Below are 115343 nucleotides of genomic sequence, written 5' to 3'. Positions count from 1 at the left end.
TAACCTTGTCCTCGTTTCATTAGCTCGTGCTGGTACACCTATTGGCATTCTTATCAAACGCTACATACGCTATCAATACAACCTTGATGTACCTCACTATTGTATTTCTATTGTTCGCGGACGCGGTATTGATGAAAATGCACTCCATTATATTTTGGAACATCACCATAAAGAAACAATTCAATTCATTGATGGGTGGACTGGAAAAGGTGCAATAAAAAAAGAATTAGAATATGCAGTACACACATTTAACGAACGAAATAATACACACATTTCTCATTGTATGGCTGTGCTTGCTGATCCCGGTTACTGTACTTCAATTTACGGTACACGTGAAGATTTTCTTATTCCTAGCGCTTGCTTAAATGCAACAGTCTCTGGACTAATTAGTCGCACTGTACTAAATGACACCTATATCGGTCCAAATGATTTTCATGGTGTTAAATATTATAAAGAGCTAGAACAAGAAGACTTATCAAATTTCTTCGTTGATGAGGTAACAGAGTTATTCCCTTCTGTTCATTCTCATATAGATAATCAATTACGTTATATTACTTCAACTTACACTGATCCCTCTTGGCAAGGATTAAAAGATATACAGTCTATCCAAAATCACTTTGAAATTGACGATATTAACTTAATTAAACCAGGAGTCGGTGAAACAACTCGTGTATTACTCCGGAGAATACCGTGGAAAATTTTAATACGTAAGCAAAACAATCCCGATTTAAAGCATATTTTACTTCTCGCTAAAGAAAAGAATGTCCCAATTGAAATCTATGAGAATATGGCTTATTCATGTTGCGGGCTCATTAAGCCTCTTAGGAAGGAAACAATATGATTTTCGCCAGTGATCTTGATCAGACGCTTATTTATTCCCGGAAATCGTTTCGTGCCCCTATAGAAGATGAATCAATTCAACTCATTGAAACTTTAGATGGGAAAGAAATTTCTTTCATATCACATAAAACCATTTCACTACTAAAAAAATTACAACTGCACTCACATTTCATCCCAGTTACAACAAGAACTATTAAGCAGTTTCAGCGTATTGCTTTATTCCAAAACGAAATCATTCCCGAATACGCCATTACAAGTAACGGCGGCAATATCCTTCATAACGGGAAACAAGATGGTACTTGGAACAGGAAAGTAAAAGAAAGACTATCGGTTGAATGTATAGAGAGAAACGACATACTAAAGGAATTTGGACAAATAGCTCATAAGGATTGGGTTATATCGCAAAAAACTGCTGATGATCTATTCCATTATTGCATTATTAAACGGGAGAACATTCCTTATGATGAATTATCATCCTTCACTTCCTGGTTAGACAAACAAGGCTGGAATCATTCACTTCAAGGTAGAAAGCTATACTTTGTACCAAAACCAATTAATAAATGGGACGCCGTGCAATATATAAAAGAAATTTTGCAAATAGATACGATTATTACAGCTGGGGATTCTTTACTTGATTTATGCATGCTTGAAAAGGCGAACCATGCCTTCGCACCACTTCATGGTGAGTTAGGGGCAATGCATGATAACTTACAACCCCATATTTTAAAAACAGACGCAATCGGCATATATGCCGCAGAAGAAATCGTAAATAAATCACTTCAAATTATTCACAGTTCATTACCTACCTCATGATCATCATATGCACAATTGCATACGCACCGCGGTTAAACAGATGGTACAATTTATTTGAATCGCTGTTGCTACACTTCTTGATTAGAGAAAAGGCGTTAAAACGGAAATTAGCGTCTTATCAACCTCAAGCAATTGGCACATTTTGTCATCTTAAAAGACACTCGAACGAGTGTCTTTTTTTCTATATCCAACAAGGACTTACTCATTTCAAAGTATAAATACATAAAATAATGTAAATCATGACACGCATGAATCACTTTCTAAAAGTTATAAAGTAGATTCAAAATAAAAAAGCACTCTTAACTAGAGTGCTTTTTACTTTCAAACAAGGAGGCTACATATATGGATAGTACTCTCGTATTTAACTTTGGCATTGGTATTGTTATCATTTTATTCGTCTTCTTTGTACTTTGTATGAGCGGGGTATAAAAAGGCGATTTTCGAGCGTCTTTTTATACATACATATGTATTACTTGACTTCTATAAAAGTAGTAACCATAATAGTTACAGAAATGCAAATAGCTATTCACATATCCACAAATAGGAGGAAGAAAAATGAAACATGTAATCGTTTATGCACACCCGAATACAGAAAGCTTCAACCATGCGATTTTAGAAACGGTAAAAAGTGAATTAGAAGGAAAAGGTCACGAAGTACGCGTTCGCGATCTATACGAATTAAACTTTAATCCAGTATTAGGCGCTTCCGATTTCATCTCATTTTCTCAAGGAAATACACCAGAAGATATTAAAGAAGAACAAGAACATATCTCTTGGGCTGACAGCATTACATTCATTTATCCAGTGTGGTGGGCGGGACTTCCTGCTATTTTAAAAGGATACGTTGACCGTGTATTTAGCCATGGATTTGCTTATGCTTACGGTGAAAACGGCATTGAAAAGTTATTAAGCGGTAAAAAAGGATTGTTATTATCTACAATGGGCAATACGAAAGAAGCATACACAGCAGGGGGCATGTTTGATGCAATGAAGAAAACAGCGGATGTTGGTATTTTTGAATTTACAGGTATTGAAACAATTGAGCATACATTCTATACAAGTGTCCCTTCTGTGGATGACAGTGTGCGTAAGCAATATCTTGAAGAGGTTAAAGACGTTGTGAATCGTGCATTCTAATAAAATTATATCAGCGATTTTCTAAATATATCAGCGCAACTCAGATTATATCAGCGATTTTCTAAATATATCGGCGCAACTCAGATTATATCGGCGATTTTTCAAATATATCGACTTACCGACAAAAATCGACACTAGTCACAACGAAATAAAAAAGCTGTTCCAAAGTTTGGAACAGCTTTTTTCATTACATCTTCTCAATCCACTCCGTCAAGTTATGCACAACTTGCGTTGGTTGTACTTCGTATTCTGTTAACTTCTCCACAGTTGTGACTCCAGTGTGGACAAGAAGGGTATGCATACCAGCATTTATTCCTGCTAAAATGTCTGTATCGTAGTTATCCCCAACCATTAGTGCTTCATTCTTTTCTATGCCAAGCACTTTCAAAGCTTGTTCCATAATGATTGATTCTGGTTTTCCGATAAAGATTGGATCCACACCTGTTGATACTGCTACAACTGATGTTAATGAACCATTACCTGGTAATAATCCTCGCTCAGTTGGGATGGCAATGTCCCCATTTGTGGAAATAAACGTTGCGCCATTACGCACAGCAAGACACGCTTTTGCTAATTTTTCATATGTGATGTCACGATCTAAACCAACAACAACGAAATCAGGATTTTCATCCACAAGTTCAAATCCTTTTTCCACAAGTGCATCGTGTAAGCCTTCTTCACCAATCATATATACAGTTGCGTCTTGTTTACGTTCATAAATGAAGTTCGCAGTCGCCATACTCGTTGTGAATACTTGCTCTGCTTTCGCTGGAATATCGAAACGAACAAGCTTTTCTGCTACCTGTTCCGGTTTGCGAGTTGAGTTATTCGTAACGAATAAATATGGAATGCCGCGCTCTCCTAATGCTTTTACGAAGTCGCTTGCTTCTTCAATTTGTTCTTCTCCGCGATACATCGTACCGTCTAAGTCAATTAAGTAACCTTTATACATCGATTATGTCTCTCCTTCTATGCTAACGTTCTCACCTTATCATACCACTCTTATATTACCCGCTTTTCCAAAAGAAAAAAACGCTTTACCTTAAAGCGCCCCATAACGTTCATTTTTTCTCTTTTATTTGGTAAGAACAACTACAATCGCCCTCGCACATATTTGCTAGCGTTTTTACATCTGCTCCTGCAAATAAACGCTTATACATTTCTTTTTCATCTTCACACACTTGCGGGAATCTCTCGGCAATTTCCTTTAACGGACAGTTTTGTTTTTCAATTACGAAAGAGTTCTCTCCGTCTCTCTTAATTTGAACCATATAACCATTTTTCTCTTGCATAGCTGCTATCTCTTGCACTTTATATGCTAAATTCTTTTGATTACTCACTCTCTTTTGTAACTGTTCTTCCATTCGCTTCGTTCTCTCTTTTAAAACGTAACGAAGTATTTTTTCATCGCCCATTCGAGCTAAATCTTCTAGCATATCAATCGCAAATTGCTTATACTCTTTCGGGAATGTATCTTCTCCCTTTTCGCTTAATCCATACAAATAAGTTGGTCTTCCGACATGTTGCCTTACCATCTTAGAATAAATGAGTCCGTCTTTCTCAAGATTACTTAAATGTCTTCGAATCGCCATTTCTGTAATCTCTAAAACGTCAGCTAGTTCCGCTACCGTGTGCTCTCCCTTTACTTTCAACAATTGTACAATCTCGTCTTTCGTAGTACGTGCTTCCCCCATACTTCACCCTTCTCCCTTTTCTTTCTCACATACAATATAAGATCCCCAAAAGGCATTCTCTGGGGATCTTATAAGCATAATTATTCTGGTACAAATGCAGATACAGGTCCTAATTCCTTTTCTAAATAACTGCGAATATTTGCTGGGTACTTTTCTACCACTGCAATATGTTTTTGAATCGTCTTATATAATTCATCATGATTCATTTGAATATAATCTTGCGTAAGCATTTTTCGAAGAAGAATAATTTCTTTCATCCCTTGTCCATCTTCCTCACTTATCACTCGCTCGTCCATTAAAATATCAATAATATCTTCATAGCTTCCTGGATCGCGCATAATAAATCCATCAATCATCGCATTTCCTACATCTAATACAGTATCAATAATAAGATGGGCTATGCGCTCTAATGCGTAAAATTCAAACTCGGTTTCATATATCTTTTTCTCTTGAAATGTACTTGTTGCTCGTTCTAAACATACTAGCATTTGTTCTATTTTCTTTCTGTCTACAAAATACATGAATGTCACCTACCTGGAAATTAAAGCATTTACATTTTAATTGTAACGCTTTCTTCTGAAAAAATCGACAATTTTTCGAATTCACCTTTTCACCGTTATTTGTTATAGTTATATTTGTATGATTTTTGAAATTGGAGGAATGGAATCTTGGAACGTGAACTCGCACTAGAAATTGTCCGTGTAACAGAAGCAGCAGCCTTAGCATCCGCACAGTGGATGGGCCGCGGAAAGAAAAATGAAGCAGATGATGCAGCAACTACAGCAATGCGTGATATGTTCGATTCAGTAAACATGGCAGGTACAGTTGTAATTGGTGAAGGAGAACTTGATGAAGCACCGATGTTGTATATTGGTGAAGAACTAGGAACAGGTAACGGTCCAGAAGTAGACATCGCCGTTGATCCATTAGAAGGTACAAACATCGTTGCAAAAGGTCTTGCAAATGCAATGGCAGTTATTGCAATCGCAGACAAAGGGAACCTTCTTCATGCTCCTGATATGTACATGGAAAAAATCGCGGTTGGTCCAAAAGCAGCTGGTAAAATTAGCTTAGATGATCCAATTGAAAAAACAATTGAAATTGTAGCAGAAGCTAACAATAAAAAGATTCGCGATCTAACAGTTATCGTTCAAGAACGTGAACGTCATCAAGATATTATTGACCGTGTTCGTGCAAAAGGTGCACGCGTAAAATTATTTGGTGACGGTGATGTTGGTGCGTCAATCGCAACAGCACTACCTGGAACGGGTATCGACTTATTCGTAGGTATTGGCGGAGCTCCAGAAGGTGTTATTTCTGCAGCAGCATTAAAGTGCCTTGAAGGTGAAATGCAAGCTCGCTTAGTTCCAATGAACGAAGAAGAAGAAGCTCGTTGTCGTGAAATGGGATTAGAAGATCCTCGTCAACTTCTTATGTTAGATGACTTAGTATCTGGGGATGATGCAATCTTCTCAGCAACTGGTGTATCTGCTGGTGAGTTATTAGACGGTGTTAAATTCCTTGGCGGAGACTTAGCTGAAACATACTCTATCGTAATGCGTTACAAAACAAGAACAGTACGATTCATTAAAACACATCACCATTTAGATCATAAACCACACTTAAACTTAGATATTTAATAAAGGAGCCATGTGTATGGAAGAACGTTTCTTTCTGTACGACGATACTGTCGCTACAAAAACTCGTTTCGTTAGCTTTATGGGAGAAAATGAGCGTCACGATTTAGCGCTATTATACTCCGATCGTCATTACGGTAAAACAATTGTCCTTGATATGCAACGCAATAAATTTGCAATCATCGGTGCTGACGATTTAAACGAACCAGGCTACTTAGAGCACGCATTTTCTATGACTGAAGAAATTGCAGAAGAATTACGCTCATTTTTATTTGAACTTATATAATTTATCGTATGCACCAGCTATTTTAGCTGGTGTTTTTTCATTAATAGAGTTTTGAATTTTCAATCTTTTGTGTTATAATGAAGAATAAATCTATTTGGATAGAAAGGACGTTATCTACGTATGCCAACAACTACTTTGTAATGGACCAGCAATTGGATAGCATTACTCTCAAAAAAGCACCGTGCTTTTTCAAGGGAGTAGTCTGCCCATTCCCATTACAAAGGAGCGTATTGCATCTGTAGTATGATGTTTACGGAGGTTCCTCTTTGGGGACCTCCTTTTATTCTTGTCTTTTTCTCATGCCTTCATACTACAAGACATCCAAATAGCTGTATTACGTTCCTTTACCACTACTATAAGAGGTGAAGGAAAATGCAGAAAGTACAACTTTCTTGGAGTTTATATGAAAACGAGCAAAACACAATCGAAAAATATTGTAAAAATTGCAGACGTACTACCCTATTTACCGACACAAATATTCGTAGGCATAACGCCAACGGAAAAAACATATACCGCTTTGCCATTTATAAATGTCCGAAAGACCATACGTGGAATCAAAAACTTCGTATTTATAAAGCATTTACTGATCACGTTGAAACAGTCGATATGACGCAGCAGGATCAGCCAGAAACAACTACTACCATTTCCATTACGCAACATCAAGAAAGCGGCATAACCGAAATCACGATCGTATTAGATATTGTTTTCGGTTCCCACCGCATCGATAAAGCCTTATCCACATATATTTCCGACTGGAGCCGTACACGCATTGTGGATAAAATTAAAAATGGGGATATTCAATTAAACGGACAACAAATGAAGCCAAATACAATACTTTCTGAAGGCGATCATATCTCGATTTGTTTGTAAGTAAAAATATGCAAAAAATCCTCTTACAATTGTAAGAGGATTTTTTTATTTCTTCACTTTTCGTAATACAAAATGTGCGCAACCGAAGTTACAGTACTCGTATAAATACTCCGTTAACGTACTAATTTTCGTATCATATGTCGCACGTTGGTTACTATCATCAAAGAATCCGCGCAATCTAAGTTGCTCATATCCCCAATCCCCAACGATGTAATCATATTTATTTAAAATTTCTGCATAGCGCTCTTTAAATGCTTCTTCACTAAAACCGTCACGAAAGTTTTTAATTACTTCGTACTGAACATTATTAATGCTCACCGTAGCATGAATCTCTTGCTTTTGCTCCATCATTAACTTCCTCTCTAAGCATTCTTCTTTTTATCGTATCACAAAGCATAACAACCAACAATTTCAAATACAAAAAATTGCAAATTAGTACATGCTATGGAGAAGGAGGTGATACATCGTGAAAAAACAAATTTTACTTTCTCTTCTCACTCTTTCCTTATTTGCAGGCTGCCAATCAGCGAACAAAGCTGAAATGGAACGTGAAGAAGGAAGCCGTGTTCTTGTTTCCAATAAAAACGACATGTATCATACGGAAAATACAAATACAAGACTCACAAGAGTCGGTTATTCTTCTAAACAAAAGCATGAAGTATCTAACAAACAAGTAGGGGCCATTAATCGCGAGAAAGTCGCTGAAATGATTACAAGCATGACAGTCAAACTTCCTGACGTTACAAACGCTGCTACACTCGTTACTGATGATGAAGTGTTCGTTGTATATCGTGCAAACACAACGGATCCAAAACTCGTAGCGGATCAAGTATATAGAGCTGCTTTGTCCATCGTCCCTCGCTATTATAAAGCATATGTATCAACAGACCAAAAGTTGATTTCTCAAATTCAAGGGCTTCAATCTGGCGCATTAAATGATACAGAGTATACACAAAGCCTCGATATGTTAAAACGAGAAATGAGTAAAAATCCTCATTTGAACAATACGGGAGATCAGACTTTGAATGATATGATTAAAAAGTAAAACAGGTGGAGAAAATCTCCACCTGTTTTACTTTTTATTTTTTATTACGATCCGCATAAACCTCCATCGCATCACACATAAACTGCGCTAAACCTTCGCCAAACTTATCGATATTTTTCGTAAAGCGCTCATCAGCGACGTACATTTGGCCGAGTCCTTTAAAAGCATCTAATGAATAGTGACTGAAGTTTTGCAAGTAATCGTACCATACTTTAATAGCTGCCTGCGCCTCTTTAGAATCTGGAGCACCGTGTCTAAGCGTTGCTAAATTTCTATAAATAGCATTAAACTCCTCTTGGTTCTCTTTTGACATACCTTTTGCATATTCGTTCGCTTTATCTACAGCTGCGTCTCCCCATTTTTCACGTGCTTCTTCTTCATATGGGTTATGGCTGAAATCGAATCCTTCAAATTTCTCTTTATTCGTCATTTCAATCTCTCCTTTTGTATGCTGAATTGTTTTATCAATCGTCGCAATCACCTTATCTAATCTGGCACGCTTTTCAAGAAGCATCTTCTTATGAAGCTGTAGTGCCTCTTCGCGATCAAATGATGGACTCATGATAATCTCTTTAATTTTCTTCAAAGGGAAGCCAAGCTCTTTAAAAAACAAAATTTGCTGCAATGTCTCTAAATTTTCATTGGAATACAGACGATATCCAGACTCTGTCATCTCGTCTGGGGTTAACAACCCAATTTCATCGTAATGATGCAGTGTGCGCACACTAATTCCAACTAAATCAGCTACTTCTTTTACTCTCATTGTCATTTGTATCTCCCCCTTAGTACATACGATAAAGTATGACGCAACGTTAGAGTCAATAAGTAAATTCATTTTCTTTCTAAAAGTTTCATCTCTCCCCTATTTCATGCATAATAGATATGTACATATATTAGAAAGCGGTGAAAGTATGGTTTCAAATACTGTAATTGCCAGCATCATTTTTCAACTCATTGTCTCGATTCTGGTCCCAATTATCGTACTCGTTTATTTCCGTAAAAAATATAATATGAATTGGAAAGTGGTCGGCGTTGGTGTTCTTATCTTTATCGGATTCACCCAAATTCTTGAAACACCATTCCACCTATTTATGCGCGGTAATCCAACAATCGCTCCATTTTTAGAAAATCCGTTTGTCTTCGCAATTTATGGCGGATTGACTGCTGGTATTTTTGAAGAATTAGGACGCTTCGTTGCCTTCTTCTTCTTACTAAAAAAATATCTAGAATATAAAGATGGCTTCGCTTATGGAATTGGTCACGGCGGAATTGAATCTATTTTAATTGGCGGTTTTTCTGCATTACAAGCATTAATCTTTGCTAATTCTATTAACGATGGTAGCTTCGCTCGACTGATTGAACAAAAACCCGAGCTTAGCATTTTACAGGACATGTTAATTCAGCAACCTGCCTACTTATACTTCCTTGGTAGCTTAGAAAGAATTATGGCACTCGTGCTTCAAATCGCCTTTACAATGCTTGTTTTATACGCAGTCAAACAGAAGAAATATATCTTCCTAGTATATGCTATACTATTCCACGCATTTGTAGACTTTTTCGCGGCACTTTATCAAACAAAAACAATCAATATCTTTGTTGCCGAAGGAATTACCCTTCTCTTCACAATTGGGGCTGTCGTTCTTATTCGCAAGATGAAAGCGAAATTAATGAGTGTGCCAGAGTAAAAAATAACCCACCGATTGGTGGGTTATTTTTTATGGATTGTCGCAATGGTGATAGCTTTTTCCTTCTTGCAGCTCCCTCTTTGTTTCTGCATCTATAACGATGTACTTATGAAACTCTTCTACTTCATTTTGAGAAAAGGAAGCGAAAAAATAAACTTGGCGATCAGGATGAACAAAAAAATCTTGAAGCATCACACTACTCCGACAACCCATGGTTGTTTTTTGTAGGAAAGAAAATTCCTCATCAGCCACTTCTTTAAATAAGATTTTTTTCCGAACACTATATGCTGCATTATTGTATTCTTTATAGATTTTCTTATCTAACTGTTTATAAAAAACATCCTCACTCACAAATGACTTATTTCGATTGCTTGGATAATTTAGTTTTTGATTCGACTCTGCATAAGTTGTGGACAAGTGTATAAAAAAACAAAGACTAAATACAATACATATCATTTTATTCATGATTGCACCTCAAATGTTCATTATCCACATTACTTTTCCACATATTTAAATCAATATGCTGTTTCCAATAAAAAGGAATTATTTCTACATTTGTCGAAGTATATAGCGTCAACTTGAAAGATGGGGATGAATTATGAAGAAAATTATTGTAATACGACATTGTTCAGCAATTGGGCAAAAACGTGATGATGAATTAACGACCGATGGAAAAGACCAAGCAAACACCCTTGCTACATTCCTCTTAGAAAATCATCTACAAATCGATCATATTATTTCAAGCCCATTTGTCCGAGCTATCGATTCCATTCGGCCCTATGCGCTCCAAGCTAACTTATCTATCCAAGAAGATGAACGATTAACTGAACGCATATTGAGCAACATTCCAATGGATGATTGGATGCAAAAACTAGAATCTACTTTTACAAATATAGATATTGCCTTTTCAGGCGGAGAGTCAACAAAACAAGCAACAGACCGGGCCCTATCGCTTATTCAAGACGTTTTACAATTAAACCATACGACAACACTACTTGTTACACATGGCAATTTACTTACGCTCATTTTAAAGCATTTTGATCATACGATTGGCTTTAATGAATGGAGAACTTTAACGAATCCTGATATTTACGAAATTACAATCGACGAACAATGTATCATAAAACGCTTATGGGAAGCATCGTCCAAGTAATATCCCTTTCCAAAACATTCAGTTGACGCCACGAGAAGAGACTGTTCTAACAATAGAAAGGGGTATCATTTCATATGTACGAAGACGTACTTGCTTTACTACATAAAACAAATGTTTCTTATGAAAAATTCGAACACGAACCAGTACTCGATTATGAGACGGATCGGATCGTACGCGAGAGACTTGGCTTACAAGGCACTCCAAGTAAAAGCTTATTTTTAAAATCAAAGTCTGGAGATTATTACGTATTTTTTACGTTAGAGGGCACAAGGCTCAACCGGGGAGAGATGAAAGAACTAACAGGAGAACGCTTATCTCTCTGTTCTCCTGATGAACTGCGAGACAAAACTGGTTGTACGCCGGGATGTGTGGCTCCTTTCGGATATTCACACGATGTAACAATTATTGTGGATAACGCTATTTATACGTACGATAAAATTTTAATTACACCTGGTGTTCCTGAATTTACAATTGAATTATCCACAGAAGAATTAAAAAAGATTTTATTAACATGTCCAAATACCATTTTAGAGTACAAACAAAAAGAGAGCTAATCATTAGCTCTCTTTTTTCATTATTTAGCTTCTGCTGTTTTTTCTTTTGCAGAACGTACTTGCTCGTCCGCATGGTAAGAAGAACGCACAAGTGGGCCAGCTTCACAGTGGCTAAATCCTTTGCTAAGTGCAATTTCTTTAAGCTCTGCAAATTCTGCTGGTGGGTAATATTTAAGAACTGGTAAATGCTTCTTAGATGGTTGTAGGTATTGCCCAAGAGTTAAAATATCCACATTGTTTGCACGTAAGTCATCCATTGCTTCAATTAAATCTTCTCTCGTTTCACCTAAGCCCACCATAATGCTCGATTTAGTTGGAATATCAGGCTGCATTTCTTTCGCTCGACGTAAAAACTCTAATGAACGTTCATATTTTGCTCTAGCGCGAACTCGGTCAGATAATCGACGTACTGTTTCAATGTTATGGTTTAAAATATCTGGTTTTGCATCCATTAACATTTTTAAATTTTCTTCTACTCCACCCATATCAGATGGTAATACTTCGATAGACGTGAATGGGTTTTTACGACGTACTGCGCGTACTGTTTCAGCAAAAACAGCTGCTCCCCCGTCCTTTAAATCATCACGTGCAACCGCTGTTATAACAACGTGCTTTAAGCCCATTTGTACTACTGAATCTGCTACGCGTTCTGGTTCTTGTAAATCAAGCTCAGTTGGTAAGCCTGTTTTAACCGCACAAAAACGACAAGCACGTGTACAAACCGCACCTAAAATCATAAATGTTGCTGTTTTTCTTACAGCCCAGCATTCATGAATATTCGGACATTTTGCCTCTTCACAAACGGTATGAAGATTCTTAGAACGCATCATTTTCTTTAAGCCTGTATAGTTTTCATTCGTGTTTAACTTAATTTTCAACCATTCGGGCTTGCGCTTATATTCTGTTTGTTTTGTCATGGTTATCAACTCCGCACAATATGAAATAGTTTACCGTGTTCGCTTCTTTCAATGTAACATATCTATTCTAACGTATGAAAGCGATTTGCTCAAATGAAGATTCTAAGATTTTTTCCAATCGTTCCCTATAATGAAATACTCCGTATATCCCACACTAAAAAGAGTGATGTTGTGAAAGGAGTCTATTTCATGCTTCGAAAAATTTCTCTTTTGCTTTCTATTTGTTTTCTTCTCCACCAAAACATCGCTTACGGTGAAGATAATCAGCAAAGCATATACGAAAAGCGCATGGCACTATATAAAGAAACCGAGCAGTCTTCAGGCATTCCATGGTATTACTTAGCTGCAATGGATCAATATGAAAGAAATATACGGAGCGTAAGAAAAGATATTCCGAAAAAACCAGATGCCATCATTTCCCTTTATTTCAAACCAGAAATATGGGCTGGGCCTATTAATAGTAACGATACTCTCCCCCATACAATTTCTCTATTTGGCGGAATAGGTTTAGATGGTGACAAAGATGGATTTGCAAATGCAAATAGCGACCGTGATCTTCTGCATACCGCAGCGACTATTTTAAGGAAACAAGGAACGTCAGAAGACCGTATTAAAATTATGCTTTGGGAATATTATAAACGTGCAAAAACAGTTGATTTAATTAGCGAATACGCCCAAATTTATAAACATTATGGACGTATTAATTTAGAAGGAAATGCTTTTCCTCTTCCGATTCGTAGTGACCATAGCTACCGTAGTACTTTCGGCGCTGGAAGAAGTTTTGGGGGCAGAAGGATTCATGAAGGAACCGATATTTTTGCCGGATATGGCGTGCCAGTAAGATCGACTTGCTATGGCATTATTGAAACGAAAGGTTGGAACCGCCTTGGTGGATGGCGCATTGGTATTCGCGACCTTCATAACAATTACCATTATTACGCTCATTTAGGCGGGTTCTCAAAAGAAATACAACTTGGACAAATTGTTGAGCCAGGAAAAGTAATTGGATTTGTTGGTAGCACTGGTTATGGACCTCCTGGTACAGCCGGAAAATTCCCACCCCACTTACATTTTGGCATGTATAAAGACAATGGCTATACAGAATGGGCCTTCGATCCATACATGCATTTAAGCCTTTGGGAACGCAAAGAACGAGCAAATACAAAACGATAACCGTAGCTGCATTGCTACGGTTATTTTTTATCCATTAAAAGCCTGGCTGATCCGGGTTTCACTTTATTTACAACTAACTATCTGTTTTCTTTTTATCAGGTACAGCAACACTTCCGCTTCCATAATACGCAGGCACTTCCCCCTGAACGATACGCGTCGCAATCGGAACATTTTGTTTCACCGTTATCTCTTTCGTATGAAATGGAATAATTACTTGCAATGTTACTTCCATTTCCATAACAATTTGAATCGCTGTAGTATTAATTCCATGTGGCTCAATCTTTTGTTTAATATCTGTATTCACATGCCCAATTGGCGTGAAATGAATCGGAATATCTGGTCCTATATTACCAAGAAGTGCATTATCAGTCACACGTCCAAAAGGAACTGCCATAGTCGCCCCATTTTTTTCAGAAATACCTAGCTCCTTCAACTTCCCTTGTTCTACTTGTTGCAAATATTTTTCTATGTACGTGGTCGTTGACGTTACGATTTCATTTACTTGCTTCGTATTTAAATTAATTGTGGATACTTTTCCGTTTTTATCATTCTGTACTTTCATTAATGAATCTACATCAAATCCTTCATTAATTCGATCCTTTACTGCCTTCGTCATAATTGCCGTCGCCATTTTATGTGTCTCTACTTCTCCATATTTAATTAAGGTCGGCTGAATATTATTATTCACAATCCACAACCCCTGCGTAAGTAATATAATAAAAAGAATAAACGACATAAGCAGTATATACCGAAAGGCAATAGGCCCCCTTCGAAACCGCGAGTTTTTCGAGCGAAATATACTCATAAAAAAACCTCCTTCTTATATCATTTCTATGCAAGAAGGAGGGACGATATATGCTTATCTCATTTTTAATAAAGCTTCTTTTCCAATTGTACCAGCCGTAATGCCTAAAGCTTCGGCTTCAATCGTTACTGATTCTAGCGGCGCTTCAAGAAGTTGTTCAATCGTTCTTACACCAACCGCACGGCCAGCAATAATTCCTCGATCACCTAACTTCTCATTTAAAAGACCTACATCTAATGCACCACACATAATATATCCTTTATCGCTCATTACAGCTAGCAAATTCGTCTTTGGAAGTTTCACGCTAACTGCAATAAACGTATAATTATCAATTATAATTGGCTCCACATTAACCATAGTTCACACTCCTCTCTTTCTTATCTGTATGACAAGAGAAAAATGAGTGTTACAAGTTAACTAGCCTATAGTTTAACGGAAGATTTATAAGTTATTAACATATCTGTTAACACATCTCTAAGTAGTTCTGGCATATAATATTGTTTGTCAGAAAGTGTGGATAGCTCTGGGTATAAGTAGCCAAATGTAAACATATCAATTGTTCCTACTGTATATATACGATCTAATTCCAGCGATTCCCCGTTAATTAATACATCTTCGAGTAAAATTTTATTCCCAGGAATCGTATCTGGAATTACTTCTACACCCGCGTAAATCATTTTCCCCATCACTTTCCCACGAAATCCGAATCCTTTCACCTCAAGATTCTCCATATTCGGCTTACGTGCTTTCAAAATAACTTCTCTTAATATCTTTCCTGGAACTTTCAAAGCACACGGATTAATTGGATGTGGACAAATTCTGTGAATATCTCCGCGCGTTACGACACCCTCTTCTAACCCTTCAAGAAGTACACCAGCATTCACCATGCCAATTTCTGCACCGCACCATGTTTTCAGCGCACTTGCTAACATATGAGAAAACGGCGTCTCATGAAACCAATCAACCTGTAATGACTCTTTTAAATGAACGACAGGCTCTGCCATTATATGCTTACTTTCTTCCTGCAGTATTTCAATTGTGGATAACGGCTCGCTATAAGCACCTAACCGTTCCGTCTTAATCGCTCTACCGTCCTTTTTCAACAGCTTCTTCGTCTCTTTATCCACAGTAAGCTGCACGTGCCCAACGTAACGTCCCCACTTTTCACAGCAACAAAGTAAAGTATTATTCATTAGAACACCACGCTCAAATAAATGATGCGTATGTGCCCCTAAAATAACATCTATATCATAATGCTCTGCCATATACTCATCCATACTTTTTCCAAGGTGAGAAAGGACAACTGTTATATGAGCCTCATCTCTCACTTCTTCTAAAATAGACTCTAAATGGATAAGCGGATCTTCAATATGCCAATCGAGCATTTGATAAAACTCTGGATACGCAACAGTTAACCCGATAAAAGCAATCGTAATCCCATCTGTCGTTGTATGTAATTTATAAGGCTTTGCCCATGATGGACGTACACCTTCTTTTTCAAATAAATTTGCGACAAGTACTTCAAATCCAGCATCATCATAGAGCCGATTTAAATGCTCTTTCGCTAACGTAATGCCTTCATTATTTCCGATCGTTACATAATCATATAACGCCTCATTTAAAAGCTTCGTATTGCCAAGTCCATTTGTCGCTTCCGAAATACTATGAAAACGATCCACATGATCGCCGATATCAATCGTCAAAACAGTCTCTCCCAATTCCTGTCTTCGCTTTTTCTCCCCTAGAACAAACCGAGAAATTTGCGGCCAATTTTCAAAATGACTATGTATATCGTTTGTATGATAAAGGTGGATGATTGTTTCTTTATTTGTATTCAGAGAAAAAACCTCCTCTCAGTTCCTTACTGCCATTTACGCTATGCGCACACAATAATCCTGTAAATACTTTTCGTCTTTTCTTGCTATTTTACATTGTACTCGCATTGTGAGAAAAAGCAAAAGATTGTCCTTTTTATATGAGAAACTTTATTTTTCTAGTTTGTGGATTAGTTGGTAAGGCGGGGAATTATCAGAAAGTTTGTTAAGTGGTTTTACGAGTATTTTGGTGGATTTCCTTGTGGATTCTCCTATGGGTTTGTCAGTATCTTAGCCTTACTTACTTCCATTCGGCCACCTTATGGATGTCATCTAAATATTGAGGGGTATATGCCCCGCTCTGCTATGTCGTAATTTGTTGATAAGTCGATATCCCTTGTCTAATCGTCGATATATTGAAATAATCGCCGATATATTCCCAGTTATGGTCGATATATTTGAAAAATCGCTGATATATTTAGCTGGAAACCTACCTGGGTATCCTCTCGCAAGCCAAGACAAATCCGCAAAACAAAAAGCGCCCTGCACAGCAGGACGCTTTCTTCATACATATATTATCCAGTTCCAGCGGCTAGAATGTTCGGTGGCTTCACTTCTTCCTATGAGGCAAAAAGCGCCTCTACGTCAGAAGCTCCATCCCCCTCACATTCTGAACGAGCCGCTGCCACTTTAAATACTGTCCAGCTTTGCCTCCTAGACCCTCATGTCTAAGAACCTTCCGCACGAGAAGATAAAAAGCAGCTTCTGTGCGAAAGAACCTTAGCCAACGGGTCTGAACAGTCGGCTCCGCATTTCTATTTAACCAATAGAACCTTCCATCTCAAACTTGATTAGGCGGTTCATTTCAACTGCGTATTCCATTGGAAGTTCGCGAGTGAATGGTTCGATGAAGCCCATTACGATCATTTCTGTAGCTTCTTGCTCAGAAATACCGCGGCTCATTAGGTAGAATAATTGTTCTTCTGATACTTTCGATACTTTCGCTTCGTGCTCAAGTGAAACGTAATCGTTTTTGATTTCGTTGTAAGGAATTGTATCAGATGTAGATTGGTTATCCATGATTAACGTGTCACACTCGATGTTAGAGCGAGAGTTTTTCGCTTTTGGTCCGAAGTGTACGATACCACGGTAAGTTACTTTACCACCATGCTTCGCAATCGATTTAGAAACGATTGTTGAAGACGTGTTTGGTGCTAAGTGAATCATTTTCGCACCAGCATCTTGGTGTTGGCCTTTACCAGCAATCGCGATAGATAATGTTAAACCACGAGCGCCTTCGCCTTTTAAGATAACTGCTGGGTATTTCATCGTTAATTTAGATCCGATGTTACCGTCAATCCATTCCATCGTTGCGTTTTCTTCACAAACCGCACGTTTTGTAACTAGGTTGTATACGTTGTTCGCCCAGTTTTGGATTGTTGTATAACGGCAATATGCATCTTTCTTAATGATGATTTCTACTACCGCACTGTGAAGTGAGTTAGTAGTGTAAACAGGTGCTGTACAACCTTCTACGTAGTGTACGTGTGCGCCTTCGTCTACGATGATAAGCGTACGCTCGAATTGCCCCATATTTTCAGAGTTAATACGGAAATACGCTTGAAGTGGTGTATCAACTTTAACACCTTTTGGAACGTAGATGAATGATCCACCAGACCAAACTGCAGAGTTTAATGCAGAGAATTTGTTGTCTGTTGGTGGGATTACTTTTCCGAAATGTTCACGGAAAATATCTTCGTTCTCTTTTAATGCGCTATCTGTATCTTTGAAGACGATTCCTAGAGCTTCTAGGTCTTCTTTCATGTTGTGGTATACAACTTCAGATTCGTACTGTGCAGATACACCAGCTAAATATTTTTGCTCAGCTTCTGGAATACCTAATTTATCAAATGTTGCTTTAATTTCATCAGGTACTTCATCCCAAGACTTCTCAGATTTCTCAGATGGTTTTACGTAGTACGTAATTTCATCGAAATCTAAGTCGTTTAAGTCGCCGCCCCATTGTGGCATTGGCATTTCGTAGAACTTATCCAGTGATTTTAAACGGAAGTCTAACATCCACTGTGGTTCTTCTTTCATACGTGAAATTTCTTCAACGATTTCTTTTGTTAAACCGCGTCCAGCACGGAAAATCGAAACGTCTTTGTCTTTGAAACCATATTTATAATCGCCGATATCTGGCAGTTGCTTCGCCATGTTGGTGTGTCCCTCCTTAGATAACCTCGTTTTTAGGAACCTTTAACATTACTTATCTTCGTTTAAGCCCTTTTCTAACGCTTTCCACGCTAATGTTGCACATTTAATACGTGCAGGGAACTTGCATACGCCTTGTAATGCTTCAATATCTCCTAAATCGATGCTGTCATCGTACTCTTTTCCTAGCATCATGTCAGAGAAAATTTTCGAAAGCTGAAGTGCTTCTTCAATTTTCTTACCTTTTACTGCTTGTGTCATCATTGAAGCTGAAGACATTGAGATTGAACATCCTTCGCCTTCAAACTTCGCCTCTTGCACAATACCTTCTTCTACTTTCATCGTAAGTTGAATACGATCGCCGCAAGTTGGATTGTTCAAGTTAACGGTAACACTATCTTCTAATACGCCATGGTTACGAGGATTTTTATAATGATCCATAATAACTTGACGATATAACGTATCTAAATTATTAAATGACATTTGTGAAATACTCCTTTGTCTTGATTAGCGAGTCAACAAATGTATCAATTTCTTCTTTTGTATTATATAAATAGAAGCTCGCACGTGCTGTTGAAGAAGCTTTTAGCCACTTCATAAGCGGTTGTGCACAGTGATGTCCTGCGCGAACTGCAATGCCTTCTACATCTAATACAGTCGCTACATCGTGAGGATGTACGTCTTCAATATTAAATGTAACAAGACCAGCGCGATGCTTTGGACCATAAATTGTAACGCCATCTACTTCTGATAGTCTTTCTAAAGCGTATTGCGCTAATTCATGCTCATGCTTTTCAATATTATCAAGACCAATTTCTTCTAGGAAATCAATTGCCGCACCAAGTCCGATTGCATTACCGATAATCGGTGTACCTGCTTCAAACTTCCACGGAAGCTCTTTCCAAGTAGATTCTTGTAAATCTACGAAATCAATCATTTCACCACCAAATTCAATTGGCTCCATATTGTTTAGCAATTCTTTTTTACCATATAATACGCCGATACCTGTAGGTCCGCACATCTTATGAGCAGATAGTGCGTAGAAATCACAGTTTAAATCTTGTACATCCACTTTCATATGAGGTGTACTTTGTGCACCGTCAACGACCATAATTGCGCCATTTTCGTGTGCAATTGCTCCGATTTCTTTTACAGGGTTAATCGTTCCAAGTACGTTAGAAACATACATGATAGAAACGATTTTTGTATTCGGTGTAATTGTTTGACGAGCATCTTCTATTGAAATTGTCCCATCTGGTTGAAGCGGAAGATATTTTAAAGTTGCACCAGTTTTCTTCGCAACTTGTTGCCACGGAATGATATTACTATGGTGCTCCATGTAAGAAATAACGATTTCATCGCCCTCTTTTACATTTTCAAGACCATAGCTAGCTGCTACTGTATTTAATGCAGTTGTCGTTCCGCGTGTGAAAATAATCTCTTCCATTGATTTCGCATTGATAAACTTGCGAACTTTCTCACGTGCACCTTCATATGCGTCGGTAGCTTTCGTACCGAGCGTATGAACACCGCGATGCACGTTAGAATTGTATTCTTTATAGTAACGCTCTAACGTTTCAATGACTTGAATTGGTTTTTGAGAAGTTGCTGCACTATCGAAATAAACAAGTTGTTTGCCGTTCACTTTTTGATCAAGAATTGGAAACTGTTTGCGTATTTCATGAATATTCATTAGCGAACTTTCCTTTCAATTACCTCAACAAGCTGTGCTTTTACTCCTTCAATTGGAAGCTCATTAACTACAGGTGCTAAGAATCCATGGATGACTAAACGTTCTGCTTCGCGTTTTGGAATACCACGGCTCATCAAGTAGTATAGTTGGACTGGATCTACGCGACCTACTGAAGCTGCGTGACCTGCCATTACATCATCTTCGTCGATTAAAAGAATTGGGTTTGCATCACCGCGAGCTTTTTCATCTAACATAAGAACGCGAGAAGATTGTTGTGCATTTGATTTAGATGCACCGTGTTCAATCTTACCAATTCCGTTAAAGATAGATGTTGCACTATCTTTTTGTACACCGTGTTTTAAAATCCAACCTTCAGAGTGTTTACCGAAGTGAACAACTTTAGTTGTAAAGTTTTGTGTTTGGTTACCACGGCCAATTGTTACTGTTTTCGTATCAGCATATGAACCGTCGCCCATTAAGTTCGTAACGTTCTCTGAAATTGTGTTTCCGTCATTCATAAGGCCTAGAGCCCAATCAATACGGCCGTCGCGTCCTACTGTGCCGCGGCGGTTAACGTAAGTTGTTACATCTTTTGCTAATAGATCAACCGCACCGAATTTCACTTGTGCGCCTTGTTCCACGATTACTTCTGCTACGATATTTGCAATACCTTTAGCATTTTCATTTGCAACGTAGTTTTCTACATAAGTTGCAGTACTGTTCGCATCAGCTACGAATAATACGTGGTTATATACGTTAGCTTCTTCGCCGTCTACTAAGAATACAGCTTGAAGTGGAGTTTCAAGAACAACGTTTTTCGGAACATATACGAATGCACCGCCGTTGATTAATGCAGCATGAAGTGCAGTTAGACGATGCTCGTCTACCTTCACGCCGTCTTTCATTAAGTACTTTTGTACTAGTTCAGCGTGCTCAGTTGCTGCTGTTACGATGTCTGTAAAAATAACACCTTTTTCTTTTGCTTCGTCTGCTAAAGAAACGAATGCAGTTGTACCAGTACGTTGCACTAATACGCTGTTATTTTCATCGATTAAGTTTTTCACTGCTTCTGGAAGTTCAGTTAAAGAACTTACAGGCTCTTGCTTAGCAGCGTCGCCTTTTCCGATAAAGTCCCATTTGTCAATTTTCGTTTTATCAGGCGTTGGCATTGGAAGTTCAGTTGCTTGTGCAAGAGCTTGTAAGCGGAACTCAGTCAACCAAGCTGCTTCGTTTACTTCGCTTGCGCGTTGACGGATTGTTTCTTGATCGAAAGGTAATGTACCGATTGTCATGTTTATGCTCCTCTCTTACGCTTCTTGCTCTGTTGTTTCGTCTTCAATACCTAATTCTTTTTTAATCCAGTCGTAACCTTCAGCTTCTAGACGTTGTGCAAGCTCAGGGCCACCAGATTTAACGATACGACCGTTCATCATAACGTGAACGAAGTCTGGAGTGATGTAGTTTAATAAACGTTGGTAATGCGTAATCATTAGGCAACCGAACTCTTCGCCGCGCATTTCGTTAATACCTTTAGATACAACTTTTAATGCATCGATATCAAGACCTGAGTCGATTTCATCTAAGATTGCGATTTTTGGCTCAATCATCATTAATTGAAGAATTTCGTTACGTTTTTTCTCTCCACCAGAGAAACCTTCGTTTAAGTAACGTTGTGCCATTTCTGGATCCATTTCTAGGAATTCCATGTTTTTATCTAATGTACGGATAAATTTCATAAGAGAAATTTCATCGCCTTCTTCACGACGTGCGTTAATTGCAGAACGTAAGAAGTCAGCGTTTGTTACTCCGCTAATTTCACTTGGATATTGCATTGCTAGGAATAGACCCGCTTGTGCGCGCTCGTCTACTTCCATTTCTAATACATCTTCACCGTCGATGATGATGCTACCTTCTGTTACTTCATACTTTGGGTGACCCATAATTGCAGAAGATAAAGTTGATTTACCTGTTCCGTTAGGTCCCATAATTGCGTGGATTTCTCCACCTTTTACTTCAAGGTTTACACCCTTTAAAATTTCTTTGCCATCAATTGATACGTGTAAGTCTTTAACCGTTAATGTAGAACCAGCCATCTCAATACCTCCATTAATCCTATATATACATTTTAAAAATTCCTAAAACGTTCATATTCTCATTTTATTCTCATTCTAATTTTATATCAAATAAAATGATATCGCAAACGACGAAAAAAAGTAACCGTTTTTTCACAAATGTATATAAGTATTTCCTTTACATCTTTCTATGATACACCTTTCTTCTTATTTATATAAAGAAAAAAGGACTGGTAATTTCCCAGTCCTTTCCTTATATTTATTCACTTACCGGAAGTACAGCACCTTTATATTCTTTATTAATAAAATCTTGAATTTCTTTTGAATGTAGCACTTCTACTAGCTCTTTAATTTCTTTTTTCTTCTCATCACCTTTACGAACTGCGATGATGTTTGCATACGGAGAGTCTGATCCTTCAATCGCAATTGCATCCTTCGTTGGATTTAATTTTGCATCAATTGCATAGTTCGAATTAATGAATAAAGCATCTCCCTCATTATTTTCATACAACTTCGGGGAAAGTCCAGGTTCAACATCTGTTTTAAATTTTAAGTTTTTCGGATTTTCTACTACATCTTTTACTGTCGCCTTAACAACATCTACACCATCTTTAAGCTTAATCACGCCGCCTTTTTGTAACAATGCTAACATACGGCCTCGCTCCGCTACGTTATTACTCATAATCACTGTCCCGCCATCCGGTAAGTCTTTTAAGCTTTTATATTTCTTAGAATAAATGCCCATAGGCTCTAAATGGATTTTTCCTGCGTTTACAATTTTATATCCCTTTTCTTGAATTTCTTTATCTAAGTAAGGAATGTGCTGGAAGTAGTTCGCATCAATTTCTTTATCCGCTAAAGCCTTATTCGGCAACACATAATCTTGGAATTTTTTAATTTCTAATTTAATACCCTTTTTCTCTAAAATCGGCTGTGCCTTTTCTAAAATAACAGCGTGTGGCACGTTAGAAGCTCCCACAACAAGCTTATTCTCCTCTTTTCCTCCGCAAGCAGCTAATGTAAATACAGACAACGCTGTAACAACTGACAGTAGAACCTTTTTCATATGATTTCCCCTTCTCCCCAATGGTTATGTAGTTATAAAAAGAGCCGGCATACACCAGCCCTTTTCAGCAATTATTCTTTTACAGGAACAACTGCCCCTTTATATTCTTTATTAATAAAGTCTTCAATTTCTTTAGAATGCAATACTTCTACAAGAGCTTTAATCTCTTTCTTATCTTTATCGCCTTTACGAACAGCTACTATGTTTGCGTATGGTGAATCATTTCCTTCAATTGCAATTGCATCTTTTTCCGGATTTAACTTTGCATCAATTGCATAGTTAGAGTTAATTAAAACAGCGTCGCCTTCTTTATTGTTATACACTTGTGGCAATAAACCAGGCTCGATATCCGTTTTGAATTTTAGATTTTTCGGATTATCTGCAATATCTTTTGGAGTTGCTTTAACTGGATCTATTCCGTCTTTAATTTTTAAAATACCTTCTTTTTGTAAAATTGCTAAACCACGTCCATGGTCAGCAACTGAATTACTCATAATAATTGTCGCTCCGTCCGGAAGCTCTTTTAAGCTCTTATACTTTTGAGAGTACACACCAATTGGTTCTAAATGAATTTTTCCTGCTACTTCAAAGTCATATTTTTTATCTTTAATTTCTTTTTCTAAATACGGAATGTGCTGGAAGTAGTTTGCATCTAAATCCTTATCCGCTAACGATTTATTTGGTAATACGTAGTCTTGGAATTTTTTAATTTCTAACTCAATTCCTTTTTTCTCAAGTAACGGTTTTGCCTTTTCTAAAATAACAGCGTGCGGTACGTTAGAAGCACCCACAACAAGTTTCTTTTCATCTTTATCTTTCCCGCCACAAGCAGCTAATCCAAAAATTGAAGTTGAAATAAGTGCCGTAAGTAACAATTTTTTCATTTGAAACATCCTCCCGTTTTTCATTATCGTTTATCTATTCGAGTCGTTAAACTATCACCAATCCACTGAATTAAAAATACAACTAGTAATACACAAATTGTCGCAACGATTGTTACATCGTTATTCCCTCTTTGGAATCCTTCTAAGTAAGCAAGTGTTCCAAGGCCACCAGCACCAACAACTCCTGCCATTGCTGTATAGCCTACTAAAGCAATTGTCGTAACCGTAATACCAGATACTAATGCTGGTAACGATTCTGGAATTAACACTTTCAAAATAATTGTGCTTGTTTTTGCTCCCATTGCTTTTGAAGCTTCAATTACACCTTTATCAATTTCGCGAAGTGCGATTTCAACCATTCTCGCGTAGAATGGTGCTGCTCCAATAATTAAAGCCGGCAAAGCTGCACTTGCTCCAAGAATTGTTCCAAGAAGAATCTTTGTGAATGGGATTAATAAAATAATTAAAATGATGAATGGTATAGAACGGAATATATTTACGAATGCTCCAATCACCGTATTAATTGATTTGTTTTCCCATAAATTATCTTTTGCTGTCATGAAGAGTAACAATCCTAAAATGAGTCCTAAAACAAATGTCGCAAGAGCTGCGATTGCCGTCATATATAACGTTTCACCAGTTGCTTCTAACATTTGATTCCAATCAACATTTGCAAGTAACTTATCCATGTGCAATCACCTCCAGCTCTACTTGATCTTGATGAATTCCTTCTATTGCTTGCTGAATCGCTGTTTCCTCACCATTTAAATGCACAACTAAACTACCGTAAGAACCGTTATTCGTTTGTGCGATATTTCCTTGCAAAATGCTAACTTCTATATCACTGCGTTGCATCAATCGTTGAAGCACTGGTCTTTCTACAGCCTCACCGATAAACTGCAAACGAATTACTTTTCCATCTGGATATTTTTCAATTAAACTTTCAATCGTTTCATTTGTATCTTCAGAATCCGTTAACTGCTGTACAAATCGTTTCGTAATATCTTGCTTCGGATTACGGAATACATCAAGTACTGGACCTGTTTCTACAATCTTTCCTTTCTCCATTACCGCAACACGATTACAAATCTTTCGAATTACGTGCATCTCATGTGTAATGAGTACAATTGTTAAACCAAGGCGCTTATTAATGTCTAATAGTAAATCCAAAATTTGATCTGTCGTTTCCGGATCAAGAGCTGACGTTGCTTCGTCACATAAAAGCACTTGTGGATTGTTAGCTAATGCTCTTGCAATCCCAACGCGTTGCTTTTGTCCCCCACTCAGCTGAGATGGGTACGCGTCTCCTCTTCCTTCTAATCCAACAAGATGAATTAATTCATCAACACGTTTTCTTCTCTTCGTTTTATCAACACCTGCAATTTCAAGTGGAAACTCTATATTTTCACGTACAGTTCGTGACCAAAGTAAGTTGAAGTGCTGAAAAATCATTCCGATTTCTTGCCTTGCCTTACGAAGTTCACTTCCTGTAATTGCTGATATAACACGATTCGCAATTGTAATTTGGCCAGAAGTCGGTTTCTCCAACTGATTGAACAATCTAATTAAAGAACTTTTTCCAGCGCCACTATATCCGATAACACCAAATATTTCACCTTTATCTATTTTTAAATTGGCATTATCTACAGCAGTGACATCACCGCTTTTTGCTTTATATATTTTCTTTACATTCTCTAATAGAATCATGGTGTATCACCCCTTTTTTAAATAAAAAGCGCAAGCGGCTCGTTTAGAACAAGAGGGCGTTTGAATCCCTGACGTAGAGGCGCTTTTTGCCTCATAGGAAGGGATGAAACGACCGACTGTTCTAGCCGCTGGAGCTAGATTTCATAAAGATTTTAGGTCGACTCCGCAATTTTTTATTTTTAATGCGTGTAGTCCACTGTTATCATTACTTTTATTATTTGAATGTCCTCCACATTCAAACAATAAAAAAACCTTTCTGCTTTAGAGAAGCAGAAAGGTTTTTATGCGTATATAACAACATTATCCCTCTCTCTCATCTCTCAAAGCATTTGCTTTGCAGGAATTGGCACCATTTCAACATAAGTTGACGGTTGCCGGGCTTCACAGGGCACAGTCCCTCCACCTCTCTTGATAAGAGAAATCAGATTCAATTTTCGTCTGATTTGAAATTTATGAAATTGTCTATATTTTATGACTTGAATTGTATCAATATACACTCACCATGTCAACAGAAATTTTCGCAAAAAATGAAACTTCAGAATTTTAAGCACCTACTGACATCGGTTTACATATATGAAACATCGATTCCACTAATAACATCGTTCGGTACGTTCCCGAATATTGTACACGTCCATCATTCATTAGCATTTGCAATCGTACATTTCCATTCACCAATTGTTCTATATCCTTTTCATCTAAGCAAATGATTTGTTCCGTTCCTCTTTCCTCATGTACCAACTCTATATAATCTCTTGAAATTTGTAACGAACAACTTTCATCTCCAAAGCGAAAATTAACAGTTTTTTCTTCTTGTCTTAAAAGCGGTTCTAAATGATATTGACCATTAGCGTAATTTACAAATGATTGAAGCAAAGAATATAATCTCACCCTAAATCACATCCTTCATATCACTTTCTATTACATACCATTCCCTCTCACTAAAGAGCAATCCTGTTATTTTCGCTCGACAAATACTGTATCCATCCTGCATCTCGACATATTTCCCAAGAAATATGTCGAGGCGGCAAAATTTTTGCCGCCTACTTTAATTCCGTATATAAATATTCAACCGAATGAAATGCGTATATCTTCTTCATCAGTGTCCCATTTTCAAAAACAAGTAAACAAGGTACACTTTCAATCCCATACTCTTTTGCTAAATGCGGAGCATAATTTAAATCTAACATCCCAATTTTCAAATCTTCAATTGTCATCTCAACCACTGTTAACATCTTTTTTGCTAATTGGCATGTTCCACACATTGGAGTATATACATATAATACTGTTTTTTCTTCGTTCTCTATTAGGGCTGTAGCTTCGGCTCCTGTCCAATCAATCACTTCTATCATTCCTTACCGTAAATATTCTGTATAAACGTCAATGTCGGCTCCCCATAATACATTTGCTAAGTGTGTAGATGGCGCAGTTGCCACTTCTCGGTACGAGCGATCAATATAGATATGCTCGGCTTGCGGGAATTCTTTTCGAAATTGTTTCCTTAACTTTTCTCCAGCATCATCAGCATCCACTAGCACATACACTTCCTTATCAAAAAACTGATCAACGAGCTCATCCATTTTCGACAAACCAATTGTACCATTTGTACAAACAATTTCCACCGGTTCACGAATAATAGATTCAATCTTTCTTCTATCTGATGTACCTTCTACAATAATGACTTTTTCTACATAAATCATATGTCATCACCCGATCACCATATACTATATAACCTTGAACTTAGTATATAGTATATTCGTTATTTTCATGTTGTTTCCTGTTTATTTTTGCAAAAGAAAAGCGGAACCGACTGCTTAGCCCTGTTGGCTAAGGTTCTTTCGCACAGAAGACGCTTTTTGTCTTCTCGTGCGGAAGGTTCTTAGACATGAAGGGCTAGGAGGTGGAGCTGGACAATGAAAAGCACAAGCAGCTCGTTTAGATTGTGAAGACTTATGAAACCTTACCACAAAACAGTTTTTCTCATAATAGCTTATTTATTTACATATAACTTGAATTTCATTATTTCACAAAAAATAAAAAAGGACAGCACAAAGGCTGTCCTTTAGTCGACTATAATTAGTCTTGGTTTGTCATTTCTGCATATTTTTCTGCAGTTAATAACTTCTCAACTTGGCTTGCATCAGAAAGTTCAACTTTAACCATCCATGCACCCTCGTATGGAGATTCGTTAACAAGTTCTGGTTGGTCACTTAATTCTTCGTTTACTGCTACAACTTTACCGCTTACAGGTGCGTATAACTCAGAAACTGTTTTAACAGATTCTACGCTTCCGAATGGCTCGTTAGCTTCGATTGTTGCACCTACTTCAGGAAGTTCAACGAATACGATATCGCCTAGCTCACCTTGTGCAAAGTGAGTGATACCGATAACAACTTCATTACCTTCAGTTTTTACCCATTCGTGTTCTTCAGAGTAACGTAAATTATTTGGAATGCTCATGACTGTACCTCCAGTGAATGTATTAATTATGTAAAAATACCTTATTGGTACTTTTTCCACACACTTTCAAACTGCTCTTCGTTAAAACCAAGTGTTACATTCGTTCCATCTGTTACAATTGGACGTTTAATCAACATGCCATCAGATGCTAAAAGCTCATACATTTCGTCTTCGCTTGCATCTTTCAACTTATCTTTTAGACCAAGTTCACGGTAACGCATTCCACTTGTATTAAAGAATTTTTTTAATGGTAATTCACTTTTTTCATGTAAATTACGTAAATCTTCTTTTGATGGTGGATTTTCAACAATATGAATCATCTCATATGCTACATCGTTTGCCTCAAACCATTTCTTTGCCTTTTGACATGTGCCACACTTTGGATATGAATAAAATGTTACTGTCATAAATTCACCTACTTTTTTACTAACCTTTACCTTTATCATATAGAAAACGTTTTATTATTTCAAACCATTATTCGCTAAACTTTTACTTATTTCGTGATAATTTTTAATAATCCTGCGAATTTTTCTTATTTTTCCGCCATTTGTTAAGAAAAAAATAAATATATAAATTTTTTAGATTCTGCACCAAACATATATCTTAAACAAGCGTTTGATTAATTCTCCATTTTCTTTCTTAACCTTTGAACTACAGGAGTTTCTTTCTACCGAACATACAGCTTAAACAAACGTTTGATTAATTCTCTATTTTTCTTTGTTAACCCTTGAGTTACATCGGTTTCTTCCTACCGAACATACAGCTTAAACAAACGTTTGATTAAAAAAATAAGAAGCCTCTTTTGTAGGCTCCTTCATTATCTATTTAAATAATCTGCAATTGTTTGAAATACGACGATATACATATTATGAATACTTTCTTCTGTATTTCCACCATTCGATAAACCAATTGCCCATTGTTGTCCTTCACCACTTCCGATATTCGCAAACCCTTGCGTATACATAGCATTTACATCTTTTCGGGCACTGTTATACTCTATCCCTTTTGTAATAAAAATCGAATATGATTTATCTTGTAAACCGATAAAAAACACTGGTTTCTTTAGTGATGAAAATACATTTTTATATTGCTCTGTTGAGGCTTCTTGAAAGTGATCTTTCATTATTAGAAAACCATCTACTTCCTTAGATTTCTTTCCCAGTTCCTCTAACTTCATTTCCTCAAACTTTACATTCCTAAACGTATCTTTCGGCTTTTCTCCAACAACTCCAATTACGAGTGCTCTTCCGTTATATTCTAATTTTTCTCCTTCGTTATTCTTTGCACACCCAGCACCTACTAGGCATAACAATATAAAAACTAAAAAATATGATAAACGCTTCATTTAGCACCCTCTCCCTTCTTTTTAGTCAAGTGACAAAAACGTAAGGTTAATTCAAGAAAATGTAAGTAAAATCGATAGCCCAATTCACGTTTCTATATTATAATCAATTGAATTTACTTACATTACTAAACATAGGAGATCAACATGAAGAAATTTAAACTTTCATCTTTTCTTCCGTTAAGTTATATACTTCTACTCGTACTCGTAAGTCCCCTTTACGACGTATTAAATAAATCGACTGTTCACGCAGTAGACGTTACAACTGTAGTAGATGATTGGATTCCATTTGTAAAAGCATTTATTATTCCTTATTTACTTTGGTTTCCATACTTATACGGCGCACTTATTTATTACTGCTTCGCTGACCGAAAGCAATATTATGTCACTTTAAGTAGTGTTATTTTTGGAAAGCTTGCTTGTTTTTCTATTTATTATTTTTGGCAAACAACTGTACCGCGTCCGACTGTCGTTGGAACAGATGTATTTTCTGAACTAGTTCGCTATATTTATAGTATCGACCAGCCAGTAAACTGTTTCCCTAGCATTCACGTTCTTACTACATTTGTAATTATGTTAACTGCCTTTAAGCGTAGAGAACAACATGCTTTTGAATATTACATCCTTACTTTCTTCGGTACACTTATTATTTTATCAACGCTATTTACGAAGCAACATGCCTTTGTAGATGCCGTTTCTGGAATGACACTTGCAAGCATACTTTACTTCGGCGTTCAACTCTTATTGGCCAAAGAACCAATAAGAGTTCCAGTAAAACAAAATCATAGAATGTAACATAACAAAAAAGCAGACTGTGGCTTCTCAGTCTGCTTTTATCTATTATTAAGGAGATTTTCAATTTAAGATTGCGGTACAGTCATATCACCAGAATGAATACGACCTGCTTTTTTAAGAGCAATGTAAAGTATATAAGAAACAGCTACTGGAATGACGATATAAGTAATTACCATCGCCGGGAGAACTTCCCATCCTTGGCTGGAAATTAAATTAATTGGTGCGATAAGAGAACTTAATCCAAGACCTGCAATTTCTTTTCCTGCTTCCAGTTGGAAAATTAATGCGGATACCGGACCGACTATAGCACTGGCGACGACAGTTGGGACGAGAATCATTGGATTTTTAGTGATATTTGGCAACTGTACTTTCGGAGTACAAAGTGCTTGAGCTAATATGCCACCTAAATTGTTTTCTTTTGCTGAGATGACAGAGAATCCGATAAACTGAGCGACGCATCCGGCAAGAGCTGCACCACCTGCAACACCGTCTAAGCTAAGTGCGATCGCTAACGCAGCTGATGAAGCTGGAGAGATAAGTAATAGTCCCCAAACTACTGCAATGACGATAGAAGCGATAAACGGGCTACCAGCTGAGCTATCTTTAATGAACGCTCCAACTGCATTTAAAACAGGAGTAATATTATGAGATAACCAAATACCAACTAAACCAGAACCTAATATGGCCGCAAATGGAACGAGCATCATATCTAAAGCAGTTTTTCCGCTTAAACGTTTACCAATATATACAGCTAAAGTTGCTGTTAATAATGCACCGATTGGCTCACCTGTTTTAATAATTAGACCAGCTTCAGTAATTGAAATGGATCCGGCACCAATCGCTCCGGCTACCATCGCCGAGAAGATTACAAGACCGTTTGCACCGAGCATAAAAGCAATGCCGGCACCAATTGCCGGTGCCATTAGTGATTTTGCAACAACTCCGATTGTAATAAGTAATGGTATATCAACAATTCTTCCTATATTTTCGATCAGTAAACCAATTCCGAGGGATACGAAAATACCTTGTGCGATTCCAGCAGATGCTTTAAATACACGAGACATTATATATTCCTTCATTTGTTTCACCTTCTTCTATAAGTTAGTAACCAATTGTTTTCATATAATCACGTAAAATATCGTTTGATTTTGCGAATCGAGATTCTTCATCCTCTGTTAAATTGAGTTCTACAACTTCTCTTATACCGTCTCTAGTAATAATAGCTGGTACTCCTGTACAAATATCGTATTCACCGTACTCACCATCTAAAATGGCTGATACAGCAATGACACGGTGATCATCGTTAAAGATTGAACTCGCAATATACGCTAGAGAGTTTCCGATTCCGTAATAAGTAGTTCCTTTACGTTTATAAATTTCCCAGCCAGCTTTTGCAGTCTTCTCAACAATTTCATCTAAATCTATTTCTCCAAATCGTTCTTTTTGTTCTTCTAAAATTTGCAGAATTGGCTTTCCACCAACAGTTACATGAGACCAAGCAACCATTTGAGAATCACCATGTTCTCCTAATGAATACCCATGAATACTACGAGGGTCTACATGTAGCATTTCAGATAAAATTGTTCTTAAGCGAGAAGAATCTAGTGATGTACCAGTACCGATTACGCGATTTCTAGGTAATCCAGATAATTTCCACACTTGATATGTAATAATATCAACTGGGTTCGATGCAAGTAAGAAAATACCATCAAATCCACTTTCCATTACGCCACCAACAACACTTTCCATAATCTTCGCACTCGCTCCTAAAGTATCTAAGCGACTTTGCCCTGGTTTTGGTGCTGGCCCTGCTGTAATAATGACAATGTCCATATCTTTGCAGTCTTCATAGCTTCCTGCATATACTTTTGTTCTTGTATTTGTAAAGTTAATGCAATGTGATAAATCCATTGCTTCCCCAACTGCACGTTCATGATCTATATCAATTAATAATAGCTCTTCGCAAATCCCTTGATTTACAATGGAATACGCACAACTTGATCCAACTAATCCAGTACCGATAATTGCAATTTTTCTTGTATGTCTTTTCATAGCAATCTCTCCTAATTGATCATATAATCTATTTCTTTTGTTCTTTACATTCTTAATTATAGAGGTTCCCACGATAGAAACCATGGATACTTTGTGAAATATTGAACAAAGTTTTTGTCCTTTTTGTGAATTGTTATATTCCATTTTCGTCATATTTGTTACAACTGGAAAAATATTTATTATGTATTTATTGACATATACAAAAAGAAAACGAGCGAATAAATTCGCTCGTTTTCTTTTTCCTGTTATTCCGCACTTAATTGACTTTTTAATTGCTGTACAATCATTGGATTAGCAGGTGCTGCCGGTTTGTAATAACTCTTTTGCTTTGCGTACTCATACATATTACGTTGGCGCGCCTCGTCTTGATTACGAATTTGAATTAACGTTTGATGTAACTGTTCATTATCAGACTGAGCAATATAATTTGCATAGCTTGTTAAACTTGCATTTAATCCTGCTAAATAATCATTTACCATATCTTTTTCATTCATCTTTCTCTTCCTCCTATCCTAGGAAAGTCATTAATTGCTGTTTCGTATTTCGTGCATCTTGCGCATCTTTTTGTAGCATTTGTTTCAGTTGTGGATCTGTACACGTCTGTGCATACTGCTCCAACTTGTTAATAATTGTTGCGTGTCCACCAATTAAATGACGTAAGTTTTCTACTTCAAGCTCTGTTAAATTTTGCATGGAATACTCCTACCTTTCTTTATTCGTTCACTGTTAGTATTTAGCTATTTTTTGATTGTATACATGAATTAACTTTTTTACGTGCATACAAAATAAAAGATGAATAGCTAAGCCATTCACCTTTTATACTGGTTATGTATTTATTTTTATAGAGATACAATCATACTTATACTCACAAGTAAGTTCCATACAATGTGTAAAATAATACTAGGTATAATAGATTGCGTCTTTTTGTATAACATTGCAAATACCATTCCCATAATCGTTGCTGTAATTAGAAGCCCCCCATGAAGAAGTCCAAAAATGAAGGAAGAGATAATGATACTAACTAAAAAATTATATTTCTTTTCTAAAAATCGATATAAAATACCTCGAAATAGAATTTCTTCTTTAACCGGCGTAATGATAGCAATACTTAACACATATATAATACTTTGTATGTTATTTTGAAGTCCTAAACCTCCTAATTGTTCCTTTTGTTCTGCTGCACTTTCAAAACTAAACACATGTAACATTAAATATTGTGATACTGCAATGATAATAAAACCAATTAATAGATATAAATATGTCTTCCCATTCTTCAAAACGGATACATCCCAAATGTATTTAATAAAATGAAGAACTGGTTTATAAGCTAATAAAACGATAGCAACAACAATTGCATCGAATAAGAGTAAGTAATATCCTTCTAATTTAGTACTTAATGCTTCTTCTCCATAAATCTCAAAGGCTAAACCAAGAAATAATCCTCCTAGGAGTGAAATCCCTATAATCATTGCTATCATTACAAATAGATTTTTATATGTTATATTCTCGATTTTTCTTTCCACACTATACGCCTCTAACACTGTTTTACCCACAGTATCCCTCCAGTTATTCTCATTTATCTCATTAAAATCCTTTAATTTAAATATAAAGATAATATAACAAATTTTACAAAAAGAATAATATGCAATTTTACATATTATGAAAACTTTATATTTTATAGTTTTAGGAATAGAATTGCTATGCAATGATTATTATATGAAATTTCAAAAAATACTTCCTATCCACTATAACCCTCGCATCATATAAAACTTATTAGTTAAAGGAGCAATGAACATGAAAACACATGACTTCCTTACAGAAATCCAGAAGGGCTCTGAGCCTAGTCCATATCAAGATTCTATTGCTTTTATTTTCGTTTGCCTTTCCGTAGTCATATACACATTTTTCAAACCTGCTAAATAATATCATGTAATGAGAAAAAGCCTACCGCTCTTTTCGAATCATATGCACTAAAAAACCTTAGAATCACTTCTAAGGTTTTTGTTTGCCTCGCTTCTTATTCACGTAACCCTTTAATAAACGTTTCCAACAATACATGTAAACTTATATCTAAATCTAACGGCAAACCAAATCCGCCCTGTTGTTCAATCGAAGCAAATCCATGACAAATACTTCTGAATCCGCGTGTCGCATGAAGTGCATTCTCTCCTTCTAAGCCATACTGTTGTAAAACCTGAAGACAAAGCTTTACAATCCCGTCACCTGCTTTTCTTACTTCTTCATCTCGTAAAAAAGTTGCTTCATATAGTCCAGGATGTTTTCGGACAAATGCTACATACGCTTCTCCTAAAGCATGAATTGCTTCATCCATCCGTTTATCCTCGGCAGCTTCTTCCAGTCTGTTATGCAGCTTTTTAATTCCGTAAATGCCAAGATTTTTCCGTACATCTTGTAACCCTTTTACATGATTATATAGTGAGGGCGAACGTACCCCTAATCTTTGCGCTAATGAAGCTAACGTTACTTCTTGTATTCCATTTGTATCTGCAATTTCTGCAGCTGTTTCTACAATTTTCTGTAATGTAAGTCCGATTCTCGGTGACATAAATTACCCCTCTTTCTTACTTTCTATATTCCGCTTCGCTTCTTTAATAGCAAGCTCTATGAAAGCCACTGGATCGTTTATCATTTTTCCATGTCCTGCCGCAAGCAAGGAAGGCTCATATTCTCTTAACTTCTCTGCACTTTGTAATGATATTTCTTTGCTCCACGTTGCCATCGCCGGAAACGGAAACCAAAATTTCATTTGTCCTGAAACAGCCATACCTCCTCTTGTTTGGAATGCATCTCCGACAATCAGAGCTTTATTTCTTACATCAAGAAACGACATGGAGCCTGGCGTATGTCCCGGTGTCATAATCGCAAGAAGCGATCCAACTCGGTCGCCATCTTCTAATAAAATATCAGGTACCGTTTTTATCTTTTTAGGTACACCGCCTTTTATTGGCGTATTCGGTTCATCCTTTTGTAACGTCGTATCTCCTTCTAACAGCTTTCCGTCCCGCTTAGAAATATAGACTGGAACATGAGGAAGTACTTCTTTTAATGCGTCTAATGCACCGATGTGATCATCATGCGCATGTGTTAATACAATCTTAGTAATTGGTTTTCCTATTTTCTCAGCCGCCTGTAAAATACCTTTTGCGCTATATGGCAAAGCCGCATCAATTAAAGTTAAACCAGCTTCTTCCTCCACAAAGTAACAATTCACAGGAAACACTCTTGGCAAAAATGACAATTGATATACCGTTTTTTCATGTATCATCCTCATAGTCCCATCTCCCTTTTCACAAAAACTAATACCATTAGTTTTATTATACTAATGGTATTAGTTTTATGTCACTAAAAAAGTTTTTTTCAAAAAAAGAACAGTAGCCGTATAAACGACTACTGTTCTTTAAAGATATTAAACTGTGTAACGCTCATCTTCTAAAATTTTCGCAGCGATTTCACGTTTCTTCGGAATTACGTTAAGTGGTGTGTGGCGAGTTAATTTACGTAATGATGATAACATCATGCGCAGCATGTCGCCGTTTTCAACTGCGATAAGTGTTTCTTTCGCATCTGCTTCGATTTCGTTAAATGCTTCTTGGCAGAATACTTCAGTGTATAACACTTTTTGTTTATTCTTTTCAAGACCAGTTGTTTTGATCGCTTTTTCTGTACGAAGAACAGCTGATTCCATTGCGTATAGATTGCTTACGATGTCAGCGATATTCACAAGAATTTCTTGCTCTTTATCTAATGCTTTACCGTATTTTTGAGCAGCTAATCCAGCTACCATTAAGCCGATTTTCTTCGCATTAGTTACTAAATACTTTTGAAGTGCTAATGGCTCATCGCCTACTTCTTCTGGCATCATCATCATTAACTCTTCTTGTAATTTTTGTGCTTTTTGAAGAAGTGGTAATTCACCTTTCATCGCTTTACGTAAGAACGTACCTGGTACGATTAGGCGGTTAATTTCGTTCGTTCCTTCGAAAATACGGTTAATACGAGAATCGCGGTACATTCTTTCAATCTCGTATTCTGCCATAAATCCGTAACCACCGTGAATTTGAACACCTTCATCTACTGTATAGTCTAATACTTCAGAACCGAATACTTTGTTTAAAGAGCACTCGATTGCATATTCAGCGATAGAAGCTGCTACCGCTTTACCGTCTTTTACTTCTTCTTCAGATAATGTGCTCATGCGGCTTTCGAATAAACCTACTGTACGATATACAGAACTTTCAGCTGCATATGTTTTTGCTGCCATATTCGCAAGTTTCTCTTGAATTAATGGGAAGCGAGCGATTGGTTGTTTGAACTGTTGACGTTGGTTTGCATATTGTGCTGAAATTTCTACTGCACGTTTCGCAGATCCAACTGTACCAACACCTAATTTATAACGACCGATATTTAAAATGTTGAATGCGATAATATGACCTTTACCGATTTCACCAAGTAAGTTTTCTTTCGGTACTAACGCATCTTCTAAAATTAACGTACGAGTTGAAGAACATTTAATACCCATTTTCTTTTCTTCTGGGCTTGTAGATACGCCAGCGTAGTCTTTCTCTACGATAAATGCTGAGAAGTGCTCTCCATCGATTTTTGCATATACAACGAATACGTCAGCAAATGCAGAGTTTGTAATCCACTGTTTTTCACCATTTAATACGTAATGTGTACCTTCTGCATTTAAACGTGCAGTTGTTTTTGCACCTAATGCGTCAGATCCTGAACCTGGCTCTGTTAATGCGTATGCAGCTAATTTTTCACCAGTTGCAAGTAATGGTAAATACTTTTTCTTTTGCTCTTCGTTACCGAATAATACGATTGGTAAAGATCCGATACCTACGTGAGCACCGTGAGTAATTGCAAAGCCACCAGCGCGAGAGAATTTCTCTGCGATTAACGCTGAGCTTACTTTATCAAGACCAATTCCGCCGTACTCTTCTGGTACGTCAGCGCCTAATAAACCAAGTTCCCCAGCTTCTTTTAAAAGACGAACTGAACGATCAAATTCATGTTGCTCTAAATATTCAAGCTCTGGAAGAACTTCATTTACGATAAAGTCCTCTGTCGTTTTTGCAATCATTTTATGCTCAGATGAAAAATCTTCTGGCGTAAACACTTGATCAATCGTAATCTCATCTACTAAAAAGCTACCGCCTTTAACCGCATTTCCTACTGTTTTTTCCATGAAAATTTCCTCCTTCATATTTTCATGAGCCGCTTCTCTCTTTTTGAAAGAAGCTGGCTCTCCCTTTTTTTATAAACCTTTGTTGCTTCCATTCTTTGCATTGGCAGCGTCTCGTTCTGAGCGAACCGCTTCCACTTTTTTTATAATCCAGTTCCAGTGGCTAAAACAGTCGGTCGTTTCCCCCCTTCCTTTGAGGCAAAAAGCGCCTCTTCGTCAGGGCTTCCAACGCCCTCCTGTTCTAAACGAGCCACCTGCACTTTTTTATAATCCAGTTCCAGCGGCTAGAATGTTCGGTGGCTTCGCTTCTTCCTGCGAGGCAGAGAACGCCTCTACGTCTGAAGCTCCATCCCCCTCACATTCTGAACGAGCCGCTTCCACTTTTTATAGTAATTCAAATACTCCCGCTGCTCCCATTCCGCCGCCGATACACATTGTTACGATACCGAATTGTTCGTTGCGGCGTTTCATTTCGTGAATAAGAGATAGTGTTAGTTTTGCTCCTGTACAGCCAAGTGGATGTCCAAGTGCGATTGCACCACCGTTTACGTTTACTTTTTCTTCATCTAAACCAAGTTCACGAATAACTTGAATTGATTGAGAAGCGAATGCTTCATTTAGTTCAAATAAGCCAATATCAGATAGCTCTAAGCCAGCTAGTTTTAGCGCTTTTGGAATTGCAGCGATTGGGCCGATTCCCATTACTTCTGGTGGCACGCCAGCTACTGCAAATGAACGGAATTTCGCAAGTGGCTTCATGCCATCGCTCACTGCTTTTTCGCGATCCATTAATAGTACAGATGCTGCACCGTCACTCATTTGTGAAGAGTTACCAGCTGTTACAGAACCGCGAACGTTAAATGCTGGACGTAATTTCCCTAAAATGTCTAGCGTCGTCTCTGCTCTTACACCTTCGTCTTGTGCGAAAGTGATTGTTTCTTCTTGCAGTTTATTGTTTGATCCAACAGTACGTAACGTTACATCTACAGATACTGTTTCATCAGCAAAGTTTCCTGCAGCTAATGCTTTCGCAGCGCGTTGATGACTTCTTACTGCAAATGCATCTTGCTCTTCACGAGAAATTCCATATTTCACAGCAACTTGCTCTGCTGTATGTCCCATACCCATATAATATTCTGGAGCCGCTTCTACAAGGCGACTATTCGGACGAACAACGTGTCCCATCATTGGAACTAAACTCATTGATTCTGCTCCGCCTGATAATACAGCTTCAGAGTGACCAAGCATAATGCGCTCTGCTCCGTAAGCGATACTTTGTAAACCTGAAGAACAGTAACGGTTAATTGTAATAGCTGGAACATCGTAAGAAAGTCCTGCTAATCCGCCGATATTTCGAGCCATATTTAAACCTTGCTCTGCTTCTGGCATCGCACAACCGAAAATTAAATCATCGATTGGTCCTTCATAATTCGCACGCTTTAACGTTTCCTTTACTACTAACGCCCCTAGATCGTCAGGACGAACTGTTTTTAATGAACCCCTCTTTGCTTTTCCAATTGGTGTTCTTGCTCCCGCAACAATGACAGCTTCTCTCATGAACGATATCTCCCCTCGTTATTAGTTACGTAATGGCTTTCCTTTTACAAGCATGTGCTGCATTCTTGCTTGTGATTTCATCTCACTTACTAAGCTAATAAATGCTTCACGTTCTACATCTAATAAATATTGCTCATCAACTTCTGTTCCGTACGGTACTTTTCCGCCCGCAATGACATATGCAAGTTTCTTCGCAATGTGAAGGTCATACTCTGAAATGTAACCAGATAAATGCATTGCTTCTGCACCAAGTGCAAGAGTTGCATATCCTGTTTCCCCAACAACTGGTATCTTTTTGCGGATCGGCGCTTTATAACCAGCTTCATATAAAGCAAGTGCTTTCTGTTTCGCATCGTATAGTAAGTGATCACCATTCACACTAATACCATCTTTATCACCTAAGAAGTTATGAGAAACTGCTTCTTGTCCTGAAGTTGAAACTTTCGCCATTGCGACTGTTTCGAACACTTTATTTGCAACTTTTTGCAGATCAAACTCTACACCGTTTGCCATTTTGTTTAAGTGTTTAATGTATAGCTCTTTATTACCGCCTCCGCCAGGGATTAAGCCAACACCAACTTCTACTAAGCCCATATACGTTTCACTAGAAGCTTGAATGCTCGCTGCTGGTAAGCAAACTTCTGTACCTCCGCCAAGCGTCATACCATATGGTGCTGCTACAACTGGCTTAGAAGAGTACTTAATTTTCGTCATTGCATCTTGGAAGTTTTTCACAACTAACTCAATTTCAAAGTAGTTGTCGTCTTGTGCTTCCATTAAGATCATTGCTAGGTTCGCACCAACGCAGAAGTTCTTCGATTGGTTACCGATAACAAGACCTTTATAATTCTTTTCTACTTCATCAACAGCGTAGTTAATCATTTGCGTAATATCCATACCGATTGCATTGCTCTTCGAATGGAACTCTAAGCAAAGGATGCCGTCGCCTAAATCAATTAAGCTCGCTCCGCTATTTTTCTTTAATACACCATTTTTCGCTTTTAATTGCTTAAGAGAAATTGCTTTTTTATTACGCTCGATTAGCTTATATTCGCCATTATCGTAATAGTAGCTATCGCCGTTATCATGTTTATAGAAAGTAGTGAAACCTTTCTCTAACATTTCTTTCACCCAAGTAGGAACAACTACGCCGTTTTCTTCCATCTTTTGAACAGATTTTTCAACGCCGATTGCATCCCACACTTCAAATGGCCCTTGCTCCCATCCGAAGCCCCACTTCATCGCTTGATCAATTGCAACGATATCGTCAGCAATTTCTTTATGAAGTTTTGCAGAGTATAAAAGAGTTGGTGTAATGATGTTCCATAATAACTCTCCTGCACGGTCTTTCGCATATACAAGCGCTTTCAATTTATTCGCTAATCCTTTTTCTTGTTTACTTAACTCTACGGATGCAGCTTTTAATTTTTTACGCGCTTCGTATTCCATCGTTTCAGGATTTAATTCCAAAATTTCTTTTCCTTGTTTTAAGAAGAAGCCTTGACCCGTTTTACTTCCAAGCCATTTTTTCTCAAGCATGTCATGCATGAAAGCTGGTACTTTAAATACATCACGCTCTTCTTCTTGCACATTTTCATATACGTTATTTGCAACGTGTACGAATGTATCTAAACCGACAACATCTAATGTGCGGAACGTTGCGCTCTTCGGACGACCAATAAGTGGGCCTGTTACAGAATCAACTTCCCCAATGCTATAGCCGCGTTTTACCATCTCTTGAAGAGTAACAAGTAAACCGTACGTACCGATGCGGTTTCCAATAAAGTTTGGTGTATCTTTTGCGATAACAACGCCTTTTCCAAGAACGTCTTCGCCAAATAGTTTCATGAAGCTTAATACTTGTGGATCTGTTTCTTTCGTCGGTATTACCTCTAGAAGTTTTAAATATCGTGGTGGGTTAAAAAAGTGTGTGCCTAAGAAGTGTTTCTGGAAGTCGTCTGAACGACCTTCTGCCATTTTTTCAACTGAAATACCTGACGTATTCGAGCTTACGATAGAACCCGGTTTACGAACCGCATCTACTTTTTCAAATAGTTTCTTTTTAATATCTAAGTTTTCAACTACTACTTCAATAATCCAATCTACATCAGCTAGACGCTCAAGGTCATCTTCTAAGTTACCTGCTTCAATCAGTGCTAAATTCCCTTTCACTGTCAGAGGAGCTGGTTTTTGCTTTAATAGTTTTTGCACAGCCGTATTACTAAAACGATTTCTCACACTTTTATGTTCTAATGTAAGTCCCTTCGCTTCTTCTTCTTTCGTAAGCGCAGGTGGTACAATATCAAGCAATAATGTCGGAATACCAATATTAGCTAAGTGTGCCGCAATTCCCGAACCCATTACGCCTGAACCTAGAACAGCAGCCTTTTTAATTTGGAACATCCAATTCTCCCCCTATTCTTGAATGAATGCTCATTCAATTTTTCGACATAAGTCGCAATCAATGAGTGAGCCTCTACTAATAAATATATGATACTGTTTAAATTTTCGCAATATATTTATTGATAAAATTTTCTGAAATAAATATTTTTCTTTTATTTGCCCATGCTATATATGTATTTTCTTCACTAAAATACACTTTCCCTTTTTATAATCTGACGAAACTGGAGGAATATATATGGCAAAACTTAAGAAGAACCCTTCAAAGGCTGGAATTAGTGCAGCTAGTGTAACTGGAAACGCAGGTCCGCATAACCACGGTGTTGAAAAAGGACGCCAAGGTAATAACCAACAATATAAAAAGCATAATATGGGCGAAAAATAACGCTATATTTTTGGGCAGAGAACGTGGCATAATGATTAATGGCTGCTTTTTCTGCCCAATTTATTTGTAACAAATGAGGGAATTATAATGAAACGAACAATAGTTATGATTGTAATGATTGCCACACTATTTACAGGGATGATTTTCTTCTCTTATGCACAAAGGCAACAAGCTGTAAGAGCTGATCAACCTAATATTACTGGGCAATATGGAGTTACAATCGATGCAGACACAGGTGAAGTTTTGTATGGAAAACGCGAAGACGAACGCTCTTATCCGGCTAGTATAGCCAAAATGATGACAACCCTTCTTTTACTAGAGAATGTAAAAGAAGATGAAGAAATTACAGTTACAGAAAACGCAATTAAAACAGAAAGTCAAAGTAAGAAAATTAAACTTCGTGCTGGGGAAAAGTTAAAACGTGATGAGGCATTAAAACTGATGCTTATCATTAGTGCAGATCCAATAGCTGAATCCATCGCAGAACATATTGCAGGATCAAAAAATGAATTTGTGAAAATGATGAATGCTAGAGCGAAGGAACTCGGTACAAAGCATGCGACTTTCAAGAATGCAAGTGGTGCTGATGCACTTGGAAATAAAGTATCGCCATATGACATTGCTATTATTACGAAAGAAGCATTAAAGTATCCAGTTGTTTTAGAATATATGAATTCAACACGTACAACTCTACATACTTCAGAACGCTCTCCAAACATCGCAAACTACGGACGAGAAGAACTATATGACGATCCATATGCGATTGGAAGTAAAAGCGGTCTATCAGCACTTGGCAAATATACAGTCGTAACAGTGGATGAAAAAGACGGTAAACGCGTCATTAACGTCGTATTATCTTCTACTCGCGCGCAACTATATCCTGATACGAAGAAAATGGCACATTATGCATTTCAGCAATTAAAATAACCAAGGAGTATTTTCTCCTTGGTTATTTTTTAACCATACCTTTTAATACGAACGCAACGTTTGCTGGACGCTCTGCTAGACGGCGCATGAAATATCCATACCAATCGTTTCCATAAGGTACGTAAACACGCATTTTGTAACCTTCTTTTACTAGCTCAAGTTGACGCTCATTACGAATACCATATAACATTTGGAATTCAAATTGATCCCTTGGAATATTATGTTCTTCAGCAAGTTTTTTTGTATATTCAATAATCGCTTCGTCATGTGAAGCAATTGCAGTATAATTTCCATTTAATAAGTGCATTTTAATAATCTTTTTATAATTGTCATCTACATCTTTCTTGTCCGGGAACGCCACTTCTTCAGGTTCTTTATAAGCTCCTTTTACAAGACGTAAATTAGGTTTATAAGCATTTAAATCCTCAATATCTTTTTCTGTACGATATAGGTAAGCTTGAATAACAGTACCAATATTATCGTACTCAGATTTTAACTGTTTAAAGATATCAATTGTCTTTCCACAGCGTGTATAGTCTTCCATATCAATTGTAACGAACACACCATTTTCTTTTGCAGCTTCTAAAATACGGCGCATATTGTTCATTACGATTTCATCAGAGATATCTAATCCCATAGAAGTCATCTTTAAAGAAAGCTGCGAATCAAGACCTTCTCTTCCAATTGCACGGATCGCTTCAATCGATTGGTTAGCCATTTCATTTGCTTCCGCTTCATTATCAACGAATTCACCTAAATAATCGATTGTTACACAAAGACCTTGCTTATTTAATTGTTGAATGGCAGCTGTCGCTAATTCAATCGTCTCCCCTGCGACGAAGCGACCTGCACCAAAGCGTAAACCGTACTTTTTAGCCAGTTTTGTTAGCGCTTTATTTTTAGATAAGAAAAGAAACGAATTTCGCATTAATTGTTCCATGTAATTCACCCCTATGACTGTAATTTATCTGTTTTTTACCCCTCTTCAAAATTATATCATTGTTTAAAATTATTGGATACAAATAATTATTTAGATAATTTATAAAATACTATAAAAACATTTAAAAACCTATATTTCTGCTTATAAATATACCTGAAATATTTTTCGACATTTAGAAAAATGGAGTTTAATAGGTATAAAATAGGCATGTCGAAAATATTCGACATGCCTATAAAACCCTTAATATTCCATGTAAATTATATAAGGATATTAATACAGAAAACTTGCGATTATATTTACCTCAAGTTTTTTTATTGCTCATTTCGCTTCTCTTCATTCAGCCTTTTAATATCTGTAATTAACTGTACCATCTCTTCTTTCGCATCTGGATAAGTTTCATTCCAATGCTTTACTAAAGCTGGCATCGTCTTAGCTATGTAAGAATACAGTGCCCACTTCTGTACCTGTTCTTTTCTCTCTTCATTGCTCTCTCCAAGTAACAGCTCAGTATATTTCTCCAGTAAACCATCAAACTGCTCGTTAAACTTTTCACTCATTTTATTTACCTCCTATATGAAAAAAGCAGCGAAGATCGCTGCTTTTTCTTATAATTTTGATCGAACAGAGTTTAATTTTTTCTCCATTGTGCTTACTTTATCACGACGATCATCAATACGAATTGTTGTTGCAACGCGCTGCGCACCTTTCGTATATGGAACTTCATGCATTTGTTGTATTACTTCTAGAATGACAGGAAGATCTCCTTCAATAATTGTATTCATCGGTGTTAATTGATACTTCACGCGATCCGCATTTTTCTCTAGCACCTTTTGTACTTCTGCTACATATTCACTAACACTTGGATTACCTGTTCCTACTGGAATAATCGATACATCAACAATTGCCATAGTAGTCTTCCTCCTATAATCGTTTCTTATATATCCATTGTCTATTTTACCGAAATCCTCATCATTTTACTAATATGTTACTCTTCCACTTTAAACTGCTCGACTAATCTTTCTAAATCTCTCATATGTTCTGTCAAACTTTCCATCGTGTGAGCTACCTTTTCTAAATGATTCACCTGTGATTCCGTTGCAGCATGTACCTCTTCAGAAACAGCTGCACTTTCTTGACTCGTACCAGCAATTGTATGCATTACCGCTGTAATTTCCCCTTGCTCATAACCTATGTTATGTACCTCTTCTACAATTTTTTCAACTGAAGTACTAATCGTATTTACAACTGACATAATTGTACGGAACTCCATTTCCGCCTCTGTCGTCACTTTATTTTGCACATCTGCAATGTCTTTCAATTTACTTACAACTTCTACAACCCTTTTTACTTCTAATTGTACATCACCAATCATCATTGTAATTTCTCCGGTTGCCTCTTTTGATTGTTCCGCTAATTTCCGAACCTCTTCAGCAACAACCGCAAATCCCTTACCTTGCTCACCTGCACGGGCAGCTTCAATCGATGCATTTAAAGCAAGTAAATTTGTTTGATCCGAAATACCTTTTATAAGCTCAACAACATTTTGAATCGATCCAACTCTTTGTTCTAACTTATCCGATGCTTCTTCTGTATGAACAACAATCGAAGATGATTGTCCCCTCGTACGGATTAAATTCCTCATTGTATTTAATCCTTGCTTAGATGCCTCTTCCGCTTTGCCAGCCACTCCTTTTATTTCACCAACGGAGCTATTCATTTGTTCTACTGACTCCGCCATATTCTCGAGCTGAGCTGAAACTTCATCCACACTATTCGCAAGAGTAGAAGCTCCTCCGCTCACATCATCCATCGCTCCTGAAACTTCTCTACTAGCCGCTACTGTTTCGTTCGTTAAATAATGTAAACTATTCGTTGATTGTTGCACCGTTGATACGCTGTTTTTAATTTTACTTACCATTTCATTCATTTGTTCAACCATATCATTAAAGTGCTTAGTCAACTCTCCAACTTCATCTTTACTTGTCACTTTCATTCGCAGCGTTAAATCGCCTTCTGCTACTTTTTGCACGTGATTCTTTAATAGTTGCAGCGGTCTTGCTAATCTTCTTGAGAACAAGTAGGAAGCTACGATTCCAACTAATAAACTAATACATGCCATTATAATAACTGTATTTCTCGTACTATTTAATAGCCCATCGATCGTTTCTTTCGGATAAAAGATTCCTATTGTCCATTTCATCGTATCAAATGATTGACTATAAACAACTACATCTTCACCTTTTATTGTAGTGACCGCATATTTTGTTACCTCTTTATTTAAGCTCTTTATAAGTGGCTCTTTAGAAACATCTTTCCCTATCTTTTCTGGATAAACAAGAGCCATATTTTTATCATTTATAATAAACATTTCTCCGTCATTATTGTATTGAATATTGTGAAGCAACTTCTGAATCGTCCCAAGCGATACATCCATCGCAACAACGCCTAATACAGATCCATCTTGAGCTGTAATTGCTTTAGAAACACCTACACTTAACTTTCCTGTTGCAATTTCATAAGAAGGTTGTCCCCAATGGACCTTTTTTACATCAGCCTCTGAATCTTTATACCATGGTCTTGTCGTTGGATCATATCCTTCTGGCACTTGCCCACCTTCAGCAAGATTGGCACTTAATGTTTTTTTATCTTTCGTACCAATATATAAATCTAAAATACCAGGATGATTCTTTTTATACTCCGCAAACTCTTTCGTTAAAAACGCTTCCTCTTCTGGAGTAACCCCACCTTGAAGTATATTACGAATCATCTCACTATTCGCGTAATACCCCATATCTTCATCCGTTCTTTGAACAAATGTCGTAAGTTGCTCTGTCACAAGATCCATCGCATTTTGAGAATACTCGTCTAAGGAACGCACTTCCTTTTCTTTCTGTAATTGATACACAGCTGTACCCAATATTACGAACATCATAGAAATAAGAACTGAAAACACTACCGCAATTTTTAAACGTAAACTTCTTAACATTTCCCCCCAGCATCCCGATACGATAAACTTAACTAAATCTATACAATTCAATAAAATTTACACGAGTTAGTGCTTCATCGTGTTCTCGCAACCCCGAAGGGACGAGGGGTATAACACTCCACACGAGGCAGTATCGTTACCTCCTATTATCAAGCATTTATTTTACCCATCTTGATAAATTTATCGAAGCATTTACATCCCTATCGTGATGGCTATTGCATGAAGCACAACGCCATTCACGAATCTTTAAACTCCACTGTCCTTCTGGTTGAACTGAATGGTCGTATTTAACGCCGCAACATGAGCAAATCTTGCTTGAAGCGAACCATTTATCAGCTTTTACATACGCAATGCCGTACTTCTCGCACTTGTATGACAAACATTGAAAGAAGAAGTTTAATTTTTGAAATGAAAATGCTTTCGATAGTTTTTTGTTTTTTAACAGGTTTGAAATAGATAAGTCTTCCACAACAATTCTCATTGGTTTGGTTTTCACCAATTTAGCTGTTGCTTGATGGATATGGTTATTTCGGATATTCGTAATTTTCCTAGATAACCGCAGGTGCTCAGCTTTCGCTTTTTCATATCCGGCGGATTGAATTTTCACACCTTTTTTAAATCTCCTAGACATATCTCTTTGCGCTGACTTTTTCCTTTTCAAAAGTTTTTTAACCTTAGCATCTTTGTTTATATTTCGTTCTTTCATACCATTAGAAGCTACAAACAGCTCTTTTAAACCAACATCCACACCAATCGACTCATCGGTTAATTCTCGTGATTCAAAGTCTTCTTGGAACCCTACACTCATCCACCAGTGACGACCGTCAAAGGTAACTCTTGGATTTGATGGTTTTTTATTTCTTGGTAGTTGTTGGCTTGTTTTCACTTCTCCAATAGACTGAATATGAACGACTTTCTTTCCTATAACCAGTCTTTCATAATTGGCATAAAATCCTTGAATTAAATCTTTTTTGGATTTATAAGAAGTGTGAGAACCATTTTTGTACTTTTTGAACGAATTTTTTCTCGCCGTATCAAAATCTTTTGAAGCCTGTTTGGGAACTTGTGCATTGATGTCCTTTAACCACTCATATCTCTTTCGCTTCTTGATCTTTGTAAATCGTTTCTGTAAAGCTAACTGTGAAACAGATTTTCCAAATAGCTTATAATATCTATCACTCATTCTTTTACAATAGTTATAAGCGAATCTTGCAGCACCAGCATGGTTTCTAAGCACTTGTTCTTGTTCAGGCGTTGGAATCATTCTAACTTTCTTCGCCAATATCATCAGAATGTAACTCCTTTAATGAAAGATTTGTTCTTCTGAATCGTAGCGTGTTCCACCAGCATTCTCCTGAGACTACTCGGATGCAAACCTGTTAATTCTGATACTTGACTAACTCGTGAAAATTTCATTATTATTCTCACCTCATTGAACCTAACATAGCACGTACGTTCGATATCTTCAATAAAGTTTGATAGATTCAATAAAATTTATCTTGTTCAACTAAGGGCGCAATTCCTTAGCCAGTTCTCTTATGAACTTCTCATGTTTTCACATGAGCGCAGACTATATGTTTATCTACTTAAAGATAGAGGATTTTTCCACCACCATAGGCTTGTGATGTACTCTCGTCAGTTATACGAGATAGTCGTTGAACGTTCATCTTATCACTTTTGACTTAGATGATTCGAGGCGGAAGACCCATTGTTCTAGTGTTTAGGATTTAACCTTGCACCATCTGATTGATTTTTTCTGCTTTCGCGACATTCACGCTCACCATTTCTGGCCACGTTGTAGTTCAATCAGCTTTAGGGATTGCCCGCATTTAACCCTCACTACTAGCCAATCACTTGACTAGCAGGGCTTACTGATATATTTAATTAACTTTCGTTATAATTGGTTAAATAAATCGTAACAGTTAATTACCCTTCTCATTTTAATATAATTATATTAATCATTATATTAAGTATAATAGATAAAATTAAAAAATTGAAATTAATTCTCACCTTAATACAATTAGAAAACGGACTACCACTTGTGCAAAAACAAATAGTTCATTATCCTTAAAATATAATCTCATTCGTTCGGAGGGAACTATGTTACAAAAATTCGGTTTCTCACAATATGAAAGCCAAGCTTATGAAGTTGTCGTATCAAGCAATGAACCATTAGATGCTACAACAATTGTGAAGCATTCAGGTGTTCCAAAAGCAAAAATATATGAAGTGCTAGCACGCCTAATCGATAAAGGAATGGTAATGGATTCTGTTTCAGAAAAGAAAAAATTGTATACAGCATTACCACTAAAACTAGCAATTGAAAAATTAACGACAGAATTCCAATCAAATATTAAAGAACTGGAAACAAATATATCAAAAAAATCATTTACAGATGACCGTGTGTGGAGCTTAAAAATGCAATCTTCTATTCGAGTTCAAAGTAAAGAACTCATTGAAAGTGCACAAGAATCAATCCGTATTTCAGCTTGGAATGATACTCTTTTAGAATATCTCCCTTTACTAGAACAAAAAGCAAAACAAGGTGTTCAAATTGAATCCCTTATTGTTGGAGAAGTAGAAACAGACTTAGAAAACATGCATTTTCTAATCCCAGCTGAAGAACCTAATGCATTAGAGCGCTACTTGCTACTCATCGTTGACGATCGTGAAATTTTATTTGCTGGCGTAGAACAAGAGTCATGGCAAGCGATGAAAACAATGTCACAACCTTTCGTAAAGTTCTTTACAGAATTTTTCTATCACGACGTTGCACTTGCAAAGATCACCCAGAAGCACCACGATCTCTTTATGGAAGATGATGAAATTAAGAGTTTGTTGATGAAGTTGAGATACTAATTAAATAATAAAAAGGAGTCTAATTTTTCACTTAGACTCCTTTTCGTTTTGTTCCTTTATCTCCATCAACAGCTCAATGATTTTCTCATTTTGCTCCACTTGTTTCTCTGAATTTTGATAGATGCAACGAATCCAGCCTAATACAAAAACAGCTACAACTATCGGTAATAGTGTAAGTATTATACCGAATATCGAGAAATTAAACACCATTTTCCCATCACCTCGCTACATACCAATTCTCCATATTCTTACTAAAACCTGCAATTTTTTACAAATAAAAAAAGAACCTATCAAATGATAGATTCTTCTTTCACGAACTGAGTAGAGCGTCCTCTCGTAATCGAGAAAATCGCGCAAAGCAGTGCTAATATAATAAAGCCACCGCCTACCCAAGCATTATACATAACAGATGATTTTTCAATAACAACTCCGCCTACTGTTGAACCAAGTGCAATTCCTAAATGAAGCGCAGAGTTATTTAAACCTTGCTGAATACCAGCGGATTCCGGAGCAATTTCAATTAAATAATTTTGCTGTGCTGGTGAAATCGCCCAGCTCAGCATACTCCAAAGTCCCATCATAATGATGAAGAGCGGGAATGAGAATGTCATTAATGGCAGTATGAAGATTGCACACGCAAATACGATAATGATAGAAATAATACTTTTCTTCGATCCCCATTTATCAGCAAGCCAGCCACCGAATCCGCCGCCGATTACTGCTGCGATTCCGAAAATAAAGTAAAACACACTAATCCAGTTTGCTTCAACATGCATGACATCTTTTAAAAACGGTGTTAAATATGCATACAATGTTAAATGCCCCGTTAAAAACAAAAATGATGTTAACTGTGCACTTACAATTTTTTTATCTTTTAAAGTAGCAAGTTGTTCTTTTATTGATAATACCGATGTCGGTGGTACTTTCGTTAAGAACAATGAAATACAAGCTATTGCCATAACTGTTAATACAGAAATTAATACAAATGGTGCACGCCATCCGTATGCATTTCCGAGTACAAGACCAAGCGGTACTCCAAGTACAAGTGATCCACTAATTCCCATAAAAATGATTCCAATTGCACGCGCACGAAAATGTGGTTCTACTACACTAGACGCAAGTGTTACCGATAGTGCAATAATTAATGAACCACTCGCCGCACAAATAACCCTTGAGAACATTAGCATTCCGTAATTCACACTAAACGCGGAAATAATATTTCCGATTAAGAAAATCGATAATGCTCCAACATACAATGTTTTTCTTTCAAACTTCCCTGTCACAGCTAATAAAACTGGACCTGACAAAGCAAATACTACCGAAAATATTGTTATAAGCTGACCAGCTGCGCTAATAGATACTCCTAAATCATTGGCAACTAAATCGAGCGTTCCTCCTATAATTAACTCAACCGTTCCGACTACGAAAGCCGCGATAGCTAAAATATAAACACGAAAATTCAAGTCTTTCCCCACGCTTTCTATTTTGGTTACTACGACTATAGTAACCAAAATAGAAAGCGGACGCAAGTATAATTTTTTTACAGTAAAAAAGGTAGGCGTATTATACGCCTACCCTTCCATCATTCTGTTTCTTTCTTCTTATTTAAATACCAATACACCGGAAGTCCCGTAAAGACAATTCCAATTGATAAGAAACAACTTACCGGATCATTGATAATTGCACTACCAATTACAAAGAACGAACCTAAAATCGCTACGATTGGTACGATTGGGAATAACGGCACACTATATGCACGCTCTTTATTCTTATTACGTTTTCTTAAAATGAAGACACCAATAAACGTCATTACATAGAAAATATAAATAATGAATACGGAAATCTCAGATAGCTTATTCGGATCACTAATAATCATTAAAATAATTCCTAAAATGATTTCAACAGTAATCGCATTTGCTGGTGTTTTAAATCTCGGACTTTCCTTTGCAATAAACTTAGAAAATGGAAGTTGTCCACGCTCTGCCATAGACATTGGAATACGTGGGAATGTTAAAATCTTTCCATTTAAACAACCGAAAATAGAAACGATAATACCGATACTAATAATTTTTCCGCCATATTCTCCAAGTAACATGCCCGCAGCTGTCGCTGTTGCATTTTCTCCAAGGTCTACAATTTTCGCTGCTGGTAATACATTTAATAACGCCAAGTTAATTAATACGTAAGCAGCCGTTACGATTAAAATCCCTACTGTCATTGCTTTCGGTAATAACTTTGTTGGATTCTTCATTTCTCCACCAATCGAAGCAAGTAAAATCCAGCCGTCATAAGCAAATAACGTTGCTAAAATTGCCATTCCGATACTTTGATTTTCCGATATCGGCACAACTACGTTAAAGATATCGCTATTCCCTTTCCAGAAACCTAGCACAACAATTAACACAATCGGAATCATCTTCCCAATTGTCGTGATTGTTTGAACGATACCTCCGTATTTTGTTCCCATACTATTTACAACGCCAAGGAACACAACCGTTCCAATTGCGATTGGTAAATTCCACACTTTATCTAAATAGAAAAAATTAATCATTAAAGAACTAAAGTATAAACCTAATGTTCCGATAATAGCAGGTCCATAAACAATTGTTTGCATCCAACCTGATAAATATCCCCAAAAACTTCCGTAAATCTCCTCTAAATACGTATACAACCCACCATTTTTCGGGATTTGCGCTCCAATTTCAGCTACTGTTAAACCACTTGCTAGCGTCAACAGACCACCAATTACCCAAGCAAGAATGGCCATATTAGAACTCCCCGAGTAATCTAATACGCTCCCTGGTTTCATGAACACACCAGATCCAATAATCGTTCCTACTACGATAGAAAGTGCTACTGTTAAACCAATTTTGTTCTTCTCATCATGATGCATGCTGCGTATCCTCCTTCCAATCCTAGTGTGATGCAAAAATGAAATAAAAAAACACTCCTCCCTAAAAAAGGGACGAGTGTTGTATTCGTGGTTCCACCCTTGTTTCAATTCGTAAAGTAACACACTTCACCAATTTCTCAAGTCTAAATAACGGTTTTTGCCGGCAAGCAATTACTAGATGCTCGTTCACTGCTGCAGTTCAGAGGTGGTAATCTACTTTTCCGTATTAGGAAGCTCACAGCCAAAGGCTTCCCTCTCTGAGAATCGTAAAAAATTGATCGTGTCCTCATCATTACTTCTTGATGTCGAATTTTGTAGTTATTGTTCATTATATTGAATTGTTAGAAAAAATCAATATATTTTTTATATAACATAAGAAATATTTCTCTTCTTATATTATAACAGAAGGTACGACACTTCTCCATTTCCCTAAAAATGGTATAATCCATTTAGGAGGTGCACCAATAATGATTGCTGTCTTTTGTATCATTGCTACGTTTCTTTCTGTTCTATTCGCTATCATGCATCGGCACAAGTATCCTGGTTATAGCATTTTAGCGGTAGCTATTATACCAGCTGTTTCCTTCTACGTATTGGGTAAATATCAATATACAGAAGTGTTTATCGGTTTTGCAATCTTCTACTGCGTCTTCGGATACATACTAACAATGAAAAGAATTTTATTAAATCATTAAAAGAGACCGATTTCTATAAGTAGAAATCGGTCCTCGCACGTACCTTCCGGTTGCCCCACGAAAGATACATAAATCAATTATTTATCGTCTTTTTTCATAAAAAACTTTTGATGCGGTAAATCAACATTCAATGTCTCTAATTGTTTCTTTTCATTATCTAAAATCGCTTTTGCTTTTGTTTTTGTTGCTTCATCTAATCCAGCAAAGATGTCTTCATGCTTCTCTTTCTCTGGAAGTTTCACACCTAATTTTGTTAATTCTTCTTTTGCTTGCTCATGCGTTAATTTTCCGGATTTCTTTTGCTCTAAAATTGACTTCACTTTTTCTTTCGTCTGTTCATCTAAATTAGCAAGCATATCTCCATGCTTACCTTTCTCCGACATTTTCACGCCTAGCTTTGTTAATTCCTCTTTTGCTTGTTCTCGTGTTAATTTTCCGGACTTTTCTTGCTCTAAAATTGACTTCGCTTTTTCTTTCGCCTGTTCATCTAATCCCGCAAACATTTCTTTGTGCTTACCCTTTTCCGGCAACTTCACGCCTAATTTTGTTAATTCTTCTTTTGCTTGTTCTCGTGTTAATTTACCAGACTTCTCTTGCTCTAAAATTGACTTCGCTTTTTCTTTCGCCTGTTCATCTAATCCTGCAAACATGTCTTTACGCTTCTCTTTCTCTGGAAGCTTTACACCTAGTTCCTCTAACTGTTTCTTTGTATCGTCCATAATTGTTTTTACTTTTTGTTTTGTAGCGTCATCCAAATCCTTTTTCGCCGTTTTTACAGGCTGATCCACTGCTGGAGTATTCGTTGCCGCGAATGCCGGAATGCCGACTCCTCCAATGATTCCGAATGATAACGCACCTGCAATCGCTAAATACCCAACTGTTTTCTTCTTCATAGGAAATTTCCTCCTTCATATTTCTAATGCATGTACACTTTCGTATACAATGCCTATAGTAATGTCGGTTTCTTAACATTTCCTTAACGACTTAACAAAAAAACACCGCTCGTAATGAGCGGTGTTTCTCTATGCTTTTTGTAATTGTAATTCTTCACGTTCCATTATTTTTCTTAATACAATTGTTTGTGTCATTGTAAATAAGTTACCTGTTATCCAGTACAATACAAGTCCTGATGGCGCCGCAAACCCCATAAATAGAATCATTGCCGGCATCATAATTTGCTGCATCTTTAGCATCTGTACTTGTTCTCCAGGTGTGATATTCGATTGGAAAACTTTCATCTGAATAAATGTCGTTAACGCTGCAATAATCGGTAATATATGATATGGATCTGCATGTCCTAAGTTCACCCATAAAAACGAAGATGTGCGAATCTCTTCCGTTCTGCTAATCGCATAATACAAAGCAGAGAAAATCGGCATTTGTATTAATAATGGCCAGCAACCAGCAAGTGGATTCCAACCGCCTGATTTCATTAGTTCTGACATTTCTTTTTGATACTGCTTTTGTTTTTCAAGGTCTTTGCTTACATCACCGTATTTCTTCTTTAGCTTCTGCAATTCAGGTTGCATTTTCTTCATTTTCGCTTGGCTACGATATTGCGAAACAGCTAATGGAATCATGGCTGAACGAATAACGAGCGTCATAATAATGATAGCAATCCCGAAGCTAGCTCCAGGTATGTGATGAGCAACAAATTGAATCATAAACGAGATTGGATATACAAAATAATGATCCCAAATCCCCGTACTATGTGCATCAATTGGGGCTGTATTACTGCAACCAGATAAAACAAAAACAAGTAATAATGATAAACTAACGAGCACAGCTCGGTATGATTTTAACATGTTCATTCCTCCAATGTTTCGTAATTATTTAGCGAAACATTGGCGTATACGGACCGACCTCGTCATTCTCTTCACTTGATTCTTGTCTGCGTACAGAACGAATCATTCCATATTTATAAAAAATAGAAAATAGCGGTACATTTCCTGCACTATCTTCACATGTATCAACTAACGCAAAAGCTCTTTGTCTACCGCTTGATGCTTGTTGACGCACAAAGCGAGAAACATTAGCAAGGAAGAAAACTTCTAATAAACAAAGTGCCGTCGTTACAAACGATATATATAGAATTGCATCCTGCAATAAAAATTCCATCGCTTCACATCCTTAATAAGGTCATTTTAGCACATCGGGCAAATATTCTCTATTTCCTTTTATTTTCAAAAAAAGTATTTTGCATATTTTCTCAAGAAAACAATAATTAAGAAACGTTGTATTCGCTTTCTTTAGCATATTCACACACATCAATGAATAGGCTTGATTTATTAGAAATTTATAAAATTTTTGCATTATAATAAAACTATTGCCAGTTTTTGAAAAAACCTTTATTCTCTTCTTGTAATCAAAAATGAATATGGAGATGAAACATACTATGGGTCAACTAGGAGACGCCGATTACGTTCCCGACACCGCCTTTTTATCCTTCCCAGCAGCTAAAACATTTCACTTAGAATTTATGATACAGTTGGTTGTTATTTTTATAGCTTCTATTTTGTATGCAATTTCTATGAATATGTTTTTTATCCCGCATAATATGATTAGCGGTGGATTCGCTGGTGTAGGGATGATTATCGGTTATTTAATGCACTACAATATCGGTGCACTTATCTTTTTACTAAACATTCCTCTTCTTATTTTAAGTCACTTTTACTTAGGCAAGAAGACAACCTTTTTAACAGCTTACTTTGTAGCTGTGTCATCGTTAGCGATGAACATTATCCCGGTACACCAAGTTTCAGACGATATTTTACTTTCTTCTGTATTCGGTGGTGTTATCTGCGGAGCAGCTTCAGGAATTATATTCCGATTTGCTTCTTCAACAGGTGGTTTTGATGTTGTTGGATTGATTGTAGCTAAATATCGAGATGTTTCAATTGGAGCAATCATATTTGTATTCAACTTAATCTTACTTGTAGCAGCAGGTTTTATTTTCGGATGGGATATTACACTTTATACGTTAATTAGTCGATTTGTAGTCAGCAAAGTTATCGACGCTGTGCATACGAAACATATTAAATTAACGATAATGACTATTACAGAAAAAGGCGAGGAAATAAAAAGCGCACTACTACATCACGGCATACGCGGGGTGACAATGGTAGACGCTGTCGGCGGCTATACAAACCATAAGAAAAAAATGATTTACACTGTCGTGACTCGCTATGAGTTAGGCGAAATGAAACGTATTATCCGTCAAGTGGATAACAAAGCATTTATGAACATTACTGAAACAGTTGAAATTGTCGGCCGTTTCAAACGCATATAAAAAGGTTAATAAATTAAAGGGCATAACATATTAGTCATATATAATATGTTATGCCCTTTGTTATTCAACTAACGTACCTTTTAGCATAATAAAATCACTAAGTTTATTACTACAAATCGGAGGATAGCATTCCATATACAATACTATCTGTCCATTCATCTTTATTCCAAAAATCTTGTATGAAATGGGCTTCCTTCCTCATGCCTATTCGTTCACACAATTTTTGTGAAGCTGTATTACGTGCATCAAGATTAGCCTGTATACGATGTACATTACATTCATTAAATAATTTCAATACCAAACTACTTACTGCTTCTGTCGCCAAACCTCTCCCAGCTACTTCATTTAAAAAACTATAACCAATCTCAACAGTGTCTTTCATATTTGTGTACCATACGGATAAATCACCAACTACTTTATTTTTGTATATAACTGCCAAACTTAATATTGTTTCTTTAGTAAGTACATGATTTGCTAACTTCTTATTAAATCTTTTCTGCATGTCTTCATGAGTCCACTTATTATGTAATAGGAACTTACATGTATCATCACTATTATAAATAACAAATACATCCTGTAAATCAGTACTCTTAAAAGGTCTAATTATTAATCTTTCTGTTGTGAACTCCAAGTTAGCTCTCCTCCCTTACATTCATGCTATAAAACATTTTTTATAGTATTTAAGCCTCCTTCTTAGATCTCACCTTGATTACATATTTCATCATAATAAATTAAAATCCTTCTTCCACTAAACTGCACCGTTAATGGTATTTCCTTGCGCTTTTTATTTTTTACACTTATTACAAAATCAGATAATTCTATTATTATGTCCCTAAATGTGTTATAATGAAAGCAGACTCAAAAAAAAAGAGTATATAGACTTGGAAGTTTCTCTTATTTTACAAGCAAAAAGAAACGAGCAGTCGGGTATATTTCAGACACCATACACGTAACGGTTTTAACAACCGATCATCTTAGTTACTCTTCAATGATCTTTTTATAAAAAGATACGTACAATTAAAACTCACTTCAATATACTATACCTACCTTTTTGACTTCCAAATCATCTTATTACATAAGGAGATGAACATATGAATCAATATATACGATATACAATAGCTGTCCTGTTTGCTATTATCGGCGGAACAATCTGCTTCTGGACAAACACACAGCTTGGAGAGAATATCATTTTTAATGGAATTGAAACACTTGTAAGCGCTTCAATTTTAGGCGGATACATTTACTTCCTCTTCAATCCAGAAGAAAACGCTCAAAAAACAATGTTATTAACAATGATCGGAATCGTTGGTGGATGTATTTCCTACTCAATGACAAACTATACATTACCACTTCAATTAAGCTCAGCTTTCTTCCACGGTCTATGGACTTGGTTCATTGCATTCTGCTTAGCAGACGTATTCAACCTATTACAAGACAATGAAGAAGATAGCGGTCGCCAAATCGAAAGTAACTCTTAAGCTGGAAGATACTCTTCCAGCTTTTTTATGTTGGTTTGCATATCCCCGCATCACGATAAAAAGAAGTTACCCTCACGGCAACTTCTTTTCCATATACCCCACTTCGTATTCACTAAAATATATCAACGATTTTTCAAATATATCGATTGTTTCTCCACTTATATCAACGATTTTTTCATTATATCAACGATTCGACGTAGGATATCGATTTACCGACATCCTTCGACACTCAAAACGCACAACATACCCTATACCCCAAGCAACTTACTGCCGAACTCTACGATTAAAAAGATAATTAATAGGATCGCGAGTATCTTTAATGCTACATATGCCACTTTAAAAACAACATAAATGAGCAAGACTATCAAAATAATTGATAAGATTTCCATATTTACTTCCTCCAAGCTTTGCTCTTCTTATCTCATTTTACTCGTCCTAGGCTGTTTATGGAACGGCATAAGATGACATAGAAAAAAGAGGATACCTCACCCTTCGTAAGATACCCTCTCTTTCAGCTGCTTAAACCATTCTCTTTCTAATTGTAAATATCCCATCTCACTCTTCTCGGCGCTCTTTAATTCTTGATCGGCTTTCTTCATATAAGTACGGGACGCTTCCATATTGCCCTCTACATATTTAATAATCCCTTGTGTACGGTAATATCCACTTAAGTCCATTTTTGTAATAGCCTTTGCATGTTCCTTTGCTTCTTGCAAAGAAAGACTATCCATCTGATAAAGGGCTTTATATAAAAGGTACCAACTATGAAAACTACTAACGAAAAACTTATTTTCTTTCGTTACAGGTAGTTGAACAATTCGTTCTATATACGGTATCGCTCTTTCCATTCCCTCTTGATCTGCACGAGCAAAAAAGACGAGCATAAGTCTACTCATTATCTCTCTTATCCCTTTATTCTCTTTTATTTTCTCCTCACTCAATTCTACTAACCTTTCATCCCAATCTTTCGGTCTTTTATAACTAAATAACTCACTCGATATTTGAATCTCATATAAGTGATTTCTAGCTCTTTCATCATCTTTAATTAAAATAAGAAATTGCATCCCATCACTCATAAGCATTCCTTTTATCGGCACAATTGTAACCGCAAAGATTGCAAAATGGAAAAAGGAAAAATATAAAAGATATTGATAATAACTCACCATGTATATGTAACCGGAAGTAATACCAAATAGTAAACTCGTAATCGGTCCACCTAAAGTGAGCCACGCCCACTTTTTTGAAAGATTCGGTGTCTCTATAGAAGGTGGTACTAGTGTTGCAACGCCTCCAAAGTACGCCCACAATTTATTTTCTCGAATGCGTAATTTTCCCTTTTCTTTTTGAATAGTAATGGGTCCTACTGTCATAAATTTAAATGTCAAACCACCTATTACACCAAATAATACATGTCCTAGCTCATGAATGGCTAACACTAACAATAAAATTCCAATTATTGCCCATAGGTTCAAAATTACTTCTAATTTCCCAGTTCGGATTACTCCGTATAAAATGGACAGAATTAGCGCCACTGTCATTGAGCCAGCTGGCCTTCTTAAAATATCCACCTTTTTCTCCCCTTAATAAATCATTTTTCTCTGCATTTCGTACATGAACTTCCCGAGATGCAATATCCAAATAAATGAGATTAAGCCAATTAATACAAAATCGATATCACTAGCAGCTGTATATATAACGGCAGCCCACCATACATATGCCAATATTGTATTCGTAAATTCATACGCTTTATATCCAGCCTCATGCACAATGTGCTTTAATCCTTCATCTGCGTTTTTCGTCCACATTTTCATAGATTCCATATACGTTACACCTTGTTCAGGATATAGCTTATTATAACGATTTTTTGTTATAAGTCCGATAATTACTACAGTAGTTAAACAAACAATAGAAGCTACTAAATTCCACACCGCAAATGAAACATTTGTATCCTGCAACAGTGCACGTCTACATGTAATAACTGCATATACAAACCATGCCTGCGTAACTATATCGCCTACACGTAAATATATACTTATAATGCCTAATTTTCTGCCTTGTACGCTCTCTTCTTCATCGCGTGCCTCTGCTAACATACGTGTATTCTTCCAAGTATAGTACATCATTAAAATTCCAAAAATAGTACATATACCTATAAATGTATTGGATGATAATTTTCTCGGTTCATCCGAGAGTAAATTTAAAGCTATATAAGACGTTAAAAATCCTCCTATCATACTTAATGCTATTTTCCCCACAGAATCAAATTGTTTTTTTCGTTTACTCTTCATCGTCCTCTTCCCCCTCTACTAACGTAAATATTTCCTCCACCGGTACATTGAAAATTTGTGCGATTTTTAACGACAATACGATAGATGGTGCATAATCCCCGCGCTCAATTAAACTAATCGTTTGCCGTGATGATCCAATCGCTTTCCCTAAATCCCCTTGTGATAAACGATGCTTTGCTCGCAATTCCCTCACTCGATTTTGAAGCTTCATGTCTTCCCTCTTTTTCATTTATTTAATTAAAATTGTAAATAATATCCTTATAATTGTCAATTATAATTGTCATTACGACTATAATAATTGACAAGATACTTATTTCTTATCCTGTATCAAATTCCTATAAAGAATGTAAAATTTGCATTAAACATAGTCTTAAAAATAAAAAAGTCAGTGCTTTTGCACTGACTTCCTAAATTCTGACATAGAATGGATTTCATATTAACTTGCGTTTTGTAGTAATACTCGTTTTAACTGCTTACGGAAACGAATACCTAACGTAACCGCTACAATCACAATAACTCCAAAAATGATTTTACCGATATGACCTTCTAGCACTCCAAAGATATCATGTAAGTTTCCACCTAACCAGTAACCACCGATTAAGAAGAATGATACCCAAAATAGAGCGCCTGAATAAATTGTAATGGCAAAACGACGGAATGGTAAATTAATAATTCCTGCAAAGTATCCTGTGAAATGACGTACACCAGGAATAAAGAAACCAATAAAAATTAAGAAGTACCCATACTTATCAAACCACATTCTCGTTAAGTCAATTTTTCTTTGCGTTAAAAATACGTATTTCCCATACTTTTGAATGAAAGGCATACCTAATTTATTTCCTAAAAAGTATTGAATCGTCATTCCTACACTTGTCCCAATAAAGGATAGAATAATTAAAATCGGTAAACTTAAATCACCCTTATGTGCTAAAAATCCCGCATATGCTAACGTTGGCTCTCCCGGAAACGGAAGTGCAATATATTCTAACAGCAAGCCGACAAGTACAACATAGTACCCGTATTGCTGAAATAATTCATGAATCCATTCCATGTCATCTCTCCTTTCAATCACGTACAACTTCTTACTATTATTGTATAAAAAAATTGTCGAAATAACTATCACAATAGCTTACATTTTTATTACATTTTTGTAAGGGTCACACTAATGATTTTCGTTCTTTATTAAATAGTAAAAATCATTTTTCAAGTCGAAATAGCGAAAAGGCGCATTAATAACATGCAAATTTTATCCATTTTTTAGCACTAAAAAACCTCTCTTATTTTGTTCTCAATAAAAAACCATCACAAACTCATGCTAACTTCATATTAGCTTCATATACGTATTGTAAGATTATATCGGAATTTGTTGAAAAATTTAACCAATATATGACTAAGCATTAATTTGAATAAATATAAGTCGTTTTTCGAAATTGAAAAAAGGGTGAATACGAAATGGAAGCATATAAAATGCACGATTTTATTAATACAAATGTTGAATCTCATCAAAATGAAACCGTTTTTAATTTACAAATATGTGAAACAAGTGAATTTGACGTAAGTTTAACAAAATCTACAACACTATCTTTTATCGTTTCAAAAAAGAATATTAAAATTGTCACGAAAAAATGGATTAATTCAAATCAAGAAAGCATGATTGGCAAAAGCTACATCATTCCAACAAAAGCTTTTCATTATTTCTTACCAATCATCTCTGAAAATGAAGATGAGCTAAATATTCAAGTTCAAAGTTTTGGACTACGTGGTGAGCTTTTATTAAATGAAAGATTACTTATTGATAACAACAACAAACACAACAGCAAAATCACTACATTCTTTGAAACATTAGATGAAAATGTAAATAAAGCATTACGAGGATTACAACTTCATTGTATGTAAGACTCTTACGATAGTAAAAGGAGAATAACAATGAAAAAATTATTATTAAGCGCACTATTATCATTAGGATTTTTAACTCTTCCATTCGCTAGCGCAGAGGCAGCTACAACGAAAGATCAATTAATCGTAGACACTCAGTTAAATAAAATGGATTATTATCAGGATGGAAAATTTATAAAAAGTTTTACTGTCGCTACTGGAAAAGCTGCAACACCTACACCTAAAGGCACTTTTCAAATCGTAAATAAAATTAAAAATCGCCCTTATTATACAGGCAAAATTAAAGGCGGCGATCCACGTAATCCACTTGGTGACCGTTGGCTCGGATTAAATATGGCAGGAACTTACGGAACAACTTATGCGATTCACGGAACTAACAATAATCAAGCAATCGGCAAATGGACAACACTTGGTTGTATTCGTATGTATAACAATGATATACACTGGTTATTTGAGCGCGTTCAGCAGCAAGCTACTGTCACTGTAAAATAGCCTAAAAACAAGATTTATGTGTAGCCAAGAATTTTATGTCTTGGCTTATTTTATTTATTCATTTACAGTAGCAAAACAACTGTATTTACATATATAATAGGAATAGATTTGATTAGCTAACATTTAAACATTGATAAACGTAGATATTAAAATTATACAGTTATAATGTTTTATAAATTTTATAATACATACTATAATAGAACTACTGTAATTCTGAACTATTCAGTAACACTAAACTATTCCCCTTGCTACCTTTATGATTATTTTATAGCGGGGGCTTATTATATGTATAAACAATCTGAGTCACTCGAAAAATGATGAATTCGAATATTGCAGTAAAAAGCGTTATTTAGGAGGTGTTACTATGACGCATATACTGGTGATTGAAGACAACCCAGATATACAAGAACTTATTCGTGAATTTCTAATGGCACAAAACTTTACAGTTGATGTAGTTGGTGCTGGAACAGAAGGTATTCTTCTTTTCCAAAAAAATTCATACGACCTTGTCCTCCTCGATGTAATGTTACCAGATATAGATGGCTATAGTATTTGTAAAATTATGCGAGGACAATCTGATGTACCAATCATTATGTTAACAGGCTTACATAATGAAGAAAGTGAAATTAAAGGATTTGAGTTAGGTATTGATGACTATATTACGAAACCGTTCCATTACACTGTATTTATTAAGCGTGTAGAGGCTGTATTAAGAAGGGCAGCAACGAAGGAAGCAGAAGCTGCAACTATACTACAATTCCATGAATTGATGTTAAACTCTACAGCATATGCAGCTTATGTTCATGGTAATCAAATTGAATTGACAACAAAAGAATTTGAAATTATTTATACTTTACTGCAAAATCGAGGAAAAGTATTATCAAGAAGTGATTTGTTGAATAAGGTATGGGGCTATGAACATTATGGTGATGTAAGAGTTATAGATACACATATTAAAAACTTAAGAAAAAAATTAGGAATTCCTTATATTAAAACGGTGAAAGGCATTGGCTACAAAATCGAATCGTAGCAAAGACAACATCACCAAAAATATTTTCATCAAAACCTTATTATTTTGTATTCTTTTATCACTTTGTCTTTATCAAATTATTTACTTTCTAGCTTCAAACTACGATAAAGAACGTTTTGCGAAAGAAAATGGAACGCCGACTACAGAACAGGCGAATTCAGATAAGCAAAACGACGAAAGTAAAACGAAGCAAAATAAAGCTGTGTCAGAGGGGAGCATTTCTAATTTCCAATCTTCTATTATAGATTATAAATCTCTTTCTACAGCTATCAATCACCTTTTGCAGCCTAGCCAAACTGCAAAGGCAAAAGAACATACACAAAATCTTTCGGGGAAAAATAGCACTTCTAATCCGCCTACAGAAGCAGAAAAGAAAGCCGCTAATAATGATGCCTTACATACACAAAATGCAGCAAGTAAAACAAATGATACAAATGATAATCCAAAGTTAGCAGATGCGTTGCAGCAATTAGCTCCACATATTGGCGCGACAATGCTTGCATTATCACTACTCGGATCTTTAATTTATACAAAACTAATTGCCAAACCTTTTCAATATATGAGCGATGCTTTAAAAGATATTATGAATCTTGATTTCTCAGATAAAAAGCTACTTAACAAAAATGCAGATCAAACAGATTTTAATTTGCAAGTAGCTGCTTCACAAGTACCAAACATTGTGAAGAATTTACATGCAAGCAATCAAGATTTAAGAAATGAGCTCAAGAAGGAACAACAATTAGAACAATCTCGTAAAGAATTTATGTCTATGGTATCCCATGAATTAAAAACACCAATCGCAGCCGTTATGGGACAACTAGATGGCATGATTCACGGAATTGGAGCTTATAAAGATAGAGATAAGTATTTGAAACGTTCCTACGAGATGATGCAAGACATTAACATATTAACGGAAAAAATGTCGGAATTATCCAAAATACAAAACCCTCAATTTAAACCTAATTTAGAAGTCATTTCTTTATCTAATATTATTGAGGATGTTATGAAGAAAGTAGATTACTTTGTATCTGTAAAACAATTAAATGTACAATCTAATATTAAACACGACGTACAAATTTTAGCTGATCCTAAATTTATTCAAACTGCTATTTTTAACATTATTTCAAATGCAATTCATTATACAATTGACCATCAGCACGTATATATAAAGCTTTATGAAAAACCAAATGGTTACGCATTAGAAGTATTAAATACAGGTTCACAAATTGATGAAGATAAACTTGCTCATTTATTTGAGCCTTTCTATCGCGCAAACCCTGATAAACACGGTTTAGTACAAGGTAGTGGTCTTGGATTATATATCGTGAAACAAATATTAGATAAACATCAATTTCCTTATGGGATACAAAACACGCCTCAAGGTGTAAAATGTTCTATTGTATTCCCAAAAGCAATGTAAAAACCTACTACAATTTCATACCCCAAATTCATACTTCGTATGAGTGGCGGAATTTTGTAGAGTGTCTTACTCTGTTTCGTTCGCCCGTTATCCTTATTTGGATAGCGGGCGTTTTTTATTACTTAAAAGGAGGATTTTTTATGGAGAAGTTTAAATATTCATTGCTCGTTTTATTTGGTGCTTGCAGCTATGGCATACTTTCAACTATTTTCAAACTCGGATTCATAAATGGATTTTCAGCACATCAACTATTAGGAGGACAATATGTCTTCGGATGGATTGGACTATTTCTACTCGTTCTTTTCTTTTCACGTCATAAAGTAACAAAAAAACAATTCTTTTCATTACTAACCGTCGGAACAACAATGAGTATGACTGGGATTTTCTACGCTATTTCTGTAGAAGAACTACCCGCATCTATCGCTGTCGTCCTACTCTTTCAGTTCACTTGGATTGGTGTCATTATCGAAGCGATTGCAAATCGAACATTTCCAAGCCGCGATAAGATCATATCTATCCTTATTTTATTTGCTGGTACATTGTTTGCAGGTGGTGTATTTGAAGGCCTCGGACAAAGTTTTTCTACGAAAGGGATTATCTTTGGACTATTAGCTGCAGTCTCTTTTTCATTCTATGTTTTTGCAAGCGGGCGCGTCGCTACGGATGTTCCGCCTTATACGAAAAGCTTCCTTATGACAACAAGCGCTACTCTTATCGTATGCCTATTCTTTCCGCCAACCTTTTTAACAGATGGTGCCCTCCAAGCCGGTCTATGGAAATATGCTTTCTTCCTCGGATTATTCGGCGTTGTTGTACCTGTCATTTGTTTTTCAATCGGTGTACCAAAGGTTGGAACAGGGCTTGGTACGATATTAGGTGCAGCTGAATTACCAACTGCTATTATTGCTTCTATTACACTTGTACATGAAGTCGTAACGTTCATGCAGTGGATTGGAATTATTTTCATATTAGTTGGGATCTTCACTCCTCAGCTGCTTACGGCTAGGAAAGAAAGGAAACAAAATCGCGTGCATAGCGCTTGAAAAAATACAGAATTTATATAAAAGATATAACTGCAATTAAAATAAGTAAATTTATCTGGAGGTATAAATGACTATTTTAAGCATCGTATTTTTTGCTATTATGTGTATCTTCTTCCTAATAAGATATATGAAAGAAAAGAAATTTTACGATTTACTTCTCATTCCCGTTTGTATATATGCAGGAGCAGTGAAAACTCCTTTCGTAGAGTACTTAAACTTTAATACTACATTTAAAATAACGTATGATATTGCAGCTATTATTCTTGTAATCCTTGCTGTACTTTTCTTTTTGAAAGATAAGAAAGAGAATCATACTGCATAACAAAAGACCTTTCATTTACTTGAAAGGTCTTTTTCTCTATCTCATTTTACCGCTCCATACAGCTTCTCTATCTCATGCTCAATTTGTTTTACATCGATTCGCTCAAATAATGGCTGTACGCTATCAATTCTACTTGGCAACGTATTTTGCGGTTCCCAATTTCGTTTCACAATCGACAATGTGTTTCGAACTCTTTCACTTGAAAATGGCAAAAACGGTTCAAGGAGATTTGCAAAATTAGCGATAAGATACACACAGTTATAAATCGTTTCTTCACATGAAACTGGATCATCTTCTCTTTGTTTCCAAGGCTGCTTTTCATCAAAGTATTTATTTGCAAAACGTACTGCATCAAATATTGTTTCTAGCGCCACCTTAAATTTAGTTTGCTCAATCGCCTCTCCTACATGTTTATATAATCCTTCTACTTTATCTTTCAGCTCTACCTCAATACTTCGCTTCGGCACGATACCACCATAATATTTTTCGATAAACTTTAATGTCCGGTTCACAAAGTTCCCGTATGCACCTAATAATTCACTATTATGACTGTAAATAAATTCCCGCCATGAAAAATCAGTATCGCGATTTTCTGGTGCGTTGACGGTTAAAAAGTAACGAATAGAATCTGGATCATAGCGTTCTAATATGTCAGGCACCCATACTGCCCAGTTTTTACTTGTAGATAATTTTCTTTTTTCAACTGTTAAATATTCATTCGAAACGATATGACGCGGGATTGCTTCCTCCCCTATTCCAAGTAATACCGCTGGCCAAATGACGGAATGAAACGGAATATTATCCTTTCCGTGCACATAATATGTTTTCGCTTCGCTATCCCAAAACTCTTGATCATCTTTCCCTGTTTCTTCAGCCCAATATTTACTCGCTGAATAATAGCCTGTCACTGCTTCAATCCATACGTAAATTTTCTTATCTTCATACCCTTCTACTGGAATTGGTACCCCAATTGGTAAATCACGTGATACGGCCCTATCTAGTAATCCTTCCTTTACATATCTCTCTGTTAGTTGAATCGCATTGTCGCGCCATGTCCCTGTTTGTTTGGTGATTTCTACAGCCCTTTTAATTTGCTCCTGAAATGTATGCAATGCGAAATAGAAATGCTCTGTTTCCTGTACAGATGGTGTACTACCACATAACTTACATTTCTTTTCTAACAAATCGAGTGGATCTAAAATAACAGAACACGCATCGCATTGATCTCCTCTTGCTGCTTCATGGCAATGTGGACATATTCCTTCTACATAACGATCCGGTAAAAACTGCGTACACGTTTCACAATACGCTTGTTCCACTATTTTTTTATAAATATGTCCTTCTTCTAATAAACGTAAAAAAACATTTTGAACCGTTTCATGATGGTGCTCACTATCTGTACGTGTATAGCAATCATAAGTAAAACCAAGGCTACGAAAACATCGCTGGAACTCTTCATGATACTGATCAGCAATTTCCTTCGCTGTCACACCTTCTTGTTTTGCTCTAATTGCAATCGGTGTTCCATTACAATCACTTCCCGAAACATACAACACATTCTCACCTTTTGACCGGTAATAACGTGCTAAAATATCTCCAGGTAATAAACTCGCAATATGGCCAAGATGTAACGAACCATTCGCATACGGCCAAGCGCCCCCAATAAAAATACTCATCTTACATTCCTCCTTTAAAATATAAAAAGCCCCACCCCTATCTTAAAAAAGATAAGGGCGGGGCTGGATAAACAGTCGCGGTACCACCTTATTTCGCCAATTACTCACATAATTAGCCTTAACAAGTACGGAGCTATATGCTCTTATACTGTGGTTTTGATAACGAGTACCAACTCTCGTCGCCGCCTACTATTATCATTTGATAAGTTCAGGACGAAGCTCAAAGGCCATTGTTCAAATGAATATTCTTGCTTCTTCTCAGCTACCGAAGCTCTCTGGAAAGAATGTGTTCATCCTACTTTTCCTTTTCAACGCTTTTACGTATAACAAGTATTGTACGACTTAATCACAGAAAAATCAAACTTTTATCCAGAAAGAAAAGGAAATCCCATCCTCCCGCCGAATACCTATACGTTCACAAAAGGAGTGATAACATTGAACCAAAAACAACTAAGCACTATAAATGAAAAAAGCTGGAATACAGCTGCTTATGAAGCTTGGACGAATCGCCATGGGGCGCCAGAGGATTATGCGAAAAAAATCATGGAAGATCCCACACGCGAAGTAGCACATTATTTACCTTACATACAATCTCCAAAAGGAAAACGTATTATTAACTTACTCGGCTCAAAAGGAAATAAAGGTGTTGCTCTCGCTCTTTTAGGCTCTGACGTAACAGTTGTTGATATTTCAGCAAGTAATGCAAAATATGCAAATGAGCTTGCAGATGCCGCAGGTGTTTCTATTCATTACATCGTTTCTGATGTACTAAATATAAATCTCTCAAAATCATTTGATATCGTATTGCTGGAACTTGGTGTACTCCATTACTTTCTAGATTTAAAACCACTCTTTCAAAAAATTGCTACTTTACTTAAGCGAGATGGAATGCTTATCCTTCGTGACTATCATCCTGTTTACACGAAATTATTAGGAGTCGACCACCCATCATTTCAGGCCAATGGAAATTATTTCGATGAAGAATTAATTGAAGATGATGTTGCTTATAGCATCCTTCTTACAGAAGCACAGAAAGAATCGCTACCTAAAACAACCATCCGTCGCTGGACGCTAGGAGAAATCATTACAACACTTGCGGAAGAACGTTTTAAAATCGAAAAACTAGTTGAAGAACATGGATCTCATCAAAGATGGGTCTTCCCTTCTACTGCACCAGAAGGAATCGAAGAACGTATCCCTGGTCTATATACAATAATTGCGACAGCATGCAAAAAAGGATCCCTTCACGGATAGGATCCTTTTTGCATGCTCACGCATATAAGTTGAGGTTGGAGATTACCATAATTCTGTAGAATAGGACACAAGATATTTCAACATTTCGTCTCTGACTTACGTCGTCAAAAAGGGGTATGACCAACATAACGAAGAGTAATGTTTTTAGTTGATACTGATAATCGTTATCAACTAATTAGAAGTATACATGATGTCATTTCAAATTTCAATAGCATTTCTAATATTTATTTATGAATTTTATGATATGCAAATGTATACATTTTAAGAACTTTTTCTAATACCAATCTGACTCCTTCCATTATCTGCTATAATTTTTATTGAACAGATTAATAACTTCATAATAATGTTTTTATTAATTTCGTTTTAAATATCTATAAATTATAATAAATAGTTTAAATGAGGGTAGGGGTAACGATGAAATATGTTAGTATTCGAAAAAAACTACTGTTCACACTCTTAAGCATTTCTTCTTTATTTAGCATTGCTCTTATTGTTATTCTTTCATTCGCCATGAATCAAGCAAGTGAAATCGAAACGTTAAAAAATGATGTATCGAAAAGAGCGACGATTTTAAAAGAACGTGGCGATTGGTTCCAAGGACAAGTTGCTGGTTTACAAGAATATTTGCTATCACATGATCAAAAAGGATTAGATAAGTTCAACCGAGAAGGGAAAAAATTAGCTGATACTAGAGAGAAAGTAACAAGTGACAAAAAGCTCCCAGAAGGAATGAAAGAAGCCATTTTAATGGGAGGAAAATGGCGTAGCGTCATAGATAATGAGGTACTCCCTCTTGCGCGTGAAGGAAAATGGGACGAAGCATCTAGAATTGCTTTAGCACAAACAGATTATGTAAATGATCTTTTAGGTCGTTTTAATAAATATACAAATGAAGAAAATGAGAAACGTGACGCATTAATTGCTGATGTCGAGTCTTCTTCATCACTTATTCAATATATTATTTTCTTCTCACTCATTACATGTACATTAACGTCTATTTTATTAGCATGGTGGTTCTCTGGTAAACTCGTTAAACCAATTCAACAAATTGATGAGAAGTTAAAAGAATTAGCTTCTCAAGATGGAGATTTAACGGCTAGGTTACACGTAACGAGTAAAGATGAAATTGGTGACATTGCAAATTCCTTTAATCAAATGCTCACTAACTTACAGCATATAATAAAACAAGTTCAACAAACATCAACAAGTGTAAAAGAAGCTTCCGAAAATGTATTTATCGAAACAACCGCTTCTATGGAAAATACCGCAAGGACCCAAGAAACTATGAATGCTCTTGAACACAATATTCGTTCACAAGTTTCTAGCATTGAAGAAAGTTCAACCGCAATGGATGACATGGCAACGAGTGTTCAGCGTATCGCTGAGTCCGCCTCTTCTGTTACTAGTTTAGCTGTCACAACTTCAGAAAAAGCAGATAATGGGAATAAAGTCATTGAGAAATCTATTACACAAATGCATACAATTAACGAAGCCGTTAATGCTACATCACAAGTAGTTGAGCGACTCATTACACATACAAATCATATCGATACTGCACTTCAATCTATTTCGAATATCGCCGAGCAAACAAATTTACTCGCTTTAAATGCTTCTATTGAAGCAGCTCGTGCTGGTGAACACGGCAAAGGATTCGCTGTTGTTGCCGATGAAGTTCGAAAACTTGCTGAACAATCTCAACTAGCCGCAACTGACATTAACCATTTACTGCATCAAATTCAAGCCGATACAAAAATAGCAAATGACATGATGACACAAGGCCAAGCAGAAGCTTCTGAAGGAATTACGGTTATTCGTACCGCCGGATCTTCATTCTCAGAAATTGTTAACCACATTAACAAAGTCTCTACGCAAATGCAAGAAATGTCTGCAACTGCTGAAGAGATGGCTGCAAGCTCTGAAGAAATGAATGCAGCTTTAAATAATATCGCTTCTATTTCAAACGAAGTTGCTGCAGAAACATCACAAACAGCGCATTCGGCTGGTGATCAAGTAAACAAAATGAGTATCGTGGCTAAAAAATCATCTGAAATGAAAACAATCGTACAAGAACTTGAAGTTCTCGTCTCTCATTTCAAAACAAACGCTTAAAGTGAAAATGACACGAGCTCAAAGGTATAGGAATGAAAGTTTTACAGGCTCTCTTTTTTCACTTTAAAATATCTCTTTCTATCTCTCATTCCGTCTGCTATAATTCCTAAAGGAAATAAGAAAGCTTTATTCCAACTGGAGTAAAGCTTTCTTTCAATTTTTTACATTTATTAATTCTAATACTAAGATTTCACAAAGGAGGCTTTTAATCATATGAATTTTGTAAGTATCAGAAAAAAACTTATGTTCATGATGGGAACGATTTGCGCTTTATTTGGTGTCGCCTTAGCATTTATTTTATTTTTTGCTATCGACCAATCTCGTAAAGCTGAAACATTACAAAAAGAAATTTCTCCACTGGCAACAGAATTGAAAGAGCGTGGAGATGCTTATCAAGTACAGCTCTCTGCTTTAAGAGGTTATTTACTACAACATGATCAAGTCGAATTAGACAAGTTTAATGAGATGAGTAAACGTCTTGAGGATTCAAAAGATAAACTTCTTTCTAATCCAAATCTTTCTTCGTCCGTAAAAAGCACAATGGAATTAGGGTCTACTTGGAGAAAGTTCATTGAAGAAAAAGTATTCACTCTTGCAAAAGAACAAAAATGGGAAGAAGCTTTACAAGTAGCTTCTTCAGAAAACGGAACGGTCTATAAAGTAATTGGTGACTTCACAAATTACAGTAATGAACAAGCTAAATTACGTGAACAATCTATTGAAAAAATTGATCAATCTGCACTCTTAATCGAATATGTTATTTTCTTATCACTTGTTGTATGTATTATCGTTGCAATTATTCTTGCATGGTGGTTCTCTGGTAAACTGGTGAAACCAATTCAACAAATTGACACGAAACTAAAAGAATTGGCCTCTCAAGAAGGTGACTTAACGGCACGTCTACAAGTAAATAGCAACGATGAAATAGGTGCTATCGCAACATCATTTAATAAAATGTTAGAAAACCTACAACATATTATTAATCGTGTTCAAAAAACATCAGTGGAAGTACAAACCGCTTCTGAAAATATGCTAGAAAAAACGAATACATCACGTGAGGCGACATTAAGAGTCCAAAGCTCGATGTCCAACTTAAATGCAAGTATTCAATCACAAACTTCTAGTATGGAAGAAAGTTCAACTGCAATGGATGATATGGCAGTAAGTGTTCAGCGCATTGCCGAATCTGCTTCATCTGTAGCGGAACTTGCTGTTGCCACATCTGAACATGCTAGCGATGGAAGTACCGTTATCCAAAAATCTGTTTCACAAATGACAACAATACACGAAGCTGTAAATGCTACGTCAGAAGTGGTTGAACGTCTAATCACTCATACGAAATATATTGATACTGCTGTACAATCTATTTCTAATATTGCTGAGCAAACAAACTTACTTGCTTTAAATGCTTCTATTGAGGCAGCTCGTGCTGGTGAACAAGGAAAAGGATTTGCTGTCGTAGCTGACGAAGTTCGAAAGCTTGCTGAACAATCTAAAACAGCTGCAACAGACATTAATCAATTACTACATCAAATTCAAAATGATACAGAAACTGCTAGCTCTATGATGTCTCAAGGCCGTTCTGAAGCATTTGAAGGTATCAATGTTATTCGTGAAGCTGGTACTTCTTTCACAACAATTGTAGAACAAGTAAATAAAGTATCTACTCAAATGCAAGATATATCAGCAACTGCTGAAGAAATGGCTGCAAGTGCTGAAGAAATGAACGCTTCACTTAATAACATCGCTTCTATCTCTACTGAAGTATCGAGCGAAACTGCCGCAACGGCACAATCTGCTGAACAGAAAGTTATTGTTATGAATGAAATGGCAGTAACTGCTAGAAAAATGAAACAAACAGTTGAAGAGTTAGATCAACTCGTATCTCATTTTAAAACAGAATAGATGTTCAAAAAATATCCCTTCTTTGAAAGAGGGATATTTTTTTGAGCTCATTTCCTGCACATTATGCTCATTTCCGTTATAATGAGAATCGATATCATTAAAGTGTAGGAGGGGCTGCTTATGTCACAAGAAGCATTTGAAAATAAATTACTTGCCAATTTAGAGGCTGTTATTGACCCTGAACTAGGTGTTGATATCGTTAATCTTGGATTAGTTTATGATGTTACAGCAGATGAAAATAATAATGCTGTCATTACGATGACTATGACTTCTATCGGTTGTCCAATGGCTGGGCAAATCGTATCAGACGTTAAAAAAGTATTATCAACAAACGTACCTGAAGTTAATGAAATAGAAGTAAATGTCGTTTGGAATCCACCGTGGTCGAAAGAACGTATGTCACGTATGGCGAAAATCGCATTAGGTATTCGCGACTAAATAAAGTGGAAATTTCATCATTTGCGGATAGCGGGATAAAGAAAAGACCTGACTAGGATGTCAGGTCTTTTCTCTTATTATTTTACACCTACTGCATCATAAGCTTTCGTTACAGCTTGTACAGCTTTAGAGTTTTTACCATATAAATCTTCAGCTGACTGAAGAGCAGCTTGACGCATCATTTTGAAGTCAGAGTTTGCAGTTAAATATTTCGTAAGAGCACGGTAGTAAATTTTTTCTGTCGCTTCACGGCCCACTCCAGTTACTTTCACGCCGTAATGATCTCCGCCTTCAGATACTAAATATGCAGCTTTATTGTTAATACTGCTGTTAATATGAACACCGCCATTATCAGCTGTTCCAGTATAACGTTTACTATAGTGATCTGGGTAACCTTCACTTGGTTTTAATGGATTTGGAATAGACGCTGGGTCTTTAAGAGAGCGAAGTGCATCACCAGGTTTATCAGGTGTATAAATATCAGCACCTAAATCCCAGCTCTTCTTCTCAACCATAACACCCATAATATCAGATAACGATTCATTTAACGCCCCTGACTCATTTTTGTAAACAAGGTTTGCTGTATGTTCAGTTACAGCATGCGTTAATTCGTGACCGATAACATCAAGTCCAGCAGATAATGGAATGAACGTTTTTCCATCGCCATCACCGTACATCATTTGCACACCATTCCAAGCTGCGTTATTCCAGCTCTCCCCTACGTGAACAGTTGAAATAAGCTTCGCACCTTTATCATCGAAAGAGTTACGATTAAATGTCTTTTTGTAGTAATCATATACTTTTCCTGCATTTACATGCGCATCAACTGCAGCTTTATCTTCGAAGAACTTAGATTTACTTTCAACTTCTTCTCCTGTATATCCAAGCCATTGTGAGAATAAATTAAACCAGTTCTCGTCCATATTTTCTGCATCAAATGTATGAACACCTTGTCCTCGTTTACCATCAAACAAGTTGAATTGTCCTGTTTTCGTATCTTGAGCAATTTCAAATGATTGTCTAGCACCTAATACTCCGTAACCAAATCCAGTAATGTTATCTACAGCGTTATATTTCTCAATAACATTTCCATTCGTTGCATCAACAAAATAATGCCAATACCCTGGAGCTGGTTTTGAAATCGATGCCTTAACTAAGTATGCAAGGTAGTAATTACCGTCTTTTTCATATACAAATAAATCTTTTTTCACACCATCATAACTCTTTACTTTACCAATTTCTTTCTCAATATCTGCCTTTGCAATTGTTTCTGCTTGTTCCGCACTAATGCTTGCAGATGCAGGAATATTTTTATCATCTAAATTCGGAATAACTTGTCCGAAGAATGCTTTTACATTGTTCTCTTTATCAAGTGTAACAGTTTGATCAGAACCGTACACAGGGATGTTATTATGTTTCTCAACTAGCTTCACATGTGTCGTATCAGATTCAGCGTCTTTTTCTTCTCCAACGATATTAAAATGCTTTTCAATATTTCCTGCTAATTTAAACATATCTTTCTTACTCTCTAAGTATTGAAAGACCGTCTCTTTTTTATCTAATCCTTCCGGTGCTTTCCACTCTTCACCTATGTATGCAGGTGTTTTAAATTCTTGATGATATTGAATTTTTTGTTCTTCCGCTTTCGTTGTCGTTGCCCCAAACGCTCCAAATCCCCCGGCGATAACAGTTAACGCTAATGCTGATGAAATGACTTGCTTTTTCACTATAACATTCCCCATTCCCATAAAGATTTTTGACACTTTTATACAATTCTGATTTTTACAGCTCATACCTCTACCAAAAATTTGAGAAACATTTTTCAGACAATTCCAATCGAAAAAAGAGGACATCCTATCGGATGTCCTCTTTTTTTACGCATTTTATTGTTTTTTCAATTCAATTACTAAATAGTGTGATTGCTCTTTCGCTTGAATGTGAATATCTTCTTCTACAGATTCTGCTGCATCCCGCATAACAAACGTTTCACCATTTATTACACTGCTTCCTTCAATTTGTACAAGGTACAATTGACGGCGTTCTTTCACTGGAAAATGAATTTCTTTTCCAGCCTCTAATGATAAAGAATATAAATTCGCATCTTGGTGAATTTGAATTGGTGCATTTCCTTCTACTGAAGACACCATATGGAACCATTCATTTTCACGCTTGCTCCAATCAAATTTAAACTCACCATAGTTTGGTTTATGATCTGCACGGTCTGGTAAAATCCAAATTTGTAATAAACGCAGCGTTTCATCGCCTAAATTATGTTCGCTATGAAATACACCCGTACCAGCACTCATATATTGAACATGTCCACGCTCAATCGTTCCACGATTTCCCATGCTGTCTTCATGTGTTAAAGCACCATCTACAACGTAAGAAATAATCTCCATATCACGATGTGGATGCATATCAAAACCAGTTTGCGCCGCTACTAGATCATCATTAATAACACGTAACGCTCCAAAGTTCATATTATTTGGATTATAGTAATTGGCAAAAGAAAAATGAAAATGTGTATTTAACCAACCATGATTTGCTCTGCCCATATTTTTATGATCAACTTTTCTAAACATATCCTTCACCTCATACTATCTCGAATTCGAGATTTATTTTAAAATTTTTTCTTACTGTAACTTTTTTAATAGTTTTAATAATTGCTTTTGTTCCTCTATATTTAAATTATGAAACTTCTCTGCTTGGAACGTTTCTTGAGGTGGGACGATTTCCTCATATAAAGCTCTTCCCTTTTCCGTTAAAGAAATATATTTCGTAGTACCCTCTTGTTCACGCAAAATCCACTCAAGCTGCTCCATTTTATTTAAAAGCTGCGTTACATTTCCTTTCGTAACAAATAGCTTATTTCCAAGTTCTTGCTGCGTTAAACGATCATGTCCTCCAACTTGAGCTAACACATCAAACTGGGCGGCAGATACATTCCATTTTTTCAAGTGCTGATTCGTCTCACGAATACTCTTATTATAAAAACTTGACAAACGAAACCATAATAGTAGCCCTAGTCTATCTTCTGTTTTCATTTCATCACCTCGCTCGTTTCATATCATTAGTTTAGAACTAAACTAAATAAAAGTCAAATACTTATTTTTTATAAGCACTAAGAAAGCACAGCGCTATTTCTCCACTATGCTTTACATTAACTTTCTATTCTTATACTCATCCAATTTCCTCTCCGCGAACTTCCTCGCATCTTTTTCAATCCACCGCTCTTCGTACCGTTCACTTCCCACATACAATATATCCCTCTTATGCTGCATCGCATGGCGGAATTCATGCAGTAGTGTTTTGAGAACTTGCTCATACTCTTCCCACATACAAACGAAAATTAATTGTTTTTCTTTATGATAAAAACCACCTACTGGGAATAGAAACTCTTCTTCCTCTTCCCCTAATGATAGAAGCACATCATTTGCATCACACGTATCACAAAAAATAACGGGCGTTTTACATACTTCAATAAGAGAAAACAAATCCTCTCTCAACTTTTTGACATCCCAAGGAAGCTCCGAATCCAACACATACCAATTCTCTACCTGTTGATATACATTTTGAAACTGGAGTTCCATTTCTCTTTATTCCCCTTTCCAAGCACCCTTTTTCTATATGTATGCCACAATATGGTAAATATTAAACGTATTCTTTCATCCTTGAAAAAATGCCAATAAAAAAGGAATCTACGTCGACATAGATTCCTTTTCTGTAATCACTTTTTTTTCATCATTTTTTTTAATACAAAATAACCAATTGCACAAACAATAGCAGCAAGTGCAAAGTATTTCACATATGGCCCCGCAACTTTATTAATACTTTCCCACTCTGTTCCTAATTTAAAACCTAAATATACAAACACAATTGACCACGGAATAACAGCTAATGTAGTTAGCGTAATAAACTTAGCATGTGACATTTTCGCAATACCCGCTGGTATCGAAATAGCATGACGCACAACCGGAATAAAACGTGCGGTAAAGATAACGCCAGTTCCATAACGATTAAACCAATCTTCAGCATAATCAATATGTTTCTTCTGAATTAAAATATATTTTCCATATCGCTCAAGAACAGGTCTTCCTCCATATCGACCAATCCAATAAATGAATAGTTGTGCAATTACACCACCAATTGTACCGAACGCGACAGCGCCCCAAAATGTAATGCTTCCTGTCGATACTAAATAACCTGCATAAGACAATACGATTTCACTTGGAATAACCTCTAGCATTAATCCAAGCATAATTCCCCAATAACCAAGTCCTTCTAAAAAAACTAAAACCGAATGAATCAACTCTCCTAACATCATGTACCTCTCTTTACTGTTTTCATTACAAAAATGAAAGTACAAGCAGGAAATATCTTGTACTTTTATTTTTTAAAATTTAGTTTAGTTAGTCTTCGTATCCCACTTAAAGATTTTATTTAAGAATTTATATACATTCTTCGACTCTTTTGTCAAAAGTGGGCCTAAAATGGATAGTATAAGCACGTATAGTGCTGAGAATGGTTTCAGTACTGACATTAAACCACCGGCGATACCGATATTAGCCATAATGATGGAGAACTCTCCTCTTGAAACGATTGTTAATCCGATATTTGTTGATGCTTTATGAGATAATCCAGCTTGTCTTCCTGCAATCATTCCTGCTACAAAGTTACCGATTATCGTAAGAAGGACAGCACCTAACGTTAACCATATCGCTCCGCCTAATGAGAACGGATCAATACTTAACCCGAAGCTGAAGAAGAAAATAGCTCCGAAAAAGTCTCTAAATGGAACAACAAGATGTTCAATTCGGTCACTATGCTCTGTCTCAGAGAAAACTAATCCTAGAAGAAGTGCTCCAATTGCTTCTGCAACGTGAATTGTTTCTGAAAAACCAGCAATGAAGAATAAAGAAGCAAATACTACAATAATAAAGATTTCATCTGAGCTAATATTGAGCAATTTATTTAATAACGGCGTAGCCTTTCTAGCTACTATAAAGAATAGAAGCATATATCCTAAAGCAATTCCAATTGAAGTAAGGGCACCTAAGAAGGAAGCGTGATCCCCTAGTACTAAACCAGAAACAACTGATAGGTATACAGCAAGGAATATATCTTCAAACATAATAATTCCTAAAATTAATTCGGTTTCATTATTACCAGTTCTTCTTAAGTCCACTAACACTTTAGCAACGATAGCGCTAGAAGAAATCGTAATAATACCCGCAATAATTAAGATTTCTAGTAATGGGAATCCCATTATAAATCCGTATAACAAACCAAGTGAAAAGTTAATTAAAATATAAATTGTTCCGCCAATCGCAATAGAGCGTCCAGATTTAATTAGTTTTTTCATTGAAAATTCTAATCCTAGATAGAATAGAAGGAATAGAACCCCAATCCGTCCAAGGAAGGAAATTACACTTGCACTTTCAATAAATTTGAGATCGATAACACCTATTGTCGGTGCATGCGGTCCTACTAACATTCCAAGAACGATTAGAAAAGGAATTACTGAGAATTTAAATTTCCCAGCAATTACTGCTGCAATTGCCACTAAAACTAAAGCTGTACCAACTTCAAAAATTAACGTATCCATCTAATCAGTCCCCCTATTTGAAAGTAATTCATTAATGATTTTTTTAATTTCTTCTCTCTCACCTGAAACTACAAGCATATCTCCTTCTTCAATTACTGTTTCTGGTCCTGGATTAAATAACTTCTTCATGTTCTTCTTCATAACCGCGATTATTGTTACGCTATATGTTTTTCTTATTTCAAGATCGCCAATTGTTTTTCCGATTGCTGGAGCTGTATTCTCCACTTTGAACCACTCAATCGCTAAACCTTCAAAAACCATCTCAACATTTTCTAACGCCCTAGGCTTATATACCATTCCACCTAATATTGCAGCGATTTGTCTCGCCTCTGAGTCACGTAGTGAAATACTTGAGATGCTTTCTTCATGATCTGAATCAAAATGATACATTTCTCTACGACCATCATCATGAATGACAATTACCATCTTTTCGTTACCTTTCGTAACGATTTGAAATTTATAACCAATACCTGGAAGTTCACTTTCTCTAATATTCATTTTTAGCTCCTCCATAACTTATTTATTTTAATTTTCTGTTTTTCTGTCTTTTATTCATCCAATCAACTTTAGAAATTCTAACCACTCAGGATATTTGTGATTTGGAAATCTTTTATTGTAATAATAAGTGGACCCTAAAATGATACTTAAAGATGTAATGATAAAAAATATATTACTTCTCATTTTCAAACTCTCAAGGCTTACTTTCCATAAAGAATTTTCTTTCAAATTATCCCCACCTTCTCGCTTTAAATTTAGTTTTTTAAAATGTAAATAATTCTAAAAATATTATGATGTAACATAATCATAACACAAAAATGATTTAAGTAACATAATTTTTTAGAAAAATTGATTCTCGTATATTTTTTGCATATAATTTTCTTATTACGAAAAAAAGGAAGTGTATTATATGGTTGATATCTTTAGCAGATTCCTTGAGGTAACGAATAATATTTTATGGTCATATATTCTTATTGCAATGCTAATCGGCTTCGGTCTTTACTTCTCTTTTAAATTAAAATTTGTCCAAATTACTCATTTCAGTGAGATGGTCAGCTTAATTAGTAAAGGGTTTAATCGAAAAGAAAAAAAGAAAGATAGCATCTCACCATTCCAAGCATTTTGCTTAAGTGCAGCAGCACGTATCGGTATCGGAAACTTAGCTGGTGTAGCATTAGCAATTTCAATGGGTGGACCTGGCGCAATATTTTGGATGTGGTTTATCGCAATTATCGGAGCAGCTACTAGTTTTGTAGAATGTACACTTGCGCAAATTTATAAAGTAAAAGATGGAAGTAGGTTCCGTGGTGGACCAGCATATTACATGGAAAAAGGGTTAAACAAACGCTGGATGGGCGTCTGGTTTTCACTTCTTATTACAGTTGCGTACGGATTAATTTTCAATTCAGTGCAAGCAAATACAGTAACAATAGCGTTTGAAAATGCTTTTGGACTAGAGCGAACAATCGTAGGAGCTCTATTAGCCTTATTAGTTGCAGTTATTATTTTCGGTGGTATTAAGAGCATTTCACGTATTACGGAAATGATTGTTCCTCCAATGGCAATCATTTATATTGGTGTGGCTATTTTTGTTGTTATTAACAACTTTACTATGTTACCAAGCATTTTTATGGAAATATTTAATGGTGCATTCGGTTTAGACCAAGCCATTGCTGGTGGTATTGGAGCAGCAATCAAGTTCGGAATTCAGCGCGGTTTATTCGCAACAGAAGCAGGTATGGGTAGCTCTCCTAACGCAGCCGCAACATCAGATGTATCTCACCCTGTCAAACAAGGACTTGTTCAAGCATTAGGTGTTTTCGTAGACACGTTCTTAGTATGTACATCAACAGCATTTATCGTATTATGCTCTGGACTTTACAAAGGAACAAATTTACAAGGTATTGAATTAACACAAAGTGCATTAAGTTCACAAATCGGACCATGGGCAAGCACTTTCTTAGCGATTATTATTTTCCTATTCGCGTTCAGTTCTTTACTAGGAAACTACTATTATGGTGAAACAAACATCGCATTCATTAAAGAAAGCAAAACTTGGTTAATGATTTATCGCGTTGCCGTTGTCGGAATGGTATTCTTCGGATCAATCGCTGCCCTTCAGACTGTTTGGAGCTTAGCTGATTTATTCATGGGACTAATGGTATTCACAAACTTAATTGCCATCTCATTCCTAAGCAAGTTCGCCTACGCAGCATTAGTAGACTATATGAAGCAAAAGAAACAAGGAAAAGATCCTGTTTTCGTTGCAAGCTCTATCCCTGGCTTACAAAATACAGAGTGCTGGGATGGACAGGATGTAGAAGAAAATAAAAAAGCTGTATAACAGTTAGAAGCGCTTCAAGCTCTCGACCTTGAAGCGCTTTTTGCTTGGAGCTCCTGACGAAGAGGCGTTCTTTGCCTCACAGGAAGGCGCGAAATGACTGACTGGTCTAGTCACCGGAGCTGGATATCACTAAAAGCACAAGCGGCTCGTTTAGAACAAGAGCCATATCTCAAACAAAGGCCCTATTACTTCACCGTAATAGGGCCTTTTATTTACAACAGTTCATAATTTGTTCAAATTAATTCCAGCAAAAGGGTTGATTTATAGAGATTACTAGATTATAATTATTATAAATTAGTAATTGATATCACATAACAACTCAAAAGGAGATTGATCATAATGAACAAACAAGTAATCGAAGTATTAAACAAACAAGTAGCAGACTGGAGCGTTTTATTCACAAAACTTCACAACTTCCATTGGTACGTAAAAGGACCTCAATTCTTCACATTACACGAGAAATTCGAAGAACTTTACACAGAATCAGCTACTCACATCGATGAAATTGCAGAACGCATTTTAGCAATTGGCGGCAAACCAGTAGCAACAATGAAAGAATACTTAGAACTATCTTCTATTCAAGAAGCAGCATACGGAGAAACTGCAGAAGGGATGGTCGAAGCAATCATGAAAGACTACGAAATGATGCTAGTCGAACTGAAAAAAGGCATGAAAATCGCTCAAGACTCTGACGATGAAATGACATCTGACCTACTACTAGGCATCTACACAGAACTAGAAAAACACGCTTGGATGCTACGTGCGTTCTTGAATCAATAATAGACTTTAAAGCGGAAGCGGCTCGTTCAGAACAGGAGGGTGTTGGAACTCCTGATTACGAGGCGCTTTTTGCCTCGAATGAAGGAGTGAAACAACCGACTGTTCTAGCCGCTGGAGCTGGATATTACTTAAAAGCGGAGGTAGCTCGTTCAGAATGTGAGGGGGATGGAGCTTTTGACGTAGAGGCGCTCTGTGCCTCGCAGGAAAAAGCGAAGCCACCGAGCATTCTAGCTACCGGAGCTGGATATCATTAAAAGCGGAAGCGGCTCGTTTAGAGTCGCTTTTTATGTAATGGTCGCACTTAACGGTACACGAAATTATATCAACGATTTTTCAAATATATCGATCATAACTCGCAATATATCAACAATTTTTTCATTATATCGATCATTACCCGCAATATATCAACGATTTGACAAAGGATATCAATTTGCCGACAAATCACGACAATATCAGCGCCCCTCTCCCCTACTTTTATCAATATATTACAATCTCATCTATGTTAAAATATAGGAAACACCCTTTAGCTTCTCCAAATTCATCATTTACTACTTAAATGACGGGAGTGGTTCAGTTGAAAGACTACTTAATTAGAGCATTTTTTGCGTTAATAACAGTTGGGATTCTCTTACTTATAGCTAATATTTTCAATATACGCGTCGAGGTTAAGGACTATGCTTTCCTCGTTGTCGTAGCAATTGGTGGCGGCTGGGGTGGCTGGTACCTGTATAAAAAACAAAGCAATCAAAATGATAAAGGCATTCCAAAGTAATATGGAATGCCTCTTTTATTGCCTTCTGTAATAAATAATGAAATTCAGACCACTAATACAACCAATCGCAATAAACATACAAAACGATTGTGGATCTCCACCTAGATTATAATCATCAACGATAAATCCGGAAATAAACAACGTTATCGCTGAAACACCGATACACAATACCGAGATAAACCAAAGCGAAAATTCATTAATCAACTCTTTCTTCTGTCTCAAAACAATTAGCATAACAAGAATAGACGCTGCTAAAATACTTTTAAAAACCGGACGTAAATATACGAACTCCTCCATCTATTTCTCCTTTCCCCAAAACATTACATCTAAACATTAACATATTAAACTAAATTAAAAACACATGCCATCTTAAATTAAAACGACATGTGTTTCCGTATTCGCTATGATAGTTGCTTCCACTTCGTTCCCAAAACAGGACGCTCATAATTTTGGATTGCATGAATTAGTTTATCTGCTGTCTCAGCTGAAACGATCAATTCTTTATTTGATGGATTCATAAATCCTTCTTCTGCTGCACGTTCAACCATTTGCAGAATTGGTCCGTAGAAATCTTTTATGTTCAATAAACCAACTGGCTTATTATGTATACCAATTTGTGACCAACATACTGCTTCAAATAGCTCTTCAAACGTTCCATATCCGCCTGGCAGTGCAATAAAAGCATCCGCAAGCTCTGCCATTTTCGCTTTACGTTCATGCATCGTTTCTACTTCAATTAATTCTGTTAATCCTGTATGAACGATTTCTCCTCGGAATAGACCGCGCGGCATAACACCTGTTACACGGCCACCTAAGCGAAGAACTTCGTTTGCTACTTCTCCCATTAATCCGACGCATGAACCACCATATACAAGCTCATAGTCATTTTCAACAAACATTTTACCTAATTCAATCGCCTGCTCTTTGAACTCTGGTCTCTCCCCTAAGTTGGAACCTGCAAACACACAAATCTTTCTCATCCTTACACCCCAAAACTATATATTGTTATGATACAATGAACATTGTACAACATATTGAGGGGATGAGAAAGAAATGGATATCGTCGCATTTCAAAGATGGGTGGAGGAATTTTACGAAAAACGAAGCTGGTCACAGTATAATGCTTTTATTCGGTTAAATTTCTTAACAGAGGAAGTTGGGGAAGTTTCACGCGTTGTTCGCGCAATTGAAATCGGTCGTGATCGTCCTGATGAAGACGCGAAAACAGAAGAAGAGCTAAAACAAGAACTAAAAGAAGAACTTGGTGATGTACTGTCTAACCTTATTATTCTTTCACAAAAATATGATTTAGACCTGCAAGACATTATGGACGCACACGTCACAAAGCTTTCTAAAAGGTTCGAGACATCCAAATGAGAATATTATCAATTATGGTATAATATTCTTGTCACAATACTAAGGGGGATTTTATGTTATCAAAAAAATTGCACGACGCACTAAACGATCAAATGAACTTTGAATTTTACTCTGCCCACGCTTATATGGCGATGGCTGCTTACTGTACAGCGGAGAGCTATGATGGATTCGCTAACTTTTTCCTTGTACAAGCTGAAGAAGAGCGTTTCCACGCAATGAAGCTTTACAACTATATTAATGACCGCGGTGAGCGTGCTATTATTACTGGATTTGATAATCCGAATAACGAATATGAATCTGTACTGAACGCTTTTGAAGTAGCACTTGAGCACGAGCGTGAAGTAACAAAACGTATTTACAACCTATCTGATATCGCTTGGGATGAGCGTGAACACGCAACAATTACATTCTTAAAATGGTTCGTCGATGAGCAAGTAGAAGAAGAAGCTTCATTCGATAGCATCATCCAAAAATTAAAACGTATTACAAGCGATTCAAACGCATTATTTATGCTAGATGCTGAATTAGAGAAACGTACATTTACGCCTCCAGCTGAGTAGTATTTCAATCACCTTAATGAATGGATTAAGGTGATTTTTTATTTTCTCTCTAGCTTAAAATCACCTTAAATCTTCTCGTTTTTGACATAGCACTAGTTTTAAAATGGTACTATTTTCAATATAAAACAATATACGAGGAGAGAGAAAATGAATCAACGTGTAGAATTTGTTGATGCAATTCGTGGTTTCGCTTTGTTTGGCATTTTACTTGTTAATATGACATTAATTCAATTCAGTTTCTTTGCTCATGAAAAAACAACCTATATATTTGGAGAACTCGATAAAGTTGCTAATTGGTTTATTCAATTTTTCGGCACACATAATTTTATCTCCCTATTCTCTTTTTTATTTGGCCTTAGCATTATTTTGCTGCAAAAAAGTATTATTGCAAAAGGAAAAAAATTCTTCCCTACATACATAAGACGTATTGTCATTCTTTTACTACTAGGCTATATTCACAGCACTTTTGTTTGGGAAGGCGATATTTTATTTGCTTACGGAATTGTCGGGATTTTCTTAATGCTGTTCATCAATCGAAAGCCAAAAACGTTGCTCATCTGGGCAACTATTCTACTCGCACTTATTACGCTTATGTCTTATCAAACTGATTCATCTACAAATATAAATGATTTTGCCCCTTATACAGACAAAGAACATAAGGTCCATGAAACAGGAAGCTATATGGATCATATCAACTTTAGGTTAACTGAAAACCCTTTTGATTATATAGGTATTGACGGTTTCCTCGGAGTATTTATCATATCAATTTTCACATTAATTTTTATGTCTCCACTCTTCTTACTCGGCATATACGTGGGAAAAAAGGGATGGCTATTTGAGATTAATAAACATATACCTGCTGTCAAAAAAATATGGTTTGTCACTGGCCTCTTCTCTTTTACAATTAAAATCTTAGCTATGTTTGTAAAACATCCAATTCTAATCATGTTACAAGATGCTCTTACACCAGTAACCATGACCTTCTTTTACGGAAGCACGATTATTTTATTATTCCATTATAAAAAAGCGACTCGTCTCCTAACATACATGGCGAACATGGGGAAAATGTCAGTTAGTAATTACTTAGCTCAATCAATTATTGCAACAACAATTTTTTACGCATATGGATTTGGCCTATACGGAAAAATTGGCTATTTCTTCGGCATTCTTTTAACCATTGGAATTTACACGATTCAACTAGTTGTTAGCACTTACTGGCTACAGAAATACCGAATGGGGCCTATTGAATATATATGGAGGCTTGGAACTTATTTGGAGAAACCACGTTTTAAAAGAAACTTAGATAAAGCAAGCTAAACCAAAAAAAGCAATGAGCCCATACGCTCATTGCTTTTCTTATTCTTAAAGCATAACCCCAACGATAATCGCTGATAATATACTTACTAATGTTGCACCGTATACAAGTTTTAAACCGAATGATGATACAACGTTTGCTTGTTTGCCATCGATACTCTTCGTTGCACCTGCGATAATTCCGATAGATGAGAAGTTCGCAAATGATACAAGGAAGATAGATAAAATACCTACTGTACGAGCTGATAAATCGCCAGCTACTTTTCCAAGGTCAAGCATTGCAACGAATTCGTTTGTTACTAATTTCGTTGCCATAATTTGTCCTGCTGTTAGCATCTCTGATGTTGGAATACCCATTACGAATGCTAATGGTGAGAAGATGTATCCTAAAATGCTTTGGAATGTGATTCCGAAAATTGAATCAAATACACCGTTAATTGCAGTAATTAATGCTACAAAACCGATTAACATCGCCGCTACTGTTACAGCGATTGAGAAACCAAGCATAATATATTCGCCTAACATTTCAAAGAATGTTTGTTTCTTGTCTTCTTGTAATTCTAAAATATCGTCTTCTTCTTTTACTTCATATGGATTAATGATATGAACGATAATGAATCCACTGAATAAGTTTAATACAAGTGCTGTTACTACATATTTTGGATCAATCATTTTCATATAAGAACCGACGATTGACATCGATACTGTAGACATTGAAGATGCACAAAGTGTGTATAAACGATTTTTCGGTAATTTGCTTAGTTGATCTTTTACTGTAATGAATACTTCCCCTTGACCAACGATTGCAGCTGCTACCGCATTATATGATTCTAGTTTTCCTAAACCGTTAACTTTACTTAATAGGAAACCGACTGCACGAATGATAATCGGTAAAACTTTAATATGTTGCAGAATCCCGATTAATACTGCTAAGAAAATAATCGGTAATAATACTGTTAAGAAGAATGGTGCTTGTCCATCGTTTGCTAGACCACCAAATACGAAATTAACCCCAGCTTCCGCAAATTTTAAAATAGCGCCAAATCCATCCGCGATCCCTTTTACTAATACAAATCCGACCTTTGTATTTAGTAAGAAATACGCAAGTACCAATTGAATGACAAGCATAAGTGCAATTGGTTTATATTTAATTTTCTTACGATCTGAACTGATAAGGAAACCTAGTACAAACACTACAAGTAAACCGACTAGAAACATTACGAACTTCATATGTGAATCCTCCACTTCTCCCACGAGTTATTGGTCGTATAACGTATAACGAATGACGTCTGACCATTGTTGTTAAAAAAATTTAAAACCCCTAAAACTATTCAACTGTCATCTAAAATCAGTAAGCGTTTACATAAATTGCAATTTATAAAAGGTAGCTTCTTCTCTCCTACCATAATTGAAAGTCTGAAATTGATACCACCCACAAATCAAATTGTAAGCGTTATCTAGATGAAATGCAATATAAATTTTAAAAGATTTTTATATGTTAATATATTCCTAATTAATTGGTTTTTTCATGCAAATTTACCATAAAAATAGCCCTAGCTATGAGCTAGGACCATCCTTTTTTCCCCCGATTGGTGAGGGTTAATAATGAGCGGAGGATAAATCCACCCCACTGATTAAAGTTTCACTTTATAACATAACACCAACGATAATCGCTGATAGAATACTTACTAATGTCGCACCGTACACAAGGCGTAGACCGAATGATGATACTACATTTGATTGATTTTCATCGATACCTTTCGTTGCACCTGCGATAATTCCGATTGATGAGAAGTTCGCAAATGATACAAGGAATACAGAAAGGATACCAACTGTACGAGCTGATAAATCACCAGCTACTTTTCCAAGATCAAGCATCGCAACAAATTCGTTTGATACTAATTTCGTTGCCATAATTTGTCCCGCTGTTACCATCTCGGCTTGCGGGATACCCATTACGAATGCTAATGGGGAGAAAATATATCCTAAAATAGCTTGGAATGTAATACCGAACATTGAATCAAATAAGCTATTAATTGCTGTAATTAATGCTACGAAACCAAGTAACATAGCTGCTACTGTAATCGCAATCGTGAAACCAAGCATAATGTACTCGCTCAGCATTTCAAAAAATGATTGTTTTTTCTTATTTTCTAATTTCAGTGTATCTTCTTCTTCTGTAATATCGTACGGGTTAATAATATGAATGATAATGAAACCACTAAATAAATTTAATACAAGTGCTGTTACTACATATTTCGGTTCGATCATTTTCATATAAGAACCAACGATTGACATCGACACTGTCGACATAGAAGATGCACATAATGTATATAAACGATGTTTTGGGATTTTACTTAATTGATCTTTTACTGTAATAAATACTTCTGCTTGTCCAACAATGGCAGCTGCTACTGCGTTATATGATTCCAGTTTCCCTAGACCATTTACTTTACTTAACAACGTACCAATAGCACGAATAAATACAGGTAAAATTTTAAAGTGTTGCAGAATTCCGATTAAAACGGCAAAGAATACGATTGGTAATAACGCTGTTAAGAAGAATGAAACCTCTCCTTTATTAACAAGACCACCAAATACGAAAACGATTCCAGCTTCCGCATATCCAAGAAGTGCGCCAAATCCATCTGAAATTCCTTTTACTAAAATATAACCAACTTGCGTATTTAATAAGAAATAAGATAATACTAGCTGAATAATAAGCATAATTGCGATTGGTTTATACTTAATCTTCTTTCGATCGGCACTTATAAGAAAACCGAGTACAAATACAACAAGTAATCCTACAAGGAACATAACAAACTTCATTAATAAAATCCTCCATTTAACTCTTCATTAACGTTTAACGTCTGACCATTCGAAACAAGAAATAATCCGAACTTTCCATTTCTCCTCCAAAACCTTCTATCAGATAGGAAAAATCATAAAACCTCTTATTTCAAAGGCATTTTCCATTCTAACATAAATCACAATTCATATCCGCACTTTTCATAAAAAAATTACATTTTATTATGAAACGACCATTAATGTTCGTCTTTTACTTCTAATAAATAACTGGATAAAACAAAAAAATGAGCATCAAGTTTCACTTGATGCTCACCTCATTATACTGCTTTTTCTTTATCAGCTACTTGCTCTTCCCAGCACTCTGTATTTTTCAGACCTGGAATAGAACTTGCGTAGAAGACTGGATCTTTTCCTTGTTTCTTCTGCTTAATATAGTCTGATAACGCTGCGAAAGCGTACTTAGAAAGGAATACGATTGCAACTAAGTTAATAACAGCCATAATTCCCATAAATAAATCTGCTAAATCCCAAACGATTTGAATTGTTGCTACAGAACCTAACATAACCATACCAAGTACAGCAATGCGATATGCATTTAATAGCACTTTACTTCCATTTAAGAACTCAATATTCGTTTCACCATAGTAGTAGTTTCCTACTAATGAACTAAATGCAAACAAGAAGATCGCAACTGCTACAAATATAGAAGCCCATGGACCGATATGTTGACTTAACGCCTGCTGCGTTAATTGAATTCCATTTAAATCAGCTGCATTATGCACATCTGATAAAAGAATAATAAATGCTGTACAACTACAAATTAATAATGTATCAGTAAATACCCCTAAGGTTTGGATGAAACCTTGTTTAACTGGGTGCGTTACGTTTGCAGTCGCTGCTGCGTTCGGCGCACTACCCATACCTGCTTCATTTGAGAATAATCCGCGTTTTACCCCTAATAAAATCGCAGCTCCTAATCCTCCGCCTACTACTTCTTTAATTCCGAAAGCATGTAAGAAAATTTCCTTAAATACATATGGAATTGACGTAATGTTTGTTACAACAACGAATAATGCCACTGCTACATAAATGATCGCCATTACTGGAACAATCATTTCAACCGCGCGAGCAATTCGTTTTACTCCGCCGAAAATAATAACTGCAAGTAAACCAGCCATTACAAGACCTACTAATCTACTATCTGTTTTGAATGCTCCATCAAAAGCAGCTGCTACAGTATTAGATTGCACAGCGTTAAAAATCAATCCGAAACTTACTGTTATTAATACAGAGAAAATAGCCCCAAGCCAGCGTTTATTTAAACCCTTTTCCATATAATACGCTGGACCACCACGGAACGTATTCCCATCTTTCACTTTATAAATTTGCGCTAATGTGCTCTCTACAAATGCAGAAGCACCCCCAATTACCGCGATTAACCACATCCAAAATACCGCTCCTGGTCCACCTGCTGAAATTGCAATAGCTACACCAGCTAAGTTACCAGTACCTACTCGAGAAGCTGTACTCATACAAAATGCTTGGAATGAAGATACACCGCTCTTCTCTTTTTGCGCCTTCCTCGTTTTCGAGCTTGCCCCATCCCCAAGCAATCGAATCATTTCACCGAAGTAACGAACTTGGACAAATTTCACACGAAATGAAAAATAGAGTCCTAACCCAATTAACATCGCAATAATGATATATGACCAAAGGACATTATTCACATCCCCAATTACCTTAGCTAAAAAATCCATAATTGCATTGCCCCCTCTTCCTAACAATAAGAAAATTATATTCTAAAAACTCTTAGTAATCAAGAACTTTATGTTAGGTTTTCTAACATGAGTAAGTTAACTCATTTAACATAAGTGTTTTTTACGTGAAATTATAACTAGTACGCGCATTTATCCAATACTAAATCACTCATCCTATGCGACCAGTCATAGCTTTAAGACAGGAGGTCCCCTACAAATAACATGAGAAATGAACAAACAAAAATTATATTAATAATTACCCCTCACCCTTTTCATCATTTACTACAACAAAAAAGGCGAGCATCGAATTCACCTCGATGCTCGCCTTTTCATTTACACTGCTTTTTCTTTATTCGTTACCGCTGACTTATCCCAACACTCTGTATTCGTTAAACCAGGAATAGAATCTGCACTGAAGACTGGATCTTTTCCTTGTTTCTTTTGCCTTACATAGTCTGCCAATGCCGCATACGCAAATCGACCAAGAAGTGTAATGGCAATTAAGTTCGTGATTACCATTAGACCCATAAATAAGTCTGCCATATTCCATACAACTTGAAGCGTCGCAACAGAACCGAATAATACCATTCCAACTACCGCAATACGGTAAATCGTTAACCACGTTTTACTTTGCTTAATAAATTCAATATTCGTTTCACCATAATAGTAGTTTCCTAGAAGTGAACTGAAAGCGAATAAGAAAATAATAATCGCTAAGAAACTGCTCGCCCATGGGCCAATTTGTGAGCTTAATGCATTTTGCGTTAACTCAATACCTTCTAAATTCGTTGCTTTATATGCACCAGAACATAGTACGATAAATGCTGTTGATGTACATACTAAGAATGTATCTACTAATACGCCAATTGTTTGAATAAAACCTTGTTTTGCTGGATGCGTTACATCAGCTGTTGCTGCCGCATTCGGAGCACTCCCCATACCTGCTTCGTTTGCAAATAATCCGCGCTGAATACCGTATTTCATCGCAGCACCGATACCGCCACCTACAGCTGAATCTAAACCGAATGCACCTTTAAAGATTTCCGTAAACACATCTGGTATTAAATAGAAGTTTTTAATAACAACAAAAATAGCTACCGCAATATAAATAAGCGCCATTGGCGGAACAATCATTTCCGACATACGTGCAATACTTTTTACACCACCAAAAATAATAACCGCAACTAATGCAGCTAATACAATACCAACAATATAACGCTCTAAACCAAATGCATTTTCAAATGCTAATGTTACTGTATTCGCTTGTACTGAGTTAAAAATTAAACCGTAACTAATTGTAATAAGGATAGAAAACCAAATTCCCATCCAACGTTTATTTAAACCTTTTTCCATATAATAAGCAGGACCACCACGGAAGCCACTACCATCTTTTATTTTATAAATTTGGGCCAGCGTACTTTCTACAAAACTTGAAGAAGCCCCGATAATCGCAATAACCCACATCCAAAATACCGCGCCAGGTCCTCCCATAGATATAGCTAACGCTACACCAGCTAAGTTACCGATACCAATACGAGCTGCTGAACTCATACAAAACGCTTGGAAAGAAGATACACTACCTTTTTTACGCGTCTTTCCAGTTAATCCATCACTCATTAGTCGAACCATTTCCCCTAAATGAGTAATTTGTACGAATTTCAATTTAATAGAAAAATAAAGACCTAAACCAATTAACATCGCAATAAGAATATATGACCAAAGAATTGTATTCGTTGATGAAACAAATTGCTCTAAAATATTCATACAATTAACCCCTCCTTTTCTCCATAAAACGAATTATATTTAAAAAACATTCAAAAATCAACATTTTTCGACAATTTGCAATTTCCAAATATTAGCCAGGCTCGCAGTAACAATATCTTTATGACTGCCCTCCCTCTAACTGTGCATACTAAAACAAAAAATAAATTCACAAACAACCCCATTGACAAAAATAACAACCTGTAACTATAATTATTACAACGGGTTGTAACAAACCTAATTACAATACATTCATTCACTTTCAGATATACACTTTAACAAAACACTTTGGAGGGATTTATTATGAAAATCGGAATTATCGGAGCAACTGGTAAAGCAGGAAGTCGTATTTTAAAAGAAGCATTAGATCGCGGACATGAAGTAACTGCAATCGTAAGAAACGCTGCAAAAATTACAGAAGACAATGTAAAAGTTTTAGAGAAAGATGTATTCTCTCTTACATCTAACGACCTGCAGGCATTTGACGTAGTTGTAAATGCATTCGGTGCTCCAGCAGGCGAAGAACACCTTCACGTAGATGCAGGAAACGTACTTATTGAAGCTATGAAAGGTGCACCAAATACAAAATTACTTGTAGTTGGAGGCGCTGGAAGCTTATTTGTAGACGAAGAGAAAACAACACGTGTATTTGAGACACCAGGTTTCCCAAAAGAATACCTTGCAACAGCTCAAAACCAAGGTGAAAACTTAGAAATCTTACAACAAACAAATGATATCACTTGGACATTCATCAGCCCTTCTGCACTATTCGCATTAGGAAAACGTACTGGTTCTTATAAAACTGGTAAAGACAACCTTCTTGTGAACGCAAAAGGTGATAGCTACGTAAGTTACGAAGACTTCGCAGTTGCAGCACTTGATGAAATTGAAAACCCAAAACATGTAAACGAACGCTTCACAGTTGTTTCTGAAGCTGAATAATAAAAAAATCTCGTAAAACATAATGTTTTACGAGATTTTTTTATTATTACACTTGTTCTAAACCATTTGGAGTAATCTTAAAGGAAATTTCTTTAAACTTTTTCTTATCTCCTTTTCCAACGAACTCACTATTTTTGTACCAGCTTAAACGATCTGATTCAGCATGATACACTTTTACTACATCACCATACTCGAACATCATACCATTTACTTGTTCTGCAAAATTCTTTGAAGTCTCTTGCCCTTCTGCTGTTACATGCTTTTTCTCAGTTCCGTTTTGATCATATAACGTAATTCCCATATATAATTCATTGTTAAAGTAACTATGAATTTTTTCATTTGTAGACGTTACATGTAGTTTCTTATCATCATGATTTAACGTTACAATAGAACGAACAACATTACTAAGCCCTTGATATACAATGCTATCTCCATATGTTACTTCTACTGGTACTTCTGTCAATTTCTTATTCCCAAAGCGATCTTTCGTTTCTACTTTTACTTTTTGTTCACCAATTTTTGTTGTATTCGGTTTTTCTACAAAACCAATTACTTCTCCGTCTTTTACTTGAACAAAGTTTTTTGCATCTAATTTATCAGCGTTTGTTCCGATTACTACTTTTTGTGGTACTGCTGTGACTTCTTGCTGCGCTTCGATTCTCTCGAAACCTTTTTCTGTTAATTTAAAGTACAACTCTTGTTTCCCTTTACCGTTACTTATAAACTCATTCTTTTGATACCACTTCAATCGATCTGATTCTGCATGATATACCTTAATAACATCACCATATGCGAAGTCTACACCATTTAACTGTTCTGCAAAGTTTTTCGAACTCTCTTGCCCTTCTACCGAAATGACTTTCTTTTCATTTCCATTTTGATCGTATAGCGTGATTCCCATATATTTTTCATTCTCAAAACGATAATGAACTTTAGAATCCGTAAATGTTGCCTGTAACTTTTTCGCATTATGATCCGTAGTTACGACAGAACGCGTATTATTACCATCACCTTGGAAGACTAAACTATCACCATAAATTACTTCCAATGGCACTTCTGTCACTTTCTTATTCCCAAAGCGATCTTTCGTTTCTACTTTTACTTTTTGTTCGCCAATCTTTGTTGTATCCGGTTTTTCTACAAATCCAACTACTTCTCCATCTTTCACCTGAACAAAGTTTTTCGCTTCTAATTTTTCAGCGTCTGTTCCGACTACTACTTTTTGTGGTACTGCTGTGACTTCTTGTAAACCATCGATTAATTCATATCCTTGCGGGGTAATTTTAAATAATTTTTCTTTTTTGTTTTTAGCTTCGCCTTGGTCTACACGTTTATTGTCATCATACCATTCCAAATATTGAGGCTGGATATGGTATACCTTAACAATGTCTCCATACTCAAATGACATTCCATCTAACTCTGTCACAAAATTCTTTAATCCTTGATGCCCTTCTGCAGAAACACTCTTCTTTTCATTTCCGTTTGCATCGTAGATTGTAACACTTATATATTTTTGATCTCGATAATTATGATTCAATATGTTCCTTACTAATGTCGTATTAAATTTCTTATCCTCATGACGTAACGTTAACACAGCGTTGGTATTCCAATATGTTTTAAATGCCATACTATCCCCATACACAACGTTAACCGATACAGGAATTGCATTTACATTTCCTTCTGCATCTACAATTTCTACATTCACTGTTTGTTTTCCGTTTTCTTGTTTAGGCCATACTATTTTCCCTGTCGTTTTTACACTTTCCCCTAGATTTGTTACAAGTTCACTTGCCTTTTTCTCATCAAATTCTGTACCTATTAAAATATCTGGCACTATATTAACAGCTTCACCATAAGGAACTTTGTACGCTTCAACTTGTTTTTCACGAATCGGATTACTATCTCTCGATAACCATATTTCATTTTTCGGTTCAGGTAATTGTAGTTTATTTACTTTTTCTACCGTATCCGCCTCTGCATGTAATCCCCATCTTGCAAAGTAAGAAATTAAATTTTGCCCTGCCGCTTTTGAAGCCATATATATAAACGTTTGTTTTTTCTCTCTATCTGAAATAGTTCCATCAATTTCTAACACAGGAAACTCTTTATCTGATAGCACTCTATACATTTGATGAAGCCTTGGATAAAACTGATCTCCATAAACTAACTGTAACTGCCAGAACATAATAACTGGGTCTGATTTATCAAAATCTTTTTTCTCATCTGGTTGATTCAAATATGCAAACGCCTTTTCATAACGTCCATCTATTTCCATTCTTGATTTATTTCCAAGAGCCGTTTGCACAGCTAGACTATAAATGTTAACTGTAGTTTCTCCCATACCTGTCCACTGCCAAGGTGCCTGCTGATGCAAGTGACCAACTTCATGCCACGGTCCCCACCCATTCTTTGTAAGTTCTTCTGTATTCAGCACTTTATCCATAGCATCTGGGACATAACCAGTATGATAGTGCTCAGCAAACATGTGATCGTTTCCTTTCGGGATTCTTTTTTCAACAAACTGCACATAATGGCTTGGAGACTTTGCAACTCCAATGCCATCTTCAGATAGACCTGCCACTGCGTTCTCCATTCTAATAATCTTATCATGCAATTTCATTAACTCTACTGGGTCTGTATCTCCCATATGATTTTTCACAGCATCATAACTCGCAGTAACTAAACTCCTTTCTCCCCTTAATTCTACTGCGTAAGGATCTTTGTACTTTTTCAGCATTTCATCCCAATCTTTTTTCGTATGTTTCCCTAGTATAAATAATGGGAAATGACTACCACCTTTTTCAACTTTTGCAGTTACCTCGCCGCTATCATTTAAATTATAAAAATATAAGATTCCGCCATTAGAGGACTTAATTACATTTTTACCTGGTTTCAAATCAAACTCTTTAAAACCTTCTACATCATAAGATCTCGTTCCGATAAAAGCTTTAATAGACTCTTTCCCTTGTATTTCAATCGCAATTTCTTCATTAGGTTTTGCATAAATTCCAGTTGGTTCATTAGCAGATAAATTCCATTTCTGTTTTAAGCGTTCTCTCTCTTCTTCCACATTTCCTTTCCCCGGCAACTGAAATACCCTTTGCTCAAACTTATTCTCTTGAACCTCTTCTAAACTCCCGCCCTTATTCTCTTCCAAAGGTGCGGCATATCCTTTCGATGCTTCGAAAGCTACTGGTGATAATAATGTAGATATACATATACCAGCTACTAATACCCTACTCGTCTTTTTCTTCGACATAATCTGTGTCCCCCTGTTCCTTTATTTAGAGAAACTATCCTATATATCCATTTAATAAAAAATCCTATTATTTTTATAAAAACATTTAATGAATAGACTAACACCTCGCGCACCTGTATCAATTACTACCGCATTTCCCTCCATGTATTCGCTTTCTTACATTGTAAAATTTTTATGTAATATGCCCTCCTCACTTCTCTCTATTTGTGATGAGTTCTCTTCGTACATAAAAAGAGAATAGTAAAAGATATACTTTAGTATTGTCATCTATACATCTAAAAATAAAAATAGCAATAGAATCTTACATTTTCTTCATATATGACCATCTATAGGTAGTTTTTCCAACTGAATTGTACACGCTTTACACTTTGTTTGATAGCCTTCCCAATCAGAACAATGTTACAATTTTGTGAATTTAATCTATCGATCGTAATGTTAAGATTTTATTATATTTTGTTATTTTTAAATAGTTTTTATACTATTAAAACAGTGCTTTATATAGTAAATGATTATTTCGATATAACTTTAAATTTCATAGATAAAAAGCATTGGTTAACACCAATGCTTTTTATCTTACCTTTTATATTGATTCGGTTTATGCGGTTCATTTGGAGTATATGGCTTATTTGGAGCCTCCGCCTTTTTCCAACTTACCGCTAATTCAGGACTTGTTTTTTCTTCACTACGCTCAAGTAATACTACTGCATTTTGAATAGTCGGTGTACCTTTATGCGCAATCCCTTGTAATTTCGTTAAATTCCCTGATACTTTAAAGCTAAATCCACCAGCTGGTGTTTGTTTCGGAATTAAAATGCGGAACTTCTCTCCTACATTAAATTCTGTTTTTGTTTCGCCTTTTTCATTTGCAAATTTCACGCCCGCTGGTGCACCTGTTGCTTGCACTTTATACGTTCCACTTTTTGCATTTGTTTCTACTGTATATAAGCCTGTTTCAAAGAAATCATTTTTCAATACTGCTTGTTGTTCTTCTGTAGGAGTTACACTCATCGTAATTTCTTGTAGTTCTTCACTAGCGCTTGCTTTTGCAACGATATCTTTCGTTACCTTTTCTACATTTTTATTACGGAAATCTAAATCATTAGCATCGATTTGTTTTAACGCATTCCACACTGCAAGCTGCGTTGCATAATGCGCTTCTCTCCAATCAGAAACACCTAATTCTTGTGGACTCTTTTGTGGATATCCATTCAATAATACACGGTATACGTTAATATCCACTTTCCCCATTTCCGGTAAATCTTGACCGCTCGGAGATTTCAAATCTACATTTAAACAAAAGGCAATTTTTCCATCTGCCGTTTTAATAAGCTCTGTTCGGATTGGTTTCTTCTTAGACTTACTATAACTCCAATCCATTTGATACTTTGTATGGTCCATAACTTCTGCGAATGCTTTTTGAAGTGGGAATAACACAAATAAAATACTTAAAAACATAGCTAAAAGTTTGAACGATTGCTTTATATTCATGTTCACAGCCCCTTAATAACAAACTTAATACTAAGTAGTATTTAATTAGAAAATATTTTTATACAAAAAAAAGAGTGCTTTTTACGCACTCTTTTTTCTTACCTTAGTCTTAGAAATCGAAGTTATCAGGATCTGGACCAACGCGGTGATTTTGATTTAACGCATCGATTTTTTCCATATCTTCTTTCGTTAATTCAAAGTTAAATACATCAGCATTTGCAATAATGCGGTGTTCTTTCGTTGATTTTGGAATTGTGATCACTCCATTTTGAAGGTCCCAACGTAAAATAACTTGCGCTGTTGTTTTACCGTGTTTCTCAGCAATCTCTTGTAATGTTTCGTTATCTAATAATTGACCTTGCATTAGTGGTGACCATGCTTCCATTTGAATACCTTGTTCTTTACAGAAAGCTTGTAGTTCTTTTTGTGTTAAACGAGGGTGGTATTCTACTTGGTTAATCATTGGTTTAATTTCTGCATCTTTCATTACATCTTGTAAGTGATGGATTTGGAAGTTACTTACACCAATTGCACGTACGCGCTTTTCTTTATAAAGTGTTTCTAGCGCTCTCCATGTATCTTTATATTTTCCTTCTGAAGGCCAGTGAACAAGATATAGGTCTAAATAATCTAATCCTAATTTTTTTAGACTCTCTTCGTATGCAGCGATTGTTGTTTCATACCCTTGATCTGCGTTCCATACTTTTGAAGTAATAAATAATTCTTCTCTTGCAATACCAGTCGCTTCAATACCTGCACGAATTCCTTCACCTACAGCTTTTTCATTTCCGTAAATTGCAGCTGTATCGATGCTACGGTATCCTGCTTTAATTGCTGATTTTACAGCTTCTACAAGTTCTGGTCCTTCTTCTACTTTAAATACACCTAAACCGAACCAAGGCATTTCTACACCGTTATTTAATACTGCTTTACTTTGTAAGTTTTTCATTTTATTTTCTCTCCTTTTATTTTACTTGATCTCTTTTTTCTAATGTCATGCTCCACGCTGTTAAAATAACAGCGGCTACTACCATAAGGCCACCTACCCAAGCAGTATGGATTAATCCTAATGAATTCGTTACAAGGCCACCTATATAAGAACCTAAAGCGATCCCTCCGTTAAATGCGGCAATATTAATTGCTGAAGCAACATCAACCGCACTCGGAACAAAGCGCTCTGCCAATATAACTACATATACTTGTAGCCCCGGAACATTCATAAATGCGAATAGTCCCATGAAAATAATTGTGATTAATCCAGCTACTTTAAATGGCGCTGTAAATGTTAAAACAAATAATATAATCGCTTGAATCAAGAACATGTAAAATAGCGCTCGAATCGGATTATGATTCGATAATTTTCCGCCGACCATATTCCCTATCGCAATTGCGATTCCATACACTAATAAAATGATAGTAACAGTACTTGCTTCAAATCCTGTTACTTCTTGTAATAACGGAGATAAATACGTAAATGTTACGAATGTACCGCCGTATCCAAGTGCAGTAATAATGAAAACAAGTAATAGTCTTCCATTTTTAATTAATTTAAATTGATCACGAAACGATACAGGTACACCATTTTTTAAATTAGATGGGACGAGTATACTGTTTGCGATGAAAGCAATAATTCCAATTACAACAATCGCCATAAATGACGCTCTCCAGCCAAATTGTTGACCGATAAATGTTCCAATTGGCACACCAGTAATAGTCGCAACTGTTAATCCAGTAAACATAATCGCAATTGCGCTAGCACGTTTATTCTCTGGTACGATTGCAGCTGCAATTGTAGATCCAATTGACATAAACACACCATGTGCAAACGCAGATACAATTCTTGCGATAATTAATACAGTGAAGCTTGTTGCTACCGCCGCAATGCCATTACCAATAATGAAAATAACCATAATCCACATTAATAATGTCTTCCGCGACATACTAGCCGTTAACGCTGTTAAAACAGGAGCTCCTACCGCTGCTCCTAACGCATATAAGGAAACCGTTAAACCGGCTGTTGTAACCGAAACATTTAAATCTTTTGAAATAGATGGTAGTAAACCGACACTAATAAACTCTGTCGTACCAATCCCAAACGCACTAATTGCTAGCGCTAATAAAGCAAACATACTTCTTCGGCTCGTCTGAGCTTCCGAAGATGGTACTGTATATGAACTCAATTGAATTCCTCCTTATTACAAGAAATCCAATCATAATAGTATGATAAAAAGGCCCTTTTATCTTCTAAAAAATATATTTCATACTTACAAATGCTATTATGAATGGTTTCATTCCTTTTTTGAAGAACGCACTTTAAAGTACGATAGGCACTAAAAAGTAACATAGTCACTTTTTGGTACCGTACTACTCATTTGCCTCTTACATGTGCTATTATGAAACATATTTAACATAATAAAAAGTACGTACTTTAAAGTGCTATAGGTACTAAAAAGTAACATTTATATGATTTAACTTATTTTACTCACAAGGGAGGGTTTCATATGAAGAAATACAATATTCCTGTAGAGGCGACTTTAGAAGTTATCGGCGGCAAATGGAAAGTTGTTATTCTTTGTCACTTAACGAAAGGTACAAAGAGAACGAGTGAATTAAAACGTTCAATGCCTGGTATTACACAAAAAATGTTAACGCAGCAATTACGTGAGTTAGAAAACGACGGCGTTATTCAAAGAAAAGTATACAATCAAGTCCCACCAAAAGTAGAATATTCTCTTACCGATTACGGTTGGTCTTTAGAATCCATTCTTGATTCTCTTTGTTCTTGGGGCGAATGCCACCTTGAAAAAGAAGGTAACACATCAATGCTAATTGCGGAAGGTGAATAATAGGAAAAAGGAAAAAACGAACATCAATTTGTTCGTTTTTTCCTTTTTTTCTATATATATATGTACATTTCTAACTGAAACAAAATATTTTATACGCTTTCATACCTTGTCAGCACTACGTTATACACTCAATATCAAATAATTAGGAATCATTTTTATGTTAACATAGGTGTATATAGTATATAATATAGGATATATATTATATACACTTTCCGGTAACGGAGCTTTTCCATTATGCGGACAAGCCATATATCGGACAGTTCATAAATAATAAGTAAGACATTATGGTTTTAGGTTTATGTTTGCAGCTTACTTGCTGTCATAAATTTAAAGGCATTTTATTGTGTTTTGTGAAACTTTGTATAAAGTTTCGTAACCGTTTACTATCTTACTTATAAAAAATAAGAGTATTGCTATCGTAAAGGAGAATTGGAGATGCCAGAAACTATGACTCAAACAAAGCCAGAACAAGAAACTGTACAAATTTCTGCTAGCCAAGGACAACTTGATGTACTTGATCAGTTGTTAAAACCTGAGGTACAAGAATCATTAACAACACTAGTAGAACAGCTTCCAAAATTAACTGAGCTTGTTAACATTTTAACTAAGTCTTATGACTTCGCTCAAACTGTTGCTACTGATGAAGTATTAAAAAGCGACACTGTTGGTGCAATCACAGAGCTTGTAGAACCTGTAAAAGATACAGTGAAAAGCATGGCTGCTACTGCAATCGAAGCGAAAGATCGTGCTGACGAAAGCAACGAAGTTATCGGCCTGTTCGGTCTATTAAAATTATTAAAAGACCCACAAGCACAAAAAATGTTCCGCTTTGTGAACGCATATCTTCAAATTAGTGCAGAACGTAACAATAAATAATTTAACTTATAACAACAATTAGTAAAGACGGGGGATATCATACTATGTCAAAACAAATTGTCATCTTAGGCGCTGGTTATGGCGGTCTTCTTGCTGCTTTAAACGTACGTAAATATTACAGCAAATCAGAAGCACAAGTTACAGTGATTAACCAATACCCAACACACCAAATCATTACTGAATTACACCGCCTTGCAGCTGGTAACGTGTCTGAGCAAGCAGTTGCAATGCCACTTACAAAGCTTTTCAAAGGTAAAGATATCGATCTTAAAATCGCAACAGTTGAGTCATTCTCAGTTGATAGCAAAGAAATCAAACTAGCTGGCGGCACTACTTTATCTTACGATGCACTTGTAGTTGCTTTAGGAAGTAAAACTGCTTACTTCGGTATTCCAGGACTAGAAGAAAACAGCATGGTATTAAAATCTGCTGCTGATGCAAACAAAATCTACAAACACGTTGAAGACCGTATTCGTGAATACGCGAAAACGAAAAACGAAGCTGATGCTACAATCGTAATCGGTGGTGGCGGATTAACTGGCGTTGAGCTAGTTGGTGAGCTTGCTGACATTATGCCTAAACTTGCAAAAAGCCACGGCGTAAATCCAAAAGAAGTGAAACTTCTTCTTGTTGAAGCAGGTCCAAAAATCCTTCCAGTATTACCAGACCACTTAATCGAACGTGCAACTACTAGCCTAGAAGCGCGCGGCGTTACATTCTTAACTGGTCTTCCTGTAACAAACGTTGCTGGCAACGAAATCGACTTAAAAGACGGTCAAAAACTTGTTGCTAACACATTCGTTTGGACAGGCGGCGTACAAGGTAACCCATTAATCGGTGAATCAGGTCTTGAAGTTAACCGTGGACGTGCAACAGTTGATGCATACCTACAATCTACTTCTCACAAAGACGTATTCGTTGCTGGAGACAGCGCTGTTGTCTTCGCTCCAGACGGACGTCCATACCCACCAACTGCACAAATCGCTTGGCAAATGGGTGAGTTAATTGGATACAACTTATACGCAGCACTAGAAGGCAAAGCATTAGAAGAGTTCGCACCTGTAAACTCTGGAACACTTGCTAGTCTAGGACGTAAAGATGCGGTTGCCACAATTGGAGCAAGCAATACTCCACTTAAAGGCTTACCAGCATCATTAATGAAAGAAGCAAGTAACGTTCGTTACTTATCACACATTAAAGGTCTATTCAGCTTAGCTTACTAATCTGAATATAAGCCCGAATCATGCCCTGCATGGTTCGGGCTATTTTTATCCCGCATTAACGGGCAGTAAAACCTCCACCTTAAAATACAGTGAATGCAGGGATGAAGTTGGAAGATTAACTGCCCGTAAAAGCCCGATTGGTTCAACTAATAATCAGTGGGGAGGAACAACCCCCCACTGATTAAAGTTTCACTTTATCCGTAATTTTCTCTAACTTATTTATTCGGCAGAAGAATAATATAACCCTTTTAATTATCTAAATTTACTGATTATTTTATGTCCAAATTGTGTATACGAAAAGATGGAAGTATCCTTCCCACTCCCATCCTTTCATACAAACTATTCGCCTAACTTCACAAGGCTGTAGTTCTTCTTCCCTTTACGAATAATAATAAATCTTCCATCAAATGAATTTTCTACAGTAACATCTGTACCCACATCTGTTACCTTCTCACCATTCATAGAAATCGCACCATTATTAATGTCTTCACGTGCTTGTCGTCTAGATGGTTCAATTCCTAAATCGACTAGCCACTCTACGATGTTTTTCGTCTCTTTTGAAGACTGGAATGTTGGCATTTCTTTAAAGCCTTGTTCAATTTCATCAGCTGTTAACGATTTAATATCTCCGCTAAATAACGCTGCTGTAATCTTCTCAGCTTGCAGGAACGCCTCTTTTCCATGAACAAATTTCGTCATTTCTTCCGCTAATACTTTTTGCGCTTCACGTTTATGAGGTTCCGCTTCTACCTTCGTTGCTAATTCATCAATACGCTCTTTCGTTAAGAACGTAAAGTATTTCAAGTATTTAATTACGTCACGGTCATCTGTATTTACCCAGAACTGGTAAAATTCAAACGGTGTCGTTTTTTCAGGATCAAGCCAAACCGCACCACCCGCTGATTTACCAAACTTCGTACCGTCCGATTTTAATAATAACGGAATCGTTAATCCGAATACTTTCGCCTCATGACCTTCTAACTTACGAATTAAATCTAAACCACTCGTAATATTTCCCCATTGGTCACTACCACCAATTTGAAGTTGAACATCCTCTTTCGTGTATAAATGATGGAAGTCCATCGCTTGCAAAATTTGGTACGTGAATTCCGTGAAAGAAATACCTGTATCCAAACGGCTTGCTACAATATCTTTCGCTAACATGCTATTGATGCTAAAGTTTTTCCCGTAATCACGTAAAAACTCAATAATATTTATTTCATGTGTCCAATCATAGTTATTTACCATCTTCACTTCGCTATTTCCACCAAAATCAAATAGCTTTTTCATTTGTGCTGTTAACGCATCTACATTATGCTGAACCACTTCTAACGTTTGAAGTTGACGCTCTGATTGACGTCCACTCGGATCACCAATTGTTCCTGTTGCCCCGCCAATTAAAATAACAGGATGATGACCAGCTAATTGGAATCTCTTCATCATCATAAACGGAATCAAATGTCCGATATGCATACTATCACCAGTCGGATCAACTCCGCAGTATAGTGAAATCTTTTTCTCTTCTACTAGCTTACGTAAGCCTTCTTCGTCAGTCTGTTGATTAACGGCGCCGCGCCATTCTAACTCATCAATGATATTCATCTTTTGTCATCCCCTTTATTTTTTAAAAACAAAAAATCCCTATGTCTATGACATAGGGACGATTATTCACCGTGTTACCACCCAGTTTGTATAAATAGCATAGCTACTCATACCACTCTTAGCAATAATATCGATTGCCAGTCCGCTTAGCATTACCTAAGATACTCCAGAGTGTAATTCACAAGTTTGTTTGTGCTAGGTTCCAGCAACCCCTAGCTCTCTCGTTAACAGTGACAAACTGCTACTGGGCTCTTTCAACGTATGTTATTTGTTAAATTATTAGCCATTATATTGAATTGAAAACAAATTGTCAACAATACCCAAATATTATTTTAAAATAATTCATATCTTCATACGCATTTCTTTATTCCTTATCTTCTCCAATAATCCTTACTTCTCGCTCCAACTTCACGCCAAATTTCTCTTCAACTGTCTTTTGTACGAAGTGAATTAAATCGATGTAATCTTGTGCTGTTCCGTTATCAACATTCACCATAAACCCAGCGTGTTTTAAAGAAACTTCTACTCCACCAATTCGCTTACCTTGTAGTCCTGAGTCTTGAATTAACTTACCAGCAAAGTTATTTGGTGGGCGCTTAAATACGCTACCACATGAAGGATATTCTAGAGGCTGTTTTGACTCACGTTTAAACGTTAAATCATCCATTTTGGCTTTAATTTCTTCATGTACACCTTCTTCAAGTTCAAATCTCGCTTCAAGAATAATGTAATGGTTGTTCGCAAATACACTCTTACGATATCCAAATTCAAATGCTTCTTTCGTCAAAGTACGTAGCTCTCCATCACCTGTCATTACGACAGCTTCTGTTAATACAAACGAAATTTCACCGCCGTATGCACCAGCATTCATATATAATGCTCCGCCAACTGAACCTGGGATACCACAAGCAAACTCAAGACCCGTTAAGTTATGGTCTAACGCAATACGTGATACGTCAATAATTGCTGCACCGCACTGTGCTACAATCGTCGTTCCTGTTACAGTAACACCTGTAATATGAATTAAACTTACTGTAATCCCGCGAATTCCACCATCTTTAATAATGACATTCGATCCATTTCCTAAAAACGTAACTGGAATATTATATTCGTTCGCATATTTAATAACTTCTTGAATTTCATCATAATTTGTAGGCGCAACAAAAACATCTGCTTTTCCGCCAACTTTAATATGCGTATGATTCTTTAACATTTCATCTTGTTTAACATGTCCTTCAGGCAATACCGTACTTAAATATTTATAAACCTCTTGCATATTCATTTTACGATTCCTCTATTTCTATATTCATTTTATCCCGTTATACGGGCCCATAATATCCCCACGTACATGAAAGAACCTAAAGTGGTGGATACAGTGTACCCAAAATCAATTCGAGACACCTATAAACCTCTTAATTTATAAGAGGTGCCACTCATATTAAAATATATATTGCATAATAAAGCAACCCAAATGGACTACTAAACTTGACATGTCATCAGAAAGACAACAATTTGTAAAATATGTGACTTTTTCAAAACACTATCCCTCAGTATCTTACTATACCATACAAAAAGAAAGTGGTATTTTTTTGTACTTTTTACTTTATTTACATCAATAAAAAAGAGCACATCCGACAGAATGTGCTCTTTCTATAATATTACTTTTCGTTCTCTTCTTTTTCTTTATCAAACCATAACAGCTCATCGTTATCAACTTCACCATTATAATTGATTAAAATTTCTTCTCCTGCTTTTATATCCTTATAAGCATAGAAGTTAAACGTATGGTTCTCGAAGACAATATCATACGTTGCATTCGGTGTATATGAATGATTGAATAACATACCGTATCCTAAAAGGATTGCTGTATGATTGATTCCATACTCAAATGCGTAGTCAGCAAGTAATGTTTTCTCAATATGTTCATGCTGTTCATTCGGATAAGAGATAACTGGTGCTGCGTGTATCAACTCACCCTTTTTAATATCACGAGTTGCAAATACACCTCTATTAAATTCTCCATCACTAAGTTCAGAAGTCTTAACTTCGATCATATGCGTCACCTATTTAATTCTTTCTTTGAAGTATTTTAATTCCGCTATTAGCTGAATTTTATCTCCTTAAGCTTGGCAGAAAACGCGCAGAAAAGCAATTAAATTCCTATCAAGTATTCGTTTCAATGAAAAAAGAGCACATCATTCGTGCTCTTTCCAAGCAATATTACTTTTCTAAAATATCTTCTAACAACTTCACTTGCTCGCTAACAGTTTGTAACGTCTTCACTGACGTATCATTTCGATGTTTTTCTTCTTCCACACTCGCTAGCACTTCTTCTGTAGCTGTAGAAGTTTGCTGAATTACGTTAGAAGCATGCGTAACATCCTTTACGATATTCGTCGTTTTAACTTGGAAACTTTCTTGATGAACAACAACCTCTCGCATTACTTCATTAATCGCATCAATAAACTTCCCTAAATCAGTTACATTTGTTAAAACGCTTGCTAACATCTCGTTACATTCTTCTTGTACTCTTTCTGACTTCTCTACTTGCACTTCTACCTTACTTGCTTGATTACTAAACTCCTTCAAAATCCCTTGAATTCTTCCCGCAGAACGATTTGATTCTTCAGCAAGCTTTAACACTTCACTCGCTACAATAGCAAAACCTTTTCCATGCTCGCCTGCCCTCGCAGCTTCAATATTTGCATTTAAAGCTAGCAAACTCGTCTGACTTGAAATATTCGTTATTACATCTACAATTTCATTAATTTGTTTCGATTGCATCATTAAATCTCTAAATATAATTCCAGACTGTGAAACAACATCATTTAAACTTCTCATGTTAGTTTCAAAATTTCTTAGAGTATGTACACTACCTTTTGAAATTTCTAAGCTTTCATCCACACGAGCCGATGCAGTTCTTACTTGAGAGATGATTTGTTCAATATTTCCCTCCATATCATTCAATACTTCTACCGAACGATACATCATCTCTGATTGTGATTGCGTACCAACTGCCACCTCTTCAAAGGCAAAATTAATTTCACTCATCGATTCCATCGACGTGTTCATATTTTGTCTTAAATGATTGAAATTACTATCTAGTTTCACAACTGTTTCTTCAATAAGTCTTTGCGTCTCTTCTAACTCCTGAGCTTTTCTCATTACTTCTTGCTTCTCATCACTTAAACGAAGGAGCAAATTAGAACCGATTTTCGTGACGCCCCACATAGCGATTGTTACAATCGCTAACAAACTTGCGAAATTAGCAGCTTCAGACGAGGCTGTATAAGCAAAAAATTGCTCCGGCCAATAGCTACAAAGGATAAATGTGATCACAACAGCTACCCCGCCAAGAATTAAAATGAGGCGCTCACTTAAGTAAATAAGTGAAACAGCTAATGTAAAATAGACCATTTGAAATACAGCCGGGCTTTCATTAAAAGCTTGTACCATAACGTAAGACATTGTAAGCAACATAAATGTCATGATATATTTATAAGCTGATTCCATACTTTTTATAAAAGTAAAAAGCGTTCCAAATGCAACGACAGAAATACCACAAATCCAAAATGCTATGGCTCTCTCTGTAAAAATATATCCATAATACCCAATTGCGATTATCCCAAGGAAGAAACTACAAATCGTTATAAACAGTAATAAATGATTTTTCTGTGATTCTTTCTCAAGGTTAGAAAAACAAGTCCTCTTTAACCACTCCATATGAAGCCCCACCTTCTACTTATACATATCAATTACTTCAGTTTAAATACCGCACTTACTGGGTTATGATCGCTATTTTCAAACTTTAAATCTTTTCCTTGTACATTTACAATCTCTACATTCGGTGAAACGATAAAGCCATCAATAATAGTGACGAAATTTTCACCTTCTACATATTTCTTTACATCATCTCTCACAGTCATAACAGACGGATCTACAGCCCACTTAAAGCCACCATCCGTAAAAGTCCTTTGGTAACTCTACTAACCACTCAGGACGCTCTTTCACGAACTTCGGATCACTTAATTGGGCGTTCGAAACCAATTGATTCCAATCTCCGCCCATTATTACGTAATCACCATTTTCATAATGCTTGTTCATATATTCTTTTAAATACTCTACTTGCTGTTTTCTAATTTTCCCGCCTTCATCATAAGCAGACAAATGTAAATTTACGAGTCTAACATGTTTTCCATTATTAACAGGAATTTTATATTCCACAATTGCTCGATCTAAATCAAACAAACGCTTTGGCCAAGGCTCCATTCCAGGAAGCTGGAACCTCTTCGCTTCTTGAACAGTGTATTTAGAAAACGTACTTAATCCAGCCTCCGCATATCCCATTGGATTTGTTATTGGCACTGGAACCCATTTCGTATCGTAGTTCTTGCCAAATGACGAAACATAGTCAGGTAATCCTTTTTTCAAAAATTCATGTCCATTTACATCAAATGAACGAAGTGACTTTATATCAACTTCTTGTAATAGTGCAAAATCACTATTCTCATTTTGTAAAAACGAAAGCATATTCTTTAAATTAGTTTCCGTTTGCTCTTTACTACTTGAACCAGATCCCTTTCCACCATCCATAAAGAAATCTTGATCCTTATCTAGTCCAGCATATCCAATATTAAATGTTGTAACTTTAAATTCATGTCCAGTCGCTAATACGCGCTCCTTATTATTCTCTACCTTCAAGCTTATAACATCAGCAGGCTGTTCTTTAGTAAGTGTCATATACGCTAGAAATCCTCCTACAATGCCCGCTACTACTAAAACACATATAAATATGATTTTTAAAAATTTCTTCAAATAAATGACTCCTTTTCACGCAAATTTATTTTTCTTTATTTTCAGTCAAATAAAACAAAACGACACACATAAGAAACATTTTATCATAATTAAAACCTTATATCACTATATTTAGTTGATAAGTAATCAATCCCATTTTAATTACCTGAAAAACCTTCAGACATCAAAAAAATAAAAGTTACACCTACCTCCTCACTAGAAATTAAACGGTATATTTAGTACACTATATGTAATAATCCTAGGCGATGGAGTTCGCCATAAACGCTGCTTAGCTAATGACTCCTACCAGTATACATACTGGTAGGAGTCTATTTTTTTGAGCAAGCTATTTAAAGAGGTGAGAAAATTGATTTATATTATCGTTGGCATTGCTGGTATATTAGGAGCTCTTTCTCGTTATTATTTAGGTCTTAATATCACCACATTTTGGCATCATTCATTTCCATTAGCAACATTACTCATTAACTTAATCGGTTGCTTCTTCTTAGCGTGGCTAACTACTTATATCGCCCGGCTAAACATCTTACCTTCAGAGGTTATCACAGGCATCGGAACTGGATTCATCGGTTCCTTTACGACTTTTTCAACATTTAGTGTAGAAACTGTGCAATTGATCAATCATTCTGAGTGGAGCATAGCCTTCTTATATGTATCATGTAGCATACTTGGTGGCCTCATTATGTCTGGCCTTGGCTATACACTTGGAGATTTCTTAATTAAGAAATCTCTTACGGAAGGTGATTACTCATGATAGAAGCCTTATTAGTCGGAACAGGAGGATTTTTCGGTGCGATTACACGATTTGCAATTAGCAATTGGTTTAAGAAAAGAAATAAAACACAATTTCCAATTGCTACATTCCTTATTAATATAACAGGGGCGTTTTTACTTGGATATATAATTGGCAATGGAGTCACTACAGGCTGGCAACTACTATTAGGCACTGGATTTATGGGTGCATTCACTACATTTTCGACGTTTAAATTAGAATCTGTTCAGCTTCTCAATCTAAAAAAACTGTACATCTTCCTTTTATACTTAAGCGCTACGTACATAATTGGTATCCTCTTCGCATTCCTTGGAATGAAGCTAGGCGGAATATGAAAAAAAGCGACTCTATTGAGTCGCTTTCTTTCATAAGAAATATGTCCCGCCATATGGAATAGAAAATAAACCAGCTGGATGTACATCGTAATGTACAATTTGCATCGGAAGCTGTGAATATGGCATATACTGATTTTGCATCATTTGTGCAAAATATGCTTGTTGTTGCATTTGAATAGCTTGATTCACAGCATGAATAGTTCCCTGTGCCCCAGCCAGTGTAATAGCTGCTCCTACTTGTCTTCCATTATAAAAATGATGGTTCATCATGATTCATCTCACTTATTCTTTTTCTTCCATATGGTATGTTTCTATTTCATAGTGAGTGTTTTGTCCCTATTGGTAGTCCCTATCTATTGCCCTTTTTCAGCTTTGAAGTAATAAATCCAAATAATAATACACCAATACCACTAAGGAACAATACATAACTTATCGATACTAGGAAAAAGAAAGGTTCTTCAAGGAATCCATCCGCTCCTACTTTACTGTTTGAAGCATGTATAGTTAAAGAAATAATCGCTAAAATCATGAAAGAAATAGCTACTACGTATTTATTTTTCATCATATACTCTCCTTTAATTCTCACTGATCTTATTACCATCATAATAAGCCTGACTATATCATAATTCAATAATAATTTTTCGTTTAACAATAACAACATTGTTGTTTGTATGACAAAAGAGCTATAGATAAAATATTATCTATAGCTCTTCCAATCGGTTATTTTGTACCAAAGTATGCCTTTTGGAACATACACATTCTTATCGCATTATGATAGTTACCATCAACGAAAAACTCATCGATAAGCTCACCTTCTACCATAAATCCAACCTTTTTATAAACATGTACTGCTTTTTCATTTTCCTTATCCACAACTAAATATATCTTATGCATATTTAGTACGGAAAAAGCGTAATCCATCGCTAAACGTGTCGCTTCCGCTGCATAACCATATCCTTGATAATTTGGATCAATAATAATTTGGAATTCTGTTCTACGGTGAATATAATCGATTTCTACTAACTCAACTAATCCAACCATTTCATTTTCTTTCTCAACGATAAATCGGCGTTCGCTTTGATCATGTATATGTTTATCGTATAAGTCTTGCAGCTCCACAAATGCCTCATATGGCTCTTCAAACCAATACGACATAATATGCGCATTATTATTCAGTTCGTGTACAAACTTTAAATCTTCTCGTTCTAATGGACGTAACTTCAATTCCTGATTCATTCCTATAACCTCCAAGTAAAAGAAACCTCTTCACTTAATTTCTCAATTTTTTTCGATTTCAAACGCCCTAATTTCATTGTAAACTTTCAAGCAACTTGAAGGTCAAGATGTAAAAAAGTAGTGCAAACTTATGTCTGCACTACTACTCTTTTCTCAAATCTCTCATATTCGATATGTATAAAGCAATAACTAAAACAAGAATTGCTCCTGCGTATAATAACGTCTCCATCGGTTCCTCATGAGACACAATAATTAATCGAATTAAAGCCGTAATTCCGATATAAATAAAATAACGTAACGGGAAATGATAGTTCGATTTAAAATACTTAATAATTAATGCAATGAACTCGAAGTATAAGAAATAGACGATGATACTTTCAACCAATTTATAAGACGTATACTCTTTTGCCGAAAAAATATACTGCACAAACGTAATTGTCTCATTCACTAAGAAAATCGATAACACAATGGATAATATAATTAAAGCTATATTTAATATCCATTGCAAAACACTAGCTATAACATGATCGATATTAAATGACTTCATATTCTCTTTAGACTCCCCTTCGTATAAGTACTTATTTATTATAGCAAAATTACGATTGGAAAGAAGTTAAATCATATATTCGTCCTTTGTTGTTGCCAGTGTAGGTGATGTTCATTGTTTGGAGGAGTCTTTTAACCGCAGAACTAGATTCCATATTAAGAAATTCCCTCAATTCGCTATTAGTAGTTATCATACTAAACAGAAGTGTGTAATCTTGTACAGCACGTAAATGAGCATGTTTAGACATACTATTGCAGTTTGAACAACGCCATCCCCGCTTTTCTTTTAACATTGCCATTGTAAAACATTCCTCACACTGTACACCCTTTAGCAATTCCTCTTTTTTAATTTTATATTGTGCAAGAACATTTTGACGTTGCGGAATGTGCTCATTCATAATCTGGCCTATAAGTCCATTTATATTATCAATCACTTTTTCTTTATATTGATTTTTAATCTGTTTTATTCTATTAGGTAAATTTGCACTGTGGATAATTTTACTAGACAGTATTTCATCTGAAGTTTTAATAATTGTACGAGGGGAACTAATTACAACGAGGGATTCAATCGGAATATTATGTAAACCATGTAGATTCAGCCATTTTCTCAGTTGCATCTCTTGCCGTTTTAGTTGTAAAAGCGGATCTGGGAATCCTTCTTCTGTATTACCATCTACTATTCGAATAAGCTGATTGAACTTTGCATCAAAAATTAATGTACCAATAATATTTTTTATTTCAAGAAAAAGAAGAAAATAGGATGAAACTATGAGGGTATCAATTTGGAAATAATGTTTTTGATCAAATAACCTAATATCATGTAAAATACTGTATTCTGTTTCGGGTAAAAAACTAAGTGGATACTCAATCGCCTGCTCTCCTTTATAGCCGGCCATAAATTTCGCTAGACTTTCAACCACCACATTCCTTTTTGGATGATGAGCAGGCAATCTTCTAAGTAAAGCTTCTAATTGCAGCAAATATACGGGAATTTTCCGCTCTTTCACAATCATTTTTATCCCCCTTCAAAATATATCAGCGATTTTTCAAATATATCAGCGCAACTCCAAATATATCGGCGATTTTCGAAATATATCAGCGCAACTCCAAATATATCAGCGATTTTCGAAATATATCGACTTACCGACAAAAACCGACAAAACATACACACATAAAATCTTATATACAGTATAACATCACAGCAAAAATCGCAATGTAAGCATAATTTGTATACCCCAATGTGATTACGCCATTTTCAAAATGATAAATTTACATTCACCCCATGTAAAAGACCTTTTTATAAATATGAACAAATTTTAGGAATTAGTTTATCTTTTTTTAATGTTTTATTTAGAGGCAGTTTATAGTCGGGTATTAACATAAGAAACGTAGCAACTAAGTTCATATATGACGCACTGCTACTATAATCGCTAACCGTACTACTTGAAATCATAAAATAAGGAGACGATAAAACATGAACAAAAAAGCAAAAGCACTATCATCCGTACTGCTCGGATTCACATTAGCATTAACAGGGTGTGCTGGTACTAAAGCTGAAGAAAATCATGGGAAACAAAAACAAGAACAAGTTGCTAAAGAAACAAAAAAGGAAAATAAATTAACTAAAGGGCAAAAAATGGCTAATATTCTTAGCGAGACAAATTGGCAAGGTACACGAGTGTATGACAAAGATAAGAATGACTTAACAAAAGAGAATGCGAACTTCATTGGTCTTGCAAAATATGATGCGAAGTCAGGCAGATATGAATTTTTTGATGCTAAAACAGGTGCAAGTCGTGGCGATAAAGGCACTTTCTTTGTCACAAATGATGGGAAGAAGAGAATATTAATTTCAGAATCAATGAAGTATCAAGCTGTCGTTGACATGACAAAACTAAATAAAAATGTATTTACTTATAAACGAATGGGTAAAGACGCTAACGGTAAAGATGTAGAAGTTTTCGTTGAACATGTCCCATATAAAGAAAAAGAACTTTCTTTCACTGATCCGGACAAGCAGCTGAACACGACTACAGGAGATATTGTTAAAAACGTTGATGGAGATAAAATTTTAGGCGGTACCCTTTGGCACGGAACAAAGGTATTAGACGAAGCTGGTAACGATGTAACACAGT

At 36.1% G+C, this 115343-nt stretch carries 121 protein-coding genes, 1 pseudogene, 2 riboswitches and 3 other annotated features (2 of these 127 cut by a window edge); of the genes and pseudogenes, 42 read left to right on the top strand and 80 right to left on the bottom strand.

The annotated features are described in order from the left end of the window. From ACS2QP_RS12030 to ACS2QP_RS12020, 3 genes are all read left to right on the top strand, one after another. Nucleotides 1-841 carry the 3' portion of a cysteine protease StiP family protein gene (locus ACS2QP_RS12030; protein ID WP_153582575.1) on the top strand. Its footprint begins 272 nt before the window's first position, so only the last 841 of its 1113 coding nucleotides appear in the window; the start codon falls outside the window, past its left edge; it ends in the stop codon at nucleotides 839-841. Next, complete coding sequence (locus ACS2QP_RS12025) at nucleotides 838-1653, top strand: HAD family hydrolase (protein ID WP_044306499.1); 816 nt, start codon at nucleotides 838-840, stop codon at nucleotides 1651-1653. Before ACS2QP_RS12030 ends, ACS2QP_RS12025 begins: the two co-directional genes overlap by 4 nt. 555 nt (nucleotides 1654-2208) lie before the next feature. Continuing rightward, on the top strand, nucleotides 2209-2790 hold the full coding sequence (locus tag ACS2QP_RS12020) for an NAD(P)H-dependent oxidoreductase (RefSeq protein WP_000683439.1): 582 nt from the start codon (nucleotides 2209-2211) through the stop codon (nucleotides 2788-2790). A gap of 187 nt (nucleotides 2791-2977) precedes the next feature. On the opposite strand, the gene ACS2QP_RS12015 is transcribed toward ACS2QP_RS12020, so the two are convergent. The 3 genes from ACS2QP_RS12015 to ACS2QP_RS12005 all read right to left on the bottom strand — a co-directional run bounded on the left by ACS2QP_RS12015 (nucleotide 2978) and on the right by ACS2QP_RS12005 (nucleotide 5005). Continuing rightward, the gene (locus ACS2QP_RS12015; protein WP_000276467.1) at nucleotides 2978-3742 is read right to left on the bottom strand and encodes a TIGR01457 family HAD-type hydrolase; all 765 of its coding nucleotides are present in this window, start codon (nucleotides 3740-3742) and stop codon (nucleotides 2978-2980) included. A gap of 109 nt (nucleotides 3743-3851) precedes the next feature. Beyond that, nucleotides 3852-4484, bottom strand: a complete 633-nt coding sequence (locus ACS2QP_RS12010; protein WP_153582574.1) for a helix-turn-helix transcriptional regulator — start codon at nucleotides 4482-4484, stop codon at nucleotides 3852-3854. Between the two features lie 80 nt (nucleotides 4485-4564). Further along, nucleotides 4565-5005, bottom strand: coding sequence for a DUF86 domain-containing protein (locus ACS2QP_RS12005; protein ID WP_000274010.1), 441 nt, complete (start codon nucleotides 5003-5005; stop codon nucleotides 4565-4567). Between the two features lie 147 nt (nucleotides 5006-5152). On the opposite strand from ACS2QP_RS12005, the gene glpX reads away from it, so the two are divergent. The 3 genes from glpX (at nucleotide 5153) to ACS2QP_RS11990 (ending at nucleotide 7277) form a co-directional block, all read left to right on the top strand. Beyond that, the gene (glpX, locus tag ACS2QP_RS12000; RefSeq protein ID WP_000439090.1) at nucleotides 5153-6124 is read left to right on the top strand and encodes a class II fructose-bisphosphatase; all 972 of its coding nucleotides are present in this window, start codon (nucleotides 5153-5155) and stop codon (nucleotides 6122-6124) included. Between the two features lie 16 nt (nucleotides 6125-6140). Continuing rightward, complete coding sequence (locus ACS2QP_RS11995) at nucleotides 6141-6407, top strand: DUF3055 domain-containing protein (RefSeq protein WP_000392606.1); 267 nt, start codon at nucleotides 6141-6143, stop codon at nucleotides 6405-6407. Between the two features lie 372 nt (nucleotides 6408-6779). Then, a complete protein-coding gene (locus ACS2QP_RS11990) occupies nucleotides 6780-7277 on the top strand; it encodes a hypothetical protein (RefSeq protein WP_001174567.1) in 498 nt (165 codons plus the stop codon). Between the two features lie 45 nt (nucleotides 7278-7322). On the opposite strand, the gene ACS2QP_RS11985 is transcribed toward ACS2QP_RS11990, so the two are convergent. After that, a complete protein-coding gene (locus tag ACS2QP_RS11985; protein ID WP_000435943.1) occupies nucleotides 7323-7625 on the bottom strand; it encodes a YutD family protein in 303 nt (100 codons plus the stop codon). A gap of 118 nt (nucleotides 7626-7743) precedes the next feature. On the opposite strand from ACS2QP_RS11985, the gene ACS2QP_RS11980 reads away from it, so the two are divergent. Further along, the gene (locus ACS2QP_RS11980) at nucleotides 7744-8322 is read left to right on the top strand and encodes a YhcN/YlaJ family sporulation lipoprotein (RefSeq protein WP_000744132.1); all 579 of its coding nucleotides are present in this window, start codon (nucleotides 7744-7746) and stop codon (nucleotides 8320-8322) included. Between the two features lie 34 nt (nucleotides 8323-8356). Here ACS2QP_RS11980 and ACS2QP_RS11975 read toward each other — a convergent pair whose 3' ends face one another. Further along, a complete protein-coding gene (locus ACS2QP_RS11975) occupies nucleotides 8357-9091 on the bottom strand; it encodes a MerR family transcriptional regulator (RefSeq protein WP_326263259.1) in 735 nt (244 codons plus the stop codon). Between the two features lie 100 nt (nucleotides 9092-9191). Between ACS2QP_RS11975 and ACS2QP_RS11970 the strand changes: the two genes are divergently transcribed. Continuing rightward, a complete protein-coding gene (locus ACS2QP_RS11970; RefSeq protein ID WP_002164635.1) occupies nucleotides 9192-10007 on the top strand; it encodes a YhfC family intramembrane metalloprotease in 816 nt (271 codons plus the stop codon). Between the two features lie 30 nt (nucleotides 10008-10037). On the opposite strand, the gene ACS2QP_RS11965 is transcribed toward ACS2QP_RS11970, so the two are convergent. Next, nucleotides 10038-10472 carry a hypothetical protein gene (locus ACS2QP_RS11965; protein WP_001038433.1) on the bottom strand — a complete coding sequence of 145 codons (435 nt, stop codon included), beginning with the start codon at nucleotides 10470-10472 and terminating at the stop codon, nucleotides 10038-10040. Nucleotides 10473-10605: 133 nt separating this feature from the next. Here ACS2QP_RS11965 and ACS2QP_RS11960 point away from each other — a divergent pair, with 133 nt between their 5' ends. Continuing rightward, on the top strand, nucleotides 10606-11160 hold the full coding sequence (locus ACS2QP_RS11960) for a histidine phosphatase family protein (RefSeq protein ID WP_000721022.1): 555 nt from the start codon (nucleotides 10606-10608) through the stop codon (nucleotides 11158-11160). A 74-nt stretch (nucleotides 11161-11234) separates the two neighbouring features. Continuing rightward, nucleotides 11235-11714 (top strand): YbaK/EbsC family protein, encoded by a 480-nt coding sequence (locus tag ACS2QP_RS11955; protein WP_326263260.1) that lies wholly within the window; start codon nucleotides 11235-11237, stop codon nucleotides 11712-11714. Between the two features lie 20 nt (nucleotides 11715-11734). Here ACS2QP_RS11955 and lipA read toward each other — a convergent pair whose 3' ends face one another. Next, nucleotides 11735-12631: a lipoyl synthase gene (gene lipA, locus ACS2QP_RS11950; protein ID WP_000166372.1), complete on the bottom strand. Its 897-nt coding sequence runs from the start codon at nucleotides 12629-12631 to the stop codon at nucleotides 11735-11737. 189 nt (nucleotides 12632-12820) lie between these two features. On the opposite strand from lipA, the gene ACS2QP_RS11945 reads away from it, so the two are divergent. Continuing rightward, entirely contained in the window at nucleotides 12821-13804 is a 984-nt protein-coding gene (locus ACS2QP_RS11945; protein WP_016118833.1) for a M23 family metallopeptidase, read from the top strand. Between the two features lie 73 nt (nucleotides 13805-13877). On the opposite strand, the gene yunB is transcribed toward ACS2QP_RS11945, so the two are convergent. From yunB to ACS2QP_RS11855, 18 genes are all read right to left on the bottom strand, one after another. Continuing rightward, nucleotides 13878-14609 (bottom strand): sporulation protein YunB, encoded by a 732-nt coding sequence (gene yunB / locus ACS2QP_RS11940; RefSeq protein ID WP_326263261.1) that lies wholly within the window; start codon nucleotides 14607-14609, stop codon nucleotides 13878-13880. Nucleotides 14610-14663: 54 nt separating this feature from the next. Continuing rightward, complete coding sequence (locus tag ACS2QP_RS11935; protein WP_000248463.1) at nucleotides 14664-14966, bottom strand: YunC family protein; 303 nt, start codon at nucleotides 14964-14966, stop codon at nucleotides 14664-14666. Nucleotides 14967-15031: 65 nt separating this feature from the next. Continuing rightward, the gene (locus tag ACS2QP_RS11930) at nucleotides 15032-16423 is read right to left on the bottom strand and encodes a bifunctional metallophosphatase/5'-nucleotidase (protein ID WP_438882462.1); all 1392 of its coding nucleotides are present in this window, start codon (nucleotides 16421-16423) and stop codon (nucleotides 15032-15034) included. Between the two features lie 819 nt (nucleotides 16424-17242). Continuing rightward, nucleotides 17243-18640 (bottom strand): Fe-S cluster assembly protein SufB, encoded by a 1398-nt coding sequence (gene sufB / locus ACS2QP_RS11925; protein ID WP_001118827.1) that lies wholly within the window; start codon nucleotides 18638-18640, stop codon nucleotides 17243-17245. A gap of 48 nt (nucleotides 18641-18688) precedes the next feature. Further along, entirely contained in the window at nucleotides 18689-19120 is a 432-nt protein-coding gene (gene sufU, locus ACS2QP_RS11920; RefSeq protein ID WP_000009523.1) for a Fe-S cluster assembly sulfur transfer protein SufU, read from the bottom strand. Continuing rightward, nucleotides 19110-20330, bottom strand: coding sequence for a cysteine desulfurase SufS (gene sufS / locus ACS2QP_RS11915; protein WP_001020760.1), 1221 nt, complete (start codon nucleotides 20328-20330; stop codon nucleotides 19110-19112). Before sufS ends, sufU begins: the two co-directional genes overlap by 11 nt. Beyond that, nucleotides 20330-21622 carry a Fe-S cluster assembly protein SufD gene (gene sufD, locus ACS2QP_RS11910; protein ID WP_017674513.1) on the bottom strand — a complete coding sequence of 431 codons (1293 nt, stop codon included), beginning with the start codon at nucleotides 21620-21622 and terminating at the stop codon, nucleotides 20330-20332. Before sufD ends, sufS begins: the two co-directional genes overlap by 1 nt. A 15-nt stretch (nucleotides 21623-21637) precedes the next feature. Further along, nucleotides 21638-22423 (bottom strand): Fe-S cluster assembly ATPase SufC, encoded by a 786-nt coding sequence (gene sufC, locus ACS2QP_RS11905; RefSeq protein WP_000929160.1) that lies wholly within the window; start codon nucleotides 22421-22423, stop codon nucleotides 21638-21640. Between the two features lie 238 nt (nucleotides 22424-22661). Beyond that, nucleotides 22662-23468 carry a methionine ABC transporter substrate-binding lipoprotein MetQ gene (gene metQ / locus ACS2QP_RS11900; protein ID WP_000757013.1) on the bottom strand — a complete coding sequence of 269 codons (807 nt, stop codon included), beginning with the start codon at nucleotides 23466-23468 and terminating at the stop codon, nucleotides 22662-22664. A gap of 71 nt (nucleotides 23469-23539) precedes the next feature. Further along, nucleotides 23540-24352: a methionine ABC transporter substrate-binding lipoprotein MetQ gene (metQ, locus tag ACS2QP_RS11895; protein ID WP_000735099.1), complete on the bottom strand. Its 813-nt coding sequence runs from the start codon at nucleotides 24350-24352 to the stop codon at nucleotides 23540-23542. A 23-nt stretch (nucleotides 24353-24375) separates the two neighbouring features. Further along, nucleotides 24376-25041, bottom strand: coding sequence for a methionine ABC transporter permease (locus tag ACS2QP_RS11890; RefSeq protein ID WP_000359401.1), 666 nt, complete (start codon nucleotides 25039-25041; stop codon nucleotides 24376-24378). Continuing rightward, a complete protein-coding gene (locus tag ACS2QP_RS11885; protein WP_000601768.1) occupies nucleotides 25034-26059 on the bottom strand; it encodes a methionine ABC transporter ATP-binding protein in 1026 nt (341 codons plus the stop codon). Before ACS2QP_RS11885 ends, ACS2QP_RS11890 begins: the two co-directional genes overlap by 8 nt. Nucleotides 26060-26369: 310 nt before the next feature. Beyond that, nucleotides 26370-26477: riboswitch (SAM riboswitch) on the bottom strand. Nucleotides 26478-26602: 125 nt separating this feature from the next. Beyond that, nucleotides 26603-26947, bottom strand: a complete 345-nt coding sequence (locus tag ACS2QP_RS11880) for a hypothetical protein (RefSeq protein ID WP_001242139.1) — start codon at nucleotides 26945-26947, stop codon at nucleotides 26603-26605. Nucleotides 26948-27099: 152 nt separating this feature from the next. Then, entirely contained in the window at nucleotides 27100-27408 is a 309-nt protein-coding gene (locus ACS2QP_RS11875) for a thioredoxin family protein (protein WP_002008881.1), read from the bottom strand. A 3-nt stretch (nucleotides 27409-27411) separates the two neighbouring features. Next, nucleotides 27412-27756 (bottom strand): toprim domain-containing protein, encoded by a 345-nt coding sequence (locus ACS2QP_RS11870; RefSeq protein WP_000640870.1) that lies wholly within the window; start codon nucleotides 27754-27756, stop codon nucleotides 27412-27414. Between the two features lie 376 nt (nucleotides 27757-28132). Continuing rightward, a complete protein-coding gene (gene gcvH, locus ACS2QP_RS11865; protein ID WP_000026897.1) occupies nucleotides 28133-28516 on the bottom strand; it encodes a glycine cleavage system protein GcvH in 384 nt (127 codons plus the stop codon). A 41-nt stretch (nucleotides 28517-28557) separates the two neighbouring features. Continuing rightward, the gene (locus tag ACS2QP_RS11860; protein WP_000218968.1) at nucleotides 28558-28923 is read right to left on the bottom strand and encodes an arsenate reductase family protein; all 366 of its coding nucleotides are present in this window, start codon (nucleotides 28921-28923) and stop codon (nucleotides 28558-28560) included. Between the two features lie 410 nt (nucleotides 28924-29333). Then, the gene (locus tag ACS2QP_RS11855) at nucleotides 29334-29861 is read right to left on the bottom strand and encodes a hypothetical protein (RefSeq protein WP_438882454.1); all 528 of its coding nucleotides are present in this window, start codon (nucleotides 29859-29861) and stop codon (nucleotides 29334-29336) included. Between the two features lie 144 nt (nucleotides 29862-30005). Here ACS2QP_RS11855 and ACS2QP_RS11850 point away from each other — a divergent pair, with 144 nt between their 5' ends. Next, on the top strand, nucleotides 30006-30653 hold the full coding sequence (locus ACS2QP_RS11850; protein ID WP_438882453.1) for a phosphatase PAP2 family protein: 648 nt from the start codon (nucleotides 30006-30008) through the stop codon (nucleotides 30651-30653). A gap of 65 nt (nucleotides 30654-30718) precedes the next feature. On the opposite strand, the gene ACS2QP_RS11845 is transcribed toward ACS2QP_RS11850, so the two are convergent. The 10 genes from ACS2QP_RS11845 to ACS2QP_RS11800 all read right to left on the bottom strand — a co-directional run bounded on the left by ACS2QP_RS11845 (nucleotide 30719) and on the right by ACS2QP_RS11800 (nucleotide 41874). Then, nucleotides 30719-31732, bottom strand: a complete 1014-nt coding sequence (locus ACS2QP_RS11845; protein WP_000666172.1) for a PTS transporter subunit IIC — start codon at nucleotides 31730-31732, stop codon at nucleotides 30719-30721. A 22-nt stretch (nucleotides 31733-31754) separates the two neighbouring features. Next, nucleotides 31755-32705: an L-lactate dehydrogenase gene (locus tag ACS2QP_RS11840; RefSeq protein WP_438882452.1), complete on the bottom strand. Its 951-nt coding sequence runs from the start codon at nucleotides 32703-32705 to the stop codon at nucleotides 31755-31757. Between the two features lie 245 nt (nucleotides 32706-32950). Next, nucleotides 32951-33199, bottom strand: coding sequence for a spore coat protein (locus tag ACS2QP_RS11835; protein WP_001002981.1), 249 nt, complete (start codon nucleotides 33197-33199; stop codon nucleotides 32951-32953). A gap of 13 nt (nucleotides 33200-33212) precedes the next feature. After that, the gene (locus ACS2QP_RS11830; protein ID WP_001180555.1) at nucleotides 33213-33398 is read right to left on the bottom strand and encodes a hypothetical protein; all 186 of its coding nucleotides are present in this window, start codon (nucleotides 33396-33398) and stop codon (nucleotides 33213-33215) included. 146 nt (nucleotides 33399-33544) lie between these two features. After that, nucleotides 33545-34258 (bottom strand): CPBP family intramembrane glutamic endopeptidase, encoded by a 714-nt coding sequence (locus ACS2QP_RS11825; RefSeq protein ID WP_113304970.1) that lies wholly within the window; start codon nucleotides 34256-34258, stop codon nucleotides 33545-33547. Nucleotides 34259-34722: 464 nt separating this feature from the next. Next, nucleotides 34723-35271: a TetR/AcrR family transcriptional regulator gene (locus ACS2QP_RS11820; protein WP_060634793.1), complete on the bottom strand. Its 549-nt coding sequence runs from the start codon at nucleotides 35269-35271 to the stop codon at nucleotides 34723-34725. Nucleotides 35272-35274: 3 nt separating this feature from the next. After that, nucleotides 35275-35997: an MBL fold metallo-hydrolase gene (locus tag ACS2QP_RS11815; RefSeq protein WP_326263270.1), complete on the bottom strand. Its 723-nt coding sequence runs from the start codon at nucleotides 35995-35997 to the stop codon at nucleotides 35275-35277. Nucleotides 35998-36132: 135 nt separating this feature from the next. Beyond that, complete coding sequence (locus tag ACS2QP_RS11810; RefSeq protein ID WP_000416291.1) at nucleotides 36133-37917, bottom strand: acyl-CoA dehydrogenase family protein; 1785 nt, start codon at nucleotides 37915-37917, stop codon at nucleotides 36133-36135. A gap of 381 nt (nucleotides 37918-38298) precedes the next feature. Continuing rightward, on the bottom strand, nucleotides 38299-39471 hold the full coding sequence (locus ACS2QP_RS11805) for an acetyl-CoA C-acetyltransferase (RefSeq protein WP_001206345.1): 1173 nt from the start codon (nucleotides 39469-39471) through the stop codon (nucleotides 38299-38301). A gap of 21 nt (nucleotides 39472-39492) precedes the next feature. Next, entirely contained in the window at nucleotides 39493-41874 is a 2382-nt protein-coding gene (locus ACS2QP_RS11800; protein ID WP_000486377.1) for a 3-hydroxyacyl-CoA dehydrogenase/enoyl-CoA hydratase family protein, read from the bottom strand. 235 nt (nucleotides 41875-42109) lie between these two features. Here ACS2QP_RS11800 and ACS2QP_RS11795 point away from each other — a divergent pair, with 235 nt between their 5' ends. Both ACS2QP_RS11795 and ACS2QP_RS11790 read left to right on the top strand, forming a co-directional pair. After that, nucleotides 42110-42256, top strand: coding sequence for a YuzL family protein (locus ACS2QP_RS11795; RefSeq protein ID WP_001096344.1), 147 nt, complete (start codon nucleotides 42110-42112; stop codon nucleotides 42254-42256). 87 nt (nucleotides 42257-42343) lie between these two features. Then, nucleotides 42344-43183: a D-alanyl-D-alanine carboxypeptidase family protein gene (locus ACS2QP_RS11790; protein WP_000831462.1), complete on the top strand. Its 840-nt coding sequence runs from the start codon at nucleotides 42344-42346 to the stop codon at nucleotides 43181-43183. Between the two features lie 22 nt (nucleotides 43184-43205). Here ACS2QP_RS11790 and ACS2QP_RS11785 read toward each other — a convergent pair whose 3' ends face one another. From ACS2QP_RS11785 to ACS2QP_RS11765, 5 genes are all read right to left on the bottom strand, one after another. Further along, on the bottom strand, nucleotides 43206-44123 hold the full coding sequence (locus ACS2QP_RS11785; RefSeq protein WP_000436783.1) for a proline dehydrogenase family protein: 918 nt from the start codon (nucleotides 44121-44123) through the stop codon (nucleotides 43206-43208). Nucleotides 44124-44434: 311 nt separating this feature from the next. Then, nucleotides 44435-44680, bottom strand: a complete 246-nt coding sequence (locus ACS2QP_RS11780; RefSeq protein WP_001290594.1) for a YusU family protein — start codon at nucleotides 44678-44680, stop codon at nucleotides 44435-44437. A 48-nt stretch (nucleotides 44681-44728) separates the two neighbouring features. Next, the gene (locus tag ACS2QP_RS11775; RefSeq protein ID WP_001018860.1) at nucleotides 44729-45031 is read right to left on the bottom strand and encodes an MTH1187 family thiamine-binding protein; all 303 of its coding nucleotides are present in this window, start codon (nucleotides 45029-45031) and stop codon (nucleotides 44729-44731) included. 77 nt (nucleotides 45032-45108) lie between these two features. After that, complete coding sequence (locus tag ACS2QP_RS11770) at nucleotides 45109-47109, bottom strand: methyl-accepting chemotaxis protein (RefSeq protein ID WP_061666026.1); 2001 nt, start codon at nucleotides 47107-47109, stop codon at nucleotides 45109-45111. Between the two features lie 157 nt (nucleotides 47110-47266). Then, entirely contained in the window at nucleotides 47267-48397 is a 1131-nt protein-coding gene (locus tag ACS2QP_RS11765) for a transposase (RefSeq protein WP_326263271.1), read from the bottom strand. A gap of 812 nt (nucleotides 48398-49209) precedes the next feature. Between ACS2QP_RS11765 and ACS2QP_RS11760 the strand changes: the two genes are divergently transcribed. Beyond that, the gene (locus tag ACS2QP_RS11760) at nucleotides 49210-49968 is read left to right on the top strand and encodes a TrmB family transcriptional regulator (RefSeq protein ID WP_016125651.1); all 759 of its coding nucleotides are present in this window, start codon (nucleotides 49210-49212) and stop codon (nucleotides 49966-49968) included. 27 nt (nucleotides 49969-49995) lie between these two features. On the opposite strand, the gene ACS2QP_RS11755 is transcribed toward ACS2QP_RS11760, so the two are convergent. The 3 genes from ACS2QP_RS11755 to ACS2QP_RS11745 all read right to left on the bottom strand — a co-directional run bounded on the left by ACS2QP_RS11755 (nucleotide 49996) and on the right by ACS2QP_RS11745 (nucleotide 52861). Then, the gene (locus ACS2QP_RS11755; protein WP_098583817.1) at nucleotides 49996-50178 is read right to left on the bottom strand and encodes a hypothetical protein; all 183 of its coding nucleotides are present in this window, start codon (nucleotides 50176-50178) and stop codon (nucleotides 49996-49998) included. 80 nt (nucleotides 50179-50258) lie between these two features. Continuing rightward, on the bottom strand, nucleotides 50259-51497 hold the full coding sequence (locus ACS2QP_RS11750; RefSeq protein ID WP_153582596.1) for an MFS transporter: 1239 nt from the start codon (nucleotides 51495-51497) through the stop codon (nucleotides 50259-50261). Between the two features lie 53 nt (nucleotides 51498-51550). Beyond that, complete coding sequence (locus tag ACS2QP_RS11745; protein WP_000546311.1) at nucleotides 51551-52861, bottom strand: APC family permease; 1311 nt, start codon at nucleotides 52859-52861, stop codon at nucleotides 51551-51553. Nucleotides 52862-52926: 65 nt separating this feature from the next. Then, nucleotides 52927-53163, bottom strand: a binding site (T-box leader). 165 nt (nucleotides 53164-53328) lie between these two features. On the opposite strand from ACS2QP_RS11745, the gene ACS2QP_RS11740 reads away from it, so the two are divergent. After that, nucleotides 53329-53556, top strand: a complete 228-nt coding sequence (locus ACS2QP_RS11740; protein ID WP_000562239.1) for a hypothetical protein — start codon at nucleotides 53329-53331, stop codon at nucleotides 53554-53556. A gap of 77 nt (nucleotides 53557-53633) precedes the next feature. Here ACS2QP_RS11740 and ACS2QP_RS11735 read toward each other — a convergent pair whose 3' ends face one another. The 3 genes from ACS2QP_RS11735 to ACS2QP_RS11725 all read right to left on the bottom strand — a co-directional run bounded on the left by ACS2QP_RS11735 (nucleotide 53634) and on the right by ACS2QP_RS11725 (nucleotide 55674). Further along, a complete protein-coding gene (locus tag ACS2QP_RS11735; RefSeq protein ID WP_438882451.1) occupies nucleotides 53634-54449 on the bottom strand; it encodes a hypothetical protein in 816 nt (271 codons plus the stop codon). A 129-nt stretch (nucleotides 54450-54578) separates the two neighbouring features. After that, the gene (gene yidC / locus ACS2QP_RS11730; protein WP_017674525.1) at nucleotides 54579-55361 is read right to left on the bottom strand and encodes a membrane protein insertase YidC; all 783 of its coding nucleotides are present in this window, start codon (nucleotides 55359-55361) and stop codon (nucleotides 54579-54581) included. Between the two features lie 28 nt (nucleotides 55362-55389). Beyond that, nucleotides 55390-55674, bottom strand: a complete 285-nt coding sequence (locus ACS2QP_RS11725) for a hypothetical protein (RefSeq protein WP_000394930.1) — start codon at nucleotides 55672-55674, stop codon at nucleotides 55390-55392. 277 nt (nucleotides 55675-55951) lie between these two features. Between ACS2QP_RS11725 and ACS2QP_RS11720 the strand changes: the two genes are divergently transcribed. Then, a complete protein-coding gene (locus ACS2QP_RS11720; RefSeq protein ID WP_000530044.1) occupies nucleotides 55952-56845 on the top strand; it encodes a YitT family protein in 894 nt (297 codons plus the stop codon). 109 nt (nucleotides 56846-56954) lie between these two features. Here ACS2QP_RS11720 and ACS2QP_RS11715 read toward each other — a convergent pair whose 3' ends face one another. Continuing rightward, entirely contained in the window at nucleotides 56955-57476 is a 522-nt protein-coding gene (locus ACS2QP_RS11715; protein WP_438882450.1) for a GNAT family N-acetyltransferase, read from the bottom strand. Between the two features lie 460 nt (nucleotides 57477-57936). Between ACS2QP_RS11715 and ACS2QP_RS11710 the strand changes: the two genes are divergently transcribed. Continuing rightward, a complete protein-coding gene (locus tag ACS2QP_RS11710) occupies nucleotides 57937-58323 on the top strand; it encodes a DUF3938 domain-containing protein (protein ID WP_001077773.1) in 387 nt (128 codons plus the stop codon). 248 nt (nucleotides 58324-58571) lie between these two features. On the opposite strand, the gene ACS2QP_RS11705 is transcribed toward ACS2QP_RS11710, so the two are convergent. From ACS2QP_RS11705 to ACS2QP_RS11685, 5 genes are all read right to left on the bottom strand, one after another. Further along, entirely contained in the window at nucleotides 58572-58712 is a 141-nt protein-coding gene (locus ACS2QP_RS11705) for a DUF3985 family protein (RefSeq protein ID WP_078420909.1), read from the bottom strand. 96 nt (nucleotides 58713-58808) lie between these two features. Continuing rightward, entirely contained in the window at nucleotides 58809-59861 is a 1053-nt protein-coding gene (locus tag ACS2QP_RS11700) for a site-2 protease family protein (protein WP_438882461.1), read from the bottom strand. A 42-nt stretch (nucleotides 59862-59903) separates the two neighbouring features. Then, on the bottom strand, nucleotides 59904-60611 hold the full coding sequence (locus tag ACS2QP_RS11695; protein ID WP_000837714.1) for a DUF3169 family protein: 708 nt from the start codon (nucleotides 60609-60611) through the stop codon (nucleotides 59904-59906). Then, nucleotides 60601-60822, bottom strand: coding sequence for a helix-turn-helix transcriptional regulator (locus tag ACS2QP_RS11690; protein ID WP_000776168.1), 222 nt, complete (start codon nucleotides 60820-60822; stop codon nucleotides 60601-60603). Before ACS2QP_RS11690 ends, ACS2QP_RS11695 begins: the two co-directional genes overlap by 11 nt. Before the next feature lie 225 nt (nucleotides 60823-61047). Continuing rightward, the gene (locus ACS2QP_RS11685; RefSeq protein WP_000454754.1) at nucleotides 61048-61662 is read right to left on the bottom strand and encodes a DedA family protein; all 615 of its coding nucleotides are present in this window, start codon (nucleotides 61660-61662) and stop codon (nucleotides 61048-61050) included. A 401-nt stretch (nucleotides 61663-62063) separates the two neighbouring features. On the opposite strand from ACS2QP_RS11685, the gene ACS2QP_RS11680 reads away from it, so the two are divergent. The 6 genes from ACS2QP_RS11680 to ACS2QP_RS11655 all read left to right on the top strand — a co-directional run bounded on the left by ACS2QP_RS11680 (nucleotide 62064) and on the right by ACS2QP_RS11655 (nucleotide 66814). Further along, nucleotides 62064-62507: a DUF3978 family protein gene (locus ACS2QP_RS11680; protein ID WP_000388769.1), complete on the top strand. Its 444-nt coding sequence runs from the start codon at nucleotides 62064-62066 to the stop codon at nucleotides 62505-62507. Between the two features lie 30 nt (nucleotides 62508-62537). Next, nucleotides 62538-62999 (top strand): L,D-transpeptidase, encoded by a 462-nt coding sequence (locus ACS2QP_RS11675; RefSeq protein WP_000735058.1) that lies wholly within the window; start codon nucleotides 62538-62540, stop codon nucleotides 62997-62999. Nucleotides 63000-63363: 364 nt separating this feature from the next. After that, nucleotides 63364-64029 carry a response regulator transcription factor gene (locus ACS2QP_RS11670; protein ID WP_000148833.1) on the top strand — a complete coding sequence of 222 codons (666 nt, stop codon included), beginning with the start codon at nucleotides 63364-63366 and terminating at the stop codon, nucleotides 64027-64029. Continuing rightward, nucleotides 64007-65449, top strand: coding sequence for a sensor histidine kinase (locus tag ACS2QP_RS11665; protein ID WP_078420907.1), 1443 nt, complete (start codon nucleotides 64007-64009; stop codon nucleotides 65447-65449). Before ACS2QP_RS11670 ends, ACS2QP_RS11665 begins: the two co-directional genes overlap by 23 nt. Nucleotides 65450-65589: 140 nt before the next feature. Next, nucleotides 65590-66492 (top strand): EamA family transporter, encoded by a 903-nt coding sequence (locus ACS2QP_RS11660; RefSeq protein ID WP_000410484.1) that lies wholly within the window; start codon nucleotides 65590-65592, stop codon nucleotides 66490-66492. Between the two features lie 67 nt (nucleotides 66493-66559). Next, entirely contained in the window at nucleotides 66560-66814 is a 255-nt protein-coding gene (locus ACS2QP_RS11655; protein ID WP_000154129.1) for a hypothetical protein, read from the top strand. 41 nt (nucleotides 66815-66855) lie between these two features. Here the strand turns inward: ACS2QP_RS11655 and metG are convergent, their stop codons facing one another. Further along, nucleotides 66856-68490: a methionine--tRNA ligase gene (metG, locus tag ACS2QP_RS11650; protein ID WP_438882449.1), complete on the bottom strand. Its 1635-nt coding sequence runs from the start codon at nucleotides 68488-68490 to the stop codon at nucleotides 66856-66858. 50 nt (nucleotides 68491-68540) lie between these two features. After that, nucleotides 68541-68811, bottom strand: a binding site (T-box leader). A 114-nt stretch (nucleotides 68812-68925) separates the two neighbouring features. Here metG and ACS2QP_RS11645 point away from each other — a divergent pair. The 4 genes from ACS2QP_RS11645 to ACS2QP_RS11630 all read left to right on the top strand — a co-directional run bounded on the left by ACS2QP_RS11645 (nucleotide 68926) and on the right by ACS2QP_RS11630 (nucleotide 74196). Next, nucleotides 68926-69744 (top strand): class I SAM-dependent methyltransferase, encoded by an 819-nt coding sequence (locus tag ACS2QP_RS11645; protein WP_438882448.1) that lies wholly within the window; start codon nucleotides 68926-68928, stop codon nucleotides 69742-69744. A gap of 414 nt (nucleotides 69745-70158) precedes the next feature. After that, entirely contained in the window at nucleotides 70159-71853 is a 1695-nt protein-coding gene (locus ACS2QP_RS11640) for a methyl-accepting chemotaxis protein (RefSeq protein ID WP_438882447.1), read from the top strand. Nucleotides 71854-72066: 213 nt separating this feature from the next. After that, a complete protein-coding gene (locus ACS2QP_RS11635; protein WP_326263279.1) occupies nucleotides 72067-73758 on the top strand; it encodes a methyl-accepting chemotaxis protein in 1692 nt (563 codons plus the stop codon). A gap of 120 nt (nucleotides 73759-73878) precedes the next feature. After that, nucleotides 73879-74196, top strand: coding sequence for a metal-sulfur cluster assembly factor (locus tag ACS2QP_RS11630; RefSeq protein ID WP_000076422.1), 318 nt, complete (start codon nucleotides 73879-73881; stop codon nucleotides 74194-74196). A 77-nt stretch (nucleotides 74197-74273) separates the two neighbouring features. Here ACS2QP_RS11630 and nprB read toward each other — a convergent pair whose 3' ends face one another. From nprB to ACS2QP_RS11595, 7 genes are all read right to left on the bottom strand, one after another. After that, on the bottom strand, nucleotides 74274-75923 hold the full coding sequence (gene nprB / locus ACS2QP_RS11625) for a neutral protease NprB (protein ID WP_326263280.1): 1650 nt from the start codon (nucleotides 75921-75923) through the stop codon (nucleotides 74274-74276). 156 nt (nucleotides 75924-76079) lie between these two features. Further along, complete coding sequence (locus ACS2QP_RS11620; RefSeq protein WP_332284793.1) at nucleotides 76080-76778, bottom strand: pirin family protein; 699 nt, start codon at nucleotides 76776-76778, stop codon at nucleotides 76080-76082. A gap of 51 nt (nucleotides 76779-76829) precedes the next feature. Beyond that, the gene (locus ACS2QP_RS11615) at nucleotides 76830-77240 is read right to left on the bottom strand and encodes a MarR family winged helix-turn-helix transcriptional regulator (RefSeq protein WP_438882446.1); all 411 of its coding nucleotides are present in this window, start codon (nucleotides 77238-77240) and stop codon (nucleotides 76830-76832) included. A gap of 111 nt (nucleotides 77241-77351) precedes the next feature. Then, entirely contained in the window at nucleotides 77352-77786 is a 435-nt protein-coding gene (locus ACS2QP_RS11610) for a DUF3920 family protein (protein ID WP_088350853.1), read from the bottom strand. A gap of 137 nt (nucleotides 77787-77923) precedes the next feature. Beyond that, a complete protein-coding gene (locus tag ACS2QP_RS11605; RefSeq protein ID WP_000900214.1) occupies nucleotides 77924-78517 on the bottom strand; it encodes a DedA family protein in 594 nt (197 codons plus the stop codon). A gap of 84 nt (nucleotides 78518-78601) precedes the next feature. Further along, nucleotides 78602-79801 (bottom strand): cation:proton antiporter, encoded by a 1200-nt coding sequence (locus tag ACS2QP_RS11600; RefSeq protein ID WP_000380223.1) that lies wholly within the window; start codon nucleotides 79799-79801, stop codon nucleotides 78602-78604. Beyond that, on the bottom strand, nucleotides 79802-80299 hold the full coding sequence (locus ACS2QP_RS11595; RefSeq protein ID WP_001026076.1) for a cation:proton antiporter regulatory subunit: 498 nt from the start codon (nucleotides 80297-80299) through the stop codon (nucleotides 79802-79804). Nucleotides 80300-80708: 409 nt separating this feature from the next. On the opposite strand from ACS2QP_RS11595, the gene ACS2QP_RS11590 reads away from it, so the two are divergent. From ACS2QP_RS11590 to ACS2QP_RS11575, 4 genes are all read left to right on the top strand, one after another. Further along, nucleotides 80709-82142 carry an alanine/glycine:cation symporter family protein gene (locus ACS2QP_RS11590; RefSeq protein WP_438882445.1) on the top strand — a complete coding sequence of 478 codons (1434 nt, stop codon included), beginning with the start codon at nucleotides 80709-80711 and terminating at the stop codon, nucleotides 82140-82142. 339 nt (nucleotides 82143-82481) lie between these two features. Then, nucleotides 82482-82922 (top strand): Dps family protein, encoded by a 441-nt coding sequence (locus ACS2QP_RS11585; protein WP_332284795.1) that lies wholly within the window; start codon nucleotides 82482-82484, stop codon nucleotides 82920-82922. Further along, nucleotides 82892-83176, top strand: a complete 285-nt coding sequence (locus tag ACS2QP_RS11580; protein WP_332284796.1) for a hypothetical protein — start codon at nucleotides 82892-82894, stop codon at nucleotides 83174-83176. The genes ACS2QP_RS11585 and ACS2QP_RS11580 overlap by 31 nt, the downstream gene beginning before the upstream one ends. A 320-nt stretch (nucleotides 83177-83496) precedes the next feature. After that, a complete protein-coding gene (locus ACS2QP_RS11575) occupies nucleotides 83497-83694 on the top strand; it encodes a hypothetical protein (protein ID WP_000656312.1) in 198 nt (65 codons plus the stop codon). Between the two features lie 15 nt (nucleotides 83695-83709). Here ACS2QP_RS11575 and ACS2QP_RS11570 read toward each other — a convergent pair whose 3' ends face one another. Continuing rightward, on the bottom strand, nucleotides 83710-83991 hold the full coding sequence (locus ACS2QP_RS11570; RefSeq protein ID WP_153582587.1) for a hypothetical protein: 282 nt from the start codon (nucleotides 83989-83991) through the stop codon (nucleotides 83710-83712). 104 nt (nucleotides 83992-84095) lie between these two features. Further along, the gene (locus ACS2QP_RS11565; RefSeq protein ID WP_262724485.1) at nucleotides 84096-84659 is read right to left on the bottom strand and encodes a TIGR00730 family Rossman fold protein; all 564 of its coding nucleotides are present in this window, start codon (nucleotides 84657-84659) and stop codon (nucleotides 84096-84098) included. An 88-nt stretch (nucleotides 84660-84747) separates the two neighbouring features. Here ACS2QP_RS11565 and ACS2QP_RS11560 point away from each other — a divergent pair, with 88 nt between their 5' ends. The 3 genes from ACS2QP_RS11560 to ACS2QP_RS11550 all read left to right on the top strand — a co-directional run bounded on the left by ACS2QP_RS11560 (nucleotide 84748) and on the right by ACS2QP_RS11550 (nucleotide 86948). Beyond that, entirely contained in the window at nucleotides 84748-85071 is a 324-nt protein-coding gene (locus ACS2QP_RS11560; RefSeq protein WP_000355748.1) for a MazG nucleotide pyrophosphohydrolase domain-containing protein, read from the top strand. A 53-nt stretch (nucleotides 85072-85124) separates the two neighbouring features. Next, on the top strand, nucleotides 85125-85631 hold the full coding sequence (locus tag ACS2QP_RS11555) for a ferritin (protein ID WP_000949392.1): 507 nt from the start codon (nucleotides 85125-85127) through the stop codon (nucleotides 85629-85631). A gap of 147 nt (nucleotides 85632-85778) precedes the next feature. Next, nucleotides 85779-86948, top strand: coding sequence for a DUF418 domain-containing protein (locus tag ACS2QP_RS11550; RefSeq protein WP_438882444.1), 1170 nt, complete (start codon nucleotides 85779-85781; stop codon nucleotides 86946-86948). A gap of 45 nt (nucleotides 86949-86993) precedes the next feature. Here the strand turns inward: ACS2QP_RS11550 and ACS2QP_RS11545 are convergent, their stop codons facing one another. The 4 genes from ACS2QP_RS11545 to ACS2QP_RS11530 all read right to left on the bottom strand — a co-directional run bounded on the left by ACS2QP_RS11545 (nucleotide 86994) and on the right by ACS2QP_RS11530 (nucleotide 93274). Further along, a complete protein-coding gene (locus tag ACS2QP_RS11545) occupies nucleotides 86994-88175 on the bottom strand; it encodes a NupC/NupG family nucleoside CNT transporter (protein WP_438882443.1) in 1182 nt (393 codons plus the stop codon). Nucleotides 88176-88592: 417 nt separating this feature from the next. Then, nucleotides 88593-89774: a NupC/NupG family nucleoside CNT transporter gene (locus ACS2QP_RS11540; RefSeq protein WP_088350862.1), complete on the bottom strand. Its 1182-nt coding sequence runs from the start codon at nucleotides 89772-89774 to the stop codon at nucleotides 88593-88595. Nucleotides 89775-90070: 296 nt separating this feature from the next. Then, nucleotides 90071-91510 carry an alanine/glycine:cation symporter family protein gene (locus tag ACS2QP_RS11535; protein WP_438882442.1) on the bottom strand — a complete coding sequence of 480 codons (1440 nt, stop codon included), beginning with the start codon at nucleotides 91508-91510 and terminating at the stop codon, nucleotides 90071-90073. A gap of 333 nt (nucleotides 91511-91843) precedes the next feature. Next, complete coding sequence (locus ACS2QP_RS11530) at nucleotides 91844-93274, bottom strand: alanine/glycine:cation symporter family protein (protein ID WP_438882441.1); 1431 nt, start codon at nucleotides 93272-93274, stop codon at nucleotides 91844-91846. Between the two features lie 300 nt (nucleotides 93275-93574). Here ACS2QP_RS11530 and ACS2QP_RS11525 point away from each other — a divergent pair, with 300 nt between their 5' ends. After that, nucleotides 93575-94213, top strand: a complete 639-nt coding sequence (locus ACS2QP_RS11525; RefSeq protein WP_000689879.1) for an NAD(P)-dependent oxidoreductase — start codon at nucleotides 93575-93577, stop codon at nucleotides 94211-94213. A gap of 46 nt (nucleotides 94214-94259) precedes the next feature. On the opposite strand, the gene ACS2QP_RS11520 is transcribed toward ACS2QP_RS11525, so the two are convergent. From ACS2QP_RS11520 to ACS2QP_RS11505, 4 genes are all read right to left on the bottom strand, one after another. Then, nucleotides 94260-97472, bottom strand: a complete 3213-nt coding sequence (locus ACS2QP_RS11520; RefSeq protein ID WP_438882440.1) for a putative mucin/carbohydrate-binding domain-containing protein — start codon at nucleotides 97470-97472, stop codon at nucleotides 94260-94262. A gap of 573 nt (nucleotides 97473-98045) precedes the next feature. Next, entirely contained in the window at nucleotides 98046-98960 is a 915-nt protein-coding gene (locus ACS2QP_RS11515; protein WP_438882439.1) for a thioester domain-containing protein, read from the bottom strand. 109 nt (nucleotides 98961-99069) lie between these two features. Further along, complete coding sequence (locus tag ACS2QP_RS11510; protein ID WP_000793532.1) at nucleotides 99070-99909, bottom strand: aldo/keto reductase; 840 nt, start codon at nucleotides 99907-99909, stop codon at nucleotides 99070-99072. Nucleotides 99910-99925: 16 nt separating this feature from the next. Beyond that, nucleotides 99926-101089 carry an MFS transporter gene (locus ACS2QP_RS11505; protein ID WP_002026553.1) on the bottom strand — a complete coding sequence of 388 codons (1164 nt, stop codon included), beginning with the start codon at nucleotides 101087-101089 and terminating at the stop codon, nucleotides 99926-99928. Between the two features lie 372 nt (nucleotides 101090-101461). On the opposite strand from ACS2QP_RS11505, the gene ACS2QP_RS11500 reads away from it, so the two are divergent. The 3 genes from ACS2QP_RS11500 (at nucleotide 101462) to ACS2QP_RS11490 (ending at nucleotide 103905) form a co-directional block, all read left to right on the top strand. Further along, entirely contained in the window at nucleotides 101462-101806 is a 345-nt protein-coding gene (locus tag ACS2QP_RS11500) for a winged helix-turn-helix transcriptional regulator (protein ID WP_097945738.1), read from the top strand. A 435-nt stretch (nucleotides 101807-102241) separates the two neighbouring features. Next, nucleotides 102242-102682, top strand: coding sequence for a DUF1641 domain-containing protein (locus ACS2QP_RS11495; protein WP_001115309.1), 441 nt, complete (start codon nucleotides 102242-102244; stop codon nucleotides 102680-102682). 44 nt (nucleotides 102683-102726) lie between these two features. Continuing rightward, on the top strand, nucleotides 102727-103905 hold the full coding sequence (locus ACS2QP_RS11490) for an NAD(P)/FAD-dependent oxidoreductase (RefSeq protein WP_000043203.1): 1179 nt from the start codon (nucleotides 102727-102729) through the stop codon (nucleotides 103903-103905). Between the two features lie 339 nt (nucleotides 103906-104244). Here ACS2QP_RS11490 and tyrS read toward each other — a convergent pair whose 3' ends face one another. The 5 genes and pseudogenes from tyrS to ACS2QP_RS11465 form a co-directional block, all read right to left on the bottom strand. Beyond that, on the bottom strand, nucleotides 104245-105507 hold the full coding sequence (gene tyrS, locus ACS2QP_RS11485) for a tyrosine--tRNA ligase (RefSeq protein WP_153581057.1): 1263 nt from the start codon (nucleotides 105505-105507) through the stop codon (nucleotides 104245-104247). Nucleotides 105508-105558: 51 nt separating this feature from the next. Next, nucleotides 105559-105774 (bottom strand) — a binding site (T-box leader). A gap of 97 nt (nucleotides 105775-105871) precedes the next feature. After that, complete coding sequence (gene murB / locus ACS2QP_RS11480) at nucleotides 105872-106789, bottom strand: UDP-N-acetylmuramate dehydrogenase (protein WP_001057102.1); 918 nt, start codon at nucleotides 106787-106789, stop codon at nucleotides 105872-105874. Nucleotides 106790-107165: 376 nt separating this feature from the next. Further along, entirely contained in the window at nucleotides 107166-107561 is a 396-nt protein-coding gene (locus ACS2QP_RS11475) for an SET domain-containing protein (protein WP_000573649.1), read from the bottom strand. A 166-nt stretch (nucleotides 107562-107727) separates the two neighbouring features. Continuing rightward, nucleotides 107728-109230 carry a DUF4077 domain-containing protein gene (locus ACS2QP_RS11470; protein WP_332284801.1) on the bottom strand — a complete coding sequence of 501 codons (1503 nt, stop codon included), beginning with the start codon at nucleotides 109228-109230 and terminating at the stop codon, nucleotides 107728-107730. Between the two features lie 32 nt (nucleotides 109231-109262). Beyond that, nucleotides 109263-110322, bottom strand: a pseudogene (locus ACS2QP_RS11465) (endonuclease/exonuclease/phosphatase family protein). 232 nt (nucleotides 110323-110554) lie between these two features. After that, nucleotides 110555-110614: riboswitch (Fluoride riboswitch) on the top strand. A 54-nt stretch (nucleotides 110615-110668) separates the two neighbouring features. On the opposite strand from ACS2QP_RS11465, the gene crcB (ACS2QP_RS11460) reads away from it, so the two are divergent. Both crcB (ACS2QP_RS11460) and crcB (ACS2QP_RS11455) read left to right on the top strand, forming a co-directional pair. Beyond that, the gene (gene crcB / locus ACS2QP_RS11460) at nucleotides 110669-111073 is read left to right on the top strand and encodes a fluoride efflux transporter CrcB (RefSeq protein ID WP_000639315.1); all 405 of its coding nucleotides are present in this window, start codon (nucleotides 110669-110671) and stop codon (nucleotides 111071-111073) included. Then, entirely contained in the window at nucleotides 111070-111426 is a 357-nt protein-coding gene (gene crcB / locus ACS2QP_RS11455; RefSeq protein WP_153581059.1) for a fluoride efflux transporter CrcB, read from the top strand. The genes crcB (ACS2QP_RS11460) and crcB (ACS2QP_RS11455) overlap by 4 nt, the downstream gene beginning before the upstream one ends. 30 nt (nucleotides 111427-111456) lie before the next feature. Here the strand turns inward: crcB (ACS2QP_RS11455) and ACS2QP_RS11450 are convergent, their stop codons facing one another. The 5 genes from ACS2QP_RS11450 to ACS2QP_RS11430 form a co-directional block, all read right to left on the bottom strand. Continuing rightward, entirely contained in the window at nucleotides 111457-111696 is a 240-nt protein-coding gene (locus ACS2QP_RS11450; protein ID WP_153581060.1) for a DUF3947 family protein, read from the bottom strand. Between the two features lie 79 nt (nucleotides 111697-111775). After that, complete coding sequence (locus ACS2QP_RS11445; protein WP_153581141.1) at nucleotides 111776-112027, bottom strand: DUF3955 domain-containing protein; 252 nt, start codon at nucleotides 112025-112027, stop codon at nucleotides 111776-111778. 119 nt (nucleotides 112028-112146) lie between these two features. After that, nucleotides 112147-112662 carry a spermidine N1-acetyltransferase gene (gene speG / locus ACS2QP_RS11440; protein ID WP_153581061.1) on the bottom strand — a complete coding sequence of 172 codons (516 nt, stop codon included), beginning with the start codon at nucleotides 112660-112662 and terminating at the stop codon, nucleotides 112147-112149. Nucleotides 112663-112804: 142 nt separating this feature from the next. Then, the gene (psiE, locus tag ACS2QP_RS11435) at nucleotides 112805-113209 is read right to left on the bottom strand and encodes a phosphate-starvation-inducible protein PsiE (protein ID WP_000834708.1); all 405 of its coding nucleotides are present in this window, start codon (nucleotides 113207-113209) and stop codon (nucleotides 112805-112807) included. Nucleotides 113210-113258: 49 nt separating this feature from the next. Next, nucleotides 113259-114221 carry a nuclease-related domain-containing protein gene (locus tag ACS2QP_RS11430; protein WP_153581062.1) on the bottom strand — a complete coding sequence of 321 codons (963 nt, stop codon included), beginning with the start codon at nucleotides 114219-114221 and terminating at the stop codon, nucleotides 113259-113261. Between the two features lie 461 nt (nucleotides 114222-114682). Here ACS2QP_RS11430 and ACS2QP_RS11425 point away from each other — a divergent pair, with 461 nt between their 5' ends. Further along, on the top strand, nucleotides 114683-115343 hold the 5' portion of the coding sequence (locus tag ACS2QP_RS11425; protein WP_001034143.1) for a DUF4822 domain-containing protein. 305 nt of this gene lie beyond the right edge of the window; the window shows 661 of its 966 coding nt (coding positions 1-661); it begins with the start codon at nucleotides 114683-114685; the stop codon falls past the right edge of the window.

The sequence above is a fragment of the Bacillus cereus group sp. Bce019 genome, assembly GCF_051781745.1.
GTDB lineage: Bacteria > Bacillota > Bacilli > Bacillales > Bacillaceae_G > Bacillus_A > Bacillus_A cereus.
Note: the sequence above shows the minus strand (reverse complement) of the source record. Positions and strands in the feature narration are given on the sequence as shown.

Excerpts from the sequence above, each read along its gene's own strand:
- ACS2QP_RS12025 (WP_044306499.1), top strand. The coding sequence starts at position 838 with ATGATTTTCGCCAGTGATCTTGATCAGACGCTTATTTATTCCCGGAAA.
- ACS2QP_RS12020 (WP_000683439.1), top strand. The coding sequence starts at position 2,209 with ATGAAACATGTAATCGTTTATGCACACCCGAATACAGAAAGCTTCAAC.
- ACS2QP_RS12015 (WP_000276467.1), bottom strand. The coding sequence starts at position 3,742 with ATGTATAAAGGTTACTTAATTGACTTAGACGGTACGATGTATCGCGGA.
- ACS2QP_RS12010 (WP_153582574.1), bottom strand. The coding sequence starts at position 4,484 with ATGGGGGAAGCACGTACTACGAAAGACGAGATTGTACAATTGTTGAAA.
- ACS2QP_RS12005 (WP_000274010.1), bottom strand. The coding sequence starts at position 5,005 with ATGTATTTTGTAGACAGAAAGAAAATAGAACAAATGCTAGTATGTTTA.
- ACS2QP_RS11995 (WP_000392606.1), top strand. The coding sequence starts at position 6,141 with ATGGAAGAACGTTTCTTTCTGTACGACGATACTGTCGCTACAAAAACT.
- ACS2QP_RS11990 (WP_001174567.1), top strand. The coding sequence starts at position 6,780 with ATGCAGAAAGTACAACTTTCTTGGAGTTTATATGAAAACGAGCAAAAC.
- ACS2QP_RS11985 (WP_000435943.1), bottom strand. The coding sequence starts at position 7,625 with ATGGAGCAAAAGCAAGAGATTCATGCTACGGTGAGCATTAATAATGTT.
- ACS2QP_RS11975 (WP_326263259.1), bottom strand. The coding sequence starts at position 9,091 with ATGACAATGAGAGTAAAAGAAGTAGCTGATTTAGTTGGAATTAGTGTG.
- ACS2QP_RS11970 (WP_002164635.1), top strand. The coding sequence starts at position 9,192 with ATGCATAATAGATATGTACATATATTAGAAAGCGGTGAAAGTATGGTT.
- ACS2QP_RS11965 (WP_001038433.1), bottom strand. The coding sequence starts at position 10,472 with ATGAATAAAATGATATGTATTGTATTTAGTCTTTGTTTTTTTATACAC.
- ACS2QP_RS11960 (WP_000721022.1), top strand. The coding sequence starts at position 10,606 with ATGAAGAAAATTATTGTAATACGACATTGTTCAGCAATTGGGCAAAAA.
- ACS2QP_RS11955 (WP_326263260.1), top strand. The coding sequence starts at position 11,235 with ATGTACGAAGACGTACTTGCTTTACTACATAAAACAAATGTTTCTTAT.
- lipA (WP_000166372.1), bottom strand. The coding sequence starts at position 12,631 with ATGACAAAACAAACAGAATATAAGCGCAAGCCCGAATGGTTGAAAATT.
- ACS2QP_RS11945 (WP_016118833.1), top strand. The coding sequence starts at position 12,821 with ATGCTTCGAAAAATTTCTCTTTTGCTTTCTATTTGTTTTCTTCTCCAC.
- yunB (WP_326263261.1), bottom strand. The coding sequence starts at position 14,609 with ATGAGTATATTTCGCTCGAAAAACTCGCGGTTTCGAAGGGGGCCTATT.
- ACS2QP_RS11935 (WP_000248463.1), bottom strand. The coding sequence starts at position 14,966 with ATGGTTAATGTGGAGCCAATTATAATTGATAATTATACGTTTATTGCA.
- sufB (WP_001118827.1), bottom strand. The coding sequence starts at position 18,640 with ATGGCGAAGCAACTGCCAGATATCGGCGATTATAAATATGGTTTCAAA.
- sufU (WP_000009523.1), bottom strand. The coding sequence starts at position 19,120 with ATGTCATTTAATAATTTAGATACGTTATATCGTCAAGTTATTATGGAT.
- sufS (WP_001020760.1), bottom strand. The coding sequence starts at position 20,330 with ATGAATATTCATGAAATACGCAAACAGTTTCCAATTCTTGATCAAAAA.
- sufD (WP_017674513.1), bottom strand. The coding sequence starts at position 21,622 with ATGACAATCGGTACATTACCTTTCGATCAAGAAACAATCCGTCAACGC.
- sufC (WP_000929160.1), bottom strand. The coding sequence starts at position 22,423 with ATGGCTGGTTCTACATTAACGGTTAAAGACTTACACGTATCAATTGAT.
- metQ (WP_000757013.1), bottom strand. The coding sequence starts at position 23,468 with ATGAAAAAGGTTCTACTGTCAGTTGTTACAGCGTTGTCTGTATTTACA.
- metQ (WP_000735099.1), bottom strand. The coding sequence starts at position 24,352 with ATGAAAAAATTGTTACTTACGGCACTTATTTCAACTTCAATTTTTGGA.
- ACS2QP_RS11890 (WP_000359401.1), bottom strand. The coding sequence starts at position 25,041 with ATGGATAAGTTACTTGCAAATGTTGATTGGAATCAAATGTTAGAAGCA.
- ACS2QP_RS11885 (WP_000601768.1), bottom strand. The coding sequence starts at position 26,059 with ATGATTCTATTAGAGAATGTAAAGAAAATATATAAAGCAAAAAGCGGT.
- ACS2QP_RS11875 (WP_002008881.1), bottom strand. The coding sequence starts at position 27,408 with ATGATAGAAGTGATTGATTGGACAGGAGCCGAAGCTACAGCCCTAATA.
- ACS2QP_RS11870 (WP_000640870.1), bottom strand. The coding sequence starts at position 27,756 with ATGATTTATGTAGAAAAAGTCATTATTGTAGAAGGTACATCAGATAGA.
- gcvH (WP_000026897.1), bottom strand. The coding sequence starts at position 28,516 with ATGAGCATTCCAAATAATTTACGTTACTCTGAAGAACACGAATGGGTA.
- ACS2QP_RS11860 (WP_000218968.1), bottom strand. The coding sequence starts at position 28,923 with ATGACAGTAACATTTTATTCATATCCAAAGTGTGGCACATGTCAAAAG.
- ACS2QP_RS11855 (WP_438882454.1), bottom strand. The coding sequence starts at position 29,861 with ATGAAGCGTTTATCATATTTTTTAGTTTTTATATTGTTATGCCTAGTA.
- ACS2QP_RS11850 (WP_438882453.1), top strand. The coding sequence starts at position 30,006 with ATGAAGAAATTTAAACTTTCATCTTTTCTTCCGTTAAGTTATATACTT.
- ACS2QP_RS11845 (WP_000666172.1), bottom strand. The coding sequence starts at position 31,732 with ATGAAGGAATATATAATGTCTCGTGTATTTAAAGCATCTGCTGGAATC.
- ACS2QP_RS11840 (WP_438882452.1), bottom strand. The coding sequence starts at position 32,705 with ATGAAAAGACATACAAGAAAAATTGCAATTATCGGTACTGGATTAGTT.
- ACS2QP_RS11835 (WP_001002981.1), bottom strand. The coding sequence starts at position 33,199 with ATGAATGAAAAAGATATGGTAAATGATTATTTAGCAGGATTAAATGCA.
- ACS2QP_RS11830 (WP_001180555.1), bottom strand. The coding sequence starts at position 33,398 with ATGCAAAATTTAACAGAGCTTGAAGTAGAAAACTTACGTCATTTAATT.
- ACS2QP_RS11820 (WP_060634793.1), bottom strand. The coding sequence starts at position 35,271 with ATGTCACCGAGAATCGGACTTACATTACAGAAAATTGTAGAAACAGCT.
- ACS2QP_RS11815 (WP_326263270.1), bottom strand. The coding sequence starts at position 35,997 with ATGAGGATGATACATGAAAAAACGGTATATCAATTGTCATTTTTGCCA.
- ACS2QP_RS11810 (WP_000416291.1), bottom strand. The coding sequence starts at position 37,917 with ATGGAAAAAACAGTAGGAAATGCGGTTAAAGGCGGTAGCTTTTTAGTA.
- ACS2QP_RS11805 (WP_001206345.1), bottom strand. The coding sequence starts at position 39,471 with ATGAGAGAAGCTGTCATTGTTGCGGGAGCAAGAACACCAATTGGAAAA.
- ACS2QP_RS11800 (WP_000486377.1), bottom strand. The coding sequence starts at position 41,874 with ATGTTCCAAATTAAAAAGGCTGCTGTTCTAGGTTCAGGCGTAATGGGT.
- ACS2QP_RS11795 (WP_001096344.1), top strand. The coding sequence starts at position 42,110 with ATGGCAAAACTTAAGAAGAACCCTTCAAAGGCTGGAATTAGTGCAGCT.
- ACS2QP_RS11790 (WP_000831462.1), top strand. The coding sequence starts at position 42,344 with ATGAAACGAACAATAGTTATGATTGTAATGATTGCCACACTATTTACA.
- ACS2QP_RS11785 (WP_000436783.1), bottom strand. The coding sequence starts at position 44,123 with ATGGAACAATTAATGCGAAATTCGTTTCTTTTCTTATCTAAAAATAAA.
- ACS2QP_RS11780 (WP_001290594.1), bottom strand. The coding sequence starts at position 44,680 with ATGAGTGAAAAGTTTAACGAGCAGTTTGATGGTTTACTGGAGAAATAT.
- ACS2QP_RS11775 (WP_001018860.1), bottom strand. The coding sequence starts at position 45,031 with ATGGCAATTGTTGATGTATCGATTATTCCAGTAGGAACAGGTAATCCA.
- ACS2QP_RS11770 (WP_061666026.1), bottom strand. The coding sequence starts at position 47,109 with ATGTTAAGAAGTTTACGTTTAAAAATTGCGGTAGTGTTTTCAGTTCTT.
- ACS2QP_RS11765 (WP_326263271.1), bottom strand. The coding sequence starts at position 48,397 with ATGATATTGGCGAAGAAAGTTAGAATGATTCCAACGCCTGAACAAGAA.
- ACS2QP_RS11760 (WP_016125651.1), top strand. The coding sequence starts at position 49,210 with ATGTTACAAAAATTCGGTTTCTCACAATATGAAAGCCAAGCTTATGAA.
- ACS2QP_RS11755 (WP_098583817.1), bottom strand. The coding sequence starts at position 50,178 with ATGGTGTTTAATTTCTCGATATTCGGTATAATACTTACACTATTACCG.
- ACS2QP_RS11745 (WP_000546311.1), bottom strand. The coding sequence starts at position 52,861 with ATGCATCATGATGAGAAGAACAAAATTGGTTTAACAGTAGCACTTTCT.
- ACS2QP_RS11740 (WP_000562239.1), top strand. The coding sequence starts at position 53,329 with ATGATTGCTGTCTTTTGTATCATTGCTACGTTTCTTTCTGTTCTATTC.
- ACS2QP_RS11735 (WP_438882451.1), bottom strand. The coding sequence starts at position 54,449 with ATGAAGAAGAAAACAGTTGGGTATTTAGCGATTGCAGGTGCGTTATCA.
- yidC (WP_017674525.1), bottom strand. The coding sequence starts at position 55,361 with ATGTTAAAATCATACCGAGCTGTGCTCGTTAGTTTATCATTATTACTT.
- ACS2QP_RS11725 (WP_000394930.1), bottom strand. The coding sequence starts at position 55,674 with ATGGAATTTTTATTGCAGGATGCAATTCTATATATATCGTTTGTAACG.
- ACS2QP_RS11720 (WP_000530044.1), top strand. The coding sequence starts at position 55,952 with ATGGGTCAACTAGGAGACGCCGATTACGTTCCCGACACCGCCTTTTTA.
- ACS2QP_RS11710 (WP_001077773.1), top strand. The coding sequence starts at position 57,937 with ATGAATCAATATATACGATATACAATAGCTGTCCTGTTTGCTATTATC.
- ACS2QP_RS11705 (WP_078420909.1), bottom strand. The coding sequence starts at position 58,712 with ATGGAAATCTTATCAATTATTTTGATAGTCTTGCTCATTTATGTTGTT.
- ACS2QP_RS11700 (WP_438882461.1), bottom strand. The coding sequence starts at position 59,861 with ATGACAGTGGCGCTAATTCTGTCCATTTTATACGGAGTAATCCGAACT.
- ACS2QP_RS11695 (WP_000837714.1), bottom strand. The coding sequence starts at position 60,611 with ATGAAGAGTAAACGAAAAAAACAATTTGATTCTGTGGGGAAAATAGCA.
- ACS2QP_RS11690 (WP_000776168.1), bottom strand. The coding sequence starts at position 60,822 with ATGAAGCTTCAAAATCGAGTGAGGGAATTGCGAGCAAAGCATCGTTTA.
- ACS2QP_RS11685 (WP_000454754.1), bottom strand. The coding sequence starts at position 61,662 with ATGGAATGGATTCATGAATTATTTCAGCAATACGGGTACTATGTTGTA.
- ACS2QP_RS11680 (WP_000388769.1), top strand. The coding sequence starts at position 62,064 with ATGGAAGCATATAAAATGCACGATTTTATTAATACAAATGTTGAATCT.
- ACS2QP_RS11675 (WP_000735058.1), top strand. The coding sequence starts at position 62,538 with ATGAAAAAATTATTATTAAGCGCACTATTATCATTAGGATTTTTAACT.
- ACS2QP_RS11670 (WP_000148833.1), top strand. The coding sequence starts at position 63,364 with ATGACGCATATACTGGTGATTGAAGACAACCCAGATATACAAGAACTT.
- ACS2QP_RS11660 (WP_000410484.1), top strand. The coding sequence starts at position 65,590 with ATGGAGAAGTTTAAATATTCATTGCTCGTTTTATTTGGTGCTTGCAGC.
- ACS2QP_RS11655 (WP_000154129.1), top strand. The coding sequence starts at position 66,560 with ATGACTATTTTAAGCATCGTATTTTTTGCTATTATGTGTATCTTCTTC.
- metG (WP_438882449.1), bottom strand. The coding sequence starts at position 68,490 with ATGAGTATTTTTATTGGGGGCGCTTGGCCGTATGCGAATGGTTCGTTA.
- ACS2QP_RS11640 (WP_438882447.1), top strand. The coding sequence starts at position 70,159 with ATGAAATATGTTAGTATTCGAAAAAAACTACTGTTCACACTCTTAAGC.
- ACS2QP_RS11635 (WP_326263279.1), top strand. The coding sequence starts at position 72,067 with ATGAATTTTGTAAGTATCAGAAAAAAACTTATGTTCATGATGGGAACG.
- ACS2QP_RS11630 (WP_000076422.1), top strand. The coding sequence starts at position 73,879 with ATGTCACAAGAAGCATTTGAAAATAAATTACTTGCCAATTTAGAGGCT.
- ACS2QP_RS11620 (WP_332284793.1), bottom strand. The coding sequence starts at position 76,778 with ATGTTTAGAAAAGTTGATCATAAAAATATGGGCAGAGCAAATCATGGT.
- ACS2QP_RS11615 (WP_438882446.1), bottom strand. The coding sequence starts at position 77,240 with ATGAAAACAGAAGATAGACTAGGGCTACTATTATGGTTTCGTTTGTCA.
- ACS2QP_RS11610 (WP_088350853.1), bottom strand. The coding sequence starts at position 77,786 with ATGGAACTCCAGTTTCAAAATGTATATCAACAGGTAGAGAATTGGTAT.
- ACS2QP_RS11605 (WP_000900214.1), bottom strand. The coding sequence starts at position 78,517 with ATGTTAGGAGAGTTGATTCATTCGGTTTTAGTTTTTTTAGAAGGACTT.
- ACS2QP_RS11600 (WP_000380223.1), bottom strand. The coding sequence starts at position 79,801 with ATGGATACGTTAATTTTTGAAGTTGGTACAGCTTTAGTTTTAGTGGCA.
- ACS2QP_RS11595 (WP_001026076.1), bottom strand. The coding sequence starts at position 80,299 with ATGAATATTAGAGAAAGTGAACTTCCAGGTATTGGTTATAAATTTCAA.
- ACS2QP_RS11590 (WP_438882445.1), top strand. The coding sequence starts at position 80,709 with ATGGTTGATATCTTTAGCAGATTCCTTGAGGTAACGAATAATATTTTA.
- ACS2QP_RS11585 (WP_332284795.1), top strand. The coding sequence starts at position 82,482 with ATGAACAAACAAGTAATCGAAGTATTAAACAAACAAGTAGCAGACTGG.
- ACS2QP_RS11570 (WP_153582587.1), bottom strand. The coding sequence starts at position 83,991 with ATGGAGGAGTTCGTATATTTACGTCCGGTTTTTAAAAGTATTTTAGCA.
- ACS2QP_RS11560 (WP_000355748.1), top strand. The coding sequence starts at position 84,748 with ATGGATATCGTCGCATTTCAAAGATGGGTGGAGGAATTTTACGAAAAA.
- ACS2QP_RS11555 (WP_000949392.1), top strand. The coding sequence starts at position 85,125 with ATGTTATCAAAAAAATTGCACGACGCACTAAACGATCAAATGAACTTT.
- ACS2QP_RS11550 (WP_438882444.1), top strand. The coding sequence starts at position 85,779 with ATGAATCAACGTGTAGAATTTGTTGATGCAATTCGTGGTTTCGCTTTG.
- ACS2QP_RS11545 (WP_438882443.1), bottom strand. The coding sequence starts at position 88,175 with ATGAAGTTCGTAATGTTTCTAGTCGGTTTACTTGTAGTGTTTGTACTA.
- ACS2QP_RS11540 (WP_088350862.1), bottom strand. The coding sequence starts at position 89,774 with ATGAAGTTTGTTATGTTCCTTGTAGGATTACTTGTTGTATTTGTACTC.
- ACS2QP_RS11535 (WP_438882442.1), bottom strand. The coding sequence starts at position 91,510 with ATGGATTTTTTAGCTAAGGTAATTGGGGATGTGAATAATGTCCTTTGG.
- ACS2QP_RS11530 (WP_438882441.1), bottom strand. The coding sequence starts at position 93,274 with ATGAATATTTTAGAGCAATTTGTTTCATCAACGAATACAATTCTTTGG.
- ACS2QP_RS11525 (WP_000689879.1), top strand. The coding sequence starts at position 93,575 with ATGAAAATCGGAATTATCGGAGCAACTGGTAAAGCAGGAAGTCGTATT.
- ACS2QP_RS11520 (WP_438882440.1), bottom strand. The coding sequence starts at position 97,472 with ATGTCGAAGAAAAAGACGAGTAGGGTATTAGTAGCTGGTATATGTATA.
- ACS2QP_RS11515 (WP_438882439.1), bottom strand. The coding sequence starts at position 98,960 with ATGAATATAAAGCAATCGTTCAAACTTTTAGCTATGTTTTTAAGTATT.
- ACS2QP_RS11510 (WP_000793532.1), bottom strand. The coding sequence starts at position 99,909 with ATGAAAAACTTACAAAGTAAAGCAGTATTAAATAACGGTGTAGAAATG.
- ACS2QP_RS11505 (WP_002026553.1), bottom strand. The coding sequence starts at position 101,089 with ATGTTTGCTTTATTAGCGCTAGCAATTAGTGCGTTTGGGATTGGTACG.
- ACS2QP_RS11500 (WP_097945738.1), top strand. The coding sequence starts at position 101,462 with ATGAAGAAATACAATATTCCTGTAGAGGCGACTTTAGAAGTTATCGGC.
- ACS2QP_RS11495 (WP_001115309.1), top strand. The coding sequence starts at position 102,242 with ATGCCAGAAACTATGACTCAAACAAAGCCAGAACAAGAAACTGTACAA.
- ACS2QP_RS11490 (WP_000043203.1), top strand. The coding sequence starts at position 102,727 with ATGTCAAAACAAATTGTCATCTTAGGCGCTGGTTATGGCGGTCTTCTT.
- tyrS (WP_153581057.1), bottom strand. The coding sequence starts at position 105,507 with ATGAATATCATTGATGAGTTAGAATGGCGCGGCGCCGTTAATCAACAG.
- murB (WP_001057102.1), bottom strand. The coding sequence starts at position 106,789 with ATGAATATGCAAGAGGTTTATAAATATTTAAGTACGGTATTGCCTGAA.
- ACS2QP_RS11475 (WP_000573649.1), bottom strand. The coding sequence starts at position 107,561 with ATGATCGAAGTTAAGACTTCTGAACTTAGTGATGGAGAATTTAATAGA.
- ACS2QP_RS11470 (WP_332284801.1), bottom strand. The coding sequence starts at position 109,230 with ATGGAGTGGTTAAAGAGGACTTGTTTTTCTAACCTTGAGAAAGAATCA.
- crcB (WP_153581059.1), top strand. The coding sequence starts at position 111,070 with ATGATAGAAGCCTTATTAGTCGGAACAGGAGGATTTTTCGGTGCGATT.
- ACS2QP_RS11450 (WP_153581060.1), bottom strand. The coding sequence starts at position 111,696 with ATGATGAACCATCATTTTTATAATGGAAGACAAGTAGGAGCAGCTATT.
- ACS2QP_RS11445 (WP_153581141.1), bottom strand. The coding sequence starts at position 112,027 with ATGGTAATAAGATCAGTGAGAATTAAAGGAGAGTATATGATGAAAAAT.
- speG (WP_153581061.1), bottom strand. The coding sequence starts at position 112,662 with ATGAATCAGGAATTGAAGTTACGTCCATTAGAACGAGAAGATTTAAAG.
- psiE (WP_000834708.1), bottom strand. The coding sequence starts at position 113,209 with ATGAAGTCATTTAATATCGATCATGTTATAGCTAGTGTTTTGCAATGG.
- ACS2QP_RS11430 (WP_153581062.1), bottom strand. The coding sequence starts at position 114,221 with ATGATTGTGAAAGAGCGGAAAATTCCCGTATATTTGCTGCAATTAGAA.